General features: G+C 59.0%; 105 protein-coding genes and 2 pseudogenes (1 of these 107 running past the window's edge). 77 read left to right on the top strand and 30 right to left on the bottom strand.

Annotated elements, in window-relative coordinates:
• The 5 genes from GA0061103_RS06580 to GA0061103_RS06560 form a co-directional block, all read left to right on the top strand.
• Positions 1-243: the 3' portion of a carboxymuconolactone decarboxylase family protein gene (locus GA0061103_RS06580; protein WP_092708283.1), read on the top strand. 237 nt of this gene lie to the left of the window's left edge; only the last 243 of its 480 coding nucleotides appear in the window; its start codon lies beyond the left edge, outside the window; it ends in the stop codon at positions 241-243.
• A 132-nt stretch (positions 244-375) separates the two neighbouring features.
• Positions 376-1,290 (top strand): MBL fold metallo-hydrolase, encoded by a 915-nt coding sequence (locus GA0061103_RS06575; RefSeq protein WP_092708280.1) that lies wholly within the window; start codon positions 376-378, stop codon positions 1,288-1,290.
• A gap of 161 nt (positions 1,291-1,451) precedes the next feature.
• On the top strand, positions 1,452-2,204 hold the full coding sequence (locus GA0061103_RS06570) for an SDR family oxidoreductase (protein WP_092708277.1): 753 nt from the start codon (positions 1,452-1,454) through the stop codon (positions 2,202-2,204).
• A 63-nt stretch (positions 2,205-2,267) separates the two neighbouring features.
• Positions 2,268-2,684, top strand: a complete 417-nt coding sequence (locus GA0061103_RS06565) for a cupin domain-containing protein (RefSeq protein WP_092708274.1) — start codon at positions 2,268-2,270, stop codon at positions 2,682-2,684.
• A 72-nt stretch (positions 2,685-2,756) separates the two neighbouring features.
• Positions 2,757-3,779 carry a mechanosensitive ion channel family protein gene (locus GA0061103_RS06560; RefSeq protein WP_092708775.1) on the top strand — a complete coding sequence of 341 codons (1,023 nt, stop codon included), beginning with the start codon at positions 2,757-2,759 and terminating at the stop codon, positions 3,777-3,779.
• Here the strand turns inward: GA0061103_RS06560 and GA0061103_RS06555 are convergent.
• Together GA0061103_RS06555 and GA0061103_RS06550 are read right to left on the bottom strand one after the other, a co-directional pair.
• Positions 3,762-4,250, bottom strand: coding sequence for an RrF2 family transcriptional regulator (locus GA0061103_RS06555; RefSeq protein WP_092708271.1), 489 nt, complete (start codon positions 4,248-4,250; stop codon positions 3,762-3,764). The two genes, GA0061103_RS06560 and GA0061103_RS06555, sit on opposite strands and share 18 nt — an antisense overlap.
• 560 nt (positions 4,251-4,810) lie before the next feature.
• Positions 4,811-5,524, bottom strand: a complete 714-nt coding sequence (locus tag GA0061103_RS06550; protein WP_092708268.1) for a GntR family transcriptional regulator — start codon at positions 5,522-5,524, stop codon at positions 4,811-4,813.
• 317 nt (positions 5,525-5,841) lie between these two features.
• On the opposite strand from GA0061103_RS06550, the gene GA0061103_RS06545 reads away from it, so the two are divergent.
• The 3 genes from GA0061103_RS06545 (at position 5,842) to GA0061103_RS06535 (ending at position 9,688) form a co-directional block, all read left to right on the top strand.
• Positions 5,842-7,233 (top strand): MFS transporter, encoded by a 1,392-nt coding sequence (locus GA0061103_RS06545; RefSeq protein WP_092708265.1) that lies wholly within the window; start codon positions 5,842-5,844, stop codon positions 7,231-7,233.
• Positions 7,234-7,692: 459 nt separating this feature from the next.
• Positions 7,693-8,721: a LacI family DNA-binding transcriptional regulator gene (locus GA0061103_RS06540; protein WP_092708262.1), complete on the top strand. Its 1,029-nt coding sequence runs from the start codon at positions 7,693-7,695 to the stop codon at positions 8,719-8,721.
• 157 nt (positions 8,722-8,878) lie between these two features.
• Positions 8,879-9,688 (top strand): TIM barrel protein, encoded by an 810-nt coding sequence (locus GA0061103_RS06535; RefSeq protein WP_092708259.1) that lies wholly within the window; start codon positions 8,879-8,881, stop codon positions 9,686-9,688.
• Between the two features lie 161 nt (positions 9,689-9,849).
• Here GA0061103_RS06535 and GA0061103_RS06530 read toward each other — a convergent pair whose 3' ends face one another.
• Complete coding sequence (locus tag GA0061103_RS06530) at positions 9,850-10,878, bottom strand: LacI family DNA-binding transcriptional regulator (protein ID WP_092708256.1); 1,029 nt, start codon at positions 10,876-10,878, stop codon at positions 9,850-9,852.
• 150 nt (positions 10,879-11,028) lie between these two features.
• Between GA0061103_RS06530 and GA0061103_RS06525 the strand changes: the two genes are divergently transcribed.
• The 12 genes from GA0061103_RS06525 to GA0061103_RS06470 all read left to right on the top strand — a co-directional run bounded on the left by GA0061103_RS06525 (position 11,029) and on the right by GA0061103_RS06470 (position 26,646).
• Complete coding sequence (locus tag GA0061103_RS06525; RefSeq protein ID WP_092708253.1) at positions 11,029-12,114, top strand: fatty acid desaturase family protein; 1,086 nt, start codon at positions 11,029-11,031, stop codon at positions 12,112-12,114.
• 25 nt (positions 12,115-12,139) lie between these two features.
• Entirely contained in the window at positions 12,140-12,451 is a 312-nt protein-coding gene (locus tag GA0061103_RS06520) for a MocE family 2Fe-2S type ferredoxin (RefSeq protein WP_092708772.1), read from the top strand.
• 10 nt (positions 12,452-12,461) lie between these two features.
• Positions 12,462-13,688, top strand: a complete 1,227-nt coding sequence (locus GA0061103_RS06515; protein WP_092708250.1) for an NAD(P)/FAD-dependent oxidoreductase — start codon at positions 12,462-12,464, stop codon at positions 13,686-13,688.
• A gap of 23 nt (positions 13,689-13,711) precedes the next feature.
• Positions 13,712-14,518 carry a 3-methyl-2-oxobutanoate hydroxymethyltransferase gene (locus GA0061103_RS06510; RefSeq protein ID WP_092708247.1) on the top strand — a complete coding sequence of 269 codons (807 nt, stop codon included), beginning with the start codon at positions 13,712-13,714 and terminating at the stop codon, positions 14,516-14,518.
• Positions 14,519-14,572: 54 nt separating this feature from the next.
• Positions 14,573-15,457: a formyltetrahydrofolate deformylase gene (gene purU / locus GA0061103_RS06505; RefSeq protein ID WP_092708244.1), complete on the top strand. Its 885-nt coding sequence runs from the start codon at positions 14,573-14,575 to the stop codon at positions 15,455-15,457.
• A 3-nt stretch (positions 15,458-15,460) separates the two neighbouring features.
• Positions 15,461-16,366 carry a bifunctional methylenetetrahydrofolate dehydrogenase/methenyltetrahydrofolate cyclohydrolase gene (locus GA0061103_RS06500; RefSeq protein ID WP_092708241.1) on the top strand — a complete coding sequence of 302 codons (906 nt, stop codon included), beginning with the start codon at positions 15,461-15,463 and terminating at the stop codon, positions 16,364-16,366.
• A gap of 344 nt (positions 16,367-16,710) precedes the next feature.
• Positions 16,711-17,472, top strand: a complete 762-nt coding sequence (locus GA0061103_RS06495) for an SDR family NAD(P)-dependent oxidoreductase (protein ID WP_167376530.1) — start codon at positions 16,711-16,713, stop codon at positions 17,470-17,472.
• An 840-nt stretch (positions 17,473-18,312) separates the two neighbouring features.
• On the top strand, positions 18,313-23,994 hold the full coding sequence (locus GA0061103_RS06490; RefSeq protein ID WP_208603484.1) for a putative Ig domain-containing protein: 5,682 nt from the start codon (positions 18,313-18,315) through the stop codon (positions 23,992-23,994).
• Between the two features lie 449 nt (positions 23,995-24,443).
• On the top strand, positions 24,444-24,974 hold the full coding sequence (locus GA0061103_RS06485) for a phage tail protein (protein WP_092708232.1): 531 nt from the start codon (positions 24,444-24,446) through the stop codon (positions 24,972-24,974).
• 36 nt (positions 24,975-25,010) lie between these two features.
• A complete protein-coding gene (locus GA0061103_RS06480; RefSeq protein WP_092708229.1) occupies positions 25,011-25,541 on the top strand; it encodes a phage tail protein in 531 nt (176 codons plus the stop codon).
• Between the two features lie 29 nt (positions 25,542-25,570).
• Entirely contained in the window at positions 25,571-26,104 is a 534-nt protein-coding gene (locus GA0061103_RS06475) for a phage tail protein (protein ID WP_092708769.1), read from the top strand.
• Positions 26,104-26,646 (top strand): GNAT family N-acetyltransferase, encoded by a 543-nt coding sequence (locus GA0061103_RS06470; protein WP_092708226.1) that lies wholly within the window; start codon positions 26,104-26,106, stop codon positions 26,644-26,646. Before GA0061103_RS06475 ends, GA0061103_RS06470 begins: the two co-directional genes overlap by 1 nt.
• A gap of 33 nt (positions 26,647-26,679) precedes the next feature.
• Here GA0061103_RS06470 and GA0061103_RS06465 read toward each other — a convergent pair whose 3' ends face one another.
• Positions 26,680-26,973 carry a DUF6916 family protein gene (locus tag GA0061103_RS06465; protein WP_092708223.1) on the bottom strand — a complete coding sequence of 98 codons (294 nt, stop codon included), beginning with the start codon at positions 26,971-26,973 and terminating at the stop codon, positions 26,680-26,682.
• A gap of 753 nt (positions 26,974-27,726) precedes the next feature.
• On the opposite strand from GA0061103_RS06465, the gene GA0061103_RS06455 reads away from it, so the two are divergent.
• The 5 genes from GA0061103_RS06455 (at position 27,727) to GA0061103_RS06435 (ending at position 31,706) form a co-directional block, all read left to right on the top strand.
• Complete coding sequence (locus GA0061103_RS06455) at positions 27,727-28,569, top strand: transporter substrate-binding protein (protein ID WP_092708220.1); 843 nt, start codon at positions 27,727-27,729, stop codon at positions 28,567-28,569.
• A gap of 57 nt (positions 28,570-28,626) precedes the next feature.
• Positions 28,627-29,289 carry an amino acid ABC transporter permease gene (locus GA0061103_RS06450; protein ID WP_092708217.1) on the top strand — a complete coding sequence of 221 codons (663 nt, stop codon included), beginning with the start codon at positions 28,627-28,629 and terminating at the stop codon, positions 29,287-29,289.
• Between the two features lie 6 nt (positions 29,290-29,295).
• Entirely contained in the window at positions 29,296-29,955 is a 660-nt protein-coding gene (locus GA0061103_RS06445; protein WP_092708214.1) for an amino acid ABC transporter permease, read from the top strand.
• A 13-nt stretch (positions 29,956-29,968) separates the two neighbouring features.
• Entirely contained in the window at positions 29,969-30,739 is a 771-nt protein-coding gene (locus tag GA0061103_RS06440) for an amino acid ABC transporter ATP-binding protein (protein WP_092708211.1), read from the top strand.
• A gap of 163 nt (positions 30,740-30,902) precedes the next feature.
• A complete protein-coding gene (locus GA0061103_RS06435; protein WP_092708208.1) occupies positions 30,903-31,706 on the top strand; it encodes an IclR family transcriptional regulator in 804 nt (267 codons plus the stop codon).
• Between the two features lie 272 nt (positions 31,707-31,978).
• On the opposite strand, the gene GA0061103_RS06430 is transcribed toward GA0061103_RS06435, so the two are convergent.
• On the bottom strand, positions 31,979-33,202 hold the full coding sequence (locus GA0061103_RS06430) for a multidrug effflux MFS transporter (RefSeq protein ID WP_092708205.1): 1,224 nt from the start codon (positions 33,200-33,202) through the stop codon (positions 31,979-31,981).
• A gap of 192 nt (positions 33,203-33,394) precedes the next feature.
• Here GA0061103_RS06430 and GA0061103_RS06425 point away from each other — a divergent pair, with 192 nt between their 5' ends.
• The gene (locus GA0061103_RS06425) at positions 33,395-34,048 is read left to right on the top strand and encodes a TetR/AcrR family transcriptional regulator (protein ID WP_092708202.1); all 654 of its coding nucleotides are present in this window, start codon (positions 33,395-33,397) and stop codon (positions 34,046-34,048) included.
• A gap of 815 nt (positions 34,049-34,863) precedes the next feature.
• A complete protein-coding gene (locus GA0061103_RS06420) occupies positions 34,864-37,035 on the top strand; it encodes a CHASE2 domain-containing protein (RefSeq protein ID WP_280949793.1) in 2,172 nt (723 codons plus the stop codon).
• A 34-nt stretch (positions 37,036-37,069) separates the two neighbouring features.
• Here GA0061103_RS06420 and GA0061103_RS06415 read toward each other — a convergent pair whose 3' ends face one another.
• Positions 37,070-38,083: a FecR family protein gene (locus GA0061103_RS06415; protein WP_092708199.1), complete on the bottom strand. Its 1,014-nt coding sequence runs from the start codon at positions 38,081-38,083 to the stop codon at positions 37,070-37,072.
• 423 nt (positions 38,084-38,506) lie between these two features.
• Between GA0061103_RS06415 and GA0061103_RS35230 the strand changes: the two genes are divergently transcribed.
• Together GA0061103_RS35230 and GA0061103_RS06405 are read left to right on the top strand one after the other, a co-directional pair.
• Positions 38,507-39,931: a hypothetical protein gene (locus tag GA0061103_RS35230; protein WP_208603483.1), complete on the top strand. Its 1,425-nt coding sequence runs from the start codon at positions 38,507-38,509 to the stop codon at positions 39,929-39,931.
• Between the two features lie 347 nt (positions 39,932-40,278).
• Positions 40,279-40,758: a hypothetical protein gene (locus tag GA0061103_RS06405; protein WP_092708196.1), complete on the top strand. Its 480-nt coding sequence runs from the start codon at positions 40,279-40,281 to the stop codon at positions 40,756-40,758.
• Positions 40,759-41,060: 302 nt separating this feature from the next.
• On the opposite strand, the gene GA0061103_RS06400 is transcribed toward GA0061103_RS06405, so the two are convergent.
• Positions 41,061-42,041, bottom strand: a complete 981-nt coding sequence (locus GA0061103_RS06400; RefSeq protein WP_092708193.1) for an SDR family oxidoreductase — start codon at positions 42,039-42,041, stop codon at positions 41,061-41,063.
• A gap of 33 nt (positions 42,042-42,074) precedes the next feature.
• Between GA0061103_RS06400 and GA0061103_RS34980 the strand changes: the two genes are divergently transcribed.
• Complete coding sequence (locus GA0061103_RS34980) at positions 42,075-42,227, top strand: hypothetical protein (RefSeq protein ID WP_162747633.1); 153 nt, start codon at positions 42,075-42,077, stop codon at positions 42,225-42,227.
• On the opposite strand, the gene GA0061103_RS06395 is transcribed toward GA0061103_RS34980, so the two are convergent.
• Both GA0061103_RS06395 and GA0061103_RS06390 read right to left on the bottom strand, forming a co-directional pair.
• The gene (locus GA0061103_RS06395; RefSeq protein WP_092708190.1) at positions 42,211-42,852 is read right to left on the bottom strand and encodes an NrsF family protein; all 642 of its coding nucleotides are present in this window, start codon (positions 42,850-42,852) and stop codon (positions 42,211-42,213) included. The genes GA0061103_RS34980 and GA0061103_RS06395 overlap by 17 nt on opposite strands.
• On the bottom strand, positions 42,839-43,396 hold the full coding sequence (locus GA0061103_RS06390) for a sigma-70 family RNA polymerase sigma factor (protein WP_092708188.1): 558 nt from the start codon (positions 43,394-43,396) through the stop codon (positions 42,839-42,841). The genes GA0061103_RS06395 and GA0061103_RS06390 overlap by 14 nt, the downstream gene beginning before the upstream one ends.
• A gap of 260 nt (positions 43,397-43,656) precedes the next feature.
• Between GA0061103_RS06390 and GA0061103_RS06385 the strand changes: the two genes are divergently transcribed.
• From GA0061103_RS06385 to GA0061103_RS06350, 7 genes and pseudogenes are all read left to right on the top strand, one after another.
• On the top strand, positions 43,657-44,268 hold the full coding sequence (locus tag GA0061103_RS06385; protein WP_092708186.1) for a hypothetical protein: 612 nt from the start codon (positions 43,657-43,659) through the stop codon (positions 44,266-44,268).
• 128 nt (positions 44,269-44,396) lie between these two features.
• A complete protein-coding gene (locus tag GA0061103_RS06380) occupies positions 44,397-45,257 on the top strand; it encodes a cytochrome b/b6 domain-containing protein (protein WP_092708183.1) in 861 nt (286 codons plus the stop codon).
• The gene (locus tag GA0061103_RS06375) at positions 45,254-46,030 is read left to right on the top strand and encodes a molybdopterin-dependent oxidoreductase (protein WP_092708181.1); all 777 of its coding nucleotides are present in this window, start codon (positions 45,254-45,256) and stop codon (positions 46,028-46,030) included. Before GA0061103_RS06380 ends, GA0061103_RS06375 begins: the two co-directional genes overlap by 4 nt.
• Positions 46,031-46,836: 806 nt before the next feature.
• A complete protein-coding gene (locus tag GA0061103_RS06365) occupies positions 46,837-47,025 on the top strand; it encodes a hypothetical protein (RefSeq protein ID WP_141694420.1) in 189 nt (62 codons plus the stop codon).
• A gap of 106 nt (positions 47,026-47,131) precedes the next feature.
• Positions 47,132-47,359 (top strand): annotated as a pseudogene (locus tag GA0061103_RS06360) (recombinase family protein); the annotation flags it as partial.
• A gap of 265 nt (positions 47,360-47,624) precedes the next feature.
• Positions 47,625-48,013, top strand: a pseudogene (locus tag GA0061103_RS06355) (hypothetical protein); the annotation flags it as partial.
• Between the two features lie 235 nt (positions 48,014-48,248).
• The gene (locus GA0061103_RS06350) at positions 48,249-49,328 is read left to right on the top strand and encodes a serine hydrolase domain-containing protein (protein WP_245304681.1); all 1,080 of its coding nucleotides are present in this window, start codon (positions 48,249-48,251) and stop codon (positions 49,326-49,328) included.
• Positions 49,329-49,463: 135 nt separating this feature from the next.
• Here the strand turns inward: GA0061103_RS06350 and GA0061103_RS06345 are convergent, their stop codons facing one another.
• The gene (locus GA0061103_RS06345) at positions 49,464-51,524 is read right to left on the bottom strand and encodes a S9 family peptidase (protein ID WP_245304680.1); all 2,061 of its coding nucleotides are present in this window, start codon (positions 51,522-51,524) and stop codon (positions 49,464-49,466) included.
• A gap of 293 nt (positions 51,525-51,817) precedes the next feature.
• On the opposite strand from GA0061103_RS06345, the gene GA0061103_RS06340 reads away from it, so the two are divergent.
• Entirely contained in the window at positions 51,818-52,561 is a 744-nt protein-coding gene (locus GA0061103_RS06340) for a hypothetical protein (RefSeq protein WP_245304679.1), read from the top strand.
• A gap of 70 nt (positions 52,562-52,631) precedes the next feature.
• On the opposite strand, the gene GA0061103_RS06335 is transcribed toward GA0061103_RS06340, so the two are convergent.
• Positions 52,632-53,657, bottom strand: a complete 1,026-nt coding sequence (locus tag GA0061103_RS06335; RefSeq protein ID WP_245304678.1) for a LacI family DNA-binding transcriptional regulator — start codon at positions 53,655-53,657, stop codon at positions 52,632-52,634.
• Between the two features lie 156 nt (positions 53,658-53,813).
• Here GA0061103_RS06335 and GA0061103_RS06330 point away from each other — a divergent pair, with 156 nt between their 5' ends.
• The 4 genes from GA0061103_RS06330 (at position 53,814) to GA0061103_RS06315 (ending at position 59,811) form a co-directional block, all read left to right on the top strand.
• A complete protein-coding gene (locus tag GA0061103_RS06330; protein ID WP_092708163.1) occupies positions 53,814-56,555 on the top strand; it encodes a glycoside hydrolase family 2 protein in 2,742 nt (913 codons plus the stop codon).
• 161 nt (positions 56,556-56,716) lie between these two features.
• Positions 56,717-57,976, top strand: a complete 1,260-nt coding sequence (locus GA0061103_RS06325; RefSeq protein WP_092708160.1) for an extracellular solute-binding protein — start codon at positions 56,717-56,719, stop codon at positions 57,974-57,976.
• A gap of 63 nt (positions 57,977-58,039) precedes the next feature.
• Entirely contained in the window at positions 58,040-58,933 is an 894-nt protein-coding gene (locus GA0061103_RS06320) for a carbohydrate ABC transporter permease (protein WP_092708157.1), read from the top strand.
• A 140-nt stretch (positions 58,934-59,073) separates the two neighbouring features.
• A complete protein-coding gene (locus GA0061103_RS06315) occupies positions 59,074-59,811 on the top strand; it encodes a carbohydrate ABC transporter permease (protein WP_092708760.1) in 738 nt (245 codons plus the stop codon).
• Positions 59,812-59,856: 45 nt separating this feature from the next.
• On the opposite strand, the gene GA0061103_RS06310 is transcribed toward GA0061103_RS06315, so the two are convergent.
• From GA0061103_RS06310 to GA0061103_RS06280, 7 genes are all read right to left on the bottom strand, one after another.
• Positions 59,857-60,153 carry a hypothetical protein gene (locus GA0061103_RS06310; protein WP_092708154.1) on the bottom strand — a complete coding sequence of 99 codons (297 nt, stop codon included), beginning with the start codon at positions 60,151-60,153 and terminating at the stop codon, positions 59,857-59,859.
• A 177-nt stretch (positions 60,154-60,330) separates the two neighbouring features.
• Positions 60,331-61,236 carry a sugar phosphate isomerase/epimerase family protein gene (locus GA0061103_RS06305; RefSeq protein WP_092708151.1) on the bottom strand — a complete coding sequence of 302 codons (906 nt, stop codon included), beginning with the start codon at positions 61,234-61,236 and terminating at the stop codon, positions 60,331-60,333.
• Positions 61,237-61,258: 22 nt separating this feature from the next.
• Entirely contained in the window at positions 61,259-62,290 is a 1,032-nt protein-coding gene (locus GA0061103_RS06300) for a Gfo/Idh/MocA family protein (RefSeq protein WP_092708148.1), read from the bottom strand.
• 21 nt (positions 62,291-62,311) lie between these two features.
• Positions 62,312-63,256: a sugar phosphate isomerase/epimerase family protein gene (locus GA0061103_RS06295; protein WP_092708145.1), complete on the bottom strand. Its 945-nt coding sequence runs from the start codon at positions 63,254-63,256 to the stop codon at positions 62,312-62,314.
• Positions 63,257-63,338: 82 nt separating this feature from the next.
• The gene (locus tag GA0061103_RS06290) at positions 63,339-64,262 is read right to left on the bottom strand and encodes a sugar ABC transporter substrate-binding protein (RefSeq protein WP_092708142.1); all 924 of its coding nucleotides are present in this window, start codon (positions 64,260-64,262) and stop codon (positions 63,339-63,341) included.
• A gap of 118 nt (positions 64,263-64,380) precedes the next feature.
• On the bottom strand, positions 64,381-65,394 hold the full coding sequence (locus tag GA0061103_RS06285; RefSeq protein ID WP_092708139.1) for an ABC transporter permease: 1,014 nt from the start codon (positions 65,392-65,394) through the stop codon (positions 64,381-64,383).
• Complete coding sequence (locus tag GA0061103_RS06280; protein ID WP_245304699.1) at positions 65,394-66,947, bottom strand: sugar ABC transporter ATP-binding protein; 1,554 nt, start codon at positions 66,945-66,947, stop codon at positions 65,394-65,396. Before GA0061103_RS06280 ends, GA0061103_RS06285 begins: the two co-directional genes overlap by 1 nt.
• Positions 66,948-67,123: 176 nt before the next feature.
• Between GA0061103_RS06280 and GA0061103_RS06275 the strand changes: the two genes are divergently transcribed.
• The 3 genes from GA0061103_RS06275 to GA0061103_RS06265 all read left to right on the top strand — a co-directional run bounded on the left by GA0061103_RS06275 (position 67,124) and on the right by GA0061103_RS06265 (position 70,085).
• Positions 67,124-68,158 carry a LacI family DNA-binding transcriptional regulator gene (locus GA0061103_RS06275; RefSeq protein WP_092708133.1) on the top strand — a complete coding sequence of 345 codons (1,035 nt, stop codon included), beginning with the start codon at positions 67,124-67,126 and terminating at the stop codon, positions 68,156-68,158.
• 92 nt (positions 68,159-68,250) lie between these two features.
• Entirely contained in the window at positions 68,251-68,556 is a 306-nt protein-coding gene (locus GA0061103_RS06270; RefSeq protein WP_069610414.1) for a hypothetical protein, read from the top strand.
• 494 nt (positions 68,557-69,050) lie between these two features.
• Positions 69,051-70,085: a LacI family DNA-binding transcriptional regulator gene (locus GA0061103_RS06265; RefSeq protein ID WP_092708130.1), complete on the top strand. Its 1,035-nt coding sequence runs from the start codon at positions 69,051-69,053 to the stop codon at positions 70,083-70,085.
• Positions 70,086-70,104: 19 nt separating this feature from the next.
• Here the strand turns inward: GA0061103_RS06265 and GA0061103_RS06260 are convergent, their stop codons facing one another.
• Entirely contained in the window at positions 70,105-71,055 is a 951-nt protein-coding gene (locus GA0061103_RS06260; protein WP_092708127.1) for an alpha/beta hydrolase, read from the bottom strand.
• Positions 71,056-71,070: 15 nt separating this feature from the next.
• Positions 71,071-72,228 (bottom strand): Gfo/Idh/MocA family protein, encoded by a 1,158-nt coding sequence (locus tag GA0061103_RS06255; protein ID WP_092708124.1) that lies wholly within the window; start codon positions 72,226-72,228, stop codon positions 71,071-71,073.
• Positions 72,229-72,404: 176 nt separating this feature from the next.
• Here GA0061103_RS06255 and GA0061103_RS06250 point away from each other — a divergent pair, with 176 nt between their 5' ends.
• The 14 genes from GA0061103_RS06250 to GA0061103_RS06180 all read left to right on the top strand — a co-directional run bounded on the left by GA0061103_RS06250 (position 72,405) and on the right by GA0061103_RS06180 (position 87,167).
• Positions 72,405-73,751: an ABC transporter substrate-binding protein gene (locus GA0061103_RS06250; protein ID WP_092708121.1), complete on the top strand. Its 1,347-nt coding sequence runs from the start codon at positions 72,405-72,407 to the stop codon at positions 73,749-73,751.
• Between the two features lie 7 nt (positions 73,752-73,758).
• A complete protein-coding gene (locus tag GA0061103_RS06245) occupies positions 73,759-74,685 on the top strand; it encodes a carbohydrate ABC transporter permease (protein ID WP_245304676.1) in 927 nt (308 codons plus the stop codon).
• Positions 74,682-75,518, top strand: coding sequence for a carbohydrate ABC transporter permease (locus GA0061103_RS06240; protein WP_092708116.1), 837 nt, complete (start codon positions 74,682-74,684; stop codon positions 75,516-75,518). Before GA0061103_RS06245 ends, GA0061103_RS06240 begins: the two co-directional genes overlap by 4 nt.
• Before the next feature lie 5 nt (positions 75,519-75,523).
• Positions 75,524-76,342, top strand: a complete 819-nt coding sequence (locus GA0061103_RS06235; RefSeq protein WP_092708113.1) for a sugar phosphate isomerase/epimerase family protein — start codon at positions 75,524-75,526, stop codon at positions 76,340-76,342.
• 11 nt (positions 76,343-76,353) lie between these two features.
• Positions 76,354-77,430, top strand: a complete 1,077-nt coding sequence (locus tag GA0061103_RS06230; protein ID WP_092708111.1) for a Gfo/Idh/MocA family protein — start codon at positions 76,354-76,356, stop codon at positions 77,428-77,430.
• Entirely contained in the window at positions 77,430-78,248 is an 819-nt protein-coding gene (locus tag GA0061103_RS06225; protein WP_092708108.1) for a sugar phosphate isomerase/epimerase family protein, read from the top strand. Before GA0061103_RS06230 ends, GA0061103_RS06225 begins: the two co-directional genes overlap by 1 nt.
• Positions 78,248-79,072 carry an alpha/beta fold hydrolase gene (locus tag GA0061103_RS06220; protein ID WP_092708105.1) on the top strand — a complete coding sequence of 275 codons (825 nt, stop codon included), beginning with the start codon at positions 78,248-78,250 and terminating at the stop codon, positions 79,070-79,072. The genes GA0061103_RS06225 and GA0061103_RS06220 overlap by 1 nt, the downstream gene beginning before the upstream one ends.
• Positions 79,069-79,794: a ribulose-phosphate 3-epimerase gene (locus GA0061103_RS06215; RefSeq protein ID WP_092708103.1), complete on the top strand. Its 726-nt coding sequence runs from the start codon at positions 79,069-79,071 to the stop codon at positions 79,792-79,794. The genes GA0061103_RS06220 and GA0061103_RS06215 overlap by 4 nt, the downstream gene beginning before the upstream one ends.
• Positions 79,791-80,828, top strand: a complete 1,038-nt coding sequence (locus GA0061103_RS06210) for an ROK family protein (RefSeq protein ID WP_092708099.1) — start codon at positions 79,791-79,793, stop codon at positions 80,826-80,828. Before GA0061103_RS06215 ends, GA0061103_RS06210 begins: the two co-directional genes overlap by 4 nt.
• Complete coding sequence (locus GA0061103_RS06205) at positions 80,821-81,906, top strand: ABC transporter ATP-binding protein (RefSeq protein WP_092708096.1); 1,086 nt, start codon at positions 80,821-80,823, stop codon at positions 81,904-81,906. Before GA0061103_RS06210 ends, GA0061103_RS06205 begins: the two co-directional genes overlap by 8 nt.
• A gap of 269 nt (positions 81,907-82,175) precedes the next feature.
• Positions 82,176-83,309 carry a helix-turn-helix domain-containing protein gene (locus GA0061103_RS06195; RefSeq protein WP_092708091.1) on the top strand — a complete coding sequence of 378 codons (1,134 nt, stop codon included), beginning with the start codon at positions 82,176-82,178 and terminating at the stop codon, positions 83,307-83,309.
• Positions 83,310-83,390: 81 nt separating this feature from the next.
• Positions 83,391-84,968, top strand: a complete 1,578-nt coding sequence (locus GA0061103_RS06190) for a serine hydrolase domain-containing protein (RefSeq protein ID WP_245304675.1) — start codon at positions 83,391-83,393, stop codon at positions 84,966-84,968.
• A gap of 250 nt (positions 84,969-85,218) precedes the next feature.
• A complete protein-coding gene (locus tag GA0061103_RS06185; protein ID WP_167376529.1) occupies positions 85,219-86,052 on the top strand; it encodes a heparin lyase I family protein in 834 nt (277 codons plus the stop codon).
• Between the two features lie 377 nt (positions 86,053-86,429).
• Positions 86,430-87,167 (top strand): L,D-transpeptidase, encoded by a 738-nt coding sequence (locus GA0061103_RS06180; protein ID WP_245304674.1) that lies wholly within the window; start codon positions 86,430-86,432, stop codon positions 87,165-87,167.
• A gap of 468 nt (positions 87,168-87,635) precedes the next feature.
• On the opposite strand, the gene GA0061103_RS34975 is transcribed toward GA0061103_RS06180, so the two are convergent.
• Positions 87,636-87,812: a hypothetical protein gene (locus GA0061103_RS34975; RefSeq protein WP_167376528.1), complete on the bottom strand. Its 177-nt coding sequence runs from the start codon at positions 87,810-87,812 to the stop codon at positions 87,636-87,638.
• A gap of 294 nt (positions 87,813-88,106) precedes the next feature.
• Here GA0061103_RS34975 and GA0061103_RS06170 point away from each other — a divergent pair, with 294 nt between their 5' ends.
• The 6 genes from GA0061103_RS06170 to GA0061103_RS06145 all read left to right on the top strand — a co-directional run bounded on the left by GA0061103_RS06170 (position 88,107) and on the right by GA0061103_RS06145 (position 94,184).
• On the top strand, positions 88,107-88,493 hold the full coding sequence (locus tag GA0061103_RS06170; protein WP_092708082.1) for a hypothetical protein: 387 nt from the start codon (positions 88,107-88,109) through the stop codon (positions 88,491-88,493).
• 197 nt (positions 88,494-88,690) lie between these two features.
• Complete coding sequence (locus tag GA0061103_RS06165; protein WP_092708079.1) at positions 88,691-89,380, top strand: GntR family transcriptional regulator; 690 nt, start codon at positions 88,691-88,693, stop codon at positions 89,378-89,380.
• Positions 89,381-89,447: 67 nt separating this feature from the next.
• Positions 89,448-90,962 carry a putative N-acetylmannosamine-6-phosphate 2-epimerase gene (locus tag GA0061103_RS06160; RefSeq protein ID WP_092708076.1) on the top strand — a complete coding sequence of 505 codons (1,515 nt, stop codon included), beginning with the start codon at positions 89,448-89,450 and terminating at the stop codon, positions 90,960-90,962.
• A gap of 47 nt (positions 90,963-91,009) precedes the next feature.
• Positions 91,010-92,335 carry an extracellular solute-binding protein gene (locus GA0061103_RS06155; RefSeq protein ID WP_092708073.1) on the top strand — a complete coding sequence of 442 codons (1,326 nt, stop codon included), beginning with the start codon at positions 91,010-91,012 and terminating at the stop codon, positions 92,333-92,335.
• A 159-nt stretch (positions 92,336-92,494) separates the two neighbouring features.
• Positions 92,495-93,361 carry a carbohydrate ABC transporter permease gene (locus GA0061103_RS06150; RefSeq protein ID WP_092708751.1) on the top strand — a complete coding sequence of 289 codons (867 nt, stop codon included), beginning with the start codon at positions 92,495-92,497 and terminating at the stop codon, positions 93,359-93,361.
• A gap of 1 nt (position 93,362) precedes the next feature.
• Positions 93,363-94,184 carry a carbohydrate ABC transporter permease gene (locus tag GA0061103_RS06145; RefSeq protein ID WP_092708070.1) on the top strand — a complete coding sequence of 274 codons (822 nt, stop codon included), beginning with the start codon at positions 93,363-93,365 and terminating at the stop codon, positions 94,182-94,184.
• 75 nt (positions 94,185-94,259) lie between these two features.
• Here the strand turns inward: GA0061103_RS06145 and GA0061103_RS06140 are convergent, their stop codons facing one another.
• From GA0061103_RS06140 to GA0061103_RS06125, 4 genes are read right to left on the bottom strand one after another with little or no spacing between them, the layout of a single operon-like run.
• Positions 94,260-95,246: a branched-chain amino acid ABC transporter permease gene (locus GA0061103_RS06140; protein ID WP_167376527.1), complete on the bottom strand. Its 987-nt coding sequence runs from the start codon at positions 95,244-95,246 to the stop codon at positions 94,260-94,262.
• Positions 95,243-96,151: a branched-chain amino acid ABC transporter permease gene (locus tag GA0061103_RS06135; protein ID WP_092708067.1), complete on the bottom strand. Its 909-nt coding sequence runs from the start codon at positions 96,149-96,151 to the stop codon at positions 95,243-95,245. The genes GA0061103_RS06140 and GA0061103_RS06135 overlap by 4 nt, the downstream gene beginning before the upstream one ends.
• A complete protein-coding gene (locus GA0061103_RS06130) occupies positions 96,148-96,897 on the bottom strand; it encodes an ABC transporter ATP-binding protein (protein ID WP_092708064.1) in 750 nt (249 codons plus the stop codon). The genes GA0061103_RS06135 and GA0061103_RS06130 overlap by 4 nt, the downstream gene beginning before the upstream one ends.
• Entirely contained in the window at positions 96,894-97,691 is a 798-nt protein-coding gene (locus tag GA0061103_RS06125) for an ABC transporter ATP-binding protein (protein WP_092708061.1), read from the bottom strand. Before GA0061103_RS06125 ends, GA0061103_RS06130 begins: the two co-directional genes overlap by 4 nt.
• A gap of 122 nt (positions 97,692-97,813) precedes the next feature.
• On the opposite strand from GA0061103_RS06125, the gene GA0061103_RS06120 reads away from it, so the two are divergent.
• From GA0061103_RS06120 to GA0061103_RS06085, 8 genes are all read left to right on the top strand, one after another.
• On the top strand, positions 97,814-98,548 hold the full coding sequence (locus GA0061103_RS06120; protein ID WP_092708058.1) for a GntR family transcriptional regulator: 735 nt from the start codon (positions 97,814-97,816) through the stop codon (positions 98,546-98,548).
• On the top strand, positions 98,545-99,033 hold the full coding sequence (locus GA0061103_RS06115) for a DUF3830 family protein (RefSeq protein WP_092708055.1): 489 nt from the start codon (positions 98,545-98,547) through the stop codon (positions 99,031-99,033). The genes GA0061103_RS06120 and GA0061103_RS06115 overlap by 4 nt, the downstream gene beginning before the upstream one ends.
• Before the next feature lies 1 nt (position 99,034).
• Complete coding sequence (locus GA0061103_RS06110; RefSeq protein ID WP_092708052.1) at positions 99,035-99,388, top strand: TIGR04076 family protein; 354 nt, start codon at positions 99,035-99,037, stop codon at positions 99,386-99,388.
• Between the two features lie 5 nt (positions 99,389-99,393).
• Positions 99,394-100,449 (top strand): aldo/keto reductase, encoded by a 1,056-nt coding sequence (locus GA0061103_RS06105; RefSeq protein ID WP_092708745.1) that lies wholly within the window; start codon positions 99,394-99,396, stop codon positions 100,447-100,449.
• Positions 100,446-100,874 carry a DUF4440 domain-containing protein gene (locus GA0061103_RS06100; RefSeq protein ID WP_092708048.1) on the top strand — a complete coding sequence of 143 codons (429 nt, stop codon included), beginning with the start codon at positions 100,446-100,448 and terminating at the stop codon, positions 100,872-100,874. The genes GA0061103_RS06105 and GA0061103_RS06100 overlap by 4 nt, the downstream gene beginning before the upstream one ends.
• A gap of 53 nt (positions 100,875-100,927) precedes the next feature.
• Positions 100,928-102,184 (top strand): ABC transporter substrate-binding protein, encoded by a 1,257-nt coding sequence (locus tag GA0061103_RS06095; protein ID WP_092708045.1) that lies wholly within the window; start codon positions 100,928-100,930, stop codon positions 102,182-102,184.
• Positions 102,185-102,312: 128 nt separating this feature from the next.
• Positions 102,313-103,611, top strand: a complete 1,299-nt coding sequence (locus tag GA0061103_RS06090) for an NAD(P)/FAD-dependent oxidoreductase (protein WP_092708042.1) — start codon at positions 102,313-102,315, stop codon at positions 103,609-103,611.
• A 175-nt stretch (positions 103,612-103,786) separates the two neighbouring features.
• Complete coding sequence (locus GA0061103_RS06085; protein WP_092708039.1) at positions 103,787-105,004, top strand: SfnB family sulfur acquisition oxidoreductase; 1,218 nt, start codon at positions 103,787-103,789, stop codon at positions 105,002-105,004.
• 82 nt (positions 105,005-105,086) lie between these two features.
• On the opposite strand, the gene ftsZ is transcribed toward GA0061103_RS06085, so the two are convergent.
• The 4 genes from ftsZ to GA0061103_RS06065 all read right to left on the bottom strand — a co-directional run bounded on the left by ftsZ (position 105,087) and on the right by GA0061103_RS06065 (position 109,533).
• A complete protein-coding gene (ftsZ, locus tag GA0061103_RS06080; protein WP_092708742.1) occupies positions 105,087-106,094 on the bottom strand; it encodes a cell division protein FtsZ in 1,008 nt (335 codons plus the stop codon).
• Positions 106,095-106,384: 290 nt separating this feature from the next.
• Positions 106,385-107,590, bottom strand: coding sequence for an acyl-CoA dehydrogenase family protein (locus GA0061103_RS06075; RefSeq protein WP_092708037.1), 1,206 nt, complete (start codon positions 107,588-107,590; stop codon positions 106,385-106,387).
• 72 nt (positions 107,591-107,662) lie between these two features.
• The gene (locus GA0061103_RS06070; protein ID WP_092708034.1) at positions 107,663-108,706 is read right to left on the bottom strand and encodes a substrate-binding domain-containing protein; all 1,044 of its coding nucleotides are present in this window, start codon (positions 108,704-108,706) and stop codon (positions 107,663-107,665) included.
• A gap of 185 nt (positions 108,707-108,891) precedes the next feature.
• A complete protein-coding gene (locus tag GA0061103_RS06065) occupies positions 108,892-109,533 on the bottom strand; it encodes a TetR/AcrR family transcriptional regulator (protein ID WP_167376541.1) in 642 nt (213 codons plus the stop codon).
• A 151-nt stretch (positions 109,534-109,684) separates the two neighbouring features.
• Here GA0061103_RS06065 and GA0061103_RS06060 point away from each other — a divergent pair, with 151 nt between their 5' ends.
• Positions 109,685-111,052, top strand: coding sequence for a cytochrome P450 (locus GA0061103_RS06060; protein WP_092708028.1), 1,368 nt, complete (start codon positions 109,685-109,687; stop codon positions 111,050-111,052).
• A gap of 41 nt (positions 111,053-111,093) precedes the next feature.
• On the opposite strand, the gene GA0061103_RS06055 is transcribed toward GA0061103_RS06060, so the two are convergent.
• Entirely contained in the window at positions 111,094-112,131 is a 1,038-nt protein-coding gene (locus tag GA0061103_RS06055; protein ID WP_092708025.1) for a dipeptidase, read from the bottom strand.
• A gap of 570 nt (positions 112,132-112,701) precedes the next feature.
• Here GA0061103_RS06055 and GA0061103_RS06045 point away from each other — a divergent pair.
• From GA0061103_RS06045 to GA0061103_RS06035, 3 genes are all read left to right on the top strand, one after another.
• Entirely contained in the window at positions 112,702-113,889 is a 1,188-nt protein-coding gene (locus GA0061103_RS06045; RefSeq protein WP_092708019.1) for a helix-turn-helix domain-containing protein, read from the top strand.
• A 270-nt stretch (positions 113,890-114,159) separates the two neighbouring features.
• Entirely contained in the window at positions 114,160-114,381 is a 222-nt protein-coding gene (locus GA0061103_RS06040) for a hypothetical protein (protein ID WP_069609932.1), read from the top strand.
• 195 nt (positions 114,382-114,576) lie between these two features.
• The gene (locus tag GA0061103_RS06035) at positions 114,577-115,014 is read left to right on the top strand and encodes a VOC family protein (RefSeq protein ID WP_092708016.1); all 438 of its coding nucleotides are present in this window, start codon (positions 114,577-114,579) and stop codon (positions 115,012-115,014) included.
• The last annotated feature ends 19 nt before the right edge of the window (positions 115,015-115,033 follow it).

Below are 115,033 nucleotides of genomic sequence, written 5' to 3'. Positions count from 1 at the left end.
CTTTTCATACCCCGCGAACGTGCCGCACTCGCCTGGACTGAAGCAGTGACGAAACTGCATGAAGGCGGCATTCCCGATGAGCTCTACGAACGCGTGCGCGGCCAGCTTTCCGAGAAGGAAATCTCCGATCTCACCTTCGCGATCATGGTCATCAATGCCTGGAACCGCGCCAGCATCGCCTTCAAGACCGTGCCGGGGTCAGCCGACAAGGCCTACGGCCTCGACAGGGCCGGCCTCAACTAAGCCTCTCGCCAAAAGCTTCGGCAAACGATGCGCGGCCGTTCAAGCGGTCGCGACCAAGACATCTCACGACAATCGTTTCAACCGTGGAGCCGGCCAAATCGGTTCCAAGATCTCGATCAACAGGAGACAACCATGGACCTGGACACCTCTCATCCCGCTAAATCAAACCCTGACGAGCTGGTTCCGTCGCGCTACGCGGTGCGGATCGGCGATATCGAGGTGTTGGTGATCAGCGACGGCGTGCTGCCGCTGCCGACCAAGATGCTGGGACATAATGCCGACCCGGCCGAACGCGCGGCATGGCTGAACGACATGTTCCTGCCGCCGGATGCTTTCGACTGGGCGCTGAACGCGGTCGTGGTGCGCAGCGGCAAGCAGACCATCCTCATCGACGCCGGCCTGGGACTGGACCCGGAGCTGAACCTGCCGCGGGCCGGACAGCTGATCAAGCGGCTGGAGGCCGCCGACATCGACCTTGGATCCGTCACCGACGTGGTGCTGACCCACATGCATATGGACCACGTTGGCGGGCTGCTCGTCGGTGGAGTGAAGGAGCGGCTGCGTCCGGACCTCCGGATCCATGTGGCAGCGGCCGAAATCAAATTCTGGGAGGCGCCCGATTTTTCCCATGTATCAATGCCGCCCGGGTTCCCGGACGCGCTTCGCGCTGCCGCCAAGCAGTTCAGGAAAGAGTACGAGAACCAGCTGCAACTGTTCGGTGATGAATACCAGGTGGCACCGGGCGTGGTCGTCTCTCGGACGGGCGGCCACACACCCGGGCACAGCGTGGTCCGCGTCGCCTCCGGCAAGGACCGGCTGATGTTTGCCGGCGATGCCGTGTTCGCGGTCGGCTTCGAACATCCCGACTGGCACAACGGCTTCGAACACGACCCGGAAGAAGCTACGCGCGTGCGCGTCCGTCTTTTGCGGGAGCTGGCGGAGACCGGCGGACTACTGGTGGCCACCCATATGCCATTCCCCTCGGTTGGCCATGTGGCAGTCGACGGCGATGTCTTCCGTTGGGTGCCGGTGTTCTGGGACTACTAAACGCCTAGCGAGCGGGTGCCGGGTCGGCGTGCAGCCGTCAGGAAACGCCCAGTTCGGCCGAGCCGATGAAGGCATCATCATAAACGGTCCGACCCGCAACCCATCATACAGAAACGAACGAACAATGCGGCGCATGACGCGGCCGCGAATTGGAGAAGCTCATGAAAATCGTCATCATCGGCGGAACCGGCCTCATCGGTTCAAAGACGGCCGACCGTCTTCGCAAGCAGGGCCATGAAGTCATTGCCGCCGCGCCGAACACCGGCGTCAATACGATTACCGGCGAGGGTCTCGCCGAAGCGCTCGCGGGCGCCTCTGTCGTCATGGACCTCGCAAACTCACCCTCCTTCGAGGACAAGGCAGTGCTCGAATTCTTTGAGACAGCGGGCCGCAATCTGACGGCGGCGGCGAAGGTCGCCGGCGTGAAACATCATATCGCGCTCTCGATCATCGGCGTCGATCGCTTGCCCGACAGCGGCTACATGCGCGCCAAGGCCGCCCAGGAAGAAATCATCCGGAAATCCGGCATCCCCTATACGATCGTCCATTCGACGCAGTTCATGGAATTCATCGGCGGCATTGCCCAGTCCGGCGCCGTCGGGGACCTAGTACGGCTGCCCGTGGGCTATATGCAGCCGATCGCCTCCGACGACGTCGCAGATGCCATGGCCTCCGTCGCGACCGCAGCGCCCATCAATGGCATAGTCGAGATCTCCGGCCCGGAACGTATCCGGATGAACGAGCTTGTAGCCCGCTACCTGAAGGCCATGGGCGATGCCCGCAAGGTCGAGGGCGACCCTGATGCCCAGTATTTCGGGACGAAGCTGGAAGATGGCTCGCTTGTCTCCGACAAAAATCCCCGCCTCGGTCACATCACCTTCGAACAGTGGTTCGCGACCTCCGCACGGAAATGACCGGATGACGACATGTCGCCTTAAGCGGCGTGTCGCCCAACCCTCGAGAAAGGAAATTTCGACATGATCAAGCCAGTCTTCGTTCTTGCCATCACAGCGCTCTTGTCTGCGACGGGCGCCGCCTTCGCCGCCGACCAAAAAGACGCCAAAGTCACCCTTGTCTACGAGCACGAATTGCCGAACGTCCCTGGCAAGAGCATCAAGGGTGTTCTGGTCGAATACGGCCCGGGCGGCTTCTCTCCGGGTCATACGCATCCCAGTTCGGCCTTCATCTATGCGACGGTTCTGGAAGGGGCAATCCGCAGCCAGGTCAATGACGGTCCGGTAAAGGTCTACAGGGCCGGCGAAAACTTCTCCGAGATGCCGGGTGATCGTCACGGCGTCAGCGCAAATGCCAGCAAGACCAAGCCGGCAAAGCTCCTGGCCGTCTTCGTCGTCGACACCAGCCAGAAGGAACTGACCTTCCCGATCAAGAAATAGCTGGATGCGGGCGGGTGCCCAAGGCGCCCGTCCCTTCCCGACTTCAGGAAATCATCGTCGGTGAGCCCTATCATATTTGGCGAACATCATTTTCTGCCGCTCGTCCTGATCAATCTGCTCGGGCTGGCCGGCATTCTCATCTGGCACATCCAGGGGCGCCGTCGCCCCACCGCGCGCCTCGTCGTGCAGATCCTGTTCTTTTGCTGCATGAGCCTCGTGCTCTGGCGTGCCGGAATTTCGCCCTATCACCTCGATGACGGCGAGCTACAGGATGCTGGCATCCTGCTTGCCAAGTCCGCAAGGATCCTCTGGTGGCTGCATCTTGCCTGGACGATGATCGGCTTTGTCCACATCTATCTCACCCTCAACCGCCGGCCGCAGGAGGCACATCTTCTTCAGGATCTGATCGTCGGCATCGTCTATCTCGGCGTCGCCCTGTCCGTCATCGGCTTCGTCTTCGGCGCACCGGTCGGGCCGCTGATTGCCACCTCGGGCATCGTCGTCGTCATTATCGGCCTTGCGCTGCAGAACACGCTTGCCGATGTCTTTTCCGGGATCGCGCTGGCACTCGGTCGCGCCTACGTCATCGGCGACTGGATCCAGCTCGCCGACGGTACCGAAGGGCGTGTCGTTGAAACCAACTGGCGCTCCACCAACCTGCTTTCGAGCGGACATAACGTCGTCGTGCTGCCGAACGGCGTGCTGGCGAAACAGGGCGTCACCAATCGCAGCCGCCCGGATGAATCGCACCAGATCTCGCTGACGATACGAATATCCGCTATTCACAAGCCGCGGCTCGTCGAAGAGGTCATGCTTGCCGTTCTACAGGGCTGCGAAAGGATCGTCATGAACCCGCCGCCGGTCGTCGCGCTCAAGACGATCGACGCAATCGCCATCGAGGTCGAGCTGTTCTTCCGTGTCGCGAGCGCAGCAAGCCGCATGCCGGCACAAAACGAGATCATCGATCTCATCTACGAACATTGCAGGACGAGCGGAATAACATTGGCGATGCCGACCCAAAGCTTCGCCTGCCTCCCCATAGGCGAACAGAAGGAACAGGCCACTCTCAGAGCGATATCATCCGGCGCGCTCTAGCGCCCATTCGAAAGAGCTTTTCCAGAGTTCCGGCGGGATCTCCTTCGACAGGATGCCGACGAGGTCGGACAATTTGACGCCGCGCAGTTTCTCGCGCCACGCTTCGTCGGCCTCCCACATGATGCGCGCCACCGCACAGGGGCTGCTTTCGCAATAACCCTTCGGGCGGCAGGGATTGTTGGCGCGAATATTGGTGCAGACGAAGGTTCGCTGCCGCCCCTCGACGGCCTCCACGATCTCCAGAAAAGTGAGGTCCGCGGGCGATTTCGCCAATCTATAACCGCCGGAGGGGCCGAGTGTCGTGTCGACAAGTCCGGCCTGAGACAGGCTCTGCAGAGCCTTGGAAAGATATTCCTTGGGAAGCCCATGGAATTCGGCGAGCGCTTTGGTGGAGAGATAGCGACCATCAGGCAAACCTGCAAGAATGGCGCAACAATGGAGAGCCCATTCGACTTGGCTTTTCAAAATCATAAATTCATTCCAAAGGCCTGCGGCTGGCATATATCTATCAAGGATAAAGAATATCCTTATTTGATCGTCATGTAAACAAATTCCGAGATGCAGATTTGCCTCTCGCATACTGGGCATGCAAAAGCGAAGCGATCTTCACAGGCTTCGACTGGCAACCAAATGACCTATACAATCGGCTCTTTGCGACCGACTTGCATTACAAACGGCTACTCGACGAGAATTAGAATGGCGCACCTGAAAGCATAAGAACCGCATGTGCGGCGTTATCCTCAGATGTGCAAGTGTCCTCACTGCTAGGAGACACCTCGTAGAGGAGCAGATTTGGCAGATCGTCTCTATAGGTGGCGCTTGCTGCGGCGATTGAGGGCCGCTTGCAATTGCTTAACCTGGACATTGATCGCATTCCGCCCCACGCCAAAACTGTTCGCATAGGCCGGAAACCGCAGGCAGGTTTGGTCACGGCCGGCTCAAAATACCATTCTTCCTAGTCACTGCTCACCGAGCTGATCGTTGTCGCCACAGTACCAGCGCAACAAGGAAGTCCCCAATCGTACCGAGATCTACTCGGATGTCTTTTGCTTTCCAAAGACGATGCTGAGATAGGTCTCGCCCGAGCGGACAACGTGATTGCGCATCAAGCGCTCGGCCAAGTCCGCATCGCCGGCAACGATCGCATCTGCGATGCTTGTGTGTTCATCCAGGGCCTTCTGCCGCTCCGCCGGATCGAGATGAATGATGCGGCGAATGCTTGCGTCGTAAAATTGCTGACGCTCGATGAGCTTCGCGAGATAGCCACAGCGTGAACTGCGATGGATGTGGTCGTGAAATGTCTCGTTGAGCGCGATCAGCTGATCGGCATCCCCGGATTTGGTCGCCGCTTTCATGACATCCACCGTGGCAAGAAGCTCGGCTCCCGATGGCTTGTCAATGCGTTTAGCGGCGAGACGCGCGATCATCGATTCCAGTGCGGCGCGGGCAAGGATCATCTCTTCGGCCCATTGCATGCTGAACCTGATCGCAATGCCGCGGCGCGGCAAGGTTTCGACCAAGCCTTCCGTTTCGATCTGGCGCAGTGCCTCCTTGATCGGCGTCGTGCTGACGCCGAACTGCTCTGCCAGCTGTCGCTCGTTGAGCCTTTCGCCCGTAGCAAAGGCGCCTGACAGGATTGCGCTTCTGATCGCGCGATAGACATGGTCCCGCACGGTAAGTTGAAAAGCCGGATCAATTCGCTCAAAGGCCGCCACGCGACCCACACCCTGCTTTGCTTCGATCATTTTTGAATCTCGTTGACATGACTTCGATAGCGTGACATCTGGTATATCAGATTTCAGATTCTTGTCGACATCGCAATTCGACAGCCGAAATCGCCAGAAGAGGTTGAGGAGCCTTGAGGAGGATCTGCCATGCAAAGTGATCCGGCGCCTGGCGGGATTGAACAGCCAGTCTCTGCCGCCGACAGCCCGTGCTCTTTGAGACGCTGATATCAAGTCATAAGCCTGCTTCGGGCGCCGCCCTCCCCCCCGATTGCCCTTCAGCCGCCGAAGAAACATCCGACTACCGGAGAGCCCCCGATGCTCCGAAAGGTTCCTAGATGAAGACACATGCTTCCGCACCACTTGGCACGCCCCGCGCCGGCTACCAACGGTTCATCGTGCTGGCGCTCATCACGGTGATCTTGGCGGTCAGCACTGGAGATAGAGCAACCCTTTCCGTCGCAGGTCCCGGGATTGCAAAAGATCTTGGCATCAATGCCGTGAATATGGGCTGGCTCTTTTCCGCATTCTCGTGGAGCTACTTCATTGCACAGGTCCCATCGGGCTATATCGTCGATCGGACAGGCGCAAAGGCTGCCATGTTGATTTCTTTGGCCGGATGGTCGATCGCGATCACCCTTGTCAGCGGCGTCGGATATTTTGCCTACCCGGTAGTCGCACTTTACGTTCTAAGATTTGTGCTGGGGCTCCTGGAAGGACCGGTGACGCCGGCTTCCGCTCGCATCATCGCCGCGTGGTTTCCATCAGACGAACGTGGCGTCGCCGGCGCAATCTTCAACTCTGCTCAGTATCTTTCCCTCGCAGTCTTCACGCCCCTGATGGGCGCGCTGTTCCATTATCTTGGCTGGGAACATATCTTCTCGGTCATGGGGGTGATCGGATTGGTCTTGGCGCTCGTCTGGTGGAGAACCTATTTCGCGCCGAGCCGCCATCCGTGGGTCACAAAAGAGGAAATCGCCTATATCAAAGCCGGCGGTGCGCTGACCGATGTAGGAGGAGAAAAATCCAAAGCGAGCGAGGCGCAAATTCCCACCCGACAGATTGCGCGACAAATTCTGACCAATCGCATGTTGCTCGGGATTTTCCTTGCCCAATATTGCATCGCGACGCTTTCGACCTTCTTCATTTCCTGGTTTCCGAGCTACCTGGTTCAGGAAAGACATTTCTCGATGCTTCAGGCCGGCTTCGTGGCATCCCTGCCGGCAATCTTTGGATGCATCGGCGGCGTTTCCACCGGCTTTTTCTCCGACTGGCTGCTGCGCAAATCCGGCTCCCTCAGTCTTGCGAGGAAAATCCCGATCACCATCGGGCTCGGCCTCAGCGCCACCATCATCCTGTGCAACTATACGGATGTGAACGCCATCGTCGTGGCGATCATGTGCGCGGCCTTTTTCGGCAAGGGCTTCGGGGCGCTCGGATGGACGGTCGTTGCCGACACGGCACCCAAGGAGGCAATCGGCCTGACCGGCGGCTTGTTCAATGCTGCCGGCAGTATCGGCGGAGTCATCACTCCAGTCGCAATCGGCTATATTATCGAGGGAACCGGCTCCTTCCATGGCGCCCTCCTTTATGTCGGGCTGCATGTCATAGGTGCGGTTGTGAGCTACTGGGTGCTGGTCGGCAGGATCGAACGGTTCGAGATCTCAAAAGCCTCGCTCGAGCCCGTTGGTGCAGAACTCGTACTTGCCAAGGGGGATCGCGATCATTGAGCTCTCAGAGATAGTCTGCCGGCGCAATTCAGCGGATCTCGCAGCTGGTCGCGAGCGGCTTTCAATCTGATCGCGCGCAGCTAGGCGCCCGGAGAGGTGGCAGTTTTCTGGCTGCGCGCTCAAGTTTTTGCACAATCTGGCCATGATGCGTTTTCTGGATATCGATGCTTGCCAGATTTAGAAACCAGGAAGCGCATGCCGAAACATAGGAGCCCCCTTCTCCCGTGACGGATTGGACGACCGGGAAAACGAGATCGACTAGCACCAGACGACAACCTCGACCGTTGCATTAGACGACAGTGGCTGAAGTAGACTATCAACATTTTGATAGGTCTAGGCGCAGTTGACCCCTCTTGGAGCACCTTTCACTTTGGCTTAGATTGCCCGTCAATGACGAAGCCTGTTGGATCTGGCGAATAAGGCAAGGTCAGCAATCCCCAGGACCTGATCAGGAATTATATGAGGCGGACAAGAATTGAGGATATCGCCAAAGAGGCGAAGGTAAGCAAGGCGACTGTAGATCGCGTCATTCACAAGAGGGGCTTCGTTCGCGAGGAAACGGTCCGCAGGGTTGCAGAAGCAGCGCATAAACTGGCCTATTACGCCAGCGGTCTGATTGATCGGCAGCTGACCGCACCGCTTGCAAGAGTGAGATTTGGCTTCCTGCTCATAAAAGAAAAGCAGGAGTTTTATCAGTCTTTCAGCAAAGAGCTGACCCGCGCGGTGGCAGACCGTCAGGATTTTCGCGGTGAAGTGACCATTCGATATTCTCCGTCTCAGTCGCCGGCAGACTTCGCGGCGATCATGCAGGAACTTGCCACGCATACCGATGCGATAGCTTGCACTGCGGTCAACCATGGCATCGTCAATGAAGCCGCCCAGAGCTTGCGGCGGAACGGAGTTCCTGTCTTCGCCTTGCTGAATGATTTCGGCCACGGCGCGCGTCAAACCTATATCGGTCTCGACAATCACAAGGCCGGATGTCTGGCGGCATGGATGATCGCCACGGCAAGTCGCCAATCCGGAAAAGTTGCGATTTTTCTTGGCAGTAATCGCTGGCAGGGACATGAATTGAAGGAAGCCGGATTCCGTTCATACCTGCGCCAATTGCGGCCGGATCTTGATATCTTGGAACCGGTCATCAATCTTGAGACAAGAAAACTCACCCATGAAACCTCGATCGCCTTGCTTGAGCGTCATCCGGACCTGAGAGGGGTTTACGTCGCAGGCGGCGGGATGGAAGGCGCAATAGCGGCGCTGCGGGAAATGCGCGCGCCCGGAGAGGTCGCCCTCATCGTCAACGAGCTCACCTCGGTCAGCCGCGCAGCCCTTTCCGACGGCTATGCGACAATGGTCATCGGCACGCCTCTGGCACAGCTTTGCCGGGACACCGTCGAGCTGATGGCACGGAGCGTACTCCAGAGTCATGTTCAAATACCGGACGCGCATTTTCTGGAGCCGCAACTTTTTCTACCTCCTTCCATCTGAGAATGAGGTGAAACACCTCAAGCGGAAAGTACGAGAAACCTCACCAATGCACTAATCCAAATCCCGCCCGATTGCGCGCGACCGAACCTTTTGGCATTGCCTAGAGCCACGTGGCACGCTCCGTCGGAGCAGCAATATCGGGATTTTGGGAGGAAACATGTTCTGGGCACTCAATCAGATTACGGCGCCAAATCTTAGCTACACCGATTTCCTCGACCTATCGGTCGCTCTCGGCTGCCAGGGCGTGGAGGTTCGCAACGACCTCAAGCGCCAGCTATTTGACGGCCTTTCGCCAACCGAGGCAGGTCAAATGGTTCGGGAGCGAGGTTTGCGGCTCGTTGGCTTGTCCCAGGTCTATCCGTTCAATTTCTGGTCGGATGACATCGAGCGAAAGGTTCGGGATCTGATTGCAATCGCCAGGGAGGCCGGCGCCGAAACCATCAGCCTGATCCCGCGAAACGAGGGGATCGGCACCGAGGAGCAGGAGCGCAAAGCCAATCTCGAAACGTCCCTTGCCGCCATTTTGCCTCTTCTTGAGGAGGCGGAGCTGGTCGCACTGGTCGAGCCGCTTGGGTTTCAGCGTTCCTCGCTGCGTTACAAGGCTGAGCTCGTGGATGCGATCAACGCACTCGGTGCGGCACATCGCTATAAACTCGTCCATGACACGTTCCATCACGCCCTGGCGGATGGCGGGCCAATCTTCGCCGGTCACACGGGGATCGTCCACATATCGGCTGTCGTTGATCCGACGTTGCAGCTGAACCAGATGGAAGACGAGCACCGGGTTCTCGTGGATAGATCAGACCGACTGGACAATGTGAGCCAGATCAAAGCTTTGCAGGCTGCCGGATATGTCGGACCGATTTCCTACGAGTGCTTCTCTCCTTTGGTGCACGACCTCACCAACCCACGGGAAGCGATCCAAGCCTCATTTGACTTCATCGAATCGGCCTTGAAGGCCGGGTGATCGCCGAACAGGCGACGCGAATGGAAAGGAGTCTGGCGAGCTTGGCTGCGTCCGGGCTCGGCTTAATTTTGTGTCGATAAGATCGAGCTCCTTGTTTTAACCCTTCCGCATTGCCAGTGGCGCAGCGACCGCGGCCCCTACCATCGTCAGGACTCCCTCATTCAGATATTCTCGGAGATATAAATCTCGAACGGGAAAAAGGTCTGGCGGGCGGTCGTTTGCGCGGTTCCTTCGACTGAACTCACCATCTGTGTGATGAGCTCTCGGCACAAAAGAGGCAGTGGTGTGCAAATGGCCATGGCAACTGTTCCATCCATCAGTGCGCCCTTACTCTCGGGAACAAGCTCGTTGACGATGAGGGTCACGTCGCCTGCGCGGTTTTCTTCTCTGAGTGCGGCTATCGCCCCCTCCATTCCGCCGCCGGCGACATAAAGACCGATAAGGTCTGGATGTTTCTGCAGAAGATCGAGCGTCGCCTCATGCGTGACGTCGACGGCGTCGAGATTGATGAGCGTTTCCAGGACTTCGAATTCCGGCGCATTCTCGCGGAAATAGGAGCGAAAACCCATCTCCCGCAACTCGTGGCCGTGAAAGCGGTGACTGCCCACGAAACATGCCACTTTGCCCGGCTTGCGAGCCGTGCGCGCGATCGTCCAGGCGGCAGATCTCCCGACCTTTCTGTTGTCGAGGCCGAGATATCCTTCCCGAATGCCCGCGGCGAAGTCGGAAAGTACGGAAAAGACCGGGATTCCCTTTTCCTTGAGCTCGTCGACGATCGCCTCGACCGCCGGATAGTCAGGGGCGACGACGGCCACGGCCTGATTACGGGCCGCCAGTGCCCGCATTTTCTCCGCGATCGCGCTCGGTGTCGAGACAGCTGGATAGTCGATTTGAACCTGCAGCTTCGCTGTCGTCATTGCCGCCGCAGCCGCTTCGATCTCTTTGGCAAAGGCTTGATAAAATGATTGCGTGGGCTTCTGCAACAGGAATGCCAGTTGATAGCGCGGTACGTCTTCGAAGACGCGCTGACGCAGGAGACCGACGGCATGATAGCCGATGTCCTGCGCCGCCTCATAGACGCGCCGTGCCGTCTGTTCACGAACCGGAAGGCGTCCGTTCAGCACGCGATCGATGGTGGCGACGCTGACGCCGGACGCCTTGGCGAGATCCGATATGGTGGGGCGACGCATGGTTGCTCCTGATGGAATTTATCATTCCTGCGCTGTCATAATGATAGATTTTGATAGATTCCATCATTCCTGCATTGAGGCAAGCGAAAAGTCGATCTATCGTTTCCAGCATTGAGAGCGAAGCGCTGTTGCGCATCGCGGGAGGCAGGGATGACGACGATAATCAAGCGTGACTATGATCTGCTCGGCGCAAGCGGCAGGCTGGCGGTGGAAACGGGGCTGGCTGCCGCCGAATGGTATCACACGGATGTTGCACGCAAGGATATGAAGGCGCTGATGCAGCGCTCGGATGCGCCGGCGATCCGCGACACCATCATCTGGCTCGGCAGCATGGTGGTCTTCGCCGGGTTCGGCGTCTACTTCTGGGGATCGTGGATCTGCATCCCCTTCTTCCTGGCCTATGGCGTGCTCTACGGCTCGGCCTCCGACAGCCGCTGGCATGAATGCGGCCATGGTACGGCCTTCAAGACGCGCTGGATGAACGATGTCGTCTACCAGATCGCCTGCTTCATGATCATGCGCAATCCAGTGACCTGGCGCTGGAGCCATGCTCGCCACCATACCGATACGGTCATTGTCGGCCGCGATCCGGAGATTGCCGTCATGCGGCCACCGGATCTCCTCCGCCTCGTCCTGAATTTCTTCGGTATCCTCGATGCCTGGTACGCGTTGATCGACATGCTGCGCAATGCTGCCGGCTTCATCAGCGCTGCGGAAAAGACCTTCATTCCCGAGATGGAGCAGCCGAAAGCGATCCGTATCGCCCGTATCTGGCTTGCGATCTACCTCGTCACCATTGCATCAGCGATCGCCATGGGCTCGATCCTGCCGCTGATGCTGATCGGCCTTCCCCGGCTCTATGGCGCCTGGCATCACGTTCTGACCGGCCTGCTGCAGCATGGCGGCCTCGCCGACAACGTTATCGATCATCGCCTGAACAGCCGCACCGTCATGATGAACCCGGTCAGCCGCTTCATCTACTGGAACATGAACTACCATGTCGAACATCACATGTTCCCGATGGTGCCCTATCATGCGCTGCCGAAGCTGCACGCGATGATCAAGCACGATCTGCCGGCCGCCAATCCGTCCATCTGGTCCGGCTATCGCGAGATGATCCCCGCATTCCTGCGGCAATTGCGCAACGAGGACTATTTCCTGAAGCGCGAGCTGCCGTCGACGGCGCGGCCCTATCGTGAAGAGTTCCATGGCGAACTGCCGGCCGCCGCACAATAACATCGACATTGCAAGGGAGGAAAACATGAGCAACTGGATCGAAGTCTGCGCTGCTGATGCAATCAACGAGGAGGATGTCATCCGTTTCGATCATGACGGGCGAACCTTCGCTATCTATCGCAGCCCCGAGGACGACTACTTCGCGACGGACGGCCTGTGCACGCATGAAAAGATCCATCTCGCCGATGGCCTTGTCATGGACAACATCATCGAATGTCCCAAGCATAATGGCCGCTTCGACTACCGTACCGGCGAAGCCAAGGGCGCTCCGGTCTGCATCAATCTGCAGACCTATCCGGTCAAGGTCGAGAATGGCACCGTCTTCATCGAACTCTGAGGAGACTATCGTGGCGCATTTCGTCATTGTCGGAGCCGGGGAATGCGGTGCCCGCGCTGCCTTCGCACTTCGTGAAAAGGGATTTGCGGGCGACATCACCCTCATCGGCACCGAGCCGCTTGCCCCATACGAGCGCCCGCCGCTTTCGAAAAGCGGATCGGATGAAGCGCCCAAGCCAAAGTTCGTCGCAGCGTTGGAACGTTACCAGGAGCTGTCGATCGACCTGAGGCTCAACACGACGGTGACAGCGATCGCTCCTGCCACAAGGACGGTCAGGCTCGCGGATGGAGAAACGCTGAGCTACGACAAACTGCTGCTCGCAACGGGAGCCTCTGCACGGGGCTTTCCCGGCACTGATGGCACCTCTCACCGTATCCGCATGCTGCGGACCCATGCGGATGCGGTGGCATTGCATGCCGCTCTCAACCCCGGACAGCACATTGCCATCATTGGCGGCGGCTTTATTGGTCTTGAACTGGCAGCGACGGCACGCAAGCGCGGTGCCGACGTCACTATCATCGAGGGTCTGCAGCGGGTGTTGAAACGCGGCGTGCCGGAAGAAATCGCCGAGGCTATTACCGAACGGCATCGTCGGGAAGGCGCCGATATACGCTGCGGTCAGGTCATCGAAGCGGTGCAGGAGGACGCCGACAAGGTGGTTGTTCGCATGGCAACCGGTGAAGTGATCTCTGCCAACCTCCTGCTCATCGGTATCGGCGCCCTCCCGAATGTCGCGCTCGCTGCGGACGCAGGCCTTGCGATCGACAACGGCATCGCCGTCAACGAGCGGCTGGAGACCTCGATTGCCGATATCTATGCGGCGGGCGATTGCTGCTCCTTTCCGCTGGCGCTCTATGGCGGAAGACGCGTTCGCCTCGAATCCTGGCGCAACGCGCAGGAGCAGGCAAATCTCGCCGCCGCCAATATGCTGGGAGAAGGTACGGAGATATCCGCCGTGCCGTGGTTCTGGTCCGACCAGTATGACCTGACATTGCAGATCGCCGGCCTTGCGGATGAAGCGGTCGCCCATGTGCGGCGCGACCTCGATGACGGGGCGTTCATCCTCTTCCATCTCGGCGCGGACGGAAGGCTGCTCGCCGCCAGCGGCATCGGACGCGGCAATGCCATAGCACGCGATATCCGCCTTGCCGAGATGCTGATCGCCGCCCGCGCGCATCCGGATCAGGCCGCCCTGGCGGCAAGCACGGTCAAGCTGAAGTCGCTGCTTGCGGCGTAACCATCCATATCGAGGAACATCCAATGCAAAAGCACGATCGTCCGACGGTTGCCGATCTCCTGTCGTTCAAAGGAAAGCGACAACTAACAATGCTGCGCGTCACCTCGCTTGAGGAAGCGGAAGCCGCCGAGAGAGCCGGCATCGATATGCTTTCCGTCCCGCCAGCACTTTTAGGCCCCTCATTCCGCGAAGCCGCGCCAAGCCCCTTTGCAATACCGGGCCTGGAATATGGCGATTATGTCTCGGCAGAAGAATATATGCGGGAGGCATTCAAGGCACTGAAAGCCGGAGGCGATGCTGTTTACTGCGCCGCAAGCGTCGCGATCATTCGACGAATGCGGGACGAGGGAATTCCTGTCTGTAGCCACGTTGGTCTCATTCCTTCGAGGGCGACATGGACGGGCGGTTTCCGTGCCGTCGGAAAAACGTCGATCAGCGCTTTTGAGATTTGGCGCCAGACCAAGGCGTTGGAAGAAGCCGGCGCCTTCGCCGTCGAAATCGAGGTTGTCCCCGGCGACGTTGCGGCCGCCATCAGCCAAAGGACATCGATGCTGATGATTTCGATGGGGGCAGGAACGGGATGTGACGCGCAATATCTGTTTGCCGATGATGTCCTTGGCAGCAATCGCGGCCATCGCCCCCGCCATGCGAAGGTCTACCGCGATTTCGCGGCGGAGTTCGACCGGCTGCAGAATGAGCGCGTTGCCGCCTTTGCCGAATTTGCCGGTGACGTTCGTTCCGGCGTCTATCCGGAGAAGGGACATCAGGTCGCGATCGACAGGCAAGAATTTGAGGCATTCCTGCACATCCTCGCCGAGCAAACTCTTTAATCGCACCTTGGGCTTCCGGTGAAGCATTTATCACATCGAATTGGGCTACTTCGAATGAAAACCTATGTCCTGACCGTATCCTGCCAATCGACGCGTGGGATCGTAGCGGCGATCTCGAACTATCTGGCCGGTGAGGGCTGCAACATCGTCGATTCCAGCCAGTTCGACGATCTCGATACCGGCCGCTTCTTCATGCGCGTCTCCTTCATCTCCGAGGAAGGCGTCGGCCAGGCAGCGCTTGCCGAAGGCTTCAAGCCGATCGCCGAAAAGTTCGCCATGGATGCGGAGATCCATGATGGGAAGAAGCGCATGAAGGTGCTGCTGATGGTGTCGCGCTTCGGCCATTGCCTCAACGACCTGCTCTATCGCTGGAAGATCGGTGCCCTGCCGATCGACATCGTCGGCGTCGTCTCCAACCATTTCGATTACCAGAAAGTCGTCGTCAATCACGATATCCCCTTCCACCACATCAAGGTGACGAAGGAGAACAAGCCGCAGGCCGAAGCCCAGCTCCTGGATCTGGTCGAGCAGACCGGAACCGAGCTCGTCGTGCTGGCCCGCTACATGCAGGTCCTGTCGGATGCGCTGTGCCGGAAGATGTCGGGCCGGATCATCAACATCCACCATTCCTTCCTGCCGTCCTTCAAGGGGGCGAACCCTTACAAGCAGGCCTATGAGCGCGGGGTGAAGCTGATCGGGGCGACGGCGCATTATGTGACGGCCGATCTCGACGAGGGTCCGATCATCGAGCAGGACACGGCGCGCATCACGCATGCGCAGTCGGCCGAGGATTACGTCTCGATCGGCCGCGATGTCGAGAGCCAGGTTCTCGCCCGTGCCATCCATGCGCATATCCACTATCGCACCTTCCTCAATGGCAACCGCACCATCGTCTTCCCGGCAAGCCCAGGCTCCTATGCCTCCGAGCGCATGGGGTGAGTGATGGCGCTCGCAACGGTGATTGACGGGAAACAGGCGGCAGCCTCGGTGATCGAGGCTGTGAAGGCTGCATCAGCGGGACTTGAGCAGGAGGCCGGCGTGAAGACCGGCCTTGCGGTCGTCATCGTCGGCGACGATCCGGCCAGCCACGCCTATGTGAACTCCAAGAGCAAGATGGCCAAGGAATGCGGCTTCAAGTCGGTGCAGCACACGCTGCCGGTGGAAACAACGCAGGAAGAGCTCGCCGCCCTGGTGGCCTCGCTGAATGACGATGCCTCCATTCATGGCATTCTGGTGCAGCTGCCGTTGCCGAAGCATCTCAATTCCGATGCGATCATCCAGTCGATCAAGCCGGGGAAGGATGTCGATGGGCTGCATGTGGTCAATGCCGGCAAGCTTGCGACCGGCGATCTCGATACCGGGCTGATCTCGTGCACGCCGGCCGGCGCCATGCTTTTGGTGCGCTCCATCCATGGCGAGGAGCTGTCGGGGCTGAACGCCGTGGTCATCGGCCGCTCCAACCTGTTCGGCAAGCCGATGGCACAATTGCTGCTCAATGCCAATGCGACGGTGACGACGGCGCATTCGCGGACGAAGGATCTGGCCTCGGTCGCACGCGGCGCCGATATTCTGGTGGCGGCCGTCGGCCGGGCTGAGATGGTCAAGGCGGACTGGGTGAAGCCGGGTGCGACCGTCATCGATGTCGGCATCAACCGGATTGCGGCACCCGAGCGTGGCGAGGGCAAGAGCCGGCTGGTGGGCGATGTCGCCTATGCGGAAGCATCCGGTGTCGCCAAGGCCATCACGCCGGTTCCGGGCGGTGTCGGGCCGATGACGATTGCCATGCTGATGGCCAATACCGTCATTGCAGCTCATCGCGCCGCGGGCAAGACGCCGCCGAGGTTTTGAGGGAAAGAGGTGTTTAGGCCACCGCCCCATCGAGCTCATTCATCACCGGCAGCTGAAATTGATCGATCAGCACGACGGGCGTTTTGCCTCCTCGACGAGTTCGCTCCGAGCCTGGCTTGTGATTGCCCTGTATTGACACGCCAGCATATCCCCTACGGGCTCGTAGGCGCTCCTCAAGACCTTTCTAGACACAGCGCTCATCCTCGCAGTGATGGTTTGCCGATCGGTCGAACTGCATGAGCATCACGCAGATTCGCGGCAAATGGACTGGTCAATTCTTTCTTGAAACAATTTTGGTAACCCGCAATGATCATTAGGAAATACCTGACCTGAGGGGTAAGAGCTTGATTCGTGATCGCGTGTTGGTGACCGGATCCAACGGAGCTGTTGGACGAGCCGTAACGGAATTGCTTCTAGCCTCGTCGATCGATGTTGTCGGCGTCGACCAGCGAGAGCCCGATGACGCGTCCAAGGTCTCCGCCAACCCCGACGCGTCGTTTCGTTGGATTAAGGCAGATATAACCAATCCCGCAGAACTCGCACCGCTTGGCCAAGAACTTCGTGATCGAGAACCGCTTAGCGGTATCGTGTGTGCGGCGGGAATCGAAGGACCTGCGGGGTCGGTGCTCTCCATAGACGATGACGCTTTCGCGCATGTGATGAATGTGAATGTCACCGCCCAATTCCTCTGTATAAAATATCTCGCTCCAGCGCTTCGTCAAAACGGTCGAGGGTCGATCGTCATGGTCGGAAGCACGTCGGGTGCGCTGGGAAACGCCAACGCCAGCGCCTACGTCGCTTCCAAACATGCCGTTGTCGGCCTGACACGAGCCGCCGCGGTTGATCTCGCCCCGCTAGGCATTCGCGTCAATTGCGTTGCGCCAGGCCCGCTTGAAACCCCACTCATGGCAGCCTTTGAACTGTCGCATGATGGAGCATCCCACATAAGGGACTGGTATGAGAGCAACACGCCCCTTCGGCGCTATGGCAAGGTGGAAGAAGTCGCACAGTTAATCGCGTTCCTACTCTCGCCGCAGGCGAGTTTCGTTACGGGCGGCGTATATTTGTGCGATGGTGGGCTAACCGCGAGCGGTCGCATCGACTAGCTATGCTGTCCCGAATGCTCGATGGAATGCCCCCGCCGCCCGCCTTCGAGCCTATAGCCTCGCAGCCTGTGCGTAGGTCCAGGCGCCGGTCGGGAAATTGCAGGCGCTTGCCGGGAATCTGGATTTCAATTTTGTCGCTTCGGCGGGCTTTGGTAGCGAAGCGGCTGACCGCACAACTCAGCAAGCGCGAATCGGAAGGGGTTTCAGAGCCGAGGGCGATTTCGACACCTAATTTCGAACCCGACCTGGAACAATGCTCGGACCACAAAGATGGCTAGAGCTAAGTTGGTTGAGTTATCTCAGGTGCCCGATGGTTTGCGCCATCGAGCTTTCCAATGCCGCTCAAATGTCAGGCCATCCCCGCGCTTTCGCGGGGACCGCAGAAGACTGCCCCCTTGTCGAAGAGCGGATGCCACGTGGCACATATATGCAATCTGCTTTGTTGCTAATCTACAACATTTGATTGAATAATGATTCCAAAAGAATCAATCTCAGGGATTCTCGAGCATGAGAAATTGCCTTTTAGGTTGCTTTATATAGTACTTCGATTGAGTAGAGGGGCGTCAGCCACAATGCAGACGGGCAAGCACAAGAGCAATTTCCTGCTTTTCGTGGCGGGGTTTGCTCGGTCTTTGGGTTGGGCAAATGACAAGCGTCGAACAGCTGGCGACCAAAGCTACAGGAAGAGAAACCTGTCCTGGGGACAATAGTTTCGTATCAGAAAATGCTCTCGCTAAAATTCAGGCTCGCCGCGCAATGCGGGACGCGAGCCAGATCTCTAAAATAACCACGCGATCGATAGATTTCAGCGCGCGCGCTTGTACGCTGCTGCTTAGGATAATGCTGCTCGCTGCCTTATTCTGCACCGGTCTATCGCTGGCAACCCCGGGCGCGGCCTACGCGGCATGTACTACCCTCAATTTCCCCGATTCCCATACGACGCCGTCGACAAGCCCGATGGCTTCCGGCGGGACGCTTAATGTCAACATCGGCACGCTGTGCGATCCAGTTGGTCTCAATCCCATTGGCGATCCAAACGTAGTTCTTCCACAGCATGGTACGATAACGAGCTACAACTCGGCGGCCGGCTCGTTCATCTACACGAACAACGGCGACGGAGCGACCCAAGACACCTTTACGTTGGTCGATGCGAGCGCGCATCCCTTCACAGTGAATATTGCAATCGCGCCGGCGGGATTGACACCACCTACTGCTGGCCCGGTCAGCGCCACGGTAAGCCATGGCAGCACGTCCAATACGATTACGCTGAACCTGTCGGGAGGAGCAGCTTCCTCGGTGGCCGTCGGGACGCAGGCGTCTCACGGAACTGCCACAGCCAGTGGTACCTCAATCACCTATACGCCGACAGCGAGCTATTCCGGACCGGATAGTTTCACCTACACCGCGACCAATGCAGCCGGCACATCATCGCCCGCGACGGTGACCATAACGGTCAGTCCACCGACGATTACGCTCGGGCCAGCGACACTCACCTCAGGCGCTGTCGGAACGACTTATAACCAGACCGTCAGCGCCACCGGTGGCACCAGCTCTTACACTTATGCGGTCACAGGTGCCCTTCCCACCGGTCTGAGCCTGTCAACGACGACTGGCGTGATTTCCGGCACGCCAACGCAAGCAGGCAGCTTCACCTTCACAATTTCCGCCACCGATAGTTCGACCGGGACCGGGCCGTTCACTGGTTCGGAATCTTATACTTTGACCATTTCCCCGCCGACGATTTCGGTCAACCCAGCCTCCTTGTCGACAGGCACGGTCGGAACCGCCTATAGCCAAACTATCACGGCATCGGGCGGCACCAGTTCCTATAGTTTCAGTGTCACATCAGGTGCTCTACCAGCCGGCTTGACGCTCTCCTCCTCAGGCACGCTTTCCGGCACGCCGACGGCAGGCGGCACATTCAACTTCACGGTCACCGCGCGGGATAGTTCCACCGGCACGGGTGCACCATTCACCGGTTCGAAGGCTTACAGCCTGACCATTGCGGCGCCGACGATTACGATCGCGCCGGCGACGTTGACGGCTGCGGCCATCGGTGCCAGCTACAATCAAACCATCTCCGCATCCGGCGGCACCAGTTCCTATAGTTTTGCCGTTACGGCCGGTTCGCTTCCGAACGGCCTGACACTGTCATCGGGAGGTGTAATCACCGGCACGCCGACCGCGGGAGGCAACTTCAATTTCACTGTCACGGCAACGGACAGTTCCACGGGTACAGGCCCCTTTAATACCTCAAGACCCTATACCCTGACGGTTTCAGCGCCAACGATTACAGTCGCACCGACCACACTCCCGTCCGCCACCGTTGCTGCCAGCTATAGTCAAACCATTACAGCGTCGGGAGGTACGAGTTCCTATAGTTTTGCCGTCACAGCGGGCGCTCTTCCAGCAGGCCTGACGCTCTCATCGGGAGGCGCACTCACAGGCACGCCGACGGCAGGCGGAACGTTCAACTTCACAGTTACCGCGACCGATAGTTCGACCGGGACCGGGCCGTTCAACGGTTCGAGGGCCTATAGCTTGAGCGTTTCAGCGCCGACGATCACTATCAACCCTCCCTCCCTGTCTGCCGCAACGGCGGGAACAGCCTTTAGTCAGACGCTCACAGCGTCAGGCGGCACAGGTTCCTATACCTATTCGCTGTCGACAGGCACGCTTCCGACAGGGATGGTGCTTTCCTCAACCGGCCTGCTGTCCGGTACGCCGATCGACGCCGGGAACTTCAGCTTCACTATCGTTGCGAGGGATAGCTCCACCGGCACAGGCCCCTTTACCGGCGCACAGGCCTACACACTGGCGGTTGCCGCCCCGACGATCACGATCACACCGGCAACGCTGCCGGGGGGCACGGCCGGAACCGCCTATAGCCAGACATTGACGGCCTCGGGTGGAACCGGTTCCTATACCTTTAACCTCACAAGCGGGAACCTTCCGCCGGGCGTAGCGCTTTCGTCGGCCGGTGCACTCACCGGTACGCCGACAACCGCCGGGCCTTTCAATTTCACCATCACCGCGACAGACGGCAACCACTTTACCGGCTCTCAGGCCTATAGCGTCACGATCGGTGCCCCGACGATCACGATCACCCCGGCATCTCTGCCAGGAGGCACGGCCGGAACCGCCTATAGCCAGACACTGACGGCCTCGGGTGGAACCGGTTCCTATACCTTTAGCCTCAAAAGCGGGAACCTTCCGCCGGGCGTAGCGCTTGCCTCGACCGGTACGCTCGTCGGCACACCGACAACCGCCGGGCCTTTCAGCTTCACCATCACCGCGACAGACGGCAACCACTTTACCGGCTCTCAGGCCTATAGCGTCACGATCGGCGCCCCGACGATCACGATCACCCCGACAACCCTGCCAGGAGGCACGGCCGGAACCGCCTATAGCCAGACACTGACAGCCTCGGGCGGAACTAGTCCTTATACCTACAGCCTCGCGAGCGGGAACCTTCCGGTGGGCGTGGCGCTTTCCTCGACCGGTACTCTCATCGGTACGCCGACGACCGCCGGGCCTTTCAATTTCACGATCACCGCAACAGACGCCAACCACTTTACCGGCTCTCAGGCCTATACCGTCACGATCGGCGCCCCGACGATCACGATCACACCGGCAACGCTGCCGGGGGGCACGGCCGGAACCGCCTATAGCCAGACATTGACGGCCTCGGGTGGGACCGGTTCCTATACCTTTAACCTCACAAGCGGGAACCTTCCGCCGGGCGTGGCGCTTTCGTCGGCCGGTGCGCTCACCGGTACACCGACAACCGCCGGGCCTTTCAATTTCACCATCACCGCGACAGACGGCAACCACTTTACCGGCTCTCAGGCCTATAGCGTCACGATCGGTGCTCCAACGATCACCGTTGCGCCGGCAACGCTGCCACCGGCCGGGATCGGGGCCACCTATAGCCAGACCTTCACCGCCTCCGGCGGCATCGGCTCCTACAGCTACGCACTCACGGCAGGCGCTTTGCCAGCCGGTCTCACCCTGTCGTCGGGCGGCATACTCTCCGGCACGCCGACAGCCGGCGGCACCTTCAATATCACGATCACGGCGACGGACAGCGCTACGTTTACGGGCTCCAGGGCCTATAGCCTGGTTGTCGGCGCTCCGACGATTGCAATCGCGCCGACCACGTTGCCGGCTGCAACCGTTGCTGCCGCCTACAACCAAACCATCACGGCTTCAGGCGGCACCAGTCCTTATAACTATGCGATAACGGCTGGTACTCTGCCCGCCGGCCTGACGCTGTCGTCCGGCGGCGTTCTCTCCGGCACTCCGACGGCATCGGGCACTTTCAACGTGACGATCACCGCAACCGACGGTTCGACCGGAGCCGGTCCCTTTACGGGCTCCAGAGCCTACAGTCTGGCGGTCAACGTCCAGCCACCGATCGCCGGCAACGTCGCGGCGACCGTTGCCGCCAATTCATCGACCAATCCGATCACACTCACCATCACAGGCGGCGCGCCCGCCTCAGTCGCAGTGGCAACCGGGGCCGGCCATGGAACCGCAACCGCCTCGGGGACATCCATCACCTATACGCCCACACCAGGCTATAGCGGATCGGACAGCTTCACCTACACTGCAACCAACGCCTCCGGCACTTCGGCACCAGCAACCGTGAGCATGACGATCACGGCGCCAAACCTGATATTCTCACCGCCGAGTGGTGCCTTGCCGGCCGGCGTCGTCACCACCGCCTACAGCGAGACCATCACGGCTTCGGGTGGGACCAGCCCTTATAACTATAGCGCCACCGGCACGCTGCCGGCCGGGCTGGCGCTCAACCATGCAACAGGAGCCATTACCGGCACGCCGACGACGCCGGGCAATTACAGCTTCTCCATGACCGCCATCGATGCCAACGGCGCCATGACCTCTGCAGCCTATACGATCGCCATCTCGCCGCCACCAACGACGTTCGTGTTCAGTCCGGCAGGCGGGGCACTCCCCGATGCAATGGCGGGGGAAGCCTGCAGCCAGCAGATCACGACAACCGGCGGCGCGGGCACGAAGATCTATAGCCTTGCCTCCGGCAGCCTGCCGAACGGCCTGGTGCTCAACATCTCCACCGGCCAGCTCAACGGTCCGCTCGCGGGAGGCACGGAAGGCGATTACAATTTCACCATCCAGGTTCGCGACGGCAACGGCGCGACCGGGAGCGCTTCCTATAGCCTGAGAGTGAAGACCCGATCGGTTACCGTTCTGGACATGGTCGTCAACGTACCGGCAGGCTCCGCGCCTCCTGACGTTTACCTTAATCGCGGCGCAACCGGCGGCCCGTTCACGTCCGCGATCCTCGCTTTCGTGGAGCCTGCCAATGCCGGCACGGCGACGATCATCCAGGGGCAGTTGGCGCAGGCAGGCCCGGTTACCACTCCCGTTGGCTGGTATCTGCACTATGTGCTGAACCCGGCCTATTCCGGCCAGGTCCGTGTCGGCTACAAGCTCGTCAGCGCGCTTGGAACCTCCAATACAGCCACCGTCACCTACAATGTCAGTTACGACGCCGGCAAGGTTGCCGACGACATCAGCAATCTCGTGCATGACTTCGTGCAATCCCGACAGAACATGATCGCCAACACGATCGAGGTGCCGGGACTTCTCCAGCGCCGGCAGATGGAGAAGGCGACGGACCCGATCAGCGCGCGCATGACACCGTCGGAAGAGGGCATGACGCTCAGCTTCTCCACCAGCCTCACGCAGATGCGGGCGGCAGGCGGCGATCCGGATGCGGCGTCCGCCCCGTTCAACGTCTGGATCGGCGGCGCCTTCCTGACCCATAACGACAAGGGCAGCAAGGACACCAACAACTCGAAATGGGGCAGCTTCGCCATGGTCAACATGGGCGTGGACTATCTGATCTCCGAACATGCGCTGATCGGTCTCTCCTTCCACTATGACCGCATGACGGATCCGACCGATGAGGATGCGGAACTGACGGGCAATGGCTGGCTTGCCGGACCCTATGCCTCGATCGAGCTCGGCAAGGGCGTATTCTGGAATGGCAGCCTGCGCTATGGCGGTTCGAACAACACCATCGACACCCAGTTCTGGGACGGCAATTTCAAGACCACGCGGTGGATGGCCGATACGTCGATCGAGGGTCAATGGTACCTCGATGAGGACACGACACTGTCGCCGAAGCTCAGGGCGATCTACTTCTCGGAAAAGGTCGACGACTATACGGTCAAGAACGGTGCCGGCGATGCGATCACCATCGAAGGCTTCAACGAGGACCAGTTCCGCATCAGTCTTGGCGCCGAGATCGCAAGATCCTTCACGCTCGAAAGCGGTGCCAAGCTAACGCCGAAGCTCGGGCTGACCGCTGGCTTCTCTGGTCTCGACGGAGCCGGTGCCTTCGGTGCAGTCACCGCCGGTGTCTCCATACAGACCATGAACTTCTGGATGCTCGACACCAGCCTGCTCTTCAACATCGAAGGCGACGGGCAGAAATCCGTCGGCGCCAAGGTCGCCGCAAGCAAGAAATTTTGATGGCGCCTCAGGGCTTCGCGAGGGTCGGGCAATCGTGAGGCCGCCTTATGGGCGGCGGCTCCATGTTCGGTTTCAAATCGCCCGGTTGGGCAGATCATGCCCCGGCCCTTGATGAGGCCAATCGCGCGATTTGCTCGACCGCGATCGGTGTAATTTGCGCCATGCAGCGAATAATGGGCCATCTCTACAGCACGCAGCTGTTCATGAGCGGATAGTCCGGTATTTTGAGTATTCGCGCTCTGTATTTTTAATTTATACAACCGAATAACATAATGATAATTATCGACTTTCCTATTTTTCGACATTTTATCTACAACCTTCGATTTTTAAAAAGATTATAGAAATTCCCTGAATTTTTATACCTATGAGGGTCAAGTTTGTTCTTGCATCTATCGTATTGATTGAGCGATGATGGCAGTTAATATAATTAGAATATTCAGGGGTATGAGATGTCAGACGTGTTTCTTGGCCAGATTATGCTCACAGGATTTTCGTTTGCGCCCAGGGGTTTTGCGCTGTGCAATGGCCAGATTCTCCCCATCGCGCAGAACCAAGCCTTGTTCTCACTATTGGCCACTTACTATGGTGGAGATGGCATTCGAACCTTCGGCCTGCCCAATATGCAGAGCCGCACGCCGGTCGGATTTGGACCTTCCATCGATCCCGCGTGGCAGCCCGATCCATACGAGCTCGGCGAAACCGGAGGCACGGAAAATGTGACCGTGCTGCAGCAGCAATTGCCTCAGCACATTCATATCGCGACCGGAACGACCAGCAATGGCACTGTGCGCAGCCCGAGTAATGCGCTTTACGGGACCAACAGTGCCAATATCTACGGTCCTTCCAGCGGCGCCCAAGTCGTACTGTCGAGCCAGACCGTGACTCCCGCCGGCAACACCCAGCCTCACGCCAATATGCAACCCTACGACGTGATCAATTATTGCATTGCGCTGCAGGGAATTTTTCCGTCTCGCAGCTGATCATCTCTTGTCAACCTTTTGCTCGGAGGATCAACGATGAGCGCCCCCTTTGTCGGAGAAATCCGGCTTTTTGGTTTTTCCCGCGTGCCCTACGGATGGCTGCCGTGCAACAATTCCCTGCAGTCCATCTCGATATATCAGGAACTGTACACGTTGATCGGTACGATCTATGGCGGCGATGGTATAACAACGTTTGCGACGCCCAATCTATGCGGGCGCGTGCCTATGCATCAAGGTACGGGGCTGGGTCTGTCGACCTATGTGATCGGCCAATCCGCAGGCAGCGAGAACGTCACACTTCTACCTTTGCAAATGCCGTCGCACACGCACCCATACCTCGCCACCACGGGCGCCGCGAACAGCAAATCTGTGGGACCATCGGTCGAGCTTGGCGCGGTGAGCGGCGATACGATGTATGCGACGGACATAAGCGGAGCCACTCCGATCACAACGTCACCGGCGGCAACGCAGATGACGGGATCCACGACCCCACATGACAATACGATGCCGACGCTGACGGTGCAGTATTGCATTGCATGGGCCGGCATCTTTCCCTCACAGGGCTGAATCGCGCCTTTTCCATCGAGGACATTGCTATGACACAACCTTTCATCGGCGAGATCCAACTGTTTGGTTTCAACTTCGCTCCGCTCCATTGGGCATTCTGCAATGGCGCGATGATCCCGATCCAACAGAACACCGCGCTTTTTTCCCTGCTTGGCGTCCAGTATGGCGGCAACGGCACCACCTCGTTCCAATTGCCCAACTTTGCCAATCGCGCAGGCTGCAATCAGGGTCAGGGACCAGGCCTGACGCCACGTATCGAGGGCGAGACCTTCGGCAGCAACGGCGTAACCCTGACGCAGGCGCAGATGCCGGCACACGCGCATTCCTTGACCCTCTTTAATCAGGGCGACACTTCCAAGCGAGCCGCCACGCCGAGCACCGGAAACGCCTTGAGCCTGCCGAATTCGAGCAGTCCGTTTCTGCCCAATACCCAGCCGAACGCGCAGTTCGCGCAGAATGTCATCGGCATTGCGGGCGCGAGCCAGCCGCACGAAAACCGTCAGCCCTATCTCGCGGTCAACTTCAGCATCGCGCTCAGCGGCACATTTCCATCCTTCGGTTGATGTCTGGCGCAGTGGTCGGCCCGCTACCGGAGTTTCCTGCGCGCACTGACCATCATCGGCTCCGTGTTCCCGCCTGCATGCTGCGCCCTGCACGGCTGGACGATATTCCGTTTCTACGCCAGCTTTACCGTTCGTTTCGCGAGACTGAACTGGCGCTGTTGCCGTGGTCGCCGGAGGATAAGCAGGCATTTTTAGATCAGCAATTCAATCTCCAACATCGCTATTACATTGCCACCTTCCCGCAGACCAACTTCCTGATCATAGAGAAGGACGGCATTTCCATCGGCCGCCTTTACATTAATGTCAGCACGGACATCTGGCACATCATCGATATCGGATTTCTGCCGGAATGGCGTGGTTTGGGCTTGGGCACGGCGACGCTGAAAGCCATTCAAGATGCGACGGCAGCAGGCAAAAGCTCAGGGATCACCTTGCATGTCGATCGAAACAACAGACGCGCCTACGAGCTTTATCAGGCTTTCGGATTTAAGGTTGTTGACGCCACCGATACCCACATAGGCATGGAGTGGCGCAGACGTTAGCTCCCGTCAGATCCGCGGGTTCACCATCCGGCATCAATTGAAAATCGCCTGATAGATAATCCCATCCTTGTCCCTGGCGACCGGCACCAGGAAGATGTCGAGAATTCCAAGCGTGGCGTTGTTCAGCCTATAGATCTGTTGTGGGAACACAACCTGTGATCCACTGCGAAACAGCAGCGCGAACGGCGCCCGTGTCATTCCGGCAAAGCCCCGTTCAGGCAAAGGGCGCGCCTCGGTCAGTGTGAAGACAGAGGCCCCTCCCCCCATATCGATTTCGAACCCCTCTCCGAGACAACGGGCGAAATGATCCAGCGTTACAATCCCCATCCCAACCTCAATTGCTTCTTGGCGCCTTTTGATTGCAGAGACTTATGATTGGTATCCATGATTGAAGTCTATCAAGAGATTGGGAAGAAACAAGCAACTCATCTCCTTCAAAGAGAGCATACTGTACAGACGAAATGAATTGGTTTGTTCCACTGCTCCACCGCCACGTTTTCAAAGTTCCTTAAAGCACTCCTGTTGGCCAACAAGCGAGCGCAAACATACGAGATGGCTACGCTCCCTCGGCCAAGGATTCAGCTCGCCAGGCCCGCCATTCAGTTGAAGGGACAGTTTCCAGGCAAAGTCGCAAACGCCTCACAATAGATCAAATAGGGCGCTCAGATTTCGCGGGGCACCCGGATGTCCGGCACTCCCTCGGAGAATCCTTCGTGTTGCGAATGGCCAGTGACGTCGAGTGAACCTTGTCCGTTGCCCGGATGATGGCTGGAGTGGCTTGATGCGGCGAAGCTGCCGCAGAGATACCACGCGCCCGAACGACTACCTCCGGTCCGGCACCGACAAGAACCTCCATCCGCGTGATGATGCTGGTCGCCTTTTCCCGATGTCGCGTTGAGATCGTCGATCAAGACATTTGTGTCGAAAAGCGCCTTTTCCCTTTCCTATCTCCAACGACCGGCAACAGCAGTCACTATTGACAAGTTGCCCCATATATCTCTTGATATGCTCCATCCGAGATAACAGACAGATGTCCGGAATATTGGATTATTAGAAAGCCATTGAACAAGGGGAACAACCATGACCATTTCCTTCCGCGTCGGCCTGATGTCGCTGGCCGCCGCCGCACTCCTCTCTTCCACGCCCGTTCTCGCCGACGGCAGCAAGCTCGATGAGGTGCTAGCGCGCGGCCACCTCGTTCTTGGAACCGGCAGCACGAACGCGCCGTGGCACTTCAAGAGTGCCGACGACAAGCTGCAGGGCTTCGACGTCGACATGGGCCACATCATCGCCAAGGCACTCTTCGGCGATCCCGACAAGATCGAATATGTGAACCAGTCGTCCGACGCCCGCATTCCGAACATCACCACCAACAAGGTCGATATCACCTGCCAGTTCATGACTGTCACGGGCGAGCGCGCCCAGCAGGTGGCCTTCACCATTCCCTATTATCGCGAAGGCGTCGGCCTGATGCTGAAGGCCGATGGGCAATATGCCGACTATGCGGCGCTGAAGGCGGCGGGCTCCTCCGTCACCATTTCGGTTCTGCAGAACGTCTACGCAGAATCCATGGTGCATGCCGCCCTTCCGGATGCGAAGGTCGACCAGTACGAATCCGTCGATCTGATCTATCAGGCGCTGGAATCCGGCCGTGCCGACGCGGTTGCGACCGACCAGTCGTCGCTCGCCTGGTACATGACGCAGAATCCTGGCCGCTACAAGGATGCAGGCTACGGATGGAATCCGCAGACCTATGCCTGCGCCGTCAAGCGCGGCGACCAGGATTGGCTGAACTTCGTCAACACCGCCCTTCATGAAGCCATGACCGGCGTCGAGTTCGACAGCTATGCCAAGTCCTACAAGACCTGGTTCGGCAAGGACCTGACCCCGCCGCAGATCGGCTTCCCGGTCGAATATAAGTAACGGCCGAGCGGAGCGGGATATCCTCCCGCTCCGCCAGTCTGAAAGGGGCGGCCCGACATGGGTTACACGCTGAATTTTGCCGCCGTCTGGCGCAATTTTGATTTTCTTATGAGCGGTCTGGCGCTCAGTCTCGGCCTAGCGATCATATCAATCCTGATTGGCGCCTTGATTGGCCTGATGCTCGCCTTTGCGCTGACGTCGAAAAACCGAACGGCAGCTATCCCGGCGCAGGTCTATGTGACCGTGATCCGAAACCTGCCGATCCTGGTGCTGGTGCTGTTCGCCTTCTTCGCCTTGCCGCAGATGGGCTTCCGCCTGGACAAGATCAAAAGCTTCGTTCTTGTCCTTTCCATCTACTCGGGCGCCTATCTTGCCGAAGTGTTCCGCGCAGGGTTGCTGTCGATCCCGAAAGGTCTTTCTGAGGCTGGTCTTGCGATCGGTCTGACGCCAATGCAGATCCGTGGGTCGATCATCGCACCATTGATGCTGCGCAATGTGCTTCCGTCGCTATCTTCGACCATCATCTCGCTGTTCAAGGATACTTCGCTTGCAGCCGCCATTGCCGTGCCGGAGCTGACATTCGCCGCGCGCAAGATCAACGTCGAGAGCTTCCGCGTCATCGAAACCTGGATGGTCACATCAGCTCTTTATGTCGCAACCTGCTTCCTCATCGCCGCGCTGATGCGTTTCGTCGAGCGCAGGCTGGCTTTGCCGAGGTAACACCGGATGTCTCATAGTTTTCTCGAACAACTCTGGATCGCCCGCTACGTCATCATCAACGGGCTCGGCGTGACGGTTTCGATTTCCCTGCTTGCCATTCTCGCCGGTTCCATCGTCGGTGTCTTCGTTGGCCTCGCGCTCGTCTACGGCGGAGCCATCCTGCGCCTTTTGATCCGCGCCTATACCGATATCATTCGCGGCACGCCCGTGCTGGTCCTCGTGCTGGCAAGCTACTACGTCTCGTCCGCGGTGGGCCTTGATTTGGGGCCGTTCTCCGCGGGCATTCTTGCCCTGGCAATCTTCTGCTCGTCGCATGTCGGCGAGATCGTGCGCGGCGCCCTTCAAGCCATCCCGAAAGGTCAGACGGAGGCCGCCAAGGCGATCGGCCTCACCTTCACCCAGACCTTCACTTCGGTCCTGTGGCCGCAAGCGATGCGTCAATGCCTGCCGGCCTGGGTGAATACGGCAGCCGAGATGGTCAAGGCATCGACACTGCTTTCCGTGATCGGCGTCGCCGAACTGCTCCTGCGCACGCAGGAGATCATCTCTCGCAATTTCATGAGCCTCCAGTTCTATTTCCTGGCTGGTGGCCTCTATTTCATCGTCAACTTCGGTATCGAGCGCTTCGGCAAATATGTCGAGCGCAAGACCGCACTGCCGTCCTGAGGAGATCGGACCGATGGGCAAGACAATTCTAGACATTCAGGGCCTGCGCAAAACCTATGGCCAGAACGAGGTTCTCAAGGGCGTCGACTGCACGGTGCAGGAAGGCGAGGTCATTTCCATCATCGGCTCCTCCGGTTCCGGCAAGACGACGATGCTGCGCTGCATCAACATGCTGGAGGAATTCCAGGGCGGCAAGATCAGCCTCGATGGCGAGGAGATCGGCTATCACGTCGACGGCAGCACGCGCCGGCGCAAGAGCGAGAAGGAGATCGCCCGTCAGCGCGCGCTCACCGGCATGGCCTTCCAGCAATTCAATCTCTTTCCACATATGACCGCCGCTGAAAACGTGATGCTCGGCCTCATCAAGGTGAAGAAGATGTCGAAGCCGGATGCGCGCGCCGTCGCGGAAAAATGGCTCGACCGTGTGGGCCTTGCTGTCCGCGCCAACCATTATCCGGGCCAACTCTCGGGCGGCCAGCAGCAGCGTGTCGCGATTGCCCGAGCGATCGCCATGGCGCCGAGGCTGATGCTGTTCGACGAGGTGACGTCGGCCCTCGACCCCGAACTGGTCGGCGAAGTTCTTCAAGTGATCAAAGGGCTCGCCGCCGACGGCATGACGATGCTGCTTGTCACCCACGAGATGCGCTTTGCCTATGAGGTCTCGTCGCGCGTCATCTTCATGAATCAGGGCGTCATCTGCGAAGAAGGCGATCCGAAGGACATGTTCGTGCGTCCGAAGACGGAGCGGCTTGCCGAATTTCTCAAGACCTCGAGTTTCAATTGAGAGGAAACAGGAGCGCGGCGCAAGCGTTGCGTCATCGCACGCGTGGATGCTATCGCAGCATCTCGCTGAGATCTGGCGACACCGGCGCCGTATAGTCGGCACCACATGCTGATGCATCGCGGCGTGCCGGTTGCGGCTGGTTTAGGAATATTTGGAGAAAAGCATGGCCGAGACTGCAAACGACATTGTATCGCGACGCATGCGAGGCCTGGATCGCGCCTTCGAGATCCTTGAGTTTCTGCGGGTAAAACGCCAGCCCATGCGCCCGAACGAGATCGCCACGGAAATCGGTGCGCCGCGCTCTTCCATCTACGAGCTCGTCAATCTTCTGCTCGGTCATGGCATGCTCGACTATCAGGGCGGCGACGGCCGGGTCTTTCTCGGCCGCCGTCTCTACTTTCTCGGCACCGCCTATGCCGAACAATTCGACCTGATGCGCGAATGCGGCCGCATGCTGGGCGTGCTCGCCGAGGAAACGCGCGAGACAGCGCAAATGTGCCTGCTGGAAGGCAATAAATATACGGTTGCCATGATGCGTGAAGGCATCCGCCCGTTTCGCATTTCCTCGAATGTCGGCGAGCTCGTCGCCATTCCATGGACCGCCTCGGGGCGCCTGCTTGTCGCCCATCTTTCGGACCGGGAAATCCTCGATTTCATTCCGCCGGAAGATTTCGTGCTGCCGAATGGCAGGCGGCTGGAACCGGCCGATTTCATCGCTCAAGTGCGCCAAGCCACCGAAGACGGATATTTCACCTTCAACAGCGAAGTGGAGAACTTCACCCATTGCTTCGCCGTACCCATCCATCAGGCCGACGGTGCCTGCATCGCGACACTTTGCCTGGTCACCCCGCGCGAAGACGGCTTGCGCAACCGCACCGCCTATCTCGACAGCCTCTTGAAAGCCGCTCATGAGATCTCTGAAAAGCTCGGCTTCCGGTCGTCAAAAGGCCGCTTCTTCGGTTCCTAAACCTAACAGGACTTTTCGCGAAGGTGGCAAATCTCCGCTCTTGAAAGGATGCGAACCGGTGATGCCTCGCTCAAATAAGTACGGCTGCGGCCACGGCCGGCCTCATCAGGCCGAGTCAGTCATCGCGTTCGGACCAATCATGCGGCAACACCCAGGCAATGTGTCCTTTTCTTCCAAGCATCACCACCTTTTGGAAGGCGCAGTTCGCTCGCGCTGAAAAGGCCTCGGTGCGAGCGGCTTGCGCAAGCCGCTGCAACCGGTGCTAGCAAGATCTATTCAGCCGCCACCACATGCCTGCTCTTGAGCACTGCGATCGAGAGGAGGAATACGGTGGCCGAGCAGATAGCGATGATGACCACCATTGGTCTCGCCGTGCCATCCATAAACATACCGCTGATGCCAACCACCAGCGCCGATGTCATGAACTGGACCGTGCCCATCATCGCCGAGGCCGTGCCAGCGATGCGGCCATGGTGCTCAAGCGCCAGTACCGCCGCATTCGGCACGATCATTCCAAGGAAAGCGTAGCCCGCAAACAGGAAGGCCGCCATGATGTCTAGGCGATCGACTCCACCGGCCATCAGGACGGCCAGCGCCAACATCGTCAGCGCATAACCAGAAACCGCACCGCGAATCACCTTGCGCAAACCAATCCGGCGGGCAAGCCAGCCGTTCATCTGCGACATGCCGATGAAGCCGATGGCATTCACCGAAAAGACCACGCTGTAAAAGCTCGGAGAGAGCCCGTAATGGCCGATTAGCACGAAGGAAGAGTTGGCGACGTAGATCATGTAGCTTGACATGCCGAAGGAGGCCATCAGCACCAGACCGAGATAGTACGGGTCTTTAAGGAGCGTTCCATAGGCTTTCAATGCCCCGCCGAGGCTGCTTTCGCTGCGAGCCGCAACCGGACGGGTCTCCTCAAGGAAAAAGCGGCCGGCGACGAAGCCGACAACGCCGGCGAAGACCATGACCCAAAAGATCAGCCGCCAGTTCCCGAACACTGTCACGATGCTGCCCGCGAGCGGCGCCAGGATGGGTGAGATACTGAAGACCAGCATAAGCCGCGACATCAGTTGCGCGGCGGCGGCCCCTGTATGCAGGTCGCGCACGATGGCGCGGGCAATCACGACGCCGGCACAGGCGCCGGTACCCTGAATGAAACGGAAGGCGACCAGCCAGCTAATGTCGGTGGAGAGCGCGCAGCCGATCGCGCCGAGGATGTAGAGCACCAGACCGACATACAGAGGCCGCTTGCGGCCAAACATGTCCGACAGTGGACCATAGATAATCTGCGACACAGCCATGGCGGCGAAGAAGGAGATCAGGCTTGCCTGAACTGCATGGCTGTCAGCGTGAAGATCCAGACTGATCGTCGGCAACGCGGGTAGATACATGTCGAGGGCAAAGAGACCGACGGCTGAAAGAAGGCCAAGAACGATGGCATGGTGGGAGCCGCCGGCCCCGGGGGATGAAACGGAATCCTTGCTTTGCACGGAAAAAACCTTTCCCGCACACCATTCCCCGGACGAAGCAGGTCTCATACAAAAAGCATGTGACGGGGATTGAGTGGGCGATTATAGATGGGACAGCGGAAAGACGGAGATGGTTCCAATGCATAGCCCGTCATTCCTGTAAAATATTTTGGACAGTATTGTCCAATTGGTCAAGTCCTATATGGTGGTGTCATGAAAACTTCGCCCGCAGCGGCTTCTTCCGAGACAGAGAGTTGCCCGCCCGCCACCAGCAAACGTCAGGCGATCCTGAACGCAGCCGCCGACGTTTTTGCCGAGGACGGGTTTGCGGCGGCGAGCATCGATGCCATCGCAGCAAGAGCCGGGGTGTCACGTCAGACGGTGTACAATCAACTCGGCGACAAGGATAATCTGTTCAAGGTTGTGGTTGCGGAGATCACCGAGAAGTCGAGCGCCGAGTTCTTTCGGGTGTTGGACACATTTCCCGTGGCGCCTATCGATCTCGAAAAGGAACTGACCGAATTTTCAGCGCTTCTCCTGCGCAAGGCGGTCTGCGATCCGAATGGTCGCTGGCTACGCAAGCTCGTCGAGACCGAAGGCGGCAGATTTCCCGAACTGTTTGAGACCTGGAAGGAATACGGACCGGGCAAGAAATATCCCGCCATCGCGGCTCGCCTGGCACAGCTCGCGCTGGCTGGCCATCTCGACATAGAGGATCCGGCACTTGCCGCGCGCCAGTACATGGCGCTGCTCGCAACAGATCTGCGGATCAACCAACAGATCGGTCGTCCAACTCCAGAGGAAGAAGTCCACCGTATGGCAAGAGAGGCAACGAAGACCTTTCTGCGCGCATTCGGCAAGCGCTAATGGCATCGCGTCCGGAGACCGAAGGTCATCCGATGAGGCGCGGAGAATAGAGTTTGACGAGCTGGCGAGTCGCGTCAGCAAGTCGTCGGCGCTGTCGCAAGCTGCGCCTCGAACCGGATGCCGCCAGTTAGGCCAAAACCTGGGCTGATAGCGGTGGTCATGAGTGCTTTGCCGGCCTGCTTCGATGTCGACGCCAGGTCATCGTGCTTTTGTCGTCAAAGGCCAGATACAAAGTCATGCCTTTCGACATTAAGATTGGACCCGCTCCGCAGATCACCATACCGGCCAGCGGCCTTTGCAAGCGCCGCAACGAAAGGCCTGACAGAAGACCGCACTCGATCACACGTCAAAGAAGGACAGAAACTTCCTGCCAAACGGGCAGCAACCACAGAAGTGCCAAACGACAAATGCCGCCAACGACTTTAGGCTCTAATGTTGCCGGCCAGTGATGCCGATTGTCAATCGGCTCATCCAACATACTCCCTGAACTCAGAAAACCCAGATTGGCACTTATGTGGGTATGTGGCCACCGTTACAAACGCCTCGTCAGCCCGAAGAGCCATGTTCGATTCCCGGGAATGAACCCATTCCTGGGCTGAAGCGTTGGATTTCGCGAAGTCTTCGCTAACCTACGGCATTACCTCAAATATCGCGGTGCAAAATACTGTTCTCTATCTCTTCGATATTTTGATCATTGCATCGCGCTCGGTAACAAGGCAGCATATTCTTCCTTGGTGCAGCAGACCAATAGATTTTTGTACTTCTTCGAACCGTTACTTATTGCCGGGATGCAGGGCAAAGGGGCTGACACCATAATGGTGACGCGGGCGCAGCAAATTGGCGTCGTTATCGGCCTGGCCTTCGTCACGGCATTGACGACCCTGCGGGCAAGCGACCCTCCGTTGCTAAGGCTCGCCCGCGATTTGACATTCGACCAGTATCAGCGCCTGGTGCCCCGGACGTTCGAGAACCAGCCTGTCCGGGTCGTCGACATAGACGAGTCGTCGCTGCGGGAGTTCGGTCAATGGCCCTGGCCAAGAAACCGGATTGCCGCGCTTGTCGACAGGCTTTCCGATCTGGGCGCAGCCGCTATCGCTTTCGATATCCTCTTCGCCGAGCCGGACCGTCTGTCGCCGCGCAACGTCGTTCGCGATGTCATTGGCATCGATCCGTCAGTGCTTGGCAAACTACCGGATAACGATGAGATTTTTTCCCAATCGCTGTCGGGAAGGCCGGTGGTCCTGGGCTTCGGCCTCTCCAACGAGGGAAACTATCTGCCGCCGGTCAAGGCAGGGTTTGCCTATACCGGCGAAGATCCCTCCGGTGCGCCGCCTGCAATCAAGGCCGCGACTCCGTTGCAGCCGCAATTGGAAGCCAATGCAGCGGGGCTCGGCCATATCAGCCTTAATCCGGGCACATCTTCGGCGGTGGTGCGCGCCGTTCCGCTTTTTCTCAGCGACGGCAAGCAGCTTTATCCCAATCTCGCGCTTGAGGCGCTTCGCGTCGCCCAGGGAGCCTCCACCTACGTGCTTGACGCTGCGCCGCACACACCCAATACACTCACCCGGGTCAAGATCGGCAATTTCGTCGTGCCGGTCACGGCAGCGGGCGAGCTTTGGCTCTATGTCAGCCGCGACACCGCGGAGCGATATATTTCGGCAAGCAAGATACTCGCGACCGAAGGCGCCTCCGCCGGTATCAGAACTGCCATCGAAGGCAGTATCGTTTTCGTCGGAACCTCCGCTTCCGGCCTCCAGGATGTCCGCACGACGGCCCTTGACGAGAATGTGCCGGGTGTCTCCATCCACGCGCAGATCGTCGAGCAGATCCTTTCAGGCCGCTTCCTTTCCCGGCCGGATTGGGCAGATGGACTGGAAATCCTGTCCATCGCCGTCTTGGGCAGCCTTCTGGTGATCGTCACCACCTTCGTCAATCCGGCCGCAGCTCTCGCCTGCGGCCTGCTAATTACCTTTTTTGCCCTTGTGGCCTCCTGGGCTGCCTTTCTTTATGGGGGACTTCTCTTCGACCCGCTGGCACCGATCGTCTCGGGATCGATCACGCACTTCGCTGCAACGGCATTCCGCTTTCTCGTGACGGATCGGGAGCGGCGCGATGTGCGGCGGGCTTTCGGCCATTACCTCTCGCCATCGCTGCTCCATCGCATCGAGCATACACGCAACGCACTACGCCTCGGGGGAGATGAACGCGAGCTGACGGTCATGTTCGTCGACGTGCGAAACTTTACCCAGATTAGCGAGGAGATGAGCCCGAGCGCCGTCGTCGCGTTTCTGAACACGCTGCTCGATGCGCTCAGCCACCATGTCATCGCCAATGACGGCACGCTCGACAAGTTCATCGGGGACTCGATCATGGCCTTCTGGAATGCCCCCGTCGATGTCTCCGATCATGCCGGCAAGGCCGTGCGTGCGGCTCTCGGCATGCGGGAAACACTCGCCCGCCTCAATGGCGGCGATGCCTTCGGTTTCGGAGACGCGCGGCGGGTCGGAATAGGGATCGGCATCCATACGGGCCTTGCATGCGTCGGCAATATGGGGGCCGAGACCCGTTTCAATTACACGGCAGTCGGCGATGCCGTAAACATTGCCGCGCGTATCGAATCCGCCTGCAAGGACGTCAATTTCGACATTCTGGTATCCGAATCGACAGCGGGCTTGCTGCCCGATTGCGCTCTGCTCGAAGCGGGAGCGCTGACGCTGAAGGGTAAGAGTATGCGAACCAAACTCTTTGCGGTGGTCGGCGACGAACGTGTGGCCAAATCCGCCGGATTTGTCGAACTGCAGGCGACGCACAGGCAGCTTGTCAATGCCCTTCGGGTACGCTCGACAGGCAGCCGCAAACTCATCAGCGCCGCCAAACTTAAGGCGCAAGCCGCGGCAATAGGACTATTGCAGGATTTTTACAGCCAGATTTCACGACGAGGCGGACACTTCGTCGACGAGTCTACGGACAAAGCAGCCGATATCTAGCTGATTTGATAGCCATCCTTCGCAACTCACCGTCCTACCGATGGCGATCTCCGCCACCGTGATCGTCACGATTGCCTTGGCTGTCCTGGTCGTCTCCCTGATGATCACCCCATCCGTGATCGCCTCTGCCATGACGGTCGTGATGCTCGCCTTCGTCGTCATCGTGCTCGTGCGGTTTGCCGGATTTGTCGGGCGCACTTGGCGGATTTGAGACATCCGGCGTGCCGGGAGTTTCGTGTGGTGCGGCTGGCACCTCAGCGTGTGGCGATCCCTGGAGGCTGGGTGCGCTCGGCGTACCGGGCTGTGTCGGACTGGGATTGTTCGCCGGAGCGCTGCGCGGAGATATGCCGTTAGGCCGATCTCTCATCGCCGTCGACAGACCGCAACCACCGCTACCGGCAAAACCCATTCGCCCTGAAAGTTGCTGATCCCCAGACAGAAACGGCAGAGCCCGCTGGTTGCCCAGCGTTTTGAGAACGTCGCGATTGACCCGGCGAGGTTCGCTGATCTGACCGTTGCGCTTCGCAACGACGCAATCACATTGCTGTTTCAACTGCCTGCAGCCGCCAGCACCGCAGAATTGCGCAGCGCCGTTCAACAGAACGACCGCCGTCGTGCCGTTGGCTCCGACATAAAAATCAAAAGCGGTTCCGCGCACGCCGATCGTTCCGGCCGGCGTCACGATCTGATAGGCTGAGTGGTTCGAATTTCCGCTCATCCAGCGAAAGCTGCCCTTTGCCGCATTTATGGTCAGCTTTTTCACCGTGCCCGAGTCATCAAACACGAATTTGTCGATGGTAACGGACGATCCGGCTCCGACGGCCAGTCTCGTGCCGTCCCGAAATGTGAACTGTCCGAGGCCCGAAATCGAGGTGCGAATTTGCTCGTCCCGATGAACGGGATCATCGACCGCGAGCGGACCGCCAGCACCCGTAACTTCGGTTTTAATCAGTACCGCCTGGCCGACCTTCTCGGCAGCTTTCGAAGACAATGGTGCGAGCAGCATGGCGCTCAACACAACGGTCACGGCGCGACGCAGATAAAACACCTCACCCTCCCCGAGCTTACCGGCAATTTATCACAATATATTCCTTAATACAAATTACAACCTATGATTATATATACGTATATTTTTCTATTTCAGAATTAAAATCGACAAAAAACACGTATATTTCACCAAATATATTCCTTATATATCTTCCAAACGAGAATTTATACAATAATTGCAATAATATTCCCTGCAGCAACTCTTCCGGAGCACTCGGAAAAAAAGGGATACTATTCAAGGTTGCTGAGCTCGAAGAATGCGAGGCAGGCTCCTTGCCGACGCAACATGCATCGCACGATTTGCAGTCCGCTCGGAGCAGAAATGCCAACTGATCTACCACTTAAGGGGGAATTGATCGGTTAACCGTTTGAACCCAGTATCCGGCTAGGTTGTACCTTAAGCATCGGAGGAGCGACGATGCCAATGGATAAGTTACCCATCGACAATCTGCAAGATCGGATCGATGCGGACATTCGTGAGCGCATCAAGGAGCACCAAAAGACAATCGCACGAATTTCCGCCGGAAGACAGGCTGCTGCGCGACTCTCCGCGAAGGCGATAGCACCGCCCTTCGTCATGATGTCCGCGGGAGATTCCTGGTTCGACTATCCGCTATTGAACAACGGTCCCGCCTTCCAACAAACCGACGTAATTTTCCAACTTCAGACCTATGGGACACATCCGATAACTGTGTTGAACCTTGCCCACTGGGGCGATGCGTCCACCGATATGATGTCAGGGCCGAAGCAAGAGAGAATGATTGCTCAACTTAGGGACGGGGCCAACTGGATCGGAGGCAAGCCGCATGGCATCTTAGTGTCGGCCGGCGGAAACGACGTCGTTGGCAGATTTGGAATGTTCCTCGAATTCAACAACGGCAAGAATTCCGGTCTGAATAATGATCGATTTGCGAAGGCCCTGGGCATTGTGAAGGAATCGTACCTGTCGCTCTTCGAACTTAGAGACAGGTACGCTCCGGGAGTCCCGATATTTGGTCACGATTACGATTTTCCGATTCCAAGCTATGTGCATCCCTTGTGTGCCGGACCATGGCTGAAACCCGCTCTCGATCTCAATAACTGGTCGCAAATCGATGGAGAGCGTATAGCTAAGGATGCTCTACAGCGATTCCGAAAAATGCTTCTAAGCCTCGAGGCAGTCGAAGGAAACAACTATCATCTCATCAATACACAAGGGACACTTACCAGAGACGAGTGGGCAAACGAACTCCATCCGGTATACCTCGGCTTCCGCAAGGTAACGAAAATCTTCTATCAAAAACTCAAAAGCTATGCGGATTCGGGATCAAAGCTAGCCGACCGGCATATTGGGAATTTTCGGAAGGAATTCAAACCTTACGACGTCGTAATTGCGGAAGAAGCGGCATCGGTCGAGGGGGCAAGCCCCTCTAACGACAAAGTCCACATCCCAGAACTGATCGAGAATGGAAAATCGCCGCAGGGACTTGCAAAAGCATGGAAGACCGCTTCGAAAGCCCTCCCGGAATTTCCACACAACGGATGCGCCGCGCACCTAAGCGCACTCCTTCAAGAGTCCGGAATCGACATTCCGATGACCGTCGGAGCAGGCAATCTGGCGCGACTGCTCGAAAAGCGAGGCTGGCAGCGCATTGAGGTTCGCTCCCAGCAAGCCGGTGACGTCGGAGTAACTTACGATCTGGATCCAGACCCTCCCGGACCCGACCATGTTTACTTAGTCGTCGAGCGGCTGGATGACGACGACATGCTGATAGCGGACAACCAGAGGCATTCGGATGAACCACACCACCGGTCCGCAGCCGGGAAACATGGCAAGACTCCAACCGAATTCTTCTTGCGCGCGACCTGAAGTAGCCATGCCATTCTTAGCGGTTTCGATCTCATTCTTGGGTAGGTCTTGGTTCCACGCCAAATGACATTCTAAGCGCTCACAGAGCCGGAAATTGTCCAATATTTAGCAGCAGGTTATACAACAATCGCTCTGGCAGCTTGATACTTAAATTAAATAGCTCTTTGAAGAGATAGAAACCGACGAAGGATCGAATCAGCTAAGCTCATTTACGCTAGGCTGCTGCGTCAGTGCCGACGAAGATCTCGTATGATTCCGGAACGACGCCCTTGAGATGGCATGATATCTGTTGACCTCCGATCGGTGTTCGTGACTTCCTCTGACGCGAGAAACATCAGAGAACTGCCATGTATCGCTTCTCCACCATCTTCGCCGCATGTGTATTTGCCACATCGGTTGTCGCCGCGGACTTCAAACTGTACGAAAACGGCCGCTTCGGCTACGTCATCGACCTTCCAGCAGACTTCAAAACGGTTCAGACGCCCGACAATGGCGACGGGATCGGTCTTGAGAGCGCGGACGGAACGGCAAAGCTGTCGGTCTGGGGTAACTATCTGACGGAAGGCGGCTTCAACCGCGAGAGTGACCTTCGGAAGAAGTTCGAGACCGAGGACGGCTGGAAATTCACCTACGAGAAGCGCGGTGCATCATGGGCGAGCTTTTCGGGAACCAAGGGCGACCGGGTCATCTACATGAGGCAGATCGCGCTCTGCGATGACGCAATGGGGAACTTCACACTCGAGTACCCCACCGCGCAACAGAAGCAGTTCGGACCGCTGGTTGACAGGATGGTGAAGACGCTTAAGGCACCGAAGCACTGCGACTGAGAGCCGCCGGCTGAGTCACCACGGGCGTGCCGCATTGCGCTCCAGAATGTCGGCAAGTTCGTTGTCACCAGCCCAGAATGTCCTTTGCACCATTCCGCCACGGCATGTGGACGCAGCTCCAGAAGGCGGTCGAGTTGCTACCACGATGTGAGGATATCAATCCGATCTTACAGAAGCAAACAAAGCCAACTATTTCAATTAGTTGAGAGCGCACAGCGGGTGATCGTAAAATGTGCAAGCGGGTCATTTTCAGCTGGTAATCAACAGACAGCGCCCCAAGCGGCACTCGAGAGATGACTGTCCTATCCCAAAGCGCTTTGCGCTGCGCAAATTCTGTCGATCAAAGTATCGAGCTCACCCTTTGGGGGACGTTTTTTGGAGAGGCGATGCTTCAGATGCATGATCGGTTCGGCGAGGATTTCATCCAGGCTTTCGGCGCAGGTGAAGTCGCCGGCCACCTGCTTGACCTTCGAATTGTCGAAGATCGCGGTCCAGGCCTTGTCGCCGATCAGTGGTCCCACCCAATCCGGATTGTACTTGATCAGTGTATCCGTCGGCACGTGGACGATTTTCGCCTCGACACCCAGCAATCCGGCGATCGCCTTCTGAATATCATCCCATATATGGGCGCGATCGGAGGTGATGTGGAAGATTTCACTCAGGGCTGCCTGCTTGCCGAAAAGCCCAACGAAAGGAACTGCGAAATCGACAGAGCGCGTCAACGTCCACGGCGTGTGGCCATCACCTGCGACGATCGTGGGCTCGCCATCCAACATGCGCCTCGCCATTATGTCGCTGTCGCCCATCATGATCGGCAGGCCCGTGCGCACGGTGTGACTGGGGCGAACGATCGTCCAGGCGAGCCCCTTTGACGCCATAAGCAGCTCCTCGCAAGCGATCTTGGCCTGGCTGTAGGGCCAGTAGGGATTGATCGCCGGTGTCTTTTCGGTGATCACATAGTGGCGAGCCGGCTTCTCGTAGACCGAAGCCGAAGAGATGAAGATGTACTGGCCGCAATTGCCCGCAAATACCTCGATGTCTCGCGCAATCTGATCCGGCGTGAAGGCGATGAACTGGCATACAACGTCATAGTTGGCTCTGGCGAGATCGGCATAGGCAGCCGATCCTAGTTCGCCGGTGATCGAAGTCACACCTGCGGGCAATGGATCGCCCCTCAGGCCGCGGTTGTAGACACTGACGCGATGTCCCTGGTCAACCGCACGCTCGACGCAGGGATATGAGATTTGGCCGGTTCCGCCAATGAAAAGCACGTTCAAAGCCATGTGAAGGACCTCAGCGTCTGATTGGTAGGATCAATGACCACCATTCATAACGTGAAAATGCCCGATCGTCTCCCGCCGATCACCCTCACGATGATCATCACCATCAAAAAATCGGAAAAAGCTTCAGATCGGCCGCATGCCTGCAGCACCTCGACAGGTCAAAATGAAGCTACCAGCGCAGACTGACTTTGCCGACCAGGCTTCCGACCAACCCGCTCAGCAGGATGCCGAGCGTGTACCATATCGCGATGAATGGAATACCGTTTTCGACGCAGGCCCATGAGTAGACCCAGCCGCCGACTCCCCCGGCGCAAGCACCCGCGACGAAGCCGGCCAGCGCCGGACGCGTGGGGGCCGCACGCCTGAGAAACCACATGTTGGCGCAGAAAGCGGGAATGCCGAAAGCCACGATCAGGAACGGGCAAAAAGACGCCGAATATCCGACGATTAAACCCGGATAGGATGAAGCCGGGGACAGTCCGAGTTGAGCGACGGCCAGAAGCACGACGATGCTGAATGCCACGACCAGAACCCGAACCATACTCCCAATCGAACCCTCTGGGCGCGCAACCCGTTCAAGGGCCACGATCGTCGCGCCCATGAGTACGGCGGTATATAAAAACTTCACCCAAAACGCCGCCACCGTCACATGGTGCAGATGCGGGCGAAAGTTGAGCGATATCAGCAGTGCGATGGCCGCACCGATCACGCCGACAATGATCGTAAGCGCAAGCCTCACTCGCAGCGCATGATGGCGAACCGGAGTGAGATCGCTTACCAGAGCCTCGATGAATTCATCATTTTTCGTCATTGGCAAAACCCAGCTTGCGTCCAATCGCGCGCATTCCTCGGTGAATGCTGACGCGAACCATTGCTTCAGACTGCCCGCTCTCGGCCGCGGCTTCAGCAGTGGTTTTTCCGGCGATCTTTACCTGCCGCAGAAGCTCCCTCTGTTTGGCAGGCAATTGATCGAGAAGACGGTCGATGTCGAGGTGAGCAAAGAGTGCCTCCTCTCGAAATTCAGCCGCGATCTCGTCTCCTAATGCTATTTCGACGCCTCTTTTGCTGCCATTTACCCTGAAGTGGTCGATCAGCTTGTATTTCGCGATTTGGAAAAACCATGCGGTGAACGGCCGTTCCCGATCGTAGGTAATGCGCCGGCTATGCACCGCCAAAAGCACCTCCTGGACCAGATCCTCGGCATCCCGGTCGGCGTTAACCCCAAGCCTCCTCCGATAAAACGCCAAAAGCAGATCCCGCAAAATAACGAGCAAGCGCCTGTACGCAGCTTCATCGCCGTCAAGCGATAGAAGCATCAAACCTTTCAGGACCTGTTCCGATACCGATTTCGTCATCCGCGTGCAGTCATTCGTTGATCGGCGCTATTTGTTACATCCTGAACCGGATTTTTTGTCGCCTCTCTTGCGATCACAACGGCGTGATCTCTGTAACGCATTCGCACAAGCGCCGAATGAGGGGACGGAATTGAGGGGCAATCGGTTGTCGCCGGTAGGATGCCATAGCCACCTTGCCTCATTTCCAAAGCGATCGCCCTACCAGCTCCAGATAGCCGGATGGGCATCATATCGAAAAGATGAAAGATATGGAGAGCAGAATGTCGCTCACGAAGTTGAAGATCATGGGTATGGTGCTGGCGCTTGGAGCCGTGACCACACTATCCGCACAGGCTGCCGACAAGGCACGCGTTCGCGGGGTCGTGGAAAGCCTCAGCGGCGATACGCTGATGGTCAAATCGCGCGAAGGCAAGGACGTGACGGTCAAGCTGAAATCCGGCTGGGCCGTCAACGGCATCGTCAACGCCTCCGTGACAGACATCAAGCCTGGGGATTTCGTCGGCATCGCGTCCGTTCCGACCGACAGCGGCATCAACGGGGCGCTCGAGGTGCTGATCTTCCCGGCCGCGATGAAAGGCACCGGCGAGGGCGATTACGGCTGGGATCTGAAGCCGAAGAGCTCGATGACCAATGCGACGGTTGCCAGCGCCGTCACCTCGGTCAACGGCCCCACCCTGTCGCTCACCTACAAGGGCGGCGAGAAGAAGATCTCGATCCCGCCCGGCACGCCGGTCGTCACCTTCGGCAAGGCGACGAAGGACGACATCAAACCCGGCGCGGGGGTCATCATCAACGGCACGACCAATGGAGACAACACGGTTGAATCCGACCGTGTCGTGGTCGGCATAAACGGCGTCATCCCGCCAATGTGACGCATCCATGCCGACATCACGGGGCTGCCCGGTTGCCGATCGCATCCGGGCAGCTCAATGAGCGGCGATAGCGTCGCAGCATATGATTGCGGACACCGCTTTCCGGCGGCAGGTCAGGAGAATTACCCATGGCAAGCATCGAGCAGATCGGCACCGCGCCGCCAGCTCCCCCCGCCAAGATCTTCATTCGTCGTCATTCGGCTCTCACGCGGATAACGCATTGGATCAATGTGCTGTGTCTGACCTTGCTGCTGATGAGCGGCATGCAGATCTTCAATGCCGATCCACAATTACATTGGGGAAATTACGGGGCGGTTGAAGATCCATCGTGGTTCGAAATCGCCAGCAATCAGGATGGCGACAACATCACCGGAATATTGCGCATCGGCAGCTTGTCGATCACCACAACCGGTGTCCTCGGTGCTTCCACGGTCGATGGCGAAATGACGCCGCGCGCATTCCCGGCCTGGGCGACGATACCGAGCTTCCAGGATCTTGCGGCCGGCCGACGTTGGCATTTCTTCTTTGCCTGGCTGTTCGTCGTCAATGGGCTCGTTTACATGGCCTACGGCCTGGTCGGTGGTCATTTCCGCCGCGATCTCGCGCCGACGGCTCAAGATATCGCGCCCAGAAATATATGGCATGAAATCAAGGACCACGCCCGGCTGCGCTTCCCGCAAGGCGAAAAGGCGCGGCGCTACAATGCGTTGCAGAAGCTGACCTATCTCGTCGTTATCTTCATCCTGCTGCCGCTGATGATCGGCTCGGGATTGACCATGTCGCCCGCGATAGACGCCGGCTATCCCTTCCTGCTCGATATTTTCGGTGGTCGCCAATCAGCCCGCTCCATTCATTTCATTACCGCCTGGAGCCTGGTGGCCTTCGTCGTCGTGCATATCGCGATGGTCATTCTCTCCGGCCTTTGGAACAACATGCGTTCGATGGTGACAGGCCGCTACGCGATTACCAACAAGGAGGCTGATCGATGAGCTCCATCTTCACCCGCCGGCGCTTTCTCATCGGCTCGGCCGCCAGTCTGGGCGCCGTAGGCCTGACCGGCTGCGATGACATTTCCCAGAACCAGCACGTGCAGAAGGTGCTCGCGTTGGCCGAGCGGCTGACCATGGGCACACAGCGGCTCATCGTGTCTCCGCAAACGCTTGCCCGAGAATATACCGATGCGGACATTTCACCGAGCTTCCACCCCAACGGATCAATTCAGCCCAACAGCGCCGAATACGTCCAGATGGTCGAAACCAAGTTCGCCGACTGGCGGCTCAAGATCGACGGTATGGTCAATCGGCCGATGGAATTTTCGTTGGCCGACCTGAAGAAGCTGCCTTCTCGCACCCAGATCACCCGCCACGACTGCGTCGAAGGCTGGAGCGCCATCGGTAAATGGCAGGGCGTTCCTCTCGGATTAATCCTGCAGACTGCCGGATTGAAGCCAGGCGCTCGCTACGCCGTCTTCTATTGTGCGGATGAACTGGAACAAACACTCGATGGCAGCGGCCGCTACTATGAAAGTATTGACCTGATCGACGCCTTTCATCCGCAGTCGATCCTCGCCTACTCACTCAACGGCAAGGATCTGGAAGTCGAACATGGCGCTCCCTTGCGCCTGCGCGTCGAGCGACATCTCGGCTACAAACACGCCAAATATGTCATGCGCATCGAAATCCGTGACCGATTCGATGATCTCTGGGGTGGTAACGGCGGGTTCTGGGAAGATCGTGGCTACGAATGGTATGCCGGTATCTGAGATGTCGTACCAGACGTCAATAATTGGGCGCAACGATCGTAGACGATATCAGTGGCATAGGCGCACCTCACGCACGCAATCTTTAGCCTCGCTTTTGAAAGAAGCTGAACCGCCGACGCCGTTATTACAAAATTCCCTTTGCAATATTTTCATTATGCAAGCTCAAGAACTTGAACTTGCTGGGACGACTGATTTGGGGCTGGCAGCAGTCATTCCGCTTTAGGGTGTGATGTGCAAGATAGCTGTCATCTAGGAGGACGGCGCTGGCTCCCCGAATCCATCAGCAATCTTTGCGCAAAGCGCTCGACTTCGCGTTTCCAATTACCGGAGCAGGGCCGGTGGGCGGCGCCCCTTTGCCACTATCAGCTTAGGAAATCCGATGAAACAGAAACCTCCGGCGGACGATCCCCGCCTCTAGCACGAGATATGGACGGGTCCTACTGCCGAAAGCGCGGATACAGTCACGGCATATATTACGTCGAGAACCACAACAGCCAATGCAGCTACGCCGAATTAGCTCGCGACTTCCAGATGGCCGCCGACCTAGTCATTGAAACCTATCAAAAGAGCGGGATGGGAGAATTGGACTGCTCCGCTGGCCCACCGAGTGCATCAGACGAGACGCTGGAACTCCGCCTGAAGGCATTGTTCGACATGGTCGGTCAAAAAGCGGGAAGCTAGGAACAAGGCTACTCCATTCCCATGACCTGAAGGCCATCTGGATACATAACAGGGATTGGCTCGACCAATCCGGTTACCGGTTTCGTGTGAACGCCCGCCTAAGTCAGACTGAGAGGCTGATCGAGGTGTTTCACGCTATCGATCTCTTCCGCTTTGGCATTTCCAACCAGATGGCATTCGGAAAGCAGAAGAGCTATGACAGGGTTGGTCTTAGAATGGAAATACTGGTGCCTGACTTCGCCGCTTCGCACGACTTCCTGCAACGCTGGGAGGCAGTACTTCTACGCGAAATCACGGCGATCGAAATGAATTGACATGAGGACCCATTCTTCGATGCCAACAACTTCCACAGGGTTCCGACCGGCACACTTTGACTTCAGTGACAGGGGTATTACTGTAGCCCTATGGAGCTGAACACCCGCGAAATCGCAGCGCTTATTCCAGGAGCATGGCTCAGGCGCGACACGCGCGAGACCGATCCTCACGAGACTGCTCCGCGAACTCACTGCCGGCGATGTTCTCATTGTCGTCCGACTCGATCGCCTCGCCTGATCGGTAAGCCATCTTCTACAGGTCATCGAGGACCTCGAAGAGCGTGGCGTTCATTTCCGGCAAGTGGCAACCATCATCCGTTCGCCACCTTCTGGACGAGGCGCATCGATTTGGTCTCATTCGTCGTTGAGGGCACGCAGCATCATGCGTCCGATTGCTCGGCGTCTTGCCTTCCCCGGTTTTGTCGGCAAGGTCGTCCAAACCTCACTCCGGACGATCTCCATCACATGTTCTGCTGAATATTTATCAACGACTAACGACTGGAGTGTATCGCTGGCGTGCTGCGCGGGCACCGTCCCGCCCTTTGTTCAGCTTTCGCCGGTAGGCCCGTCGAGCCGAACCTTCACGGCCTTCCAAGAGGGTGCCGGCAGATTTCTCTGACCGCAAATCCCCGTACATTCGGCCCTTTGCCCGCCACGATCAGTCCGCAGCCCTGCTGACCGACGAGGACGCAACCCTCAAACATCTGGTCAAGGAGAGCATGGGCGCAAATACGCTTCGGGCGCTCGCCTCCCATCTCGGCTATTTCGAAACCTGGTGCGAGCTCGCCACCGACGTTGCCCCGCCCCGCCCTGGCGGGCGCCGGAAAGGCAGCTCCTGAAATTCATCGCCCATCATCTCTGGGATCCGGTCGAACACGCAGGCGATCCCAGTCATGGCATGCCGGCGGACGTCGAGATGGAATTGCACGCCAAGGGCCTGCAGCGCGTCGATGCCCCGCATGCGCCCGACACGGCGCGCCGGCAGCTGCCGCAGGCGACGAAGTACAACAGCAACGCCGAGCGGAAGAACGGGCGGGCGGCTGGCTCGATTTATCGTGTGAGCCACGACATCCACAATGGCTGATACTTCTACACGCCGCCTATCGGCGCTGCTTCGCCTTGCGAACCAAGGCAGAATATGCCGTTCTGTGCCGCTCATTCTAAAGCACAGGAGGATAGTTGCGATGAAGGCGCAGATCGACGCGGTTGTCGAAAGGGCGATCATGGCCGGCAAGATCGTCGGCACTGTCGTGATCGTCGCTCAGGACGGAGAAACCATCTATAGTCGCGCTGCCGGTTATGCCGACCGCGAAATCGGAAAATCCACTGAAACGCGGACCATATTCCGGCTCGCTTCCGTGACGAAACCGCTCGTGGCAGCGACCGCTCTGGCCCTCATCGACAAAGGCAGGCTGGCGCTTGGCGACCTCGTGCGGGATTATCTTCCTTATTTCCGGCCCAGGCAGCCAGATGGAAAGATAGCCGATATCACTATCCGGCACCTGCTGACGCATACGGCAGGCCTCAGTTATGGTGCAGATTCCAAAACCACCCCATCGGAGCGGATGTTCAACGCCGGCCTTTCTGACACAGACCTCGATTTCGAGGAGAACTTCAGCCGGCTGTCGACCTTTCCGCTTCTGGCCGCGCCAGGCACGCTTTGGTCTTACTCGATCGCCATCGATGTTCTTGGAGCTGTTGTCGCCCAGATCGAGGCTTGCAGCCTGGATGAAGCGGTGCGTCGTCATTTAACGGGACCGCTAGGGATGAGCGACACCGGTTTCTCGGTCAGTGATCCGGGGCGGCTTGCGACACCCTATGCCGATGCCAGTCCGGCAGCAGTCAGAATGGGCGATCGCCATCTGGTTCCGGACAATGATGGCAATCTACTGACTTTTGCACCGTCACGATTGTTTAACCCCAAGGCTTTTCAGTCCGGCGGTGCTGGCATGGTGGGCACAGCGCCGGATTTCATTGCCTTTCTCGAAGCCGTTCGTCTCGGTGGCGCTCCCATCTTGAAGACCGCGACTGCAAGGGCCGCGCTTCTCAACCAGATAGGTGCCATCCCGCGCCCAGGCGAACCAGGACAAGGATTTTCCTTCTTGGGCGCGGTGATTCAGGACCCGATTTTGGCCGACGTTCCGATGTCGAAGGGATCAATCACGTGGGGCGGAGTTTATGGACACAATTGGTTCATCGATCCAATGGAAGGCATTTCCGCTGCGATCATGTCCAACACAGCGGTCGAAGGCTGCCTGGGAACCTATCCGCGAGATATCGCCCGGGCGATATACGGCACTTGATACTTGTTGCATGAAAGAGTGTAGCGGCTTTGCGAGAGCGCCAGCCACTATCCAGCGCACGGGATCTTTGATGATGCCCATAGGCGTTGAAGCATCATCAAGGTCTTGCGCCCGAAATTCAGCGGAGGCTCTTGCCTAGAGCTTGTCGAAAATCTCCGCTCCGGCTCTGATTTCATGGCTTGAATCAGCCAGATCGTCACCGAAGGGTTCACACTTGCCGCCAAGATGCATGGCGAAGAATGCTTCTGCCAAGGCTAGATAGGCGATCCTGTTGCCCGGCTTTGCAAAGCCGTGGCCCTCATCCGGATAAACGACGTAGGTCACAGGGATCCCCTTGGCTTGCATGGCTGCCACGATCGTATCGCTTTCAGCGATCTTGCAACGCACATCGTTCGCCCCATGGAAGATCAGCATCGGCTTTTTGATGCGGTCGACCTTATGGATGGGCGAACGCTCGGCCAATAGGGCCTGTCCATCCTCTGTCTTGGGATCACCATAGCTGCGATACATAAAATCGGCAAAACCCGCCCAATAAGGCGGTATCGATTCCAGCAATGTCAGCAAGTTGGTGATGCCGACAACAGGCACACTGCAGCAAAAGACATCTGGAGTGAATGTCGCGCCGACAAACGATGCGTAGCCGCCGTATGACGCGCCAAATATGGCAATCTTCGACTTGTCCGCTATGCCCTCGCGGACGGCCCAATCGACCATATTGATGAGATCGTCGTGCATTTTGGCTGCATGCTGCTTTTCGCTGGCGGCAATGAACGATTTTCCGAACCCCCGCGAGCCACGATAATTGACCGACAACACGGCATAGCCGCGATTGGCAAGCCATTGATGGTCGCCGCGATAGCCGTATATGTCGCGAGACCATGGTCCGCCATGCACGTCCAGCACCATTGGCAAGGGAACATCCGGCCGTTCGGTCCCGATATCGGCGGGCAGCGTCAGATAAGAGACTAGATCGAGACCGTCGCGCGACTTGGTTTCGACAGATCTCATCGGCGCCAGCCTATATGCATCGAGAGCAGGACGCGCCCGAAACAGTTCGGTGATTATTCCTTGGTCACGATCATACAAGAAGGTCGTTAGGGCCTGCTCAGCCTTATGCGCCTCGATAATCCACTTGCTGTTGTCATCCGATTGGCTGACGATATCGAATTCGAACCCCGGAACCGTGGCGTGAATAAGTTCAAAATCAGCCTCGACCTGAGGCGTGACATAAGCCCAATCCACACGCGCTCCACTGATATTCGCCGCCTCCAGATCGAATGTCATCGGATGAAGCAGGCAGCCTCCGACATCAAACCGCGGATGCTCGACCATGACAGTTTCCTCGCCGCTCTCCCAATCGCGCCAGGCAAAAACCGTCGTCTCCCGACCGATGCAGGTCCGCATCAACAAACGCCTGCTCTCGCCATCGAAGAGCGTTGGCCATGTGAGCCAACCGTCGACATGATCGAGATCCACCCAGGGAGTGACCTTGCCGCCGTCGATCCGCCACAGCTTCGCGCCGCCGTCTGGTGATGAAGATCGTGCGTGCCGCGGACGAAGCTGCCAATCAACGCCGATATACCCGAAATCCTGCGTGTTCAGCCAAAGCAGGTCGCGTTCGCCGGTCTCCGCATCAACGATATAAAGATCATGCCAGCGCGGATCGCGATCGTTGAGCCCGATAACGATTTTTCCAGGAACCTGCCTCGACCACATCTTTATCTCGGCATTGACACCCGTAATCGGGGTCAGGTCGCGAATTTCTTTCGTCCGAGGGTCAACAATAAATGCGTGGTTATTCTCATCCCCGTTCTCATCATTGACGAACATCACGAAACGGCCATCCGGCGTCCAATCCTGCCAGGTAATCGGCCGACCTCTTGTCCGTGTCAAAGGCTCCCCCGCTTGAGGCTCGCCCGTCGGGGCGATCCAGATGTTGAGCACGCCCTCAAACGGCGCAATCCAGGTGAGCCAGCGTCCATCGGGCGAGAGCCTGCCGCCAAAGGCGCTGGCGTTACCGAACAGCAGTTTGCGTGGGATAAGGGTTTGGGCGGTCAAGGGAGGCTCCGTGGTTTGGCTCAAAAGACTTAAACCTCGCGACGACCTTATCAGGCTTCGCAACGACTGCGAGTAACGATATCGTTTCCTGCCACTGGACCTGCAGTTGATTGCGCCAACGCAATGAACGATAACCAAGCCGCTTTGGCACGGACTAGCTTATCGGAATACGGAAGCAGACCTGGGTTTTGGCACACGCCTGAATTTGTTCCGCTCTACTCAACCGTTCGCATTGGGTGAGAGGTACCGATATATCCAGCAGTTCCTTCGTGCAACACGACGTAAAGCTCATCGTAGACCAAATTGACTCATGATTGCCTGTACCTTCTGCGTCTGGAAAAACGCATGCCGTCGCGCCGGCAGGTCTTGAATACTCAACTTCGGCATGATCAACATCATCGTGGCAGTAGCGCATTGAGCAGGTGGCGCACATGGGCTTGTTCAGCAAAGTCAAACGAACTGAGATCGCGAATCCGGTGAGCGGCTGGCTGAACGTAGTGGCGTGCTCGCCGCTGCCCGACATCGCCGGCGAAGTGACGCTCTTTCCGAAATGCGACATTGACGGCGTGATCATCGCCGAGCGCGTGGCGCCGACCGCGGTCCATTTCACCAGCCGCGATGTGCCGAAGCTGAAATGGCCTCATCCAGGCATGATGCTTCCGGTCGTCGTGGATCTTGCCGACCCCAGTCATTACAGGATCGAATGGGAAAAAGTTCCGACAGGGCAGCAGGCGGCTGAAAAACTCGCCGCAGGATTGCGCACCCGGAAACAGGACGAGCAGCGGATCGACGAGACTGACCATCCGGCCTTTCCTCGCGTTTGGCGCGAGGCGCCGGATGGGATGACGTCGGCGGAGCTGCTCAATGGTCTCACTGCACAGCAAACCGAACTCGCGCTTGCCGGCGCAGGTGCTGCGGTCGGGCTTGAACCCGCTATTGCAAAAGTATTGACCGCCGCCGAAGTGACGCCAAGCAGCGCGCCGGGCGGGACATGGGACATCACTGTCCGGGTGGCTCACCCGAATGGCGGCCCGGATTGGGATGCAGTCACGCGTATGTCATTCAGCAGTCCCGAACGCCGCCTCAAGCGCACCACAGCGGGAATCATGCTGCCAGTCCTGGTCGATCCCGACAATCGCGGACGAATTATCGTAGACGTATCCCGTCTTTCCTAAGGCCCGTCTTTCCCAAGGGATGTGTCCGAGCTGCGCTTCTTATAATTGACAGGCTGTCCCTTCATCACACTCAAGGCGGCGGCGCGATGGAAGCGCGAAGGATCAGCTGGCATTCCATCTTCAGCCTCACTGGCGGCTTCTTCGGCTGCATCACCTTTTCCAAAAGCTCGGTAACTGCCCAACGGCCCATATCCTCGTGCGGCAGCTTCAATGTTGTGAGCGGCGGCAGGATTTTTCGGGCAAGACTTTCATCGTCGAAACCGATGACGGAAATGTCGTCGGGAATCCTCAACCCACGCATCCTGATCGCATCATAAGCGCCCATCGCAACCCGGTCGGAAAAGCAGAAAACCGCCGTCGGCGGCAACGGCAGATCGAGGAGCTGCAGCATCTTTTCCCGCCCAAGATCGAGCGACCAGGCTTCCGAAAGGATGAGTTCCGGATCGACGGCGATATCGTAGGTCGTCAGCGCCTGGCGATAGCCGCTCAGACGATCGCGCGCAGCTTCAAGCCGCTGCCTGCCGGCATCGATCATGGCGATGCGGCGATGGCCGGCCTTGATCAAGACTTCCGTTGCCGCATAACCGCCGGCATGATCGCCCGGAATGATCGAAGAGAACTCGGCCCGTTGCTGGTGGCAATTCAGAAGGACTGCCGGATAGTTGCCAAGTTTGGAGGGCAGCACTGGCGCCAGCTGGGTGATGAGCGTGGCATAGATCACACCGACGATCTGGCGTCGTCCGAGATAATCGAGAATGGATTCGGCGAATTCGACCTGTCCGCCGGTCACGACGGTGAGCGCCGCCAGGCCCTGCTCTTCCGCCGCACTTCGAACGCCTTCTATCAGTGGCGCAGCATGCTGCGAGGCCATGAGATCGTCGATCAGGAGAACGATGATCCCGCTGATCGGGTCATTGGCTGGCACGGTCTTCTGGTAACCAAGTTCCTCGGCGACAGCGAGCACGCGCTCGCGCACTTTCTCTGAAACCCTCTTGCCGGGCGCCTCGTTCAGCACCAGTGAAACCGTCGCATGCGAAACGCCGACCTGCGAGGCGATATCGGACATGGTCGGTCGTTTCGTCGTCTTGTCGTTCACTCAGTTTCTTTCTCGGACTCAAGGGCAGTCTGCACGCACGTTAGAAAATCTGACGGACGATGTGAAGCTGCGGCCCTTGCGGAAGTTAAGTTTATAAGTTACGAAACTTATCTGTAACTTATTTTGTGACTTAATCCAACCGGAAAGCTCGCGGCTATGACCATCGCCTCCCGCCGTCTCGCCGATACTCATTCCGGGCCGCGAGCACGCCTGTCTCTCGACGGAACCTGGGATTTTCAGCTGGAAGGGCAGACGCGGACGACGATTGCCGTGCCCGCGCCCTGGCAGGCTCATTTTCCGGATCTACGGGCTGCGGCTGGCGTCGCAACCTATTCCCGCGCCATCACCGTGCCGCAGGAGTGGCTTGGCCGTCAGGTCATCGTGCATTTCGGTGCCGTGAACTATTTCGCCGAAGTCGCGGTCAACGGCCACGCTCTCGGTTCTCATGAAGGTGGCTATCTGCCCTTCGAATTCGTCATTCCCGCTAGTCTACTTACCGGCGAGTCGCGTCTGGATGTGAAGGTTACGCTGCCGAGCGCCGATGTCCGGGCCTTCCCGGATTTCCCGTTCGACGAGATCCCGCACGGCAAGCAGAGCTGGTACGGAATGCTGGGCGGCATCTGGCAATCGGTCTGGCTGGAATGCCGCTGCGAGGCGCATATCACCCACCAGGCCATTCGCGCCGATCTCGCAACGGGCGATGTCGCTATCGATGTCGAGCTGGCAGCGGCTTTTACCGGCGCCTTGAAGATCACGCTTCTGGATCGCAACGGTGCGGTCGCGGCTTCGAGCGAACTTGCGCTCAACGACAAGGCTCGGGGTTCGGCTCTACTCAAAGTCGCCAATGTCGAAACATGGTCGCTCGACGATCCCGCGCTCTATCGGGCCGTTGTCGAGCTATCCGAGGGCGGCAACGTTATCGATGCCGCCGAGCAGAATTTCGGTTTTCGCACCTTCGAGGCAAGGGATGGAAGGTTCTTTCTGAACGGGCAGCCCTTCTACATGCGCGGTGCACTGGATCAGGATTATTATCCTGAGGGCATCTATACGCCGCCTTCGCTGGAGTTCCTGGAGGACCAGGCGCGCAAGTCGAAGGAGCTCGGCCTCAACCTCCTGCGCTGCCATATCAAGGTTCCCGATCCGCGCTATTACGATGTGGCGGACCGGTTCGGCCTGCTGGTCTGGACGGAAATCCCGAACATTCAGACCTTCACCGAGAAGTCGGCGAAGCGCCTGCTCGATACGATGGAAGGAATCCTGCGCCGCGACGGCAACCACCCTTCCATCGTAATCTGGACCATCATCAACGAGGATTGGGGAACGCGCCTCGTCGAAAGCGCCGATCAGCGAGCCTGGTTGGAAGGCGCCTATCATTGGCTGAAGAAGCAGGACCCGACACGGCTGGTCGTCGACAATTCCGCCTGTATTCCGAACTTCCATGTCATCTCCGACATAGACGACTATCACTATTACGCCTCGGTTCCGGAAATGGCACGCGAATGGAGCGGCTGGGTATCGGCTTTCGCAGGGAGGCCTGAGTGGTCCTACTCACCGAACGGCGATGCGAAGCGGCGCGGCGACGAGCCGCTCGTCGTCTCCGAGTTCGGCGTCTGGGGTCTGCCGCATCCCGAAAAGCTCAAAAAGGATGGCAAGGAACCATTCTGGTTCATCAATGGCCTGGAGTGGGACAGCGACGGCGCGACCTATCCGCATGGCGTCGAACAGCGCTTCCGCACCTATCAGTTCGATAAGGTCTTTCCATCCTTCGGCTCCTTCATCGAGGACACGCAGTGGCATCAGTTCAATGCGCTCAAATTCGAAATCGAAGAGATGCGCCGCCATGCCTCAATCCAGGGCTATGTCATCACCGAGCTGACTGACTTGCACTGGGAAGCCAATGGCCTGATGGACATGCAGCGCAATACACGCGCCTATCACAATCGCTTCCACGAGATTAACACCGATGTCGTCATCATCCCGCGCATGCAGCATTACGCTGTGTGGGCAGGCGATACCGCCGACGTAGAGCTCGAAATCTCGACCGGCGGCAAGGCGCTCCCCGTAGCCGAACTGAGCTGGAGCATCGATGGGACGGACGCCGGAAAGATGACGATCCCGGCTGTGAACGCGACATCGGTACATCATCTGCCGACGCTTTCTCTGCCCTTTCCAGCGGCCATGGCTGGCAGACAGATCAGCATCCTGTTTACGATCAGCGCCGGCGGCAGGGAGATTGCGCGCAACAGCCTCGAGGTCAGCATCTATCACCGCCGCTCCAAGCCGGCTCTTTCCGTCTTCTCGGCCGAGCCTGAGATCGGGCAATATCTGACTGCGCTTGGCTATGCTGTTGTCGAGGCCGGCAAGGCGGATGTACGGGTTGCATCCTCCCTCAGCCAGGCCGATATCGACGCCATGGAGCACGGCGCCCATTATGTGTCGCTCGCCGATGTGGCACCGCTGCCGTTCGGCAATCTGCGCAACGATCAGCCGAACTGGAATTACCCGACCGGGGGCGATCGCGGGCAATCCATGCCGCAGATGCGCGTCACCGAACGCAACGGCACCATCTGGAAAGGCAATTGGGTCACCGGCTTCAGCTGGGTGAAGCGTTCGGGAAAATTCGGGCGTATGCCAGGCGGCCCGCTGACCGATCTCTCCTTCATCGGCGTCAATCCGAACCGCGTCATCACCGGCTTTCGGCCGATCCATTTCGATGGCCTGGTGCATGCAGGCACTATGGTGGGCTGGATCCACAAACCATGTGCAACCATTGCCGAGAGGAAGGTTGGCGCCGGCCGTATCGTCGCCACGACCTTCGGCCTGATGCGCGAAGCGGCCGGTGTCGATCCGGTGGCGGCAACCTTGCTTGATTGCATCATCGAAACGGCTGCCGGATAGGTGGCCAAAAGATCGAACCGCCGCATATGACCGGGAGGAAGTTGAGGCGGTCCAGACAGATGCAAGGGATATCACGCGGCTCGTTAGCCGCTGCGCAAGGCATAAGGGCCACCCGCAAAGAGCGGCCCGGGAGGAAACCAGAACAGCCTGGAGGAGAGAGAATGCGTAACCTGTTGAGAACATCGATTGCGGCGTTAGCCCTCATGACTGCCTTTCCGGCATTCGCAGTCGAAAATGTCGTCTGGTGGGACTTTCTGTCCGGAGGCGACGGCGTGCGAATGAAGGCGCTGATCCAGCGCTTCAACGAGGAGCACAAGGACAAGATCCAGATTACGGGCACGACGCTCGAATGGGGTATCCCGTACTACACCAAACTGCAGACATCCGCCGCCGTCGGCCAGGGGCCTGATATCGCCACATACCACTTGTCACGTCTGGCAGCCGCAGTTGCGGCCAAGACGGTCTCGCCGATCGATCCGAAGGAGCTCGACGCGGTCGGGCTGAAGGACAGCGACTACCCGCCGAACGCAATCGCCGCCTCGACGGTCGACAATCTGCGCTACGCCGTCCCCTTCGACGTCCATGGTGAAGTGCTCTACTACAACAAGACTGTACTGAAGGAGCTGGGCGCGCTGGACAAGGATGGCAAGCCGACCGGCATCGACACGCTGGAAGGCTGGCGCGCGGTTCTGGCCAAGGCCAAGGAAGCCGGCAAGAACGGCGTCGTCATCTCTTCGTCCAACGGCGATCTGCGCGATATCTACACCCTGTTCGGCCAGCAAGGCGGCCAACTGACCGCCGATGGCAAGTTCCTGCAGGGCGACAATTTCGACAAGATGGAAAAAGCCTACAATGAAGTCGCCGACTGGGTGAAGCAAGGCTGGGCACAGCCCTATATCGACACCGAGACCATCACCCCTACTTTTCTCGCCGGACAATCCGCGTTCTTCCTGAACGGCAATTGGGAACTGCCGACCATGGAAACCGAAGTCGCCAAGGGCAACGGTTTCGATTACGGCATGGTCAACATCCCGGCCTGGATGGGCAAGCCCGCCAACTGGTCGGACTCGCACTCCTTCGTGATCCCCAACAATGTCGGTGTCACCATGACCCCGGAAAAACGCGCCGCGGTTCTCGAAGTCATCCGATGGATGAACGTGAACTCGCTGGAATGGGCTGCGGCCGGCCACATTCCGGCCTATCTGCCGGTCAGCACCTCCGCCGCCTACAAGGCGCTCAAGCCACAGGCGGATTACGCCGCCATGGCACTCAACGCCTTCTACATGCCGAAGACGCCATTGACGGGTGCGGCTTCGAAATTCGACGACGACTGGCAGAACATGGCGTCCGGGCCGCTCAACGGCGACGGCGATGTGAAGGAAACGCTCGAGAAGTTTCGCGATCACATGAACTCTCAGTGACGTTTTCTTCCACAGCCCCGGGACCCCTCCCAGCCCCGGGGCTGCATTAGAGAGAGGTGACGGATGGCCGCAGTCAGCAACAGGAAACAGGATAATGTGGTTGCCGCGCTGCTGGTCGCCCCGGCGGTCATCGCGTTTCTGGTGATATTTGCCTACCCGACATGGCGGATGGTGGCGATGAGCCTGACCAATGCGCCGCTGATCGGACCGGGCGAATGGGTTGGCCTCGACAATTATGCGCGCCAGCTCTCCTCACCCCAATTTCAGAAGGCACTTCTGAACACGCTCTACTTCATCGTCCTGACCGTCATCCCCGGCACGTTTCTCGCGCTCTTCATTGCCATGGGCATCAATCGCCTGAGCGGGCGCATACAGATGCTGGTTCTCGCCTGCTTTTTCCTGCCCTCGATCCTGCCCGTGTCGGTGGTGACGCAGATCTGGACCTGGATTGCAAACATGCAATACGGCGTCATCCAGCATGTCATCGGTCTGTTTACCGGCGGACGGCCGCTCCCGGTACTGCGTTCGCCAACCTATTTCATGCCATCAGTTGCAGTGGTCACCATCTGGTGGACGATCGGCTTCAACATCCTGCTGTTTCTTGCGGCGCTGCGCAGCATCTCGCCTGACGTCTACGAGGCTGCTGCACTCGACAATGCCAACCGTTGGCGGGTGTTTTCCAGAATAACCTGGCCGCTGATCTGGCCGGTCACCGCGCTGGTTCTGACACTGCAGCTGATCGCGCAGTTCAAGATCTTCGCGCAGCCTTATCTGCTCGGCTATTTCGCCCACACGCCGGCGGATGCGCAGGCCGTTGTCATGACCGTCATCTACGATCTGGCCTTCAAGCAGAACAAGGGTGGCGAAGGTGCCGCCGTCGCGACCATCCTGTTCGCCATCATTCTCATTGCCTCCGTCCTGCAATATCAGTTCCTGCGTGCGCGAGGCGAAAAATGAGCGTTCTCACAACAAGTGCGCAGACGGAGCTGACCACGGCAAAGAGTCATGCCGCATCAAGAGGCTGGAGCGGGCGCGCGCTGACCACGCTGACGGCGTTCGGCGCTCTTATCTGGTTCTTTCCGCTCTACTGGGCGGTCATGACATCGCTCAAATCCGACACGGAGGTGGTCAGCCGGACGCCCGGGCTTTTCCCGAAGGCACCGACGCTCGAACCCTATCGCTACGTGATCGAGCGCTCGAGCATCGTGCAATGGTATATGAACTCGGTCGGCACCTCGGCGATCATTGCGGTTCTGGTGCTTGTGATGAGCGTCGGCTGCGCCTATGCGCTCAGCCAAATCCAGTTTCCCGGCCGCCGTGTGATTTACGGGGCGTTGATCGCCTCGGTAATGGTGCCGGCGGAAGCGCTCATCATCAACCATTTCGTGCTGATGAACATGTTCGGGCTCATCAACAGCTGGGGCGGCATCGTGCTGCCGCAGCTGGTGGTGCCATCGGTCATCATCATCCTCAAGCAATTCTTCGACCAGATTCCAAAGGAATTCCGCGAGGCGGCGATGCTCGACAATGCCGGGCACTTGAGAACGCTCTGGAAGATCTATGTGCCGATGAACTGGGGCGTGATCACCGCGCTCGGGATAACCACCTTCATCGCGGCATGGAATAATTTCCTGTGGCCATTCCTGGTCGCAACATCGGACAGCACGATCACCATTCCCGTTGGGATTACCCAGGTGAAGGATGTCTTCGGCGTGCGTTTTGCCAAGGATATGGCCGCCGCTGTTCTGGCCGGCCTTCCCGTCGCCATTCTATACCTTGTTTTTCAGAAGCAGATCACGCGCGCCATCATGCTTTCGGCCGGAATAAAGGGATAGGCAGCCTGCGCCTTGACAAAACGGGATTGCTGGAAATCTCTCCGATCATCCGAGACCATGCGATCGGCGCGACAACGCCAAAACATGGTCGCGATAGACCTGCCTGAAGTCGCGGAAGGATCTGTAGCCAAGTACCTTGACCATGCGCGAGATGGAAGACGGCGCAATCTGGCAGTTTGCCGCCAGGGATGATGCGTTGCTGAAGGCGACCGTATCGGGTTGCCTGAAACTGAGCTCCAACATGCATTTGAGCGGCTCTGGAAACTCTCTGGTTCTGGAGACGACCAACATCTTCAGCTCAGCAATGTCTCTGGGCGCGACTAAGATGCCGTCCTGCGCCATTCTATCCTCCCATTCGAACGGCTGTCACCGTCAATCGTTTTCATGCGCGTACGCGCGAGGTCTTGTCGTCCAGATCGTTGGTGCCGCTTCAGCTTCGCGTGCGAGCTCCATCAGACATTGATCGTCCGTCCTTCATGCGTACCGGTCCGCACCGTGTCCAATACGCATCGCACCGGCCTACTTCTTCCAGTATTTGTCGACGTATTTCTGAATTTCCGTCCGCATGAACCGGCCGGAGGCATCGGCCCGGTCCTCCCAGCCAAAGACGCAGGCCGTGACGATCCCATCAAAGCCGACTTCGGCCAGCGAAGAGAAGAAAACGTCCCAGTTGATCTCGCCCTGATGCATGTCCATATGCTGGTGGATCGTGACCTTGGCACCCGGCGGATTGATGATGTAACGAAGGCCCGACGACGCCTTGTGATTGTAAGTGTCGGCCACATGCACGTGGGCGATCAGCGAGCCCGCATCGCGGATCATCCTCGCCATGTCGTCGCCGAAGTAGAAGGTATGCGGAGCGCAATAGAGGAACTTGACATTGTCCGAGCCGATCGTCTTCAGCATGTCGATCGCCGGGTGCAAGGTCTCGCACCAGTCCTCCGGATGCGGTTCCATGTTGAGGGTCACGCCCTCCTTCTCGAAGACCGGCACAAGCTCCTCAATGGAGCGCCACCAGGCTGCTTCGCTATGTTCGTGCGTATAATGACCGCCGCAGCAGTTGGAGCGATGGCCGCGATCCGGCGAAGGGCCGCGTCCGAACTCGGAATTCATCGTATCGACGCCGAGCTCGACGGCGAGATGAATGGCCTCTTTCCAATAGGAAACCGCTGCCTGGCGTTCGTCTTCGTGCGGACTTGCCCAACGATACATTGGCAATAGCGAAGCGACTTTCACACCGTGATCCTTGAGCGCTTTCTTGAACTCCCTGATGCGCTCCTTGTGGGCACGCGGCCGCACCCACCATGGAAGAAGGTCGTCTCGCGGGGAGACCTCGATATAATCGTAGCCGAGCTCGGCGGCCTTACGGCAAAGTTCGTTGAGCGGCAGGTGCCGATGCATGTGCGGATCGAGTGCGATCTTCATTACCTTCTCCTTTTGGATGTCGTCAGGCCGCGGGCTTGAAGGCGCAAGCTGCATAAAATGCCGGCCGTTCGCCGATCTCGATTGGAACGACCCCGCCGGAATGCTTCGCTTCGACGCAGGCATCGGCCGTGACGGCGGCGAAATAGCCGTCCCAGGCTGTCGGGCCGCGCACCACGCCCATCTTGACGGAATCGATCCACTCCTGGAGTTCGACGTCGTAGCTGTCGATGAAGCGAAGCTTCCAGTCCTGGAGGATTTCGTGGCTGAGCTTGGTGTCCTTGCGCAGAAGCACGCTCATCGGTTCGGGCAGGTAGCCGACGCCATCCTCGCCCACCACCTGGCACTGGATGTCGTAGCCATAGGGACAATTGACGAAGACCTCGACGTCGATCCGGACACCCTTCCGGGTTTCGAGAAGGATCATATGGGGGTCGTCGAGATCCTTGCGGGCATGCTTCGTCTTCCGGGGCATGATGACCTGCGCGGAGACATAGTCATCGTCGAGCAGCCAACGCAGCACGTCGATCTCGTGCGGGAAGCTATCGGTAATCGCCATGTCGCCGCCGTAGACGTCCGGAACATTCGGGTTGCGGTGGGCGCAGTGAACCATCAGGGGTTCGCCGAGATTGCCGCTCTCAATCTGCTGTTTCAGCAGGCGATAGCTCTTGTCGTAACGGCGCATGAAGCCGACCTGGACGAGGTGGCGCCCGCTTGCAACTTCAGCATTGACGATATTGAGGCAGGCCGCGGCTGATGTTGCAAGCGGCTTCTCGCAGAAGACCGGCTTGCCGGCCGCGATCGCGGCAAGCACGAACTCCTCGTGCGTCGGCCCCCAGGATGTGACCACGATGGCCTCGACATTTTGATCGGCCACAAGATCATGCCCGTTTTCGAAGACGCGGGCGGTGGGCGTCAGGCGTCTCGCAACCTCTTCGGCCTGTGCCTTGTTGATATCGTTGACGGCGACGACAGTCGAACCGACAAGCTTGTTATGAAGTCGCTCGATATGTTCCTGGCCGATCGCGCCGGTTCCGATAACACCGATCTTGAGCATGTTTCTGTTCCTTTGAATGGGTCAATCGAAGTCGCGCGGCAGGGCGAGCTTCAGCGTAGTTAGCGATTTCTTGACACCGGTGAGCGGCTCCATCCCGGCGTCTTCCATCTCGAGGCTGACGGGGCCGTCATAGCCAACAAGGCGGGCGACGGCGAAGAACTCCTTCCACCACTGAACATCGTGGCCATGGCCAAGAGCCACGTAGTTCCAGGATCGTTTTGCGATGTCGTTGATCCAGTAGGTGTCGATCAGGCCATTGGCTTCGGCAAGCGTCCGCTCGAGGCGCACGTCCTTTGCATGGATGTAGTGGATCGCGTCACCGAGCATGCGCACGGCCGCAATCGGATCGCCGCCCATCCACATGTGATGGCTAGGGTCGAAATTCATGCCAATCACGGGATCGACATGCTCGCGCAACCGCAGCATGTTGGCGGGATTGTGGATCATGGTTGCACCGAGATTCTCGATAGCGACCCGGATGCCACACTCCTTGGCAAGCCGTCCCGCCTTCTCGAAATACGGGATCAGAACGTCGTTCCACTGGTAATCCAGCGCCTTCTCGTGTTCGGGCAGGATGACGTGGGTGATCCAGTTCGGCAGTTGATCCGTCGGCGTGCCGCCGGGGCATCCGGACATCATAACGACGGTCTTCACACCAAGCTTTTCGGCAAGGCGGAAGGTCTTGTCGACGACAGCGCGATGCTCCTCGCCGCTGGAGCCGGGATGAAGCTGATTGCCGGAGCAATTGAGAGCGGCGATGGATAGACCATGGCGATCGAGAGCGCTGAGGAAGTCCTTCCGCGCCAGCTCGCTCGACAAGAGTTCGTCAAGCTTCAGATGCGGAGCCTTCGACCAATTGCCGCAACCAAGCTCGACAGCCTCGAACCCGAGCTTGGAAACCGTGTCGAGCATATCCTCGAATGAGAGGTAGCCGAGAATGTCGGTTACCAGACTAAGACGCATCATTTCATTGGCTCCGCTGATGTCATTTCATGTTGGATTTGCGTGCCGGGACGCCTGTCACCCCGACACGCCTGCTCGGGAGGAATTACTTCTTCATGTACTGGTCGACATTGTCCTTGGTGATGGACTCGAACGGCACGAGCTTTTCGGCCGGCGGCTGTTCGCCCTTCTTGATACCTTCGACCACTTCGAATGCGGCCTTCGCCTGACCGCCGGCATTCTGGAAGATCGTCTGCGACATCTCACCCGCCTTGATCGCCTTCAAAGCGTCCGGCACGCCATCGACGCCGGCGATCATCACGCCCTTGAGACGATCGGACCCCTTCAACGCTTCCAGCGCGCCAAGCGCCATCTGATCGTTCGCGGCAACGATGGCGTCGAACTTCGGGAAGCTCTGGATCCAGTCTTCGGTGACCTTCATGCCTTCGGCGCGGTCGTAGTTCCCTGTCAGGCTTGCAAGGATCTTCACGTCCGGACGGCCGAGGGACTCCTCAAAGCCCTTCTTTCGCTCCTGCGAGTGATAGAGGCCCGGCGTGCCTTCCAGATAGAGGATCTGCGCGTCCTTCGGCAGATTGGCCTTCATATATTCGGCCTGCATCTTGCCGGCGTCGATGTTCTTCGAACCGACGAAGGTATATTTGCCGCCGGCCGACTGGATGCCGAGTGCCACGACAGGGATGCCGGCTGTATTGGCCTTCTCGACGCCAGGAACGATGCCCTGATAGTCGACCGGGACGACGACAATCGCGTTGACCTTCTGAGCGATGAAATTATCGATCTGGTCGAGCTGTTTGCTGGCGTCGTTGTTGGCGTCCGCAAACTTGATATCGACGTTCGGATCGGTCTTCGCGGCATCGATGAAGGCCGTCTTGCGCGCCATGACGAAGACGTCGGTGTCTGCCATGTTGGCATAGCCGACGACGAATTTGTCGGCAGCAAACGTACTGGTGGCGGACAGAGCGGCGATCGAAACGGCTGCCGTCAGCGCGAGTTTGGTTACGAGTTTCATTGCTTCTTCTCCTCCCATTGGGCGTTACAAAACTCAGGTCGTTTCCGGCGCGCCCTTTCGCGCCGACACACAGGTGGTCCTCCGCATGTGCGGTTTTTGCTTTGCGGGAACTTTCCGATCAGGCCTTCTTCTTGCTGCGGGCCGATTTCGTCCAAACATCAAGGATGACCGCGATCGCGATGATCAGGCCCTTGATGATCTGCTGCCAGTACGAGCTGACATTCATCAGATTGAGGATGTTGTTGATGACGCCGATGATCATCGAGCCGATGATCGTGCCGGTGATCGTTCCCGTGCCACCCATCAGGCTGGTACCGCCGACGACGACGGCAGTGATCGCGTCGAACTCGTAGCCGACGCCGCCGGCCGGCTGCCCCGAATTGATGCGGGACATCAGGACAATGCCGGCGATCGCGCACAGGATTCCGTTATAGATGAACGCCTTTACGACGATGCTGTCGGGATTGATGCCGGATGACCGCGCGGCGCGGTCGTTGCCGCCGACGGCATAGACGTAGCGGCCGAACTTGGTCTTGTTGAGCAGGATCCAGGAGAGCACGACGAAGATAGCAAGGATCAAGACCGAGATCGGGATCGGTCCGATGGAGCCCTGACCGATGATCTTGAACTCGCCAAGACCCGAAACCGGTGCGCCGCCGGTATAAAGCAGCACGGCGCCTCTTGCGACCGTCGTCATCGCCAGCGTCATGATGAAGGACGGGATGCGGAAGAATGTGATGACAAAGCCGTTGATGAAGCCCGTCACCATGCCCATCGCGACACCCGCCAGCACGGCAAGCGTGATGCTTCCGGTCGTTGCCATCACGCTGGTCGCGATCACCCCGCAGAGCGCCAGCACCGAACCGAGCGAGACGTCGATCTGGCCAAGGATGATGATGAAGGTGACGCCGCAGGCCAGAAGGCTGACGACGACGACCTGGCGCAGGACGTTCGTAAGGTTTGCCTCCGTCAGAAAGGTCGGGCTCAGCAGCGATGCCAGGATACAGATGCCGGCGAAGATCAGGACGGTGCCGTATTTGCGGTAGATCAGGGCGAAATCGATCCCGCCTGACTTCGTCTGGGATTTCGGCGTGGCGCCCTTCGTGACCGCAGCCATCGGTTCGGTACTCATCAATGTCCTCCCGTAGCGAGGCGCATGATGCTTTCCTGATTGGCCTCGCTTCTTGTCAATTCGCCGGCAACCCGACCCTCGCTCATCACGACGACGCGGTCGCTCATCCCTAAGATTTCCGGCAGCTCGGACGAGATCATAATGATCGCCAAGCCCTGCCGAGCGAATTCCGTCATCAGCCGATGGATTTCGGATTTCGATCCGACGTCGATGCCGCGCGTCGGCTCGTCGAGGATCAGGAGCTTGAGATCGCCGAGCAGCCATTTGGCAAGCACGATCTTCTGCTGGTTACCGCCGCTCAAGTTCTCGACGATCATCGCGGTGTCCGGCGTCTTGATCTGCAGCATCTTGATCATGCGCTGGGCCGCGGTTTCTTCCTGTCTTTCGCTGATGAAGAGGCCACCGGCAAACTTCTTGAGATTGGCAAGCGAGATGTTTTCGCCGACCGATCGGCACAGCACGAGGCCTTCCGCCTTTCTATCCTCGGACACCATCGCGATGCCTCTGGAGATCGCATCCTTCGGCGACTTCAGCTTCAAGACGGCGCCGTTCAGCCGGATCGTTCCGAAATCGGCCTCATCGAGGCCGAAGATGACGCGGGCGACCTCGGTGCGGCCGGCACCGATCAGGCCGGACAAGCCCAGAATCTCGCCGGCCCGAACGGTGAAACTAATGTCCTCGAAGGCACCAGTTCGTGTGAGCTTTTCGACCGAGAGCACGACATCGCCGATCGGAACCTCCTCCTTTGGAAAGATGCTGGAGATCGTGCGGCCGACCATCTGGGAGATCAGCTTGGAAGGATCATATTCGCTGGCGGGTGCTGCGGCGATGAACTGACCATCGCGCATGACGGTGATGTCGTCGGCGATCTGAAAGATCTCATCCATCTTGTGGGTGATGTAGATGATCGCGACGCCGCTTGCCTTCAGGTCGACGATCTGTCGGAACAGCACGGCGACCTCGGTATCGCTGATCGCGGAGGTCGGCTCGTCCATGATGACGAGAGATGCTTGTCGGGAGATGGCCTTGACGATCTCGATCAATTGCATGGCAGCGATCGAAAGATCGCGCATCTTCGTCTCGGGGTCATATTTAAGACCGACCCTGTCGAGGAGCGTCCTGGTATCGGCGTTCATTCTGGCGAAATCGACGAAACGCGACAGGACGCCCTTTTCGGACATCGCCGGTTCGCGGCCGAGGAAGATATTCTCGGCGATCGTCATGTCGAGGACGGGGCTGAGCTCCTGATGGATCATCGATATCCCGCGCTCAAGCGCGGCCGACGTGTCCTGTCCGGTCAGCACCTCTCCCTTGAAGAGGATTTCACCGCCGTCGATCGCATAGGTGCCGCTCAGGATCTTCATGAGCGTCGATTTGCCAGCGCCGTTTTCGCCGACCAGGACGTGGACGGTACCGGCCCGAACCTTGAGATTCATTCCGTCGAGAGCGAGCACGCCGGGAAATGCCTTGACGATGCCGCGCATCTCGAGAACGAGATCGCCGCTCTGCAAGGAATGTCCGCTGACGCTGTCGCCGAGACGCGTCGATCCCATGGCCGCAGACATGTCTGCCTCCTCCCAAATTCCGCCATTCCGGCGTTTCTTTTCGATGACTGAATGCTTCCTCCAGCGGCGCCAAAACCACCACACTTCCCCCATTTCTGTCAATTTCAGGCTGGACGATTCTTTCAAATACTCCCATAATAGCTTTCATTTTCTGAGAGGCTCCCATGTCCAGGCCGACCATCGCCGATCTCGCTAAAGCCGCTAATGTAGGAGTTTCAACGGTGGATCGGGTCTTGAACGGCCGCGATCCGGTTCGCCATCAGACCGCCGCGCGCGTGCTGGAAGCAGCCGAGCGCATCGGCTTTCATGGCGTGACCGCCATCAAGCGTCGGCTCGAAAAGGAAAAGCCGGTCATCAAGTTCGGCTTCCTTCTGAAACAATCCCATCGGAAGCTCTACCGGATGTGGGGCGAAGTCCTGACGAAGGCGGTCGAGACCTATCCGGATGCGCATGGCAGAGCCATCGTCCGATTCGACGATGAGCGCGCACCCGAAAATACGGCGGATGCGATGCTCGCGCTCAGTCGGGAGGTCGATGTCATCAGCGTCATCACGTCGGATCATCCACAGATCAACCATGCCGTTGACGGACTCGAGGCCGAAGGAATTCCTGTGTTCACGATGATTTCCGACCTGACGGCGCCGGGCCGCGCTGGCTACGTCGGAAACGACTGCGTCAAGAAAGGGCGAACCGCTGCCTGGTTCATCGACAATGTCAATCCGGTTCCCGGCAAGGTTGCCGTTTTCGTCGGAAGTCACCGCTATCTGTCGCAGGAACTCTGCGAAATGGGTTTTCGGTCATATTTCCGGGAAAGCGCTTCCACGTTCCAGATGATGGAAACCCTGGGCACTCAGGAAGAGCCTGATATTGCTTACGAACTCACGCGCGATCTGCTGAAGAAAGAAGAGAACTGGGTGGGCCTGTATGTGGCCGGCGGCGGTGTCACCGGCGTCATGCGTGCGCTTCGTGAGGATGGCGGCCCGGCCGCCAAACGCCTGGTGGTTGTGGCTCACGAGCTGACGAACGAGACCCGCGCCGGCCTGGCCGAAGGCGTGATCAAGGTTGTTCTTTCACACCCGGCGCGGCTGCTCGCCGATACGCTGGTGCGGGCGATGGCGGAAGCGCTGGATACCCACAGAACCCCGACCGTATCGCAGTACATGCTTCCTTTTGAAATATATACGGCCGCAAACATCTGAGACGATGGCGAATGGGTCGCGCAAAGTTTGAGTTGACCGTTTTCGATGGCGAGGCGACACTTGCAACCCAAAGCAAGGCAGGAGGAAAAATGATGGATGAGCCAGACCGCTGGCGGCACATGGCAAGCGCTCCGAAAGACGGCAGTCGGATCCTTGTCACCATCCGCCCGTCCGAACAGGGGCCGGCAGAAGTTGACCTCGCATATTGGTCGAATGGCGATCAATTCGGCACAGAGGGCTGGCGCGCCTCCGATTCCTCGCCCGGACACATCATCGAATATGCCGAGCCGGAACTAAAATGCTGGATGCCGATGCCCTCGGCCAATCTCAATCGCACCTCAATGCCCTCACCTTGGGAAGGCGACAATGCCCAGCAACTCGACGGGTCGGGGATTTGAAAGCTTGCGCCGGCTTGTCGCACGGATTCGATAACAAATTTGCATCAGCAGAAACGAGTGACCTCAATCGAGGCGACGCCAATAGCAAAACGGCGCGCCTCGGGCTCGGTTCGTGGTGAGCGGCCCGAAGTTACCATTCGCACGAGAATACGCATGCCGACAGCCACCGGGCCGTTCTTGCGCCTTCGGCTTTACCCGCTCCCGCTTCACACTCCGCAATATCGGGATGCCGGGTACGCAGCTATGGTTCGAATGTCGTCGTAACCGCTCATGGGCGCACCTTGTCGCCATTCGCATGAGCGTTGACGAAAGGCCATTCATGCAGCAGCTTGAATTTTAACGCGTTAAATAATAAATTTTCGCGCGTTACTTTTTATCGCGACGCGAAGCGCGAAAGAACTTGCCTGGAATTTACGTCTCTGGTTGCGCTGCTTTCGATGTATGCGCATATGGCCATTAGTAGAGACGGTAGCTGGAAAAATGGTCGACTTTCGATGGAAAAATTGACGCATAAGACGATGGAGGATTTCGCAAAGTCCTGCGGGGTCTCCCGCCCCACCCTTTCCAAGTATTTTGACGATCCGACCAGTGTAAAACCGGCCACCCGCGCGCTGATCGAGGCGGCGCTTCGCTCGTCGGATTATCAGCCGAATCTTTATGCTCGGAACCTCAATCGCAAGAGAACACGCAATATTGGCATCCTGGTTCCCGCCCTTACCGACCCCTTTTATGCCGAAATGGTCAATCGCCTGGAATTGCGCCTGCGCAACGAGGGCTATTGGCCGATCGTCTTCTCGTCGCATGGATTGCCGGAGCTGGAAGCCGAAGCCGTCAACACGATGTTGTCGTTGAAGGTAGCCGGTGCGCTTGTCGCACCATTGGGGCAGAAATCCGACCCACGCACCTTTGAAAAACTGACGCAGAACCTGCCCATCGTCTATTTCGACACTTATATCGAAGGAAACACACCCTTCATCGGCAATGACAATTACCAGAGCGTCGCAACGATCGTGGAATATCTCTGCCGATCCGGAGAGGCGCCGGCCTATCTCGACATTCCGCATGTCAATCACAACTCACCGGAGAGGCTGGCAAGCTATATCGCCACCATGGAAGCTGCAGGATGCGAGCCGCTGGTGATCAGCACCAATGCCTCCTACACGTGGGAGTTTGAGCGCATCGGATACGAGCAGATGGATGGCCTGCTCCGCGCAAAGTCTCTTCCACGCAAAACCATCCTTTGCGCGAATGATCGCCTCGCCTTCGGCGTGATGGCAGGCGCCTTCGCGCACGGGCTGAAAATCGGGCGCAAAAAGGGCGACAATCTGCGCATCGCAGCCCATGACGACCATCCCTTGAGCCGCTATACCTGCCCGCCGCTGACGACGATGGCCCAGGACTTCGCCGCGATGACGGCAAGCAGCGTCAGCACGCTGCTGACGCTGCTGGGAGACACGGACGTACCCACACAGCCGATCGCACGCAAGGTTAGCCTGGGTGGAACACTGGTCATGCGGCAATCGGCCTGAAGCGACGACTGCTCTTCATCTAAATCAAGGCATCTTCGAAGCCGCGCCACGCTGCAACGGCCTCCTCCACTGCCCGCCGAGCCTCGGCCACATATCTCCCCATCGACACGAAGCCGTGGATCTGTCCCGGCCAATGGCGATGCACCATGCGTACCCCTTCTTCCTGCAACCGCCTGGCGTAAGCGATGCCTTCGTCGACCAGAATGTCGTATCCGGCAGTGGCGACGAAGGCCGGTGCCACTCCGGCCAAGGTCTCGGCCCGTAGCGGCGAAACCCTCCAGTCTGCTATATCGGCTGCGGTGCGAATATAGTGATCGCGAAACCATCTCATCGTCGAGGCAGTCAAGCCGAAGCCCTCGGCATAGCGGCGATAGCTGTCGGCCGTCTGGGCGGCGTCCGTATTGGGATAGATGAGCAGCTGTGCCGCAAGAGGTGGGGCATCGCCATTGCGTGACATCAATGCCAGCACGGCAGCAAGATTGCCGCCGGCGCTATCGCCGGCGACGGCGATCCTGCTAGGATCGATACCGAGATCTGTCGCCGATTTCACCACGAATGCCAAAGCCGCAGCGCAATCGATCACTCCGGCGGGGAACTTGTGTTCCGGCGCCAACCGGTAGTCGGGGCAGATGACGATGCATTTGGCAGTATTGGCGAACCATCGGCAGATTTCGTCGTGCGATTCGAGATTGCCGATCACCCAGCCGCCGCCGTGAAGGTAGATGAGACCCAGACCATTCTTCGAAAGCGCACCGATGCCGCGATAGATGCGCAAGGTGATCGGGCCATTTGGACCGGCGATTTGCCGATCTTCCACCGAAGCCACAGCCTCCTTTCCACCCTGGAGGGTCGGGCAATTCGCATCATAGTCGATACGCGCCTGTTGAGGTGTACCGGTTTCAAATGGCCGGCCTTTCGACCCGCTGCTCAGAGCGAGAACGCGCCGCGCGCTTTCATCCAGATTTTCCATTGGACTGCTACTCCTCTACCGCGATGAGGCGAGAAGGCTGCGTGCTTCGTCTTCGTCGAGGCGCGGTGGCGGGTTGAATTGCGCGCCGATGCTGACCGACTGCCGGCTTTCCCCCGACTGGAGGATAGCCTCCATGATTTCGAGAACATGAAGGGCTAGCTCTCCCGATGCGCGGGGCGGCCTACCCTCCTGAAGCCCTCGCGCAAGGTCGGCGACACCGAGCATGCGGTAATTCGCCCGGTCCGGTGCGGCGAAAGGCCAGTTCCTCGCACCGTAAAGTTCACCGTCGCTTTCGAAATCGTGCCAATCCGCGCCTCGTTCGGACAGCGACACCGTTCCGCCGAATGTGTCCGGGTCGGGCAAACGCAGCGAGCCTTCGGTGCCGTGCAGCTCGATTGGATGATTGGAGTGCCGAAAGACATCCCAGGATGCCCCGAAATTCACGGTCGCACCGGATTGGAATTCCAGAAGCGACAGGATGTTTGTGGGAGTGCCGACCTTGAAGCTGGTATCCTTGAATGGACCATCGGCGGTGATCAGCCGCTCTTCCTGACCTTTCGTCGCCATTGCCATGACCCGCACGACAGGGCCGAGCAGGTTCACCATCATCGTCAGATAATAAGGCCCCATGTCGAAGACCGGGCCGCCGCCCGGCTGATAGTAGAATTGCGGATTGGGGTGCCAGTGCTCCATGCCACGCCCCATCATGAAGGCCGTGCCGCTGACAGGTCGCCCGATCGCGCCTTCGTCCATCAGGCGCCGCGCCCGGCGGCCTGCAGCGCCGAGAAACGTATCGGGCGCAGACCCCAACTGCAATCCGCGCCGCTTGGCCTCCGCCACGAGAACCCGTCCATCGGCCGCCGATGTTGCAAGCGGCTTTTCCGTGAAGACGTGTTTGCCGGTCGACAAGGCCGACATCGTGACGTCGAAGTGGACGGCGGGAACGGTGAGGTTCAGTACGAGATCGACTTCGGGATCGGCCAGCAATTGGTCGACGCTGAGCGCGCGAATGCCATATTCGCGGGCACGCAGCACAGCCGCATCGGCGGATATATCCGCACAGGCGCGCAATTCGACACCTGCAAACAGCGCTGCATTGCGCAAATACGTCATCGAGATGTTACCACAGCCGATGACGCCGATGCCGAGTTTAGCTTTTGAATTACCAGCCATATTACCCAATCCTCCCTGATCTACCACATCTGTTCGCCGCGCTTCAGCGCATCCGAACGATGACTCCCGGGTTGATTTAAAGCATCTTATTTCTTGACGCGCGACAAATTTTTATAAAACATATGCGAATACTGGCGCGGAGGTTTGGAGGTCGCCAGTCTTCCTGGGAGGGAAACATGACAGATATCAAGAAGACGCCGGCCGGTTCCAAGACTGCCGGACAATCGATAATGCTTGATCGTCGTCAGCTGCTGCTGGGTGCTGCCGGCGCCGCCATCGGTACAGCAACGCTTGGCGTTGCCTCAGGCCTTGGCATCCGCCCGGCACGCGCGGCCGATCGGACGGAAATCAGCTTTGCCAGCGCCAGCTTCTTCGGCAAGGAAGGGCTCGGCGATCTCGTCAAGGCTTTCAACGAGTCGCAAAGCCGCATCACCGTCAAGTTCATCGAACTGCCGCCGCCGAGCTCGTCGACGGAAGTCTATCAGGGCCTCGTCCAGCAGCTCGCTCGCCGCAACGGAACGCCCGATGTTTTCAGCCAGGACGTGATCTGGATCGCGGGCTTTGCCTCTGCCGGCTGGGCTCTGCCGCTTGACGAGTATTTCCCGAAAGACAAGCGTGCCGATTATTTCCCGGGTACGGTTGCTGCCTGCACCTATGGCGGCAAGCTGACCGCGCTGCCATGGTTCGTCGATTCCGGCATGTTCTACTATCGCAAGGACCTCGTGGAAAAGCACGGCGGCAAGGTGCCCGAAACCTGGGCCGACATGGCGGCAATGGCGGCAGAGGCGCAAAAGGCCGGCGACGCCAAATTCGGTTATCTCTGGCAAGGCAAGCAGGCCGAGGTTCTGGTCTGTGATGCCGTGGAAATCATCGCATCCAACGGCGGCTCCATCCTTTCCGCCGACGGGAAATCTTCCGTCATCGGCGACGATGCCGCCGTTGCCGCGATCCAGTTCCTGTATGACACCATCAACAAGACGAAGATCAGTCCTCAGAACGTGCTCTCCTGGGACGAAGAGCCCTCTCGCCAGCCGTTTACATCTGGCGAGGCGATGTTCATGCGCAACTGGTCCTATGTCTATCCGATCGCGCAGGACCCGAAGGCCTCGCATGTCGTCGACAAGGTCGCCGTCGCGCCGTTGCCGCATTTTGCCGGCGGCAAGAGCTCGGCTTGCCTTGGCGGCTACCAGCTGGGCGTCAATGCCAATTCCAAGAAGCGGGAAGCGGCGATCGAATTCCTGACCTGGATGTCTTCGCCCGAAACCCAGACCCGGCTTGCGCTCAATTTCGGCCTTGCGCCCTCGCGGCCCGCGATCTTCCAGGATGCGAAGCTGAAGGCGGAGCAGCCATTCATGGCGAGCCTTCAGAACGTCTTCACCGGGGCAACGCCGCGGCCGATTACGCCGCAATATGCCAAGGTGACGCTGGCATTGCAGTCCAGCATCTCGAAGGCGCTGGTCAGCGGCAACGTCAAGGCGGAGCTTCAGGCAGCCGCAGCCCAGATCAACAAGATCGTCGGCTAAAATGGCCATGACGATGACGGTTGCCGTTTCCGAGCAAACCCCAGGCAAATCGAGGGCGCTGTCAAGCGCCCTCTGGCCCTGGCTGCTGCTGTTACCGGCATTTCTCTCGCTGGCATCGGTATCCTTCTATCCGATCGTCAACGGCATCTATCTGTCCTTTACCAACCGCTCGCTGATCACCCAGGACAATGATTTCGTCGGCATCGCCAATTATGTGCAGCTGCTGGCCGACCCGCCGTTCTGGAATGCCTGGTGGCACACGATCTGGTTCACACTGATCTCGACGTTACTCGAGACCTTCATCGGCCTGGCAATGGCGCTAATCCTTTGCGAGACCTTCGCCGGTCGGGGCATGGTCCGCGCCGCCATGCTCGTACCCTGGGCCATGCCGACCGTCGTGACATCGAAAATGTTCGGCTGGCTCTTCGATGGCCAGCACGGCATCATCAATTTCATCCTTCTGCATGCAGGATTGATCGACCAGAACGTCAACTGGTACGGCTCCCCCGATACGGCGCTGACGACGATCATCCTTGCCGATGTGTGGAAGACCACGCCATTCATGGCGCTTCTTCTGCTGACGGGGCTGCAGACTGTTCCGAAGTCGTTGATCGAGGCCGCCCGCATGGATGGGGCGAGAGCATGGACGATCTTCTGGCATATCCGCCTGCCGCTCCTGATGCCGACGCTGCTGATCGCCGGCCTCTTCCGTGCGCTCGATGCGTTCCGCGTCTTCGACCTGGTCTATGTGTTGACGGGTGGCGGTCCGGCCGATTCCACCGAGACCCTTTCGACCCTTTCCTACAAGGTGCTCTTTTCGACGCTTCAGTTCGGCTACGGCTCGGCAGTCTCGACCGCCATGTTCATCACCGAGGGGCTGATTGCCGTCGGCTTCTGTGTCTTCCTCGTGCGCCAGATCAGGAGGACGACATGAACGAAGGCCGCTCAGTCTTCCAAAACATCCTCATCTATCTCGGCGCCCTATTCATCCTCATCTGGTCCGCCGGTCCGTTCATCTGGCAGTTTTCGACGTCGCTCCAGCTCGACAAGGCCCTGACCGAAGGCACGCCCTCGCTCATACCGAACCCGTTCACGCTGGAGCACTACTACAACGCCTTCGTCGAGAAAGGCCTGCATCACTACGTGCTGAATTCGCTCGTCGTTTCACTGGCGACCACCGCACTTTGCCTGATCGTCGGCTCGCTGGCCGCCTTTTCGCTGTCGCGCCTCGATGTGAAGGGACGCTTCGGCATCCTGACGGTCATCCTTTCGGTGTCGATGTTTCCGCAGATCGCGCTCGTCGGACCGCTCTATCTCATCGCCTCCGATCTCGGGCTGCTCGATACCTACACCGCGCTGATCATCACCTATCTTGCCCTCGGACTGCCTTTGGTGACCTGGGTACTGTTCGGCTATTTCGAAACGCTGCCGCGCGAGATCGACGAGGCAGCCCGCATGGACGGCGTCGGTCCGGTCGGCCTGCTCTGGCACATCATCCTGCCAATGTCGTTGCCGAGCCTGGTCACGACGGGTCTGCTTGCCTTCATCACCGCCTGGAACGAGTTCCTGTTCGCGCTGGCCTTCACCTCGGACAGCGACAGCCAGACGATCCCGGTCGGCATCGCCAACTTCACTAACCAATATTATGTGCCCTGGGGAGACATCGCCGCCGCATCGGCTATCGTCACCGTGCCGCTCATCATTTTGGTGCTCTTCTTCCAACGACACATCATCGAAGGCCTGACCCAAGGCGGAATCAAGGAATAACAGGAATGCGCAAGGACATAAAAGTCGGCTGCCAGACGTTTACATGGGAAATGCTCGGCAATGCCTGGACAGGAACGGCGGACGATCTGCTCTCGGCGATTTCCGCAGGCGGCTATTCCGGCATCGAAATCACCGACACCATGATCGGCCACTATGGCGCGGACCCGCATGCCTTTGCAAATGCGTTGAGGGACCACGGCCTGACGCTCGTCTCCTTCGCCTTCGGTTCCAAGAGCGGCTTTACGCTGGCCGGCGCAATGAAGGACGACCTGGCGACGGCGAAGCGCTGGATTGATTATGCCGCGCATTTTCCAGGCGCACTCGTTTCCATCGGCTCGGCGACCGTGGTTTCCGAGGGCCTTCGGGACGACAAGTTCGCCATTGCAGGCGAGTTCTACAATCGCGCAGGCGAACTGGGCAAGGCCGCCGGCGTCGAGGTTGCGGTGCATCCGAGCTCGCATCACAATACGCTGCTGTTCGACCGCGCCGATTACGACCGCATCTTCGCATTGCTCGACCCGAGCCTGGTCGGCTGGGTGCCGGATACCGGCCACATCCTGCGAGGTCACGCCGACATGCTTGACACGATGCGCACCTATCAGGACCGTATCCGCTACCTGCATCTGAAGGATGTCGATGCACATGACCGATGGGCGATGCTCGGCAAGGGCGTTCTCGATACGACAGCCGTGATCGACCTCGTCTCGACAGCTCCGCGCTTCAATGGCTGGCTGGTGCTGGAGGAGGAATCCGAAACGGCCGGCGCCGATCCTGCGGCTGCGGTCAAAGCCAATCGTGAAACCATGCGCGGCTACGGCGCATAAGGAAGAGAACCATGATCGAAAAGGAAAGTCGCCGTCTTCGCGTCGGAGTACTCGGCTGCGGGCCGATCGCGCAATTCGCGCATCTGGAATCCTGCGTCAAGGCCAGGAATGCCGATCTCTACGCGATCTGCGACGCGGCCCCCGATCTTCTGGCCCGCATGGGCGCGACCTACGAGCCGCAGAAGATGTATGGCGATTATGATGCCATGCTGAACGATCCCGAGCTGGAGGCCGTGATCGTCGCGACATCCGACGCCTATCATGTGCCGATGTCCATAAAGGCGCTGGAAGCCGGAAAGCATGTGCTGTGCGAAAAGCCGATCGGCATCTCGATCGAGGAAGGACAGCAGCTCGCCGAAGCGGTGCGCCGGTCCGGCAAGATCCTGCAGGTCGGCCACATGAAGCGCTTCGATCCGGCGCTTGAGGCGGCCCGCAATTTCGTGCGCGACGATATAGGCCAGATCTTTGCGATGAAGGCGTGGTATTGCGATTCCACTCACCGCTATACCAATACGGATGCAGTCCAGCCCCTGCCCGTCACTAGCAAGCTTGCGCGCAAGCCATCAGGCAATCCCAAGGCCGATCTCAGGCAATATTTCATGCTGGCGCACGGCTCGCATCTGGTCGACACCGCGCGCTTCTTCTGTGGTGAAATCGTCGCCGTTCGTGCCCGGCTTCTGGAACGCGCCGGTGCCTATTGCTGGTTCGTGGAGACCGAGTTTTCCAACGGTGCCCTCGGTCATCTCGACCTGACAGTTGCCGTGCGCATGGATTGGCATGAGGGTTTCCAGCTTTATGGCGAGAACGGCTCGGTTCTCGCAAAGACCTTCAATCCCTGGTACTTCCGCTCGAGCGAAGTGGAAATCTTCCACGAAAAGGATGCGACGAGCCGAAAGCCGCTTGGCGCGGACGGCCATTTCTTCCGCCGGCAGCTGGAAGGACTTGCCGATACCGCGCTGAATGGCGCGCCGATGCGCGGCGCCAATGTCGAGGATGGCCTGGCGTCCATCCGCGCGATGGTGGCGATCGCCAGATCGGTGGAACAGGGCGAGCGCGTCGAACTCGCATCGGTCTCGGGAGCGGTCTGATGCAGATCGGGATCTTCACCAAGACCTTTCCCGGAACGGAACCGCTCGGCGTTCTTTCAGCGGTACGCGACAGCGGCTATGCTTGCGCACAGTTCAATCTCGCCTGCTGCGGCCTCCCGTCCATGCCCGATGCTGTTTCGGAAGCGACGATCGCAGCGGTTCGCTTGGCTGTCGGAACAACAGGCGTCTCCCTTGCCGCCCTGTCAGGCACCTACAATATGGCCCATCCCGATATTGCCGTTCGCCGATCAGGCCTCGCCCAGCTTGCCGTCGTCATCGAAACGGCATCGGCACTCTCGATTCCGCTGGTGACGCTTTGCACGGGAACGCGCGATCCGAACGACCAATGGGCCTATCATCCCGACAATGGCGATCCTTCCGCCTGGGCCGATATGGCGGCTGAAATGTCGAAAGCTCTGGAGTTGGCGGAACGGCACAGCGTCGATCTCGGCATCGAGCCGGAGCAAGCCAATATCGTCACGTCGGCATGCGACGCCCGGCGGCTGATCGACGAGATGGGATCGCGGCGGTTGCGCATCGTGCTTGATCCGGCCAATCTCTTCGAACAGGCAACACCGGCCAAGGCGCAGGCGATCGTCGAAGAGGCGATCGAAACGTCGGCCGGTCACATCGCCCTGGCCCATGCCAAGGATCGCTATGCCGATGGCCGTTTTGCGACCGCGGGGCAAGGCGTTGTGGATTTCGCCGACTTCATCGCGCGGCTGCGCTCGGTGAATTTCGACGGCCCGCTCGTGACGCATGGCCTTTCGGCTTCGGAAGCATCCGGCGTTGCCGGCTTTCTCAAGGCGCTGATCTGATGGACAAGAAATCGTTCAAGCGCGGCGATACGGAACTTGCCGTCTATGTGGATGGTGAGGGACTTCCTGTCGTCTTCCAGCACGGATTGGGCGGAGATGAAGCCCAGGCGGCGCAGAATGCCCCCACCGCGGCTATTCACCGGCTGACGCTGGAGTGCCGCGGACATGGCGCATCCTCGCTCGGCAATGCGCGACCCTTTTCGATCCGCATGTTTGCCGAGGACGTTCTGGCTGCGGCCACCGCATACGGTTTTGACCGCTTCATCGTCGGCGGTATTTCGATGGGCGCGGCCATTGCCCTGCATCTTGCCCATCATCACCCTCACCGGATCGCCGGGCTCGTTCTCGTGCGCCCCGCCTGGACCTTCGAGGCATCGCCGGACAATCTCGCGCCGATCCGCGCCGTTGCAGCCCTGATCCGTTCTCACCCGATTGAAGAAGCCAAAAAGCGGTTTGTCTCCTCCGAAATAGGGCGACGGATCGCCTCCGAGGCGCCAGACAACTTCTCCTCCCTGCTTGGCTACTTCGACAGGCCGGATGCTACCGCCTTCGCCTCTGTTCTGGCTGATATCGCTGCAGACGGACCGGATGTGACGCAGGCCGCTGCCGCCGCTCTCGCCGTGCCCACCCTGATCATCGGCAACCAGCATGACGCAATCCATCCGCTCTCCCGCGCACAAACGCTCGCCAATGTCATTCCCGGCGTAAGCTTTGTCGAAGTCATCGCCAAGGCAGTCGACAAGAACAGGCACTTTGCCGACGTCCAAGACGCCATCGCGCATTTTCTCGCATCCAAAACAATCCGGAGCTCCGTTCCATCATGACGTCCAAACCCCTTTCCGGCCCGGCGGCTATCGCAGCGCTTCCCCGCAACAGGCTTCTCGGCGAGTTCTCGCTCTGGTCGGCCGATCTTGCCAATATGGAGACCGACCTCAGGCGCATCGAAGCCTTTGTCGATCTGCATCACATCGATGTCGCCGATGCGCGCTTTACGCCGGGTTTCCTGTTCTTTCCGGATTTTGTCGCGCGTATCGCCAAGTCGACCGCCAAGCCGATCCATGTGCATCTCATGGTCGAGGCTGAAATCGTCGAGGAGCAGACGCGCCAATTCATAGAGGCAGGTGCGGATTTGATCAGTGTCCATGCCGAAAACGGCGAGGCGGGTTTGCGTGCAATTGCGGTTGCCAAAGAGCTGGGTGCCGAAGCCGGCGTGGTGCTGCGGCTGGAAACACCCGTTTCTGCGATCGAACCCTTCATCGATCACGTAGCCTTCGTGACGCTGCTCGGAACCTTGATCGGCGTCAAGGGGCAAAGCCTGTCGGAAAAGGCATGCGACCGGCTGATCGAGGCGCGTTCTCTCCTGAAAAAAGCCGGCCGTGAGGATCGGGTGATCCTGGCGGCCGATGGCGGCATTCGCGAACAAACGGTGCCACTCCTGCGCCAAGCCGGAGCTCAGACCGTGGTTCTCGGATCGCTGGCATTCGGCGACAAGAATCTTGGCGACCGGATTGCCTGGCTGCATGGATTGGAGAGCCGGGTTTCGTGAAAAAGGTCGCTCTTGCATTCGATCTGGGTGGAACTGAGCTTCGCGCCGCGCTTGTCGACGACATGGGATCTCTTCTGTCGTTCGTGTCCCTCTCGACGGATGCAGCTGGAGGTCCTGCCGCCGTCATCCGACAGATCGAACTGCTGGCGGAAACCGTACTGGCGGAAACGCCCGATCTTTCGCCGATCGGGATCGGGATCGGCGCGCCCGGCCCGCTCGACCCGGACGCCGGCGTCGTCATTGCCGCGCCAACTCTGATCGGATGGCATGAGGTTCCGCTGGCGGACATTCTCCATAATCACTTCCAGCTGCCCGTGCGGCTCGAAAACGATGCGAATGCGGCAGCGCTCGGGGAATGGCGATATGGCGCCGGCCGCGGGGCAGGATCGATGGTGTTCGTCACCGTATCGACGGGTATTGGCGGCGGCGTAATCGCCGATGGCCGGATCCTGCATGGCAGGCGCGGTCTGGCCGCCGAGATCGGCCACATGACGATCACGAGCGAGGGCGAACGTTGCTTTTGCGGCGCAGTCGGCTGCTTTGAGGCCGTCGCCTCCGGCACGGCGCTCGGCAGGCGAGCGACGGCCCGCACTAGGCCATCAGACGGATCGGCGCTGCGCAAGCTCGCCGCCGATGCCGACGTGACCGGACGGCATGTCGTCGAAGCCGCACGAAAGGGCGACGCCGACGCATTGGAGCTGCTGGCTGCCGAGGCGCGGTGGCTGGGGATCGGCTTCACAAACCTGCTTCATCTCTATTCGCCCGACGTGCTTGTCATGGGCGGAGGAATTTCGCATGGCTTCGATCTTCTGCACGATCAAATGGCGGCGACTGTTCGCGAGCGCGCCATGCCCGCCTATCGCAACGTGCCGATCGTTACCGCACAGCTCGGGCGCCATGCCGGTCTGATCGGCGCGGCCAGCCTCATCTTCGACGGCTACGGAAAATCAGACCCCGGGCCGATGAGTCCCAAAGGCACGGACAACCCTGATAGGGCCATACCCGCCGGCAAAAAGGAGGCCAGCAATGGCTAATCTCAAGCTCCGCGACGCCCGTAAATCCTACGGCGCTCTTGAGGTGATCAAAGGCATCGATCTGGATGTGGACGACCGTGAATTCGTCGTTTTCGTCGGCCCCTCCGGCTGCGGCAAATCCACGCTTCTACGCATGATCGCCGGCCTGGAGAAAATAACCGGCGGCGATCTGATGATCGATGACAAGCGTTCGAACGATATCGATCCGTCGCAACGCGGTCTCGCGATGGTGTTCCAATCCTACGCGCTCTACCCGCACATGACGGTTGCCGACAACATGGGTTTTGCGCTGAGAATTGCTGGTGTCTCGACAGGCGAGCGCGATCAGAAGGTCAGGGAAGCCGCAAAGATTCTGGAACTGACGCATCTGCTCGACCGTCGGCCAAAGGATCTGTCCGGCGGCCAGCGCCAGCGCGTGGCCATCGGCCGCGCGATCGTTCGAAACCCGAAGATCTTCCTGTTCGACGAACCGCTTTCCAATCTCGACGCGGCGCTGCGCGTCAACATGCGGCTGGAGCTGATGCGCCTGCATGACGAGCTGGCCGCTACGATGATCTATGTCACCCACGACCAGATCGAAGCGATGACCATGGCCGACAAGATCGTCGTCTTGAACGGCGGCCGCATCGAGCAGGTCGGCTCGCCGCTTACGCTTTACAACAACCCCGCAAACATCTTCGTGGCCGGCTTCATCGGTTCGCCGAAGATGAATCTGCTGCCGGCAACGGCTGAGGCCATCGGCCCGGATGGTATATCCGTGGCATTGGGCGGCGGAAACACCATGACCATTCCCGTCTTCTCCGAAGCAGTGAAGGCAGGCTCAAAACTGACGCTGGGAATCCGCCCCGAACATATCCGCATCGGCCAAGGCGATCAGTTTAACGGACAGGTCGTCCTTGCGGAGCGGCTGGGAGGCCTGACGATCTTTCACGTCGCTACCACATCAGGTCATTCGCTTGTCGTGCAGACAGAAGGCGCCGACACCACCCCACTCCATACACCGATATCGCTCCATATCGATCCGGGCATGTGTCATCTCTTCGACGATGAGGGAAAATCGCTCGCCAAGCTGAATTGACGATCGCGCGACGTCATCCTATCCCTTGGGGCAGAAAATGGTTGCCGGACATCTCCTTGGACGGATTGTAACTGTTTAGGCGGTTCCCACATGCCTTCCATCCTGCCCCGAAGTGCCGATCTCGCTGATGAATTCGGCAAGCGCCGTCAGCTGGCAGCCTTATCGACTGACGACGCCGCGACCCTCAAGCATCTGGCTCGGTGCCAACATGCTCAGGCCGCCCACCGCCGAGCCCTGTTGGCCTGCGTCGTCGTGGAGACCCTTGGGGCATGAGCGGCGCGGGCCTCTTCGCTCTCGATAACGGCTGTCGCGGCGCGGCCGCGGGTTTGCTGCTGATGATGACTGCTGTCTTTCTGCGCCAGCGCCCGGTGGAATTCATTCGAGCCGCCTTGGCTGCAGCGGGCGCCGCCTCCGCGATTATCGACGCGCCGGGCCTACCGTCGGAGTGGCACTGGGCAAGGCTGCCACTCATTGCACTCTCATCGAGCGGCTCGGTCGCCTTCTGGCTCTGGGCACGGTTGGTTTTCGACGACGATTTTGTCTTTCGGCCCTGGCATCGCGACGTCTGGATCGCTCTGGTCAGCCTGACGCTGATCGCTTCCTATGGCATCATAGCAGGCTCTGCAGCCTCGGCGATCAGCTGGATTCTTACGCTCGCCAATCTCAGCTTCGGGCTGCTCGCAGTGATGCAGACGATTGCAAGTTGGCGAATGGATTTGGTCGCCGGGCGGCGACGGTTGCGTGTCGCCGTGCTGATGGGAACGCTGGCCTATATCGCGGTCAATGCGATCGCCAATCTCTCCTCTGTCGCCATCCTGACATGGTCCGCCCCGGTGCGAAACCTCGCCAACGGGCTCGGTCTTTGCCTATTGGCGGCGCTTGCTGGCTGGAGCGTGTTCCGCACGGCCTCGCCCGATCAGGCAGTTCCCCCTGAGTGGACCGCTGCCTCCGTCGACAGGCTCTCTTCTGCTCCGATCGAAACGGAAGGCGGTCGAGGAATTGAACCCACCCTTCTCAATCGCCTGCAGCGCCTGATGACGGCCGAGCGCATATATCGTCGCGAAGGACTGACCATCGGCTCTCTCGCCGCGCTCATGAGCCTGCCGGAATATCGCTTGCGTCAAATTATCAACGAAGGTCTTGGTTACCGCAATTTCAATGCCTTTCTCAACCGGTATCGGATCGATGAAGCGAAGGCGGCTCTGGCTGACCCCAACCAAAAGGACGTGTCGATCCTGACGATCGCCATGGATGCCGGTTTCCAGTCGCTCGGCCCGTTCAACCGAGCCTTCAAGGCAGAAACAGGCCTGACGCCAACCGAGTTTCGCAGACAGATCCTCACCCAGCCGACGGCGAAACAGCAGGATGCGGCAAGGAATTTTACAATCGGCAAGCCGCGATGAGAAATCGGCAAGTCGTTTTCCAATTTTCGGCGAGAATACGTGGGTTCTGCGCGGCATAGTCTCCGCAAATAGGAGACCGCCATGAACGTGCCGATCAAAGACCGTTTCACCTTGAGTGCGATGTTGAGCCTATGCGCTCTGGTTGCGTCCGCTTACCTCGGGCCTGCCCAGGCGCAGGATACGGACAACTCAGTGTGGCCAACCAAAGAATGGCTGACCTCCACGCCGGAAGAACAGGGCATGGATTCCGCCGCACTCGCCAAGCTTGTCGCCTATGGCGGAAGCCACAGCTTTGACAGCCTCCTCGTCGTGCGTCATGGGCGAATTGTCACGGAGGCCCACTACGCCCCTTACACCGGCGATATTCCGCACGAGATATTCTCTGCAACAAAGGCGGTTACCGGCACACTTCTCGGCATGGTCTACAAGGACGGCCTGCTCGACCGTCTCGATCACCCCGTGTTCGATTTTTTCGCCGACCGCCGCATCGCGAATCTCGATGAAAGAAAGAAGGCAATCACGATTCAAAACCTTCTGGACATGACCTCCGGGTTCGATTGGGATCAAGGGTTTGAAGACGGTACGCAGCAAACACTGCAGGACATGTACCGAGCTTCGAATTTAACCCAATTCATTCTTGATCGCCCCATGGCGCATCTGCCGGGAGAGGTTTTCAACTATAGCAATGGCAACCCGGATCTCGTTTCCGCGATCATCACCCGGCTTACCGGCAAGCCTCTCGAGGATTACGCGCGAGAAAAGCTTTTTGCTCCGTTAGGCATTGCCGATTGGCATTGGGATCGCGATCCGCAAGGACTGACAACCGGAGACGGGATGCTCTTCTTGCTGCCGCGCGACATGGCAAAATTCGGCTATCTGTATTTGCACCATGGCGAATGGGAGGGAAGGCAACTTCTTCCATCCGGCTGGGCGGATGTTTTGAACCACAGGATCGTGAACGCGCATGCGTCATACGATCCCAGCCTGAGTTACTCGAACTTTTTCTGGATATTGCCCGAACGGCACGTTTACATCGCGAATGGCAAGGATGGTCAGAATATAGCGGTGTTTCCCGATCTGGATATTGTGGTGGTGACCACCGCCAGAAAATATGTTCCGCTCCGCAGTCTGGCAGACCGTGTTTCTTCGGCGGTCAAGTCCGAGTCGGCGCTTCCTCCCAACCCGAACGCGGCCGAACAGCTTGCAAATGCGATCAAAGATGGCGCAGTCGAGAAGCCGACAGCCGTTGGCCCGACACCTGAGATTGCGTCCGCCATTTCTGGAAAGACCTACAAATTTCCGGACAACGACCTGGAGTTAAGAACACTTACCCTATCGTTGGCCGGTCCTCGTCCGCATGTCGAATATGAACAGTATTTGCGTTATCCGGTCGGCTCTTCATTCCGGGAAGACGTACCCATCGGACTTGACGGACTTTATCGCAAAGGTCCGCCCGCGCTCTCGGGCGCCTATCCAGGCCATATCCCGGCCACCAAAGGGACATGGTCGGACGGGCAGACATTCGTAATCGACGCACAGGATATCGGATACGGCACGCGGATCAAATACGTCCTGTCGTTCAACGGTGACAGGCTCCATATTCGGCGTATCGACGAAGAAGGTTGGGAACTATCCGCCGATGGCAAACGGGATGATTGACTAGCGTCCATCCATCCCGGCAGTGCCCGGCGTAACATTGCCGATCGAAACACTCTTGACCCGCAATTTTCGGCCGATAGAAATGAATTGAGGCTTTGCAACCAATATCGTTGGTCAAGAAAGCCGGCTGGAGCCGCTACTTCTCAGACCCTGTCCTGTCTTGCGGAAAAGACCGACGATGATGACCTCGAGAACGCCACAGCTTGCCTTCGTTTTATCATGCCTGGTTGCTTTGAACGGATCGCACGCGATGGCACAGGAAGCAGCGGCTCCGCTGTCGGGCAGCTTTGCCGACCTATGCGCCGTCGACGGCGAGCATCCGTCGAAGCTCTGGCGGATCAGCAGCAGGCTGGACCCTGCCTCATGGAGATCGCGTATCGTTTGCGATCTTTCATCCCCTTCCAGGCCGATATTGCGTATCTCGGTGCATCCGGGTGATGCGCCCGACCAGAGTGTCGGCGATGCGCCGACCGAACGGGTGGAAATCCAAATCAAGAAAGAGGTTATCAAATTCGATGAGCCGACATGGTACCATTTTGCCTTCCGGCTCGAAGCCCCTTGGCGCGGGCTCGGCAATCGCACCGTCATTCATCAGGTAAAGCAAAATATTCCAACGGAAGAGACGAAGCCTCTCGGAACCTGCCAAGCAGCAAATCCATTGTTCAAAATCGAGACCATACCATCGGAAACAGGGGCGAACTTCGTTGCCAAGGTGCGGGGAAGCGCCGACTGCAACGCCGGTCAGTCCAAGATAATCTGTGGTCCCTGGCATCTCAATCTGGGTGACTGGAATGATGTGAATGTGATGCTGAAGCCGAGCCTGCAGGACGGTGCAAGCTCCATACAGGTCTATCTCAACGGGCGCGCCTGCGACTCCTCCTACACGGGGCGCCTCGGCTTTCTCGATCACGGTATGCGACATCAGGACGGCCGCCCATTCATCGATGTTCAACCGCGCTTCGGGATCTATAGGGACACCTTGCCGGATGTCGTGCAATCAATTGACTTCGCGGATATCCAGTTCTGGTCGACGGACCCTTCCAGTGATCCCGCTTGGTCGAAACTAGCGGTATCCGCCAAGTAATCATCCGATGCCGTTTCATCCGGCGAGTGCCAGGTGGGTTCGGCAAACTGTTCGAGGAGGCTAGTCCAACGAATAGTGTCCTGCTCAGCAGCCGGTCAGGCCGTCTTCGGTAGACGCGGTGACGAGGATATTCTCCGGCCGATGACAGAAACGCTGCGTGTGGCCGCCGCTTTGCGTATTTCTACCAGGACCTCAAAAACAGGTCGGAAAATCACGACTTTCAATCGCCGCTGCCACAATTACGCCCGCCGTTTCCGGAATTGTCTGCAGCACGCATGCCCCGTCGAGGCGGGGCGCAATCCGATGCATTCTTCGGGAAGTATGGTTATCACGTGAAGACTAAAAAATTTGTTCTTGTGCCCGCTCTGGCTTTACTGATGGCAGGCTCCGCCGCGCATGCGCAGGAATGGAGGTATCTGCCGGATTATGGCGACGATCTGGACGGCGGCTATGTTGCTCCGCGCTATTGGCGGGAGGCGCCCCCGCGCTATCGCGACGATCCGCGTCTCGACGATCGCTATTACTATCGGGGCGATCCTTACAACGACTATGACGATGAGGACGGCGATTTCCCGCCAGCCCCCCGTCCACGGCGCCAGGCGTCGATCGATCGGAATGCGGTGTCTCCTCAATTCAGTCCAGGCCTCAAGGACGACAAGCGGGCCAGTCTGGCGCAGTCGCCGATCCCGCGCAGTGTCGTGCGCTTTTCCGGTTACGATCCCGGCACAATCGTGATCTCCACCAAGGAAAAGCGCCTCTATCTCGTGCTCAACGACGGAACTGCCCTCAAATACGGCATCGGTGTCGGCAAGCAAGGCTTCTCCTGGAAAGGCACGGAGACGATCAGCCGCAAGGCGGAGTGGCCCGATTGGACGCCGCCCAAGGAAATGATCGCCCGCCGTCCGGAATTGCCTGACCACATGGAAGGTGGCCTCAACAATCCTCTCGGAGCGAGAGCGCTCTATCTCGGTTCCACCCTCTACCGCATCCACGGCACCAATGAGCCGAACTCGATCGGCAAGGCGGTATCGTCCGGCTGCATCCGCATGGCAAATCCGGATGTCATGGATCTCTATGGCCGGGTCGGCGTGGGAACAAAGGTCGTCGTGCTCTAATTGCACTCCGGCCTTGCATGGGTCAGCCTGGAGCAATTCAAGGAAAAGTGCACAGCGGCTTCCGTCCGGAATTGCGTGAAAACCAAGAGCTAGAACGATTCAGAATTTCCCTGAAAAGCTGAACTGCGCTAGCAGGACCGGAAACGCAAATCATTCGACGGGAAAGGCAGCCGTCACAGGCACCATGAGCGTCAGCTGCATTTTCTCGGGCCTCAGAGGAACCGCGGAAGTCGGATTTTAGACCGCCGGTCTCTCAATTCGCATCCGAGGGGATTGAATGGCGGAAAGGAGCGGGCTGGCGAGATCATCGGTGCTATGGAAGCCCGGGTCCGCCATACACGGAGCCATTTCACCTGATGAACGAAGCCCGTCGATGCGGGTCGGCCAGATCGGAAAGCCAAGAAAAATGAGCAAAACGCTGTAAAACTTCCTGTAAAACAACGCCTTGTCTCATTTAAAGGTCATAACCTAGCCATCTGCAATCTTGAATTCATTAGCATATTCTGCCGAACGCAGTGCATCGGCTTGGGAGGCCTCTGCCCCATTGAAGAATTCCTGCAGGAGCCGGGTGATGCGCTCTGGCGATGTACCCTTGGCATATTCTTCCTGCATCCGGCGTCTGACTAGTATTTCCAAGACTGACATGTCTTTCACCTCATAATTCCGGCGCAAGGAAAATGTCGCTCTCAATGACACGGGAGGCAAGTTACAGTTTTTTCATGGTTTTGATGGCTCGACGACAAGACATCAAGTCTGTTTTCGCGACCTCACGCCTGAGACGGCGCTGACCGAAGCGTGATCGATCTTTCGCTTGCCAAATGGCGGCGTATCGTAGAATTGAAAGCGGCCAATCGGTCGGTTGTTTGCGCTTCGTTAACCTGCGTGCTTTAGCGGGCCACACCCCGACCTTTGGATGATGTCGCCTGCAAGGAATGAATAATGCCCATAAAGAAAAGCTCTGCCTCTGACGTTTTCCAGCGCAAGATTTCGGATTTTTGCGATATGCGGCTCAAGCCGCTGCTTCAGCCGCGCAGCTTCGAGAATATCAAAGGCTTCATGATCGGCCTGATCGTTTTCCAGTCGCGCCCTCCCCTTCGGGCAGGACGTGTCGATTTCCAGGAAATTGCCTCGCTCTGCGGCATGGACGAGGAGATGAGCCCGGAATTCAAGCGGGCTGCCCAGCCCGGCTTCGACGCGATTCTTCGCTGGCTGGGAGCCACCAAGGCCAATACGGCCCGCATTTCGCCCGTCGTCGCGAAGGCCCCTTTGCGGGTCCCGGGCAAAGCCATGCCAGTCCGGACTGAGCGCCGCGCTCTGGCCTCCTAATACGAACTGCATACCGGCCTGCATCAGCGGACCGGTATGCCCTTTACCCGCCTCGACAGATCGCAAAAACCTGTACAGTATAATACCAGTAGTGAACAGGGCGACATTTTCGTCGCCGTGCCATCAACGGGAAGTCTGCCTTGGTAACTGATATTATCGAGCTGATCAGGAAAGAGCTTGCGTCCGACACAAAGGGGATGCCGCTCTACAAGCAGCTGAAGAGCGCGATCGAAGCCGCCATCCGCAGCCACGCCTTTAAATCCGGCTCCGTATTGCCGGGCGAGCGATCGCTTGCCGAAACCCTTTCCCTGTCGCGCGTGACGGTTCGAAAAGCGCTCGCCATGCTGGAGGAGGAAGGCATGTTGAGCCGGCGGCAGGGTGCGCGCAGTGAGATCGGCTCACGCGTGGAAAAATCGCTTTCCACCCTCACCAGTTTCTCCGAAGACCTGCGCGCTCGTGGAATGGAGCCGGGTTGCGTCTGGATTTCCAAACAGTTAACCCGACCCTCGCCGACCGAGATGATGGCGCTCGGCATTTCGGCCAATGCGCAGCTCCTACGGATGCGCCGCGTGCGGACCGCCGATGGCGCGCCGATCGCCGTCGAACATGCCGCCGTACCCGTGCGCTTCCTCCCCTCACCTTCGCTGGTCGGCGATTCCCTCTATGAAGCACTGGCGGAACGCGGCTTCCTCCCAAAGCGTGCCGTCCAGCGCATGCGGGCGCGCGCCGCCACATCCGAGGATGCGCAGCATCTGCGCTGTGAAACCGGCGCGCCAATCCTGACGACCGAGCGGCGGTGCTTTCTCGCCGATGGAGAGATCGTCGAATATTGCGAGACGCGCTACAAGGGCGAGGTCTATGATTTTGTCTTCGAGCTGCAGAGATAATACCAGTTTAAAACCGGTTGCTTTCTGGTGATCATTCTCTATCGTTGCGCTCCAAAAGGGGTGCCGAATGCGCAAGGAAGATCTCAATCTGAGCCTCATCGTCTCATGCCAGCCCGTACCGGGCGGGGCGATGGATGAGGCCATTTTCGTCAGCGGCTTTGCGCGTGCGGCACTGGCCGCTGGCGCCCGCGCTTTGCGCATCGAGTCGGCCGCCTATGTCGAAGCCGTCAGGGCCGCCGTTGACGCACCGATCATCGGTATCGTCAAACGAGACCTCGATGACAGCCCGGTGCGCATCACCCCATTTATCGCTGATGTCGAGGCGCTGGCCGATGCCGGCGCCGATATCATCGCCTTCGATGCGACCGACCGGCCCCGACCGGCAACCATCGAGGCGCTGATTGCCGCTATCAAGGCCCGAGGACTGCTGTCGATGGCGGATTGCTCGTGTGTTGGAGACGCCAAACGCGCTCTCGACGCCGGCGTCGATTTCGTCGGCACGACCATGTCCGGCTATGTCGGCGGCCCCGAGCCTGTCGAGCCGGATATCGAGCTGATTGCCGCCATGCGGGAACTCACGCCCCATGTGATCGCAGAAGGCCGCATCCGCACGCCCGAACAGGCGGCAGATGCCGTAAGGGCCGGTGCCTGCGCCGTCGTCGTCGGTTCGGCGATCACGCGCACCGAGCATGTGACATCCTGGTTCGACGACGCTGTTTCCGCTGCCTTCTCCGAGCGCGATGACGCAACGCTTGCGATCGATATCGGCGGCACGAAGACCCTGGCGGCCTTGGTCCGGGGAGCGCAGGTGCTTGGCAAGACGACCATCGCGACCAGCCGGCAGGCAGGCCCGGACGCCTGGCTGGCGGCCATCGCCGAGCACGCACACTCCTGGGCAGGTCGATATGAGCGCGTCGGCATCGCCGCAACCGGCTTGATAAGCGACGGACGCTGGTCGGCCCTCAATCCCGCGACGCTGGCAATTCCGGATGGCTACCCGCTGGCGGCACAAGCCTGCAAGCTCTTTGGCAAACCGGCTTTCGCCGTCAACGATGCTCAGGCAGCAGCCTGGGGCGAACACAGGTTCGGCGCCGGCGCCAACGAGGATACCGTCTTCCTCACCATATCGACCGGCATCGGCGGCGGTGTGGTCGTCAATGGACGACCACTGCTCGGGCTTGCCGGTCATTTCGGCCTGCTTCGCGGGCCGACGAACGGCCAGTCACCATTGGAGGATGTCGTTTCGGGCCGCTGGATGGCAGCGGAAGCCGCCCGCGCCGGGTATCCGGCCGAGGCCCCTGAGATCTTTCGAAAGGCGCGCGAAGGTGCCGGCTGGGCCGAAGCGATCATCACGCAGTCGGCGGCGCGCGTCGCACTTCTATGCCGTGACATCCAGATGATGTTCGCGCCGAAACGCATCGTCATCGGCGGCGGCATCGGTCTGGCGCCAGGTTATCTCGACGCTGTCGGTGCGCAATTCGAGGGGTTGGCTCCGCATCTGGCGCCGCGCCTGGTCGCCGCAAGCCTCGGCTCCAATGCCGGTATCATCGGCGCGGCGGATCTTGCCGGACGCCATCGATAAGCAGACCTGCCCAATTCAACAAACAACGATAAGGAAAGGGAACAAGAATGAAACTCAAGCACATATCGTCCGCACTGCTTGCCCTGATGCTGTCGGTGGCGGCCCTGCCGGGGCTCGCTAACGCCAAGGTTGTCGTGCTCGGTTGGCCCGGCGGCTCAGAGGAAACGGCGCTGCGCGCTACCGCCGAGCTCTACAACAAGACGGCATCGGATGCCGACAAGGTCGAGCTGCTGTTCTTCAATCGCGACGGCTTCTTCGACAAGCTGCAGGCCGACATGGCAGCCGGCTCGAACGCCTTCGACGTCAATCTGGTCGCGACCTATTCGATCGGCCGCTATGCACCTTACATGGAGCCGATCGAGCTTGGTGCCGATGCCTCCAAGGTGTTCGGCGATACGGTGCTGAAGACCATGCAGTTCGACGGCAAGCAATATGGCGTGCCGACGGACCTGTCGCTGCATTTCATGTACTACCGCAAGGATCTTGTTGATGCCCTCATCGCCGATCCCGATGCCAAGGCCAAATATGCCGAGATCTCCAAGAAGTATCTCGGCAAGGAGCTGGCACCGAAGCAGCCTGACGACTGGACCTGGGATGATTGGGCGGCGACTTCGCTCTATTTCAGCAAGCAGGTGAACCGCCAGAGTCCGGTCCGTTACGGCACCGTGCTGCAGATGAAGAACCTTCTCTTCAACATGATGGTGTTCCAGTCCCTGCCGCGCTCCTATGGCGGCGACTGGATGGACGCGAGCGGCAATGTCACGATCGACTCGGATGCCTATAAGACGGCGCTGAAGCTCTATAAGATGCTCTACGACGCCGGCGCATCGCCGAAGGATTCGCTAAGCTACGAATATGCCGAAACCAATGCCGCCTTCAGCTCGGGGCAGGCCGCAACTGCCCTGCAATGGAATGCCGCAGCGGCCGAGCTGACCGATGCGAAGAAATCGCCTGCCGTCGCCGACGTCACCGGCATCGTTGCGCCGCCGGCCGGGCCGAATGGTCGCGTCGACCATATTCACGGCCTCGGCCTCGGGCTGAACAAGAACGCTCAGAACAAGGAAGGCGCGATCAAGTTCCTCAAGTGGCTGTCTTCCGAGGATGCGGCCCTTGCCTATGCACGCGCCGGCGGCTCACCGGCGCTGACGCCTGACGTCGTCGCCAAGGTGGCCAAGGAGCGTCCCGATCTCGTGAAGCTCGGCGAGTTTGCCAGCAAGTACGGCTACGTCATGACGGGGGCCACCTCGGCCAAGGCGCTTTCGGTCTACGAACTGCAGGCCAAGGAATTCACCGGCTACTGGTCCGGCCAGCAGAGCCTTGAGGATGCGCTTGCCCATACCAAGGCAGGCATGCAGGATCTCTTGAAGAAATAAGGACAAGGGCCGGATGCCGGCTTTGGAGCAATTCCAGGAAAAGTGTATTGCGGTTTTCCGTCCGGAATTGCGTAAAAACAACAGAAGAATAGAGCCTTTTTGCGATTCGACGAAAAGCGAAAAGGCTCTGGCGGCATCCGGCCACTGCGGCTGAAACTCATGGCTCTTATAAAACGCGCCGAAGGCAGGCTCTACCTGGCACCGCTTGTCGGGTTTCTGCTGCTGTTCCTCGGCTTTCCGGCTCTTCTCAATCTTCTCTATTCCGTTTCGACCGTTTCGTTCGAGACATTGCGCAGCCCACGGATCAGTGGCCTCGGCAATTACGTCACGGTGCTGACGGAGGCCGCATTCTGGCAATCCGTCTGGTTCTCCTTCCGCTTCGGCATCATCACGGCTATCTCGGAATGCCTGCTCGGCCTTTTCCTGGCGATCTTTCTGAAGCCGCTTCTATCGGCACGGCCTGTGCTGATGGCGCCGCTGATGCTGCCGTTGATGGTCGCGCCCGCCATGGTCGGCCTGATGTACCGCCTCGTGCTGCACGAATTTGCCGGACCGGTGCCCTATTATCTTTTCGAGTGGTTCGGAGACAGCCCCGCCTTTCTCGACTATCAGAACGCCTTCCGCACCCTCGTCGTCGTCGAAGTGCTGCAATGGACGCCCTTCGCCTTTCTGCTGTTCTACGTCGCCTATATCGCCATTCCCGAAGATGTGCGCGAGGCTGCAGCGCTCGATGGCGCAACCGGCCTGCAGCGGCTGTGGCGTATCGAACTGCCCCTGATGCTGCCGACGCTGACCGTGGCCTTCTTCATTCGTTTTATCGACGGCTTCCGCGTGTTCGACAATGTCTACGCCCTGACCGGCAGCGGGGCCGGTGGATCGACGACATCTTTGTCGATCTACATCTACCAGGCCTTTTTCAAGGAAGGCGCCATCGGCAAGGCGGTTGCAGCCTCCGTCGTGCTGTTCATCACCTCGCTGCTGGTTCTCTATGGCCTGAACTGGCTGGGCGCACGAAGGAAGAAATGAGATGCTGAGACTCTTGCGCTGGATCGTCTACGTTGTCGTCGTCTTAGCGATGAACTTCCCGATCCTCGTCACCCTCATTACTTCGTTCAAGACGACACGCGAGATCTCCAATAATCCCGGCCTGTTGATCGAACAGCCGACCCTCGACAACTACCTGAAGGTGCTGACGGACACCGAACGCTTCAATATTTTCCTTTATCTCGCAAACAGCGCGGCGGCAGCGCTCATCGGCACGCTGCTGGCGATCGTGCTTGCCTTCCCGGCGGCTTACGTGATCGCCCGCAGCGAGACCGGACAAAAGCTCCTGCTTCCGCTCGTCATCAACCTGCGGGCCGTGCCGTTGGTCGTCTTCGCGATCCCGCTTTACATGATGTATCAGTGGCTCGGGCTGCTCGACACCCGGATCGGCCTGGGGCTCATTTTGACGATCGTCAATATCCCATTGGCGCTGGTCATGCTGGTCAATGCCATATCCGACATACCGGTGGAGCTCGACGAGGCCGCGACGGTGGATGGAGCGAGCGTCTTCCAGATCATGATCAGGGTCATCCGGCCGGTGATCAGGCCCGCGCTCGTCACCACCTTCATCTTCGGCTTCATCACCGCCTGGAACGAATTCCTCTTCGGTCTGATGCTGACGACCAACCGTGCCGTACCGATGACGGTCGGCGCCTCGTTCTTCTTCGCGGCCAGCGGCGGCGGCGTGCAATGGGGGCTGGCATCGGCCGTCATGATCCTCGGCGCACTGCCACCGGCCTTGCTTGGCCTTGTGATGTATCGGCAGCTCTCCGGCTCGATGACCGCAGGAGCGGTCAAAGGCTAGCGTCTGTGGGTCTTGCCATCCACAGTAAGCTCCCAGAGCTTGCGCAATACGTCATCAGCTCTTTTCGACCCTGCCTTATGAGGCAAGGTTGCTCTCATCCACCGCCGGTTTCGGTTGCGGCGCGACTGGCGATCGCCGCCGGGGCATATCACCGAAGAGGCCGCAGGGACGAACCAGCAGGATGATGCAGAGCATGACGCCGATCGCGACGATCTGCAGCGAGGCTGCGCGAGCCTGCTGCTCGGGCGAAAAGAGAACGCTCGTCAGCGCACCCGATCCGGCCCAGATCGCCCAGACCAGAACGCTGCCCGCAATGGCTCCCTTGTTGCTGCCCGAGCCACCGACGATCAGCATGACCCAGACCTGGAAAGTCAAAATCGGAACGTAGTTGTCCGGCGCGATAAAGCCGATGAAATGCGCCTGTATGGCGCCGGCAAGCCCCATGATCGCGCCACCGACAGCGAAGGCCTGAACACGATAGAAGCGCGCGCTCTTGCCGAGAGAAATAGCCGCGCGCTCATCCTCGCGCAGCGCCTTCAGCACGCGTCCCCACGGGCTTTTCGCCAGATGCTCCAGAGCGAAATAGACGATCAGCATCACGACGACAACGACACCGAGATTGGCAAGATTGAAGAGCAGCGGGGTTTCGGCAAGACCTGAAAACGGCCGCGGGATAAAGCCGATGCCGAAGGGACCGCCGGTCAGCTTCTGCGCGTTCAGCGCCACAAGTTGAACGACGACGGCAACGCCGAAGGTGGTGATCGCCAGATAATCCGATTTCAACCTGAACGTCGCAATGCCGATGATGGCGGCGGCAATACCGGCGACGACCATGGCGCCTAGCCAGCCAATCGGAATCGGCAGATCGAAGCCGCCAAAGCGCCCGGCCGTATCGGGCGTCGTCAGCAGGGCCGAAGTATAGGCGCCGATCGCTACGAAACCGGCAAGACCGACATTGAAGAGACCGGTCAGGCCCCATTGCAGGTTCAGGCCGAGGGTGATGAAGGAGAAGATCAGCGCGGTGGTCAGGAAGAAAGCGCCGTAGCCAATAATGTCCATCATCGCTCTCTCACCCCGAAAAGGCCGATCGGCCGAATGAACAGCACCGCCATCAGGATGATGAACGAGATGGCGGCGCGCCACTCGGCACCGACAAGCTGAACGGCCGCTGCCTCGGCAAGGCCGATGATCAACCCGCCGAGAACCGCGCCCGGCACGCTGCCGATACCGCCGAGAATGGCGGCGGCAAACATCGGCAGCAGCATGTCGAAGCCCATCAGCGGGCGGATCTGTACGAGAATGCCGATCATGACGCCGGCAACGCAGGCCAGCCCCCCGCCGATCAACCAGGTAACGCGCACGACCTTGGCGACATCGATACCGACGACGCGGGCAAGCGCTGGGTTTTGGCTGAGCGCCTGCATGGAGCGGCCCGTCTGCGTCCTCGTCATCAGCATGTGAACACCGAAGACCAGGAGCGCCGTGACGATCAGAAGGGCAATCTGATCGGGCGTGATGCGGATGCCGAAGCCGATGGGCATGGCGATCTGGATCGCGCGGCTGAAATAGGTCGGGCGCGAAGTGAAGAGGAATTCCAGCAGGCTGCGCAGCGCCATGGAAGCACCGAAACTCGCCATGACGACGATGATCGACTGGCCCTTGGCCCGCAGCCTGGCAAACAGCACCTTGTCGAGCGCCAGGGCAAGGATGCCGGTAAAGCCCATTGCGACGATCACCGCTACGATCAGCGGCCAGCCGAAGGAAAGCGGGCCGATTGGGGCGACCTTACCGAAGATCGCACCGATGGCGCTGACGACGGCAAGCGTTGCATAGGTACCCCAGGCCATGAAATCGCCATGGGCAAAGTTCGAAAAGCGCAGGATCGAATAGGTCAGCGTCACGCCGATGGCGCCAAGGCCGATCATCGAGCCTGTCAGCAATCCGTCGACGATGAATTGCAGGTTCATGCCGCGCCTCCTTTTGCCGAAGCCGCTGGTCGCTGTCCCAGATAGAGTTCGGCAACGACAGGATCGTTCCAAAGCTCGGAGGCCACGCCTTCATGCCTGTCCTTGCCCTCGACGAGAACATAGGCACGATCGCCGATCGCCAGCGCCGCTTTGGCATTCTGCTCGACCAGCAGAATGGTGACGCCGGACTTGCGGATATTGGTCAGCATGTCGAAGACCATCGAGACGAATTTTGGCGAGAGACCCGCCGAGGGCTCATCGAGAACGAGAAGCTTCGGATGGACAATGAGAGCACGCGCAACGGCCAGCATCTGCCTCTGCCCTCCGGAGAGATTGCCTGCGGCAATACGGCGATGACGAGCGAGATCCGGAAAGGTCGAGTACATTTCTTCGATACGGCCGGGCACGTCCTTCGGCTTCAAAATGCCGCCGGCAACCTTCAGATTGTCCTCTACAGACATTAGCGGAAAGACATTCTCCGTCTGCGGCACGAAGGCGAGGCCGAGCCGCACCATGGTATGTGCGGGCGTAGCAGTAATATCCCTGCCGCCCAGTTCCACCGTTCCGCTTTCGACCGGAACGAGACCGGCGATCGCCTTGATAAAACTCGATTTGCCAGCGCCGTTTGGCCCAAGCACGACGACGATTTCCTTCTCTGCGACCATGATCGAAGCACCACGAACGATCGGCACACCCGGCTCGTAACCGGCAACGAGGTTGCGAACGCTCAAGACCGGTTCACTCATGCCGCGCCTCCTAGATAGGCTTCGATGACGCGCGGATCGCGGGCAACCTCCTCCGGCGTGCCCTCACAAAGAAGCTGGCCGCTCGCCATCACAAGCACGCGGTGGCACAGGCGCGTCACCATATCGATATTGTGCTCGATCAGCAGGAAGGTGACGCCGCGCTGATTGATATCGCGGATGCGGTCGATGATCGTCTCCAAAAGCGTGGCGTTGACGCCGGCGGCCGGCTCATCAAGCAGAATGAGAGCCGGGTCGGCCATCATGACGCGGGCAAGCTCCAGGAGCTTGCGCTGCCCGCCTGACAACACGCGTGCCGGCTCATGCGCGAGCCGTGTCAGGTGAACGAGGTCGAGCAAGTCCATCGCCTTGGCATGGGCGGCCTTCTCCTGAGCGGCGACTTTCCATGGCCGCAGGAAATTCGATAGCAACCGCTCACCGGTCTGATCCTGGGCAGCCAGCATGACATTGTCGAGAAGCGTCAAGTTGGGGAAAGGACGCGGAATCTGGAAGGTACGGCCGAGGCCGCGAGTAATCCGGCGATGAGCAGCCTCGCCTGCAACCGCCGTTCCGTTCAAGATGATATCGCCGCTGCTCGGCGCGACGCTGCCGGCCAGCAGATCGAACATCGTCGTCTTGCCGGCGCCATTGGGGCCGATCAGCCCCAGAATCTCGCCCTGGCGCACATGGAAAGAAACGTCGTTGACGGCCACAAGGCCGCCGAAACGCCGCATCACATTTCTTGCCGTCAGAACAGGCCGGGCTTCCTCCCCATGCCGTTCAGTTGTCGTACTCATGAGATCCCTCTGGCCGGAAAGCGATCATTGCCGCTTCCCTGATTATTTGATTTGTGATCACACTTGCATTGATCACGCTAATCAGCTTTAATCCTCTTCGCAAGCCGAAAAAGGGATTTCGAATGCAAAAGGCCACCGCCGACAAGAGCGATCCGATTGCCGCACAGCTTGCGCCAGTGGGGCGAGAAACCGTTCAGGATCGGGTCTATTCCGAGCTACGTCGCGCGCTGATCGGCGGGCTGTTCGAGCCGAGCCAGGTGCTGACGATCCGTGGTCTCGCCGACGCATTGATGACCAGCACCATGCCGGTGCGCGAGGCACTGGGCCGGCTGATCACCGAAAAGGCGCTGGAAGCCCTCCCCAACCGATCCGTTCGCGTACCGCCGATCACGCTGGAGCGCATGGACGACCTTCTGCGCGCCCGCATCCTCATCGAGGGCGAAGCGATCGCGCTTGCGGCCGCCCGCATGACCTCGCGCCAGATCGCCAACATCGAAAGCATGCTTGGCGAATGGGACGAAATGCGTGCGCTGAAGCACAAGAAGGATGTCGACCGTGAGGTCACCCTCAACCAGGCCTTTCATTTCGAGATTTATCGCGCCTGTGGCTCCGCCGTGCTGATCCCGATGATCGAGAGCCTGTGGCTGCAGTCCGGCCCCTGCATTCGCGTGGCCATCTACGCCTTCTCCGACGCCGGTGAAGTCGACACCGCCCACTATCACCGCACCATCGTCAAGGCGATGGCCGCACAGGATGCCAAGGAAGCGCGCGATGCGTTGATCGCCGACATCAGCCGGCCGTTCACCTTCCTGCGCAGCAAACTGGAAGCCGAAGCCAAGAAGGGCCAATCCACATGAGCCAACGCGCCATCAAGATCACCGAACCCCGCTCCGGCCTCAGCGTCCTCGCGCCGCTACTGGAGGCGAAAGCACCCGATAATGCTGCTTTTCTCTGGACCTATCTCAGCGAAGCCCGCGTCGTCGGCGGCATTCACGCCATGTGGACCGGGCCTGAAATCTCCTGCCCCATCCCCCCGGCCCATCTGAAGGGCGCGCCCTATGCGAATGCCCTTCCGGCCGAGAACGCAACGCTGACGCCGCAGCCCGGCGATATCGTGCTGAGCTATGTGCCGCCGCGCATGTGGGGCGGCAATCCAGATGCGATCTTCGATATCGGCCTGTTCTATGGACAGGGCGCCCGCCTGCTTTTCCCGATCGGCTGGCTTGCCGGCAGCGTTGTCGCGCAAGTACGCCCCGAGGAGCGCGAGCACTTCGCTGCCGCCTGCGGCGTCATCCGTCGCAACGGTGCCTGTGACGTTACGTTCGAGCGTGCGGAGATCTGATATGGCCGCTGCAAGCGACGACAGTTTCGAACTGTTCGACCTCAGGGTCGAGGCTATTGTCCCTGAGGGCAAGCCGATCTATTGTGGCGCCAAGCAGGGCGACTATTTCGAGCTCAAGGGCGAAATGCTGTCCCTGCCGCCCGGCCAGGGCTTTTCGATCTACTCCATTTCGGCCGTCCTGCCGCTGCTGGCGGCCAAACAGCGGCCCACCCACAAGAACGACTGGATGACCTCGGACGCGGAAATCGCCTGCCCCGACCCGAACTGCGCGAGCAGGCTGCGGATCGTCAGAACGGGCAAGCGGCGGTTCAGCCATGCCGAAACGACGGCCGTGCCGTTGCCCGAAGGAGAATGAACCGCATGACCGCCAAGACTTTTGAGCTCAACCCCGGATACGAAATCTCCCGCGTCATCCGCGGTGGCTGGCAGCTTGCCGGCGGGCACGGCGCCATCGATCGCGTCCAGGCCGTGACCGACCTGATCGCCGCCTTCGATGCCGGCATCCGCACCTATGACTGCGCCGATATCTACACCGGCGTCGAGGAGCTGATCGGCGAGGCGCGCGAACGGCTCCGAAACGAGCGAGGCGCGGAAGCCGCAGGCGCGATGAAGGTGCACACAAAGCTGGTGCCCGATCTGGAAAAGCTCGCAACAATCAACCGCGACTATATTCAAGGCATCGTCGACAAGTCGCTGCGCAAGCTGAAGACCGAACAGCTCGATCTGGTGCAGTTTCACTGGTGGGATTACTCGCTATCAGGCTATCTCGAAGCCCTGAGCTGGTTGGATGAGATGCGCCGCGACGGCAAGGTGCGCAATGTCGGCACGACGAATTTCGACACGCCGCACATTACCGAGATCCTGAGGGCCGGCATTCCGCTGGTCAGCCAGCAGCTGCAATATTCCGTTCTCGATCAGCGGCCGTCGCGCAGCCTCGCCAAGCTGGCTGCCGACCATGACGTGAATTTCCTCTGCTACGGTTCTGTGGCCGGCGGCTTCCTGAGCAACAAATGGCTGGGGCAGCCGGAACCGGAAATGCCGCTCGAGAACCGCTCGCTCGTCAAATACAAGCTGATTATCGATGACTTTGGCGGCTGGGAGCTGTTTCAATCGCTGCTGGGCACACTGAAAGCCATCGGCGATCGTCATGGCGTCGACATCGCCACGATCGCCAGCGCCTGGGTGCTGGAGCAGCCGCAGGTGGCCGCCGTCATCGTCGGCGCCCGCAATCAGGCGCATGCGCTCGCCAATGCCAGGATCATGGATATTGCACTCTCGGACGACGACCGCCGACAGGTCGCCGATATCATCGCCCAAAGCCCTGGCCTTGAAGGCGACGTCTATACACTGGAGCGCGACCGTACCGGCAGGCACGGTTCGATCATGCATTACAACCTCAATGCGGGGAAGGTATGAGCCAGCAATCGCCTCTCTTCCGCAAAGCCAGCGCCGAAGTTATCAACTTCCATCGCTTCTTCGAAGCCTGGTATGATGCAGCTACAGCCGGCAAGACCGATTTCGGCCGCTGCGAGCGCACCTTTGGTCAAGCTTTCCACATGATCCCGCCGACCGGCCGCGTCTTCGACCGCGCGGAAACCATCGAGCTGATCCGTGCAAACCGGGCGACGTTTCAGGACAATTTCACCATCGAGATTTCGGATATCCGCGCGAGTTACGAAACTGCGGACACGATCGTTCTCACCTATGTCGAAGCGCAGATGCGAGCCGGCAAATATAGCCGGCGGCAGGCGAGCGCACTTTTCACCACGAGTTCATCGGCACCCAACGGCGTCGAATGGCAGCATCTGCATGAAACCTGGCTGCAGATGCCGGAGACCTGACAGGTTCCTAAAAAACAGAAATGAAAATCGTTGACCGAACAAGGGGAACAAAGATGAAGAAGACGATATTTCAAATCACCACGGCCCTCGCCCTTCTGACCGCGGCTGGCGTCGCCAATGCCGCGGACTGCAAGGTCACGGTCGGCCTCGTGATGGAACTGACCGGCCCGGCCGGTGAATATGGTCAAGCGGGCGCAAAGTCCGTCGAGATGGCCTTTCGCGACATCAACGCCGCTGGCGGCGCTCATGGCTGCGATCTGGTGACGGATACGCGCGATAGCCAGAGCCAGGGCAATGTCGCGGTGGATGCGGCGACCCAGCTCGTGCAGGTCAAGAAGGTTCCGGCCATCATTGGCGGCATCATTTCCTCCGTGACGATCCCGATCCTGACCTCGGTCACGGCACCCGCGAAGATCGTGCAGGTGTCGCCTGCCGCCTCCTCGCCGACGCTGACGGCGCTTGGCCGCGACGGCAAGACCAACGGCATCTTCTTCCGCACCATCACCTCGGATTCGCTGCAGGGCATTGCCGCTGCCAAATATGCGATCGACAAGGGCTTCAAGAAGCTCGCGATCATCCACGTCAACAACGATTTCGGCGTCAACATGGTCGCGGAATTCTCGAAGGCCTATAAAGCGCTCGGCGGCACGATCGTCTCGACGACGCCCTACAACGAGAAGCAATCGAGCTACGCTTCGGAAGTTACCGCCGGCATGGGCGGCGATCCGGATGGCCTCTATCTCGTCAGCACGCCGGTCGATGGCGCGACCATCGCCCGCACCTGGATCTCGCAGGGCGGCCCGCAGAAATTCCTGCTCAATGACGGCATGAACAGCCCTGATTTCATCGATTCCGTCGGCGCCGATTATTTGAAGGAAGCCTACGGCACCTCCTCGGGTACGACGCCGACGCCTTCGACCGACTACTTCAATAAGAACTATAAGGACTTCTCAGGGATCGAGCCGACCAATCCGGCTGCCGACCGCGCCTATGACGCTGGCGCGATCGTCGGCCTCGCGCTGGCAATCGCCGATAACGACACGTCCAAGCTGAAGGATGACATCTTCAAAGTCGTCGATCCCAAGGGCACACCGATCTATGCCGGCAAGGAAGAGTTCGCCAAGGCGCTCAGCCTCATCAAGGAAGGCAAGCCGATCCGCTACGAAGGCGTCATCGGCCCGGTCTCCTTCGATCAGTATGGTGACATCACCGGTCCGTTCCGTCTCTGGAAAATCGCAGACGGTAAAGTTGCAACGGATGGCGAACTGTCGATGGAAGACGTTGCCGCACTGAAGGACAAGATCAAGTAGACCGTCCTTTGAACAAGCAGCGAGGCGTACTTTCCGGTGCGCCTCGCACAGATATCCTGGCGCAATTCCTTCGGCGGCTCACCTGTCGTGACAGCCATCTGGCATAGTTATTGAGAGATTCTCCGCTGATGCCCAGCAATGCCGCTCGCCTCACCAATCCGACCCTATGGACGCTGACAGCCGGCCCCGCCCCCGAGCTTTCCGGCAGCCTTCCTTCCCGTTGCGACGCCGTCGTGATCGGCGGTGGGTTCACCGGACTGACGACAGCCCTTCATCTTGCTCGCGCTGGCCGCTCGGTCACCGTCCTGGAAGCTGGACAATTGGGTGCAGGCGCCAGCGGCATGAATGCCGGCTTCGTCGTCCCGAATTTCGCCAAAGCCGATCCGGCCACTGTTCGTCAGAAGCTGCCGCGCGACACGGCGGATACGCTGTTGTCGCTCGTCGGCACCGGTGCCGATGAGGTCTTTAGGACCATCGTGGAAGAGCAGATCTCGTGCGATGCCGCGCAGACCGGTTGGCTGCAGCCCGCTTATGGCGGTGCCATGGCTGAGATCCTACGCCAAAGGGCAAGGGATTGGACGGAGCTTGGTCGCCCTGTCGAATTTCTAGATGCCAATGCCATTCAGAGCGAAACGGGTATGGAAATCTATTCCGGAGGATTGATCGATTACTCCGGCGGCACCATCCACCCGCTGAATTATCTCTACGGGCTTGCGCGCGCAGTCATTCGGCGCGGCGGCACGATCCGCGAAAACAGCGCGGTCGAGCACGTCAAACAACATGGTGGCACGTGGCGCGTCAGTCTCGCGGGCCATGAAATCGAAACGGATGTCGTCATCCTCGCCACCAACGCCTTCACCGACGGCATAGCCGCGCGCATGGGCCGAACCGGCGTGCCGTTGAAGGTGTATCAAGTGGCCACGAAACCGATCGACGCCGAAACCGTTGCGCGGATCGCCCCAAATCGCCGGCCCGTCGGCGATACGCGCTCCAACCTCTTCACCTACCGGCTTGATCGTGACAACAGGCTGATCAGCGGCGGCATGGCGGTCAACCCGATCGGCGCCTTCGAGCGTATCGGCCGCGCCGTCGTCGACCGGCTGACCTCCGAACTCCGCCTGCCGCGCCGTCCCGGCGTGGAGATCGTCTGGACCGGAACGGCGATCATGACGCCGGATTTCCTGCCGCGCCTCTATCGTTTCGGCGACGGTTTCTTTGGTGGAATCGGCTGCAACGGCCGCGGCATCGCCATGACGGCGCAACTCGGACGGATACTGGCGAAATTGGCGCTCGGCGAACCAGTCGATTCTTTGCCGATCCCGCTGCAATCCAGCCGTCCCCTGCCGTTCCATCGCCTCACGCCTGTGGTCGCCTCGCTTGCGCTGGCACATGCACGCTTTGAAGATTGGCGAACCGGGCGCCGCTAACCGTCCGTAGAATCCAATATTTATGAGCATCGGCACAGCTCCGGGCAGTAATTGACCATTAATTCTATAGAGAAAGGAATGAAGAAGCGACCGCATCCCTAAAAATGAAATGCCTTTTCTCGAAGCGTGGCTTTGAATGCGGCATCGTGGCGCCGAATAAAATCGGAGCCTGCCCATGAACGCGCAATTGCACCATATCAACGCCACGCACCCGGAGGCCACGGTACTGGAGACCGAACAGCAGGCGCTGGCAGTCGCGCAGGCGCTTGCCGAACGCTTTGCCGCCAGCGCCTCTGAGCGCGACAGCGAGAGGCTACTCCCCTTTGCCGAGATGGACGCGCTGGCCCAATCCGGACTGCTGGCGATTACGATCCCCGAGGAATATGGTGGCCTGGACGTCTCAAATGCGACGCTGGCGGAGATCACGGCAATCCTGGCGGAGGCCGATGGCTCGATTGGACAGATCCCACAGAACCATTTCTATATCCTCGAGGCCTTGCGCATCGATGGTTCCGAGGATCAGAAACGCTACTTCTTCAGCCGCGCCTTGGCCGGTGATCGCTTCGGCAATGCCCTGTCCGAGCGCGGCACGAAAACGGTCGGGCACTATAATACTCGCATCACCCGCGATGGCCCCGGCTATCGCATCAATGGCCGCAAGTTCTATTCGACCGGCGTTCTCTTTGCCGATTGGATCACCGTCTTCGCACTGGATGAAGCCGACAAGTTGGTCATGGCTTTCGTGCCGAAGGGTACGGAAGGCGTCGAAATCATCGACGATTGGGATGGTTTCGGCCAGCGCACGACGGGCAGCGGCACCACGGCTCTCAACAATGTCTATGTCAATGCCGACCATGTCGTCCTCCATCACAAAGGTTTCGAGCGGCCGACGACGATCGGTTCCGTCGGCCAGATCATCCATGCCGGCGTCGATCTCGGCATTGCGCGGGCCGCCTTCGCGGAAACGCTTGATTTCGTGAAGACCAGATCGCGTCCCTGGATGGATAGCGGTGTCGAGCGCGCCAGCGACGATCCGCTGACGATCGCGAAGATCGGCCAGATCGCCATCCGGCTGGAAGCGGCGGCGGCGACCATCGAGCGAGCCGGCCAAAAGGTCGATGCCGCACAGGTGGAGACCACGGAGAAGAGAGTGGTCGAAGCGACGCTCGCTGTCGCGGCGGCGAAAGTCCTGACAACGGAAATTGCCATCGAGGCGACGAACACGCTGTTCGAGCTTGCCGGAACCGCCTCGGTCAAGCTCGACCTAAACCTCGACCGGCACTGGCGCAACGCCCGCACCCATACGCTGCACGACCCCGTTCGCTGGAAATATCATGTCGTCGGCAATTATCATCTGAATGACGTCATCCCGCCGAAGAACGGCGCACTCTGACGGATAGACAAAAGCCCCGTCGCAGGCGCCGGGGCTTTCATACAATCATAGGAATAAATCAGGACCGCCACGCGGAAGCCAGTTAGTACCGATCGGTACTGATTTCCATAGGCTGCCCAGCGGGCGCCACCAGGCTCTCGAGACCGGTTGCAACGACCGATACCCTGAACACCCCGTCGAGATTCTTGTCAAAGATCGCACCGACGACGATATCGGCATCGGCAAAGACTTCGTCGCGTATGCGACTGGCGGCCTCATCGACCTCGAACAGCGTCATGTCCGTCCCGCCAGAAATGGAAATCAGCACGCCACGCGCGCCCTTCATGCTCATGTCGTCCAGAAGCGGATTGGAGACGGCGGCATCTGCCGCTTTCAACGCACGGCTCGGTCCAGAGGCCTCGCCCGTTCCCATCATCGCGCGTCCCATTCCCCGCATCACGGATTTGACATCGGCGAAGTCGAGGTTGATGAGACCTTCCTTGATGATCAGATCCGTGATGCAGCTGACGCCTGCATACAGGACCCGATCCGCAGTCACAAAGGCATTTTCGAAGGTGGTCGTGGCATCCGCAATGCGAAACAAATTCTGATTGGGAATGACGATGACGGTATCAGCACTTTCGCGCAGCCGCTCGATGCCCTGGTCGGCCGTGCGCATGCGCCGGTTGCCTTCGAACGTAAAGGGCTTGGTGACGACCCCAACTGTGAGGATGCCCGCCTGCCGCGCGGCCTGGGCAATGATCGGGGCTGCGCCCGTGCCGGTGCCGCCACCCATTCCGGCCGTCACAAAGCACATATGCGTACCGTGGAGATGATCCATGATCTCATCAATGGATTCCTCGGCGGCGGCTCGTCCGATGTCCGGCAGGGAGCCTGCACCAAGACCTTCCGTCACCTGTGTGCCAAGTTGGATGCGCCTGGTCGCCTTGGACGTCGCGAGCGCCTGCGCGTCCGTATTTGCCGCTATGAATTCAACGCCCTGAAGTTGCTGCGCGATCATATTGTTGATCGCGTTGCCGCCGCCACCGCCGACACCGACGACGGAAATCTTCGGTATCACCCCAGAAAGTGGTGCGCGCGTGTCAGCCATGAAGGACTCCATTGGATCAATTTCATTCTCAATCGCAATCGCCTCTCCTTATTGGAAACGGACGTTGGAGCGATTCGTGAGTGACGAGATCCTAGCGAGGAACATGTGCGCATTGCGGCGCGTGGCAGTAGCCCTCCACAGAATAATGAGTTGGGCACGAGATTTGTGAGCCGGATATTAGAACATCAATCGTCCAGCATTGCGCGAAGGCCACAATCGAGCGAGCGCGGTTGAAGCAGCGGCGCGTTCCGACCCTAGGCCCACACCGCGCCACACGCTCGCCCAGGCGCTCAGCTGTAGAGGCTGACCTCGGGAATCCGGTCGTTCAGAACAAACTCACCGACCTCCTTGGCCTTATAGAACACCGGATCGTGCAAGGTGTGGGTCCGCACGTTGCGCCAGAAGCGGTCGAAGCGGTATTTCTCGGCGGTCGAGCGTGCACCGGTCAACTCGAAAACGCGTGAGGTGATATCGAGGGCAACGTGGGTCGCGTGTACCTTCGCCGCATAGGCTTCCGCCGCCGCCTCGCCGCGTTCGCGCGCCGTTGCCTTGTGTCTTCTGGCAAGAGCTTCCTGAACCGCCGCAGCAGCACTATCAGCCAGAGCGGCGGATGCCTTGAGGGCTGCCGTGAATTCACCCACGCGCTCGAGAATATAGGGATCGTCTGATGCCCGTTCGACGCCAGAGGTGATCCAGGGCCGCGTCGTGGTGCGGACATAATCGACAGCCTCGCGCAATGCGCCCTCTGCCGTGCCGAGATAAAAGTTCACGAAAACAAGCTGGATCAGCGGCGTGTTGAAGGTCGCAAGCACCGGCGCTTCGTCACCGGTCGATGCCGCCTTGTCCAGATCCTCTTCATAGACGGGGAAATCGTGGAATTCGACGCTGCCGCTGTCGGAGAGGCGCTGGCCAAAATTGTCCCAGTCGTCATTGGCCTTGTAACCCGCCCGATTGGTCGGGACGGCAAAGCCGACGATCCGGTCGTCGAGCGCGGCATTGGCATTGATGTAATCAGACACATGCGCGGCGGTGGAGAAGGACTTGCGGCCGTTCAGGACATAGCCGTTGCCACGGCGCGTCAGCACGAGGCCGGGATCGCGCGGATTGACGGCCGCGCCCCAATAAAGGCTGTTGGCGACCGTCTTGCCACCGAGCTCCTGGGCACGCGCCTCATCGAAGGCCCAGTAGATGTATTGGCTGTTGACGTAATGATAACCGAGAAGCTGGCCGATGGAGCTCTCACCGCGCGCAAGAATGCGCACCAACCGCAGGCCATCGACCCAATCGAGCCCGCCGCCACCGATCTGCGGTTCATGTAGCGCGTTCAGCAAGCCGGCATTCTTCAGCTTGACGATTTCGCCCAGTGGCGGACGACCTTCGCGATCAAGCTCTGCAGCGCGCTTGGAAAGATCGACTGCAATCTCTTCGGCTCTGGCGAAGAGGTCCGCCCGCGTGGCGTTTCGATTACTCGCAAAGACGACGTTGGACTGGCTCATGATGTGAACTCCGGTTCAATAACGTGATCCGGCGAGATCGGAAGATCCCGCCGGCAGATCGAGGTCGGCTGACTAGAAAAGCTTGTCCGGTATCCAGCTGGCGGTGACCGCATCGCTGGCGTTGAAGGCCGGAACCTTCTTGGCCAGCTCCTCGATCGTCTGGACATTGGCTGCGCGAAGCCCTTCCTGCGTCAGCAGGGTCGGCTTGACGGTGATCTGGTGAGGAACTTCCTGCCCCGCGACCTGCAAAGCGGCGGCACGGATGGAAACAGCGCCGACGACGGCCGGATTGGTCGCGACCGTTGCTACCCACGGACTACCCGGCTCGGTGATTTCCTGAATATCGGCCGTCGACACGTCGGCCGAATAGATCTTCAGCTTGCCGGCAATGCCAAGATCCGTGGCGGCGAGCTTCACGCCGCGGGCAAACTCATCATAGGGCGCGAAGATGACGGTGATGTCGGGATTGGCCGCAAGCGCCGCTTTGGCTTGATCGGCCGTCGACGTTGCCGTCGTATCGCTGACATTGCCGAAGCGAGACTTTTCAACGACGCCGGCATTCTGCTTCTTGAAAGCGTCCCAGACTTCGTTGCGGCGATCGAGCGGCGCAAAGCCTGCGACATAAACATAGCCTGCCTTGAAACTCGCACCATTATCCTTGACGACCTGCTTCAGGGCGAGATCGGCGAGTTCGTGGTCGCTCTGCTCGACCTGCGGGATCTTCGGATTATTGAGATTGACGTCGAAGGCAACGACCTTGATTCCCTTGTCGAGCGCCTGCTGGACGACGTCGCCAAGCGATTCCGGCAGGCCATGGTCGATGACGATGGCGGAGACGCCAAGGTTGATTGCCTGGAGGATCTGCTCACGCTGAGCGGCGGCATCCTGACGACCGGGGAAGACGCGCAGATCGATATCGAGCGCCTTGGCCTGCGCTTCGGCGCCTGCCTGATAGGCCTGGAAGAAATCACCGGCGGAGATGTAGCTCACCAGAGCAACCTTTACACCGCCCTTGTCGAAGGGCGCAGGCGCACCGTTCACACCGGCAGCCAACGCCGTCTGGGCCAGAAGAAACGGGGCAACGGCCGACAGGGCAAGCCGTGTGAATAATCTCATCGTCGCGATCCTTACGATCCATCGGAAGCGTCGTCTGACGGAACCGTGACCCTGCGACGCATGCAATTATTAGATATAAACCCTATGTTTTTAGTAGATTAAATCATCCGATTTTGGCTGGCTTCGGAGATTCTTTGTTCGTTTGCCAAGGGAATGGCGGCAAGGACTTACCCGGCGTAAAAGCCTTAGACGAAGGGCTCAGCGAGCATCTCTTCGAGATCCGCCTTCGCCTGCGACGAAAGATAGGGTCTCAACAGGCTGGCGACCTGACCGAGCCCCCAATGCACGTGCTGAGGAGTTAATTCGCCCACGCCCTCCTGAAGGCCGAGGTAGACAGCCCAATAGGTGGCAACGATCCGCATATTGGTCATCAGCGCGTTGCGCTCATCTGTGGCGGCGCTGATCAGACCGGCATCTTCCATGCGCTGAAAGATGGCATCGACGGAAACACGCATGCCGGCGCTGACCGTCAGGATCGGCCCTCTCAAGCCGGGTGCGATTGCCAACAGGCCCGGAATGTCACGAAAGAGGAAACGATGGGTCCAGACCAGCGAGAACCATTTGCGTAAAAAGCCGGCATAGGCTTTCGAATCCGCCCCTTCTACGGAATCGGCCTGCCTGACGAGCGCCAAAGCATCGGCTTCGAAGCGAGAGAACAACGCCAGGACAAGCGATTCCTTGGTGCGGAAATAATAATAGAGATTGCCCTGATTGATGTGTACGGCCTTGGCGATTTCCGCCGTGGTCACGGCTTCCGGTCCCTTCTGATTGAAGAGCGTCAATGTCGAGACGAGAATCCGCTCGCGCGTATCGGGCAGCACAGCCATTTCCTTCCTCTCACCTTTCTTCTTCCCACCTTTGCTGGCCGCCATCTCGTTTCCCCCTTGAAGCTCTAAGGTATCCACCTTATTCTTTGTAAGGCAAATACCTTAATCCTGATCTACAGGCATCCGCCGGGCTGAACAAGGAGACTGAAGGATGAATGCACGCGTGAACGCTGCCGATCTCTCGCAGACGACGTTTCCCCTCACTCCACGCTCGATGCCGCATGTCCTCCTATCGCTGATCCGCAATCCGCTCGACGCGTTGCCGCCGGAAATCTTCACCGAGCCCATGGTTTTCACCAGGGTGGGCGGAAAACTGCGGATCTATCTCGCCGACCCCGAGCTCATCTATCAGGCGCTGGTGCGCAATTCCGACGCGCTCGGCAAAGGCGAGGATGTGCGCCGCGTGCTAGGCCCGGCCCTCGGCAAGGGCATTCTGACCGCTGACGGCGCCCATTGGAAATGGCAGCGGCAATCAGTGGCCGGCGCCTTTCGCCATGAAAAACTGCTGGAACTGCAGCCAGCCATGATTGCGGCTGCCGGGCGCAGACGTGATCTCTGGCTCGCCGACAGGAACGGCCCCATCGACCTGTGTCAGGAAATGATGCGCACCACCTTCGATATTATCGTCGATACGATGATGTCGGGCGGCGATGGCATCGATGTCGACAAGGTCGAGCGCAACATCACCAACTACCTCAAGCCGACCGGCTGGAAATTCGCGCTCGGCCTTCTTGGGCTGCCCGACTGGATGCCCCATCCCGGCAAGGAGAAGGCGCGATCGGCCGTTGCCTTCCTACGAACGACCCTTGGCGCAGTGATTGCCGAACGACGACGCAGCGGCGCGGAACGGAACGATCTGGTGTCCATGCTGCTTGACGCAGCCGACCCCGAAACCGGTCGCACGATGACCGACGAAGAGGTCATCGACAATCTGATGACCTTCATCACCGCCGGACATGAGACGACGGCGCTCGGCCTTGCCTGGACCTTCCATCTTCTTGCACGCCATCCCGATTGCCAGGCCAAGCTCTTCGAAGAGATTGCCACCGTGACCGAGGGCGGCCCGCTGACGGCCGAACATCTCGGCAAGCTCACCTACACCAGGCAGGTCTTTTCCGAAGCCATGCGGCTTTATCCGCCGGCGCCAATCGTTTCGCGCGCGGTAACTAGCGAATTTACCATCGGCACGCACATGATACCGGCCGGCACGATTATCTATGTGCCGATCTATGCCGTGCATCATCATGCGGATCTTTGGGAAGACCCGCAGGTTTTCGATCCCGACCGCTTTGAGCCGGAGGTGGCACGAAACCGCCACCGCTACGCCTTCATGCCCTTCGGCGCCGGTCCGCGCGTCTGCATCGGCAATGGCTTTGCGATGATGGAGGCCGTTGCGATCCTCGCCGTGCTCTTGCAGAAATTCCACGTAACCGGCTCGAGCGAGCCTTCGCCCAAGCCGATCATGAAGGTCACGTTGCGGCCCATGCATCCGCTGTCGATCAACCTCATGGAGAGATAATCGAGCGGGTCTCCTGCTCCGGACAGAAACGAGAGGGCGCCTCAGCCGCCCCAAGTCTGTTCGAGGACGCGGACCCAGTTCTGATAGGCGATCTTGGCAAGTGACTGATCATCGAACCCATGCGTACGCAGGGCTTCGATCAGTTTCGGCAGGCCGCTCGCATCGCCGAGCGCGGCCGGAATGGTCGTGCCGTCGAAATCGGAGCCGAGCGCGACATGCTCGATGCCGATGCGCTCGGCAATGTAGGCGACGTGGCGAACAAGGACTTCGAGCGGTGTATCGGTGTTCCTGACACCATCATCCCGCAGAAAAAGCACGCCGAAATTGATGCCGACCAGGCCGCCGGTATCGCGGATCGCGTCAAGCTGCTTGTCGGTCAGATTGCGGCTGTGAGGGCTGATGGCATGCGCGTTGGAATGCGAGGCGACCAGCGGCGCATTCGACAGTTTGGCGATATCCCAGAATCCCTGCTCGTTCATATGCGATAGATCGATCATGATCCTGAGCTCGTTGCAGGCGCGGATCAGATCCTTGCCGGCGTCGGTGAGCCCGGGGCCAATATCCGGCGTCGAAGGAAACCGGAAAGGCACACCATAAGCAAAGACATTGGGGCGGCTCCAGACAGGCCCGAGCGTGCGCAGGCCAGCCTCATGAAGGACATAAAGCGCATCGAGATCGGCCGCGACCGCTTCCGCACCTTCGATATGGAATACCGCAGCGAACTGGCCTTCGGCAATCGACCGCTTGATATCACCGGCCGAGCGGCAAACCTTCACAGCTCCCGCGGACCGGGCTTCGATCGCGAGCAGAAGCCGTGCCATCGCCAGGGTTTCATTCAGGGCGCCGGGCTGAGCAGGTGTTGCGAAATCGGCATTTTCAGCCTTTGGCTGATCCGGCGACGGGATAAATATGGCGCAGAGGCCGCCCGCGAGGCCGCCACGGCGGGCACGAGGCAAATCGATATGTCCGGCAGCTTCGCCATTCAGGAAAGCGTTGACAGAATTCAAGCCACCGCGACGCAGCCGAAGCAGCACGTCGTTATGGCCATCGAAGACGGGGATTATCGAGGATTCGGTCATGTCTCATTCCAAAAATTGCAGTTGATATCTGCCTAGGCAAGCTTGGCGGAATGGGCAACTGCAAACTACGCATAGGGTCTGTGAAAACGGATTTGGTCGTTTGCAAGACATCACTCTCAAGAACCTTCAGAAAATACGATGGCGGTCGGGCGGTGCCAAGCCGGCAAGGCAAAGGCGGAATAGTTTCGCAGTGGTTTTGCAAAGCGTCCCCACGGAGCGAGTTCTCGCTTTCGGCTGGATGTGCTCGGACGGAGGATGCCGATCCCTATGCCGCGTTTGATTTGGCAGATGTACCGACACGAGACAAATTGGCTCAGCCAGCGCCACATTTTGCGGCAATTGCAGCGGGAATATGGGTTTGGCGACCCGCAACACTTGCTTTTTCTGAAAAGCGCAGCACATGAAAGCCTTAGTATGTTGAGAGAGCTAGGAATACGGCAGGAATTACAGCAGCATACCAGCTCGCCGAAGAAGGCGGCTCGAAGCGGAGACAGCCGTCCGCTTGAATAATGGATGGAGAGTTGATGGCGGCGCTCATATCCTGTCCTGACCGTATTCGAGGAGAGCGGATTGTCTGATTTTCGGCGCGAGGAACGATCCGGATCTGCGTCAGACGAGGCGAAGGAACCGTCATGGCGCAAGGACAGGAAGTCGTTACAGTCTGAACGGCGGCGCTTCCCGCGACCGGAGAAGGCGGCAGAGGAGGAAAACCTGCCACCGCCGGCCTTGCAGCCGTTGAAGTTCTCCACGCGCGATATCGAGCCGGCCGCGCAATTTGCCGCCTGGCAAGCCTATGTCGCTCCCGTGGCCGACGTGCGACTGCCGGATAATATCCCGCCGGAAGCCGGCTTTCCGGCCGATCATATCGCGTGGAATCTTGGCGGTATGCTCTTCGTTCAACAGGATACGCCGCCCCACAGCTACATGCGCTCGCAGGCGAAGGTGAAAACCAATCACATCGATCACTGGCATGTTTCGGTGCCGAGCAGCGGCCGGACCTGGACGGAAGTCGATGGCCATGTTCTGGAAGGTGAGCCGGGCAAGGTGGAACTGCGATCGCTGGGACATCCCTTTCGAGGGCGTTCGACCGAGGCGAAAGGCCTCTCGCTCTTCCTGCCGAGGGCATTGCTGTTCGACGTTCCCACACCGGTCGAGATCGAGAACAACATTGCGCTCTCCGGCGTGTTTACCAATATGTTGATCGAATTCCTCGATAGTGTCGAAAACAATCTCGCGCGCTTTGCAGCCACCGATCTACCGCACGTCGTCCAGACGGTGCGCAATATGATTGTGGCTTCCGTTTCGACCTCGGCAGCGCAATCGACCGGCACGGAGCAGCATAGCACCCTCGCCCTGACGGAACGCGTGCGGCGGTTTGTGGAAGGCAATCTCACTTCGGGCGATCTGACGGTCGAGCACATATGCCGCGAGCTCGGCATATCCCGCACCAGGCTCTATCAGATATTCGAACAATATGGCGGCGTGCATCACTATATTCAGCGCCGTCGCCTCCTGTCGGCTCATGCCGCCCTCAGCGATCCCGCCAATCGGGAGCAGATCGTCGACATCGCCTTTGCCGTCGGCTTTTCCTCGGCAGCGCACTTCAGCCGAGCCTTCGGGAAGGAGTTCGGCTACAGTCCGCGTGAAGCCAGAAACCTTACCATCCCGCGCTATCTCGGGCAGGTCATCTCACCGGCATCGTCCGGCAGCAGCCACTCCTTCGACGAATGGCTAAAAACCCTCGGCTATTATCACTAGACAGTGGATTTCGATGCCTTGAGGCAGGCGCGCGTCCGAAGGGCACGCGCAAGCGAAGGGCACATCTTCCCACCAATCCCCGTGTCGGCCCGAAACCGCACTTCAGCAATTGCGAAAATGGACGCTGCTGCAAGTTTCCGGATGCACGTCTAACGACATATGGTGCGTAACCCATTAAAAAAGAAGAACAATAGCCGTTCGGAGACCAAAGCCCCAGTGTTTGGTGAATGTACTGTGCGTCCAACGGGGCAAGTCATAGGGAAAACAGCAATGGTATCTACTCGCCAGACAATAGAGATCAGCAAGCCTCAGCATCCCGTCAATGACTCATACCGCGCGGTCGAGCGCGAAGAGGTCCTTGAAGTGGCCTTTCGTGACTTTGTTCAAATGGCACTCGCTGCCGGCTGGAACGAACCCGAGGTCGCTTTGACCTTAGCCGATATTGCCGATGACTATGTAATGGCTCTCGCTGGTAGAGTTGCTGAGAAATAGTGTTCCGCGTCCGTCCGCGCTCCGCAGGGGTGAGCACGAACGGTTAGAAGCAACTCTTCAGCATGCCGTCGGTGACACCGCTCAAAAGAACAAGAAGGCGGCTCACCGGCGGCATGAATTTTATTCGGCAAGCAGTCAGCATGCTTCCTTCATGCCCTGCCCCATCCAGGCAAGATTTGTAGAAAGCGGGTCACGATGAAGATCAGGCAACATCTCTGGTTTCAACATGACATGGAAACGGCGATCGAACTTTATACGTCGCTTATCCCGGGTTCGGCAGCCGGATGGATCTCAAGTATTCTCACCGACAATTTGAATGGACCGGCCGGCAGCGTAAAATTTGCAGGTTTCACGCTTGGAAATCGCGCCTATATGGGTTTCGAGGCAGGGCCATTCGACCGCTCGGAGCATAGTTCTTCCATCACAGTCGAGTGTGCGACACAGGACGAGGCGGACCGTTTGCGTTATGCGCTGGGGAAAAGCCGTCCGGACGATCGCGGCCTTGTGAGAGATCCGTGGGGCATATATTGGCAGTTTCTGGTCAGGCCGCAGGCCGCCAACGCCAAAGTATCCGCCAAATCCGAGCAGATCGGCAGCGTTACGGCCACAAAGAAGAAATTCGCTGCCGCCTGAAAGCGCACGACAAACCTAT

It is taken from the genome of Martinezella multihospitum (assembly GCF_900094585.1).
Classification (GTDB): Bacteria; Pseudomonadota; Alphaproteobacteria; order Rhizobiales; family Rhizobiaceae; genus Rhizobium; species Rhizobium multihospitium.
Note: the sequence above shows the minus strand (reverse complement) of the source record. Positions and strands in the feature narration are given on the sequence as shown.

Excerpts from the sequence above, each read along its gene's own strand:
- GA0061103_RS06575 (WP_092708280.1), top strand. The coding sequence starts at position 376 with ATGGACCTGGACACCTCTCATCCCGCTAAATCAAACCCTGACGAGCTG.
- GA0061103_RS06570 (WP_092708277.1), top strand. The coding sequence starts at position 1,452 with ATGAAAATCGTCATCATCGGCGGAACCGGCCTCATCGGTTCAAAGACG.
- GA0061103_RS06565 (WP_092708274.1), top strand. The coding sequence starts at position 2,268 with ATGATCAAGCCAGTCTTCGTTCTTGCCATCACAGCGCTCTTGTCTGCG.
- GA0061103_RS06555 (WP_092708271.1), bottom strand. The coding sequence starts at position 4,250 with ATGATTTTGAAAAGCCAAGTCGAATGGGCTCTCCATTGTTGCGCCATT.
- GA0061103_RS06550 (WP_092708268.1), bottom strand. The coding sequence starts at position 5,524 with ATGATCGAAGCAAAGCAGGGTGTGGGTCGCGTGGCGGCCTTTGAGCGA.
- GA0061103_RS06545 (WP_092708265.1), top strand. The coding sequence starts at position 5,842 with ATGAAGACACATGCTTCCGCACCACTTGGCACGCCCCGCGCCGGCTAC.
- GA0061103_RS06540 (WP_092708262.1), top strand. The coding sequence starts at position 7,693 with ATGAGGCGGACAAGAATTGAGGATATCGCCAAAGAGGCGAAGGTAAGC.
- GA0061103_RS06535 (WP_092708259.1), top strand. The coding sequence starts at position 8,879 with ATGTTCTGGGCACTCAATCAGATTACGGCGCCAAATCTTAGCTACACC.
- GA0061103_RS06530 (WP_092708256.1), bottom strand. The coding sequence starts at position 10,878 with ATGCGTCGCCCCACCATATCGGATCTCGCCAAGGCGTCCGGCGTCAGC.
- GA0061103_RS06525 (WP_092708253.1), top strand. The coding sequence starts at position 11,029 with ATGACGACGATAATCAAGCGTGACTATGATCTGCTCGGCGCAAGCGGC.
- GA0061103_RS06520 (WP_092708772.1), top strand. The coding sequence starts at position 12,140 with ATGAGCAACTGGATCGAAGTCTGCGCTGCTGATGCAATCAACGAGGAG.
- GA0061103_RS06510 (WP_092708247.1), top strand. The coding sequence starts at position 13,712 with ATGCAAAAGCACGATCGTCCGACGGTTGCCGATCTCCTGTCGTTCAAA.
- purU (WP_092708244.1), top strand. The coding sequence starts at position 14,573 with ATGAAAACCTATGTCCTGACCGTATCCTGCCAATCGACGCGTGGGATC.
- GA0061103_RS06500 (WP_092708241.1), top strand. The coding sequence starts at position 15,461 with ATGGCGCTCGCAACGGTGATTGACGGGAAACAGGCGGCAGCCTCGGTG.
- GA0061103_RS06490 (WP_208603484.1), top strand. The coding sequence starts at position 18,313 with ATGCTGCTCGCTGCCTTATTCTGCACCGGTCTATCGCTGGCAACCCCG.
- GA0061103_RS06485 (WP_092708232.1), top strand. The coding sequence starts at position 24,444 with ATGTCAGACGTGTTTCTTGGCCAGATTATGCTCACAGGATTTTCGTTT.
- GA0061103_RS06480 (WP_092708229.1), top strand. The coding sequence starts at position 25,011 with ATGAGCGCCCCCTTTGTCGGAGAAATCCGGCTTTTTGGTTTTTCCCGC.
- GA0061103_RS06475 (WP_092708769.1), top strand. The coding sequence starts at position 25,571 with ATGACACAACCTTTCATCGGCGAGATCCAACTGTTTGGTTTCAACTTC.
- GA0061103_RS06470 (WP_092708226.1), top strand. The coding sequence starts at position 26,104 with ATGTCTGGCGCAGTGGTCGGCCCGCTACCGGAGTTTCCTGCGCGCACT.
- GA0061103_RS06465 (WP_092708223.1), bottom strand. The coding sequence starts at position 26,973 with ATGGGGATTGTAACGCTGGATCATTTCGCCCGTTGTCTCGGAGAGGGG.
- GA0061103_RS06455 (WP_092708220.1), top strand. The coding sequence starts at position 27,727 with ATGACCATTTCCTTCCGCGTCGGCCTGATGTCGCTGGCCGCCGCCGCA.
- GA0061103_RS06450 (WP_092708217.1), top strand. The coding sequence starts at position 28,627 with ATGGGTTACACGCTGAATTTTGCCGCCGTCTGGCGCAATTTTGATTTT.
- GA0061103_RS06445 (WP_092708214.1), top strand. The coding sequence starts at position 29,296 with ATGTCTCATAGTTTTCTCGAACAACTCTGGATCGCCCGCTACGTCATC.
- GA0061103_RS06440 (WP_092708211.1), top strand. The coding sequence starts at position 29,969 with ATGGGCAAGACAATTCTAGACATTCAGGGCCTGCGCAAAACCTATGGC.
- GA0061103_RS06435 (WP_092708208.1), top strand. The coding sequence starts at position 30,903 with ATGGCCGAGACTGCAAACGACATTGTATCGCGACGCATGCGAGGCCTG.
- GA0061103_RS06425 (WP_092708202.1), top strand. The coding sequence starts at position 33,395 with ATGAAAACTTCGCCCGCAGCGGCTTCTTCCGAGACAGAGAGTTGCCCG.
- GA0061103_RS06420 (WP_280949793.1), top strand. The coding sequence starts at position 34,864 with ATGGTGACGCGGGCGCAGCAAATTGGCGTCGTTATCGGCCTGGCCTTC.
- GA0061103_RS35230 (WP_208603483.1), top strand. The coding sequence starts at position 38,507 with ATGGATAAGTTACCCATCGACAATCTGCAAGATCGGATCGATGCGGAC.
- GA0061103_RS06405 (WP_092708196.1), top strand. The coding sequence starts at position 40,279 with ATGTATCGCTTCTCCACCATCTTCGCCGCATGTGTATTTGCCACATCG.
- GA0061103_RS06400 (WP_092708193.1), bottom strand. The coding sequence starts at position 42,041 with ATGGCTTTGAACGTGCTTTTCATTGGCGGAACCGGCCAAATCTCATAT.
- GA0061103_RS34980 (WP_162747633.1), top strand. The coding sequence starts at position 42,075 with ATGACCACCATTCATAACGTGAAAATGCCCGATCGTCTCCCGCCGATC.
- GA0061103_RS06395 (WP_092708190.1), bottom strand. The coding sequence starts at position 42,852 with ATGACGAAAAATGATGAATTCATCGAGGCTCTGGTAAGCGATCTCACT.
- GA0061103_RS06390 (WP_092708188.1), bottom strand. The coding sequence starts at position 43,396 with ATGACGAAATCGGTATCGGAACAGGTCCTGAAAGGTTTGATGCTTCTA.
- GA0061103_RS06385 (WP_092708186.1), top strand. The coding sequence starts at position 43,657 with ATGTCGCTCACGAAGTTGAAGATCATGGGTATGGTGCTGGCGCTTGGA.
- GA0061103_RS06380 (WP_092708183.1), top strand. The coding sequence starts at position 44,397 with ATGGCAAGCATCGAGCAGATCGGCACCGCGCCGCCAGCTCCCCCCGCC.
- GA0061103_RS06375 (WP_092708181.1), top strand. The coding sequence starts at position 45,254 with ATGAGCTCCATCTTCACCCGCCGGCGCTTTCTCATCGGCTCGGCCGCC.
- GA0061103_RS06350 (WP_245304681.1), top strand. The coding sequence starts at position 48,249 with ATGGCCGGCAAGATCGTCGGCACTGTCGTGATCGTCGCTCAGGACGGA.
- GA0061103_RS06340 (WP_245304679.1), top strand. The coding sequence starts at position 51,818 with ATGGGCTTGTTCAGCAAAGTCAAACGAACTGAGATCGCGAATCCGGTG.
- GA0061103_RS06330 (WP_092708163.1), top strand. The coding sequence starts at position 53,814 with ATGACCATCGCCTCCCGCCGTCTCGCCGATACTCATTCCGGGCCGCGA.
- GA0061103_RS06325 (WP_092708160.1), top strand. The coding sequence starts at position 56,717 with ATGCGTAACCTGTTGAGAACATCGATTGCGGCGTTAGCCCTCATGACT.
- GA0061103_RS06320 (WP_092708157.1), top strand. The coding sequence starts at position 58,040 with ATGGCCGCAGTCAGCAACAGGAAACAGGATAATGTGGTTGCCGCGCTG.
- GA0061103_RS06315 (WP_092708760.1), top strand. The coding sequence starts at position 59,074 with ATGACATCGCTCAAATCCGACACGGAGGTGGTCAGCCGGACGCCCGGG.
- GA0061103_RS06310 (WP_092708154.1), bottom strand. The coding sequence starts at position 60,153 with ATGGCGCAGGACGGCATCTTAGTCGCGCCCAGAGACATTGCTGAGCTG.
- GA0061103_RS06305 (WP_092708151.1), bottom strand. The coding sequence starts at position 61,236 with ATGAAGATCGCACTCGATCCGCACATGCATCGGCACCTGCCGCTCAAC.
- GA0061103_RS06300 (WP_092708148.1), bottom strand. The coding sequence starts at position 62,290 with ATGCTCAAGATCGGTGTTATCGGAACCGGCGCGATCGGCCAGGAACAT.
- GA0061103_RS06295 (WP_092708145.1), bottom strand. The coding sequence starts at position 63,256 with ATGATGCGTCTTAGTCTGGTAACCGACATTCTCGGCTACCTCTCATTC.
- GA0061103_RS06290 (WP_092708142.1), bottom strand. The coding sequence starts at position 64,262 with ATGAAACTCGTAACCAAACTCGCGCTGACGGCAGCCGTTTCGATCGCC.
- GA0061103_RS06285 (WP_092708139.1), bottom strand. The coding sequence starts at position 65,394 with ATGAGTACCGAACCGATGGCTGCGGTCACGAAGGGCGCCACGCCGAAA.
- GA0061103_RS06280 (WP_245304699.1), bottom strand. The coding sequence starts at position 66,947 with ATGGGATCGACGCGTCTCGGCGACAGCGTCAGCGGACATTCCTTGCAG.
- GA0061103_RS06275 (WP_092708133.1), top strand. The coding sequence starts at position 67,124 with ATGTCCAGGCCGACCATCGCCGATCTCGCTAAAGCCGCTAATGTAGGA.
- GA0061103_RS06270 (WP_069610414.1), top strand. The coding sequence starts at position 68,251 with ATGGATGAGCCAGACCGCTGGCGGCACATGGCAAGCGCTCCGAAAGAC.
- GA0061103_RS06265 (WP_092708130.1), top strand. The coding sequence starts at position 69,051 with ATGGAAAAATTGACGCATAAGACGATGGAGGATTTCGCAAAGTCCTGC.
- GA0061103_RS06260 (WP_092708127.1), bottom strand. The coding sequence starts at position 71,055 with ATGGAAAATCTGGATGAAAGCGCGCGGCGCGTTCTCGCTCTGAGCAGC.
- GA0061103_RS06255 (WP_092708124.1), bottom strand. The coding sequence starts at position 72,228 with ATGGCTGGTAATTCAAAAGCTAAACTCGGCATCGGCGTCATCGGCTGT.
- GA0061103_RS06250 (WP_092708121.1), top strand. The coding sequence starts at position 72,405 with ATGACAGATATCAAGAAGACGCCGGCCGGTTCCAAGACTGCCGGACAA.
- GA0061103_RS06245 (WP_245304676.1), top strand. The coding sequence starts at position 73,759 with ATGACGATGACGGTTGCCGTTTCCGAGCAAACCCCAGGCAAATCGAGG.
- GA0061103_RS06240 (WP_092708116.1), top strand. The coding sequence starts at position 74,682 with ATGAACGAAGGCCGCTCAGTCTTCCAAAACATCCTCATCTATCTCGGC.
- GA0061103_RS06235 (WP_092708113.1), top strand. The coding sequence starts at position 75,524 with ATGCGCAAGGACATAAAAGTCGGCTGCCAGACGTTTACATGGGAAATG.
- GA0061103_RS06230 (WP_092708111.1), top strand. The coding sequence starts at position 76,354 with ATGATCGAAAAGGAAAGTCGCCGTCTTCGCGTCGGAGTACTCGGCTGC.
- GA0061103_RS06225 (WP_092708108.1), top strand. The coding sequence starts at position 77,430 with ATGCAGATCGGGATCTTCACCAAGACCTTTCCCGGAACGGAACCGCTC.
- GA0061103_RS06220 (WP_092708105.1), top strand. The coding sequence starts at position 78,248 with ATGGACAAGAAATCGTTCAAGCGCGGCGATACGGAACTTGCCGTCTAT.
- GA0061103_RS06215 (WP_092708103.1), top strand. The coding sequence starts at position 79,069 with ATGACGTCCAAACCCCTTTCCGGCCCGGCGGCTATCGCAGCGCTTCCC.
- GA0061103_RS06205 (WP_092708096.1), top strand. The coding sequence starts at position 80,821 with ATGGCTAATCTCAAGCTCCGCGACGCCCGTAAATCCTACGGCGCTCTT.
- GA0061103_RS06195 (WP_092708091.1), top strand. The coding sequence starts at position 82,176 with ATGAGCGGCGCGGGCCTCTTCGCTCTCGATAACGGCTGTCGCGGCGCG.
- GA0061103_RS06190 (WP_245304675.1), top strand. The coding sequence starts at position 83,391 with ATGAACGTGCCGATCAAAGACCGTTTCACCTTGAGTGCGATGTTGAGC.
- GA0061103_RS06185 (WP_167376529.1), top strand. The coding sequence starts at position 85,219 with ATGGCACAGGAAGCAGCGGCTCCGCTGTCGGGCAGCTTTGCCGACCTA.
- GA0061103_RS06180 (WP_245304674.1), top strand. The coding sequence starts at position 86,430 with ATGGCAGGCTCCGCCGCGCATGCGCAGGAATGGAGGTATCTGCCGGAT.
- GA0061103_RS34975 (WP_167376528.1), bottom strand. The coding sequence starts at position 87,812 with ATGTCAGTCTTGGAAATACTAGTCAGACGCCGGATGCAGGAAGAATAT.
- GA0061103_RS06170 (WP_092708082.1), top strand. The coding sequence starts at position 88,107 with ATGCCCATAAAGAAAAGCTCTGCCTCTGACGTTTTCCAGCGCAAGATT.
- GA0061103_RS06165 (WP_092708079.1), top strand. The coding sequence starts at position 88,691 with ATGCCGCTCTACAAGCAGCTGAAGAGCGCGATCGAAGCCGCCATCCGC.
- GA0061103_RS06160 (WP_092708076.1), top strand. The coding sequence starts at position 89,448 with ATGCGCAAGGAAGATCTCAATCTGAGCCTCATCGTCTCATGCCAGCCC.
- GA0061103_RS06155 (WP_092708073.1), top strand. The coding sequence starts at position 91,010 with ATGAAACTCAAGCACATATCGTCCGCACTGCTTGCCCTGATGCTGTCG.
- GA0061103_RS06150 (WP_092708751.1), top strand. The coding sequence starts at position 92,495 with ATGGCTCTTATAAAACGCGCCGAAGGCAGGCTCTACCTGGCACCGCTT.
- GA0061103_RS06145 (WP_092708070.1), top strand. The coding sequence starts at position 93,363 with ATGCTGAGACTCTTGCGCTGGATCGTCTACGTTGTCGTCGTCTTAGCG.
- GA0061103_RS06140 (WP_167376527.1), bottom strand. The coding sequence starts at position 95,246 with ATGATGGACATTATTGGCTACGGCGCTTTCTTCCTGACCACCGCGCTG.
- GA0061103_RS06135 (WP_092708067.1), bottom strand. The coding sequence starts at position 96,151 with ATGAACCTGCAATTCATCGTCGACGGATTGCTGACAGGCTCGATGATC.
- GA0061103_RS06130 (WP_092708064.1), bottom strand. The coding sequence starts at position 96,897 with ATGAGTGAACCGGTCTTGAGCGTTCGCAACCTCGTTGCCGGTTACGAG.
- GA0061103_RS06125 (WP_092708061.1), bottom strand. The coding sequence starts at position 97,691 with ATGAGTACGACAACTGAACGGCATGGGGAGGAAGCCCGGCCTGTTCTG.
- GA0061103_RS06120 (WP_092708058.1), top strand. The coding sequence starts at position 97,814 with ATGCAAAAGGCCACCGCCGACAAGAGCGATCCGATTGCCGCACAGCTT.
- GA0061103_RS06115 (WP_092708055.1), top strand. The coding sequence starts at position 98,545 with ATGAGCCAACGCGCCATCAAGATCACCGAACCCCGCTCCGGCCTCAGC.
- GA0061103_RS06110 (WP_092708052.1), top strand. The coding sequence starts at position 99,035 with ATGGCCGCTGCAAGCGACGACAGTTTCGAACTGTTCGACCTCAGGGTC.
- GA0061103_RS06105 (WP_092708745.1), top strand. The coding sequence starts at position 99,394 with ATGACCGCCAAGACTTTTGAGCTCAACCCCGGATACGAAATCTCCCGC.
- GA0061103_RS06100 (WP_092708048.1), top strand. The coding sequence starts at position 100,446 with ATGAGCCAGCAATCGCCTCTCTTCCGCAAAGCCAGCGCCGAAGTTATC.
- GA0061103_RS06095 (WP_092708045.1), top strand. The coding sequence starts at position 100,928 with ATGAAGAAGACGATATTTCAAATCACCACGGCCCTCGCCCTTCTGACC.
- GA0061103_RS06090 (WP_092708042.1), top strand. The coding sequence starts at position 102,313 with ATGCCCAGCAATGCCGCTCGCCTCACCAATCCGACCCTATGGACGCTG.
- GA0061103_RS06085 (WP_092708039.1), top strand. The coding sequence starts at position 103,787 with ATGAACGCGCAATTGCACCATATCAACGCCACGCACCCGGAGGCCACG.
- ftsZ (WP_092708742.1), bottom strand. The coding sequence starts at position 106,094 with ATGGCTGACACGCGCGCACCACTTTCTGGGGTGATACCGAAGATTTCC.
- GA0061103_RS06075 (WP_092708037.1), bottom strand. The coding sequence starts at position 107,590 with ATGAGCCAGTCCAACGTCGTCTTTGCGAGTAATCGAAACGCCACGCGG.
- GA0061103_RS06070 (WP_092708034.1), bottom strand. The coding sequence starts at position 108,706 with ATGAGATTATTCACACGGCTTGCCCTGTCGGCCGTTGCCCCGTTTCTT.
- GA0061103_RS06065 (WP_167376541.1), bottom strand. The coding sequence starts at position 109,533 with ATGGCTGTGCTGCCCGATACGCGCGAGCGGATTCTCGTCTCGACATTG.
- GA0061103_RS06060 (WP_092708028.1), top strand. The coding sequence starts at position 109,685 with ATGAATGCACGCGTGAACGCTGCCGATCTCTCGCAGACGACGTTTCCC.
- GA0061103_RS06055 (WP_092708025.1), bottom strand. The coding sequence starts at position 112,131 with ATGACCGAATCCTCGATAATCCCCGTCTTCGATGGCCATAACGACGTG.
- GA0061103_RS06040 (WP_069609932.1), top strand. The coding sequence starts at position 114,160 with ATGGTATCTACTCGCCAGACAATAGAGATCAGCAAGCCTCAGCATCCC.
- GA0061103_RS06035 (WP_092708016.1), top strand. The coding sequence starts at position 114,577 with ATGAAGATCAGGCAACATCTCTGGTTTCAACATGACATGGAAACGGCG.